95 protein-coding genes, 3 pseudogenes and 1 riboswitch (1 of these 99 cut by a window edge) are annotated in these 90,752 nt (G+C 62.9%); of the genes and pseudogenes, 41 read left to right on the plus strand and 57 right to left on the minus strand.

Features of this window, described 5'->3' with window-relative positions; all coding sequences use genetic code 11:
- The 4 genes in view from paaK to THI_RS16415 are tightly spaced (at most 10 nt apart) and all read right to left on the minus strand, a layout consistent with a single transcriptional unit that may run on beyond the window.
- Nucleotides 1-182: the 5' portion of a phenylacetate--CoA ligase PaaK gene (gene paaK, locus THI_RS16400; RefSeq protein WP_013107390.1), read on the minus strand. It extends 1,141 nt beyond the left edge of the window; only the first 182 of its 1,323 coding nucleotides appear in the window; it begins with the start codon at nt 180-182; its stop codon lies beyond the left edge, outside the window.
- Between the two features lie 10 nt (nt 183-192).
- The gene (paaI, locus tag THI_RS16405; RefSeq protein WP_013107391.1) at nt 193-678 is read right to left on the minus strand and encodes a hydroxyphenylacetyl-CoA thioesterase PaaI; all 486 of its coding nucleotides are present in this window, start codon (nt 676-678) and stop codon (nt 193-195) included.
- Complete coding sequence (locus THI_RS16410) at nt 671-2,197, minus strand: 3-hydroxyacyl-CoA dehydrogenase (RefSeq protein WP_013107392.1); 1,527 nt, start codon at nt 2,195-2,197, stop codon at nt 671-673. The genes paaI and THI_RS16410 overlap by 8 nt, the downstream gene beginning before the upstream one ends.
- Nucleotides 2,198-2,995, minus strand: coding sequence for an enoyl-CoA hydratase-related protein (locus tag THI_RS16415; protein WP_013107393.1), 798 nt, complete (start codon nt 2,993-2,995; stop codon nt 2,198-2,200).
- 150 nt (nt 2,996-3,145) lie between these two features.
- On the opposite strand from THI_RS16415, the gene THI_RS16420 reads away from it, so the two are divergent.
- The 3 genes and pseudogenes from THI_RS16420 to THI_RS16430 form a co-directional block, all read left to right on the plus strand.
- The gene (locus THI_RS16420; RefSeq protein ID WP_013107394.1) at nt 3,146-3,763 is read left to right on the plus strand and encodes an acyltransferase; all 618 of its coding nucleotides are present in this window, start codon (nt 3,146-3,148) and stop codon (nt 3,761-3,763) included.
- The gene (locus THI_RS16425) at nt 3,760-4,584 is read left to right on the plus strand and encodes an enoyl-CoA hydratase-related protein (protein WP_013107395.1); all 825 of its coding nucleotides are present in this window, start codon (nt 3,760-3,762) and stop codon (nt 4,582-4,584) included. The genes THI_RS16420 and THI_RS16425 overlap by 4 nt, the downstream gene beginning before the upstream one ends.
- Before the next feature lie 37 nt (nt 4,585-4,621).
- Nucleotides 4,622-5,059: pseudogene (locus THI_RS16430) on the plus strand (Mu transposase domain-containing protein); the annotation flags it as partial.
- Nucleotides 5,060-5,198: 139 nt separating this feature from the next.
- On the opposite strand, the gene THI_RS19440 reads toward THI_RS16430, so the two are convergent.
- Both THI_RS19440 and THI_RS19520 read right to left on the minus strand, forming a co-directional pair.
- Nucleotides 5,199-5,714 (minus strand): hypothetical protein, encoded by a 516-nt coding sequence (locus tag THI_RS19440; protein WP_013107396.1) that lies wholly within the window; start codon nt 5,712-5,714, stop codon nt 5,199-5,201.
- Complete coding sequence (locus THI_RS19520) at nt 5,711-5,842, minus strand: hypothetical protein (RefSeq protein WP_269450354.1); 132 nt, start codon at nt 5,840-5,842, stop codon at nt 5,711-5,713. Before THI_RS19520 ends, THI_RS19440 begins: the two co-directional genes overlap by 4 nt.
- A gap of 35 nt (nt 5,843-5,877) precedes the next feature.
- Here THI_RS19520 and THI_RS16440 point away from each other — a divergent pair, with 35 nt between their 5' ends.
- The 3 genes from THI_RS16440 to THI_RS16450 all read left to right on the plus strand — a co-directional run bounded on the left by THI_RS16440 (nt 5,878) and on the right by THI_RS16450 (nt 7,000).
- Nucleotides 5,878-6,225 carry a type II toxin-antitoxin system VapC family toxin gene (locus THI_RS16440; protein WP_013107397.1) on the plus strand — a complete coding sequence of 116 codons (348 nt, stop codon included), beginning with the start codon at nt 5,878-5,880 and terminating at the stop codon, nt 6,223-6,225.
- 195 nt (nt 6,226-6,420) lie between these two features.
- A complete protein-coding gene (locus THI_RS16445; RefSeq protein ID WP_013107398.1) occupies nt 6,421-6,681 on the plus strand; it encodes a ribbon-helix-helix domain-containing protein in 261 nt (86 codons plus the stop codon).
- Nucleotides 6,682-6,685: 4 nt separating this feature from the next.
- Nucleotides 6,686-7,000 (plus strand): type II toxin-antitoxin system RelE/ParE family toxin, encoded by a 315-nt coding sequence (locus THI_RS16450; protein ID WP_013107399.1) that lies wholly within the window; start codon nt 6,686-6,688, stop codon nt 6,998-7,000.
- Nucleotides 7,001-7,082: 82 nt separating this feature from the next.
- Here THI_RS16450 and THI_RS16455 read toward each other — a convergent pair whose 3' ends face one another.
- From THI_RS16455 to ureE, 4 genes are read right to left on the minus strand one after another with little or no spacing between them, the layout of a single operon-like run.
- Nucleotides 7,083-7,508 (minus strand): HoxN/HupN/NixA family nickel/cobalt transporter, encoded by a 426-nt coding sequence (locus THI_RS16455; RefSeq protein ID WP_041609054.1) that lies wholly within the window; start codon nt 7,506-7,508, stop codon nt 7,083-7,085.
- Between the two features lie 18 nt (nt 7,509-7,526).
- The gene (gene ureG, locus THI_RS16460) at nt 7,527-8,204 is read right to left on the minus strand and encodes an urease accessory protein UreG (RefSeq protein WP_013107400.1); all 678 of its coding nucleotides are present in this window, start codon (nt 8,202-8,204) and stop codon (nt 7,527-7,529) included.
- Nucleotides 8,201-8,905: an urease accessory protein UreF gene (locus tag THI_RS16465; RefSeq protein ID WP_013107401.1), complete on the minus strand. Its 705-nt coding sequence runs from the start codon at nt 8,903-8,905 to the stop codon at nt 8,201-8,203. Before THI_RS16465 ends, ureG begins: the two co-directional genes overlap by 4 nt.
- Nucleotides 8,895-9,449 (minus strand): urease accessory protein UreE, encoded by a 555-nt coding sequence (gene ureE / locus THI_RS16470; protein ID WP_013107402.1) that lies wholly within the window; start codon nt 9,447-9,449, stop codon nt 8,895-8,897. Before ureE ends, THI_RS16465 begins: the two co-directional genes overlap by 11 nt.
- A 116-nt stretch (nt 9,450-9,565) precedes the next feature.
- Here ureE and THI_RS16475 point away from each other — a divergent pair, with 116 nt between their 5' ends.
- Both THI_RS16475 and THI_RS16480 read left to right on the plus strand, forming a co-directional pair.
- Nucleotides 9,566-9,793, plus strand: a complete 228-nt coding sequence (locus THI_RS16475; RefSeq protein ID WP_013107403.1) for an AbrB/MazE/SpoVT family DNA-binding domain-containing protein — start codon at nt 9,566-9,568, stop codon at nt 9,791-9,793.
- Complete coding sequence (locus THI_RS16480; protein WP_013107404.1) at nt 9,790-10,176, plus strand: type II toxin-antitoxin system death-on-curing family toxin; 387 nt, start codon at nt 9,790-9,792, stop codon at nt 10,174-10,176. The genes THI_RS16475 and THI_RS16480 overlap by 4 nt, the downstream gene beginning before the upstream one ends.
- Nucleotides 10,177-10,262: 86 nt before the next feature.
- Here THI_RS16480 and THI_RS16485 read toward each other — a convergent pair.
- The 4 genes and pseudogenes from THI_RS16485 to ureA form a co-directional block, all read right to left on the minus strand.
- A pseudogene (locus THI_RS16485) lies at nt 10,263-10,906 on the minus strand (LysE family translocator).
- Between the two features lie 22 nt (nt 10,907-10,928).
- On the minus strand, nt 10,929-12,668 hold the full coding sequence (ureC, locus tag THI_RS16490; protein ID WP_013107405.1) for an urease subunit alpha: 1,740 nt from the start codon (nt 12,666-12,668) through the stop codon (nt 10,929-10,931).
- On the minus strand, nt 12,668-12,973 hold the full coding sequence (locus THI_RS16495; protein ID WP_013107406.1) for an urease subunit beta: 306 nt from the start codon (nt 12,971-12,973) through the stop codon (nt 12,668-12,670). The genes ureC and THI_RS16495 overlap by 1 nt, the downstream gene beginning before the upstream one ends.
- Before the next feature lie 23 nt (nt 12,974-12,996).
- The gene (gene ureA / locus THI_RS16500) at nt 12,997-13,299 is read right to left on the minus strand and encodes an urease subunit gamma (protein WP_013107407.1); all 303 of its coding nucleotides are present in this window, start codon (nt 13,297-13,299) and stop codon (nt 12,997-12,999) included.
- 343 nt (nt 13,300-13,642) lie between these two features.
- Here ureA and urtA point away from each other — a divergent pair, with 343 nt between their 5' ends.
- The 8 genes from urtA (at nt 13,643) to THI_RS16540 (ending at nt 21,353) form a co-directional block, all read left to right on the plus strand.
- On the plus strand, nt 13,643-14,884 hold the full coding sequence (urtA, locus tag THI_RS16505; protein ID WP_013107409.1) for an urea ABC transporter substrate-binding protein: 1,242 nt from the start codon (nt 13,643-13,645) through the stop codon (nt 14,882-14,884).
- A gap of 158 nt (nt 14,885-15,042) precedes the next feature.
- Nucleotides 15,043-16,695: an urea ABC transporter permease subunit UrtB gene (urtB, locus tag THI_RS16510; RefSeq protein WP_013107410.1), complete on the plus strand. Its 1,653-nt coding sequence runs from the start codon at nt 15,043-15,045 to the stop codon at nt 16,693-16,695.
- Nucleotides 16,696-16,701: 6 nt separating this feature from the next.
- On the plus strand, nt 16,702-17,835 hold the full coding sequence (gene urtC / locus THI_RS16515) for an urea ABC transporter permease subunit UrtC (protein WP_013107411.1): 1,134 nt from the start codon (nt 16,702-16,704) through the stop codon (nt 17,833-17,835).
- Nucleotides 17,828-18,676: an urea ABC transporter ATP-binding protein UrtD gene (urtD, locus tag THI_RS16520; RefSeq protein WP_013107412.1), complete on the plus strand. Its 849-nt coding sequence runs from the start codon at nt 17,828-17,830 to the stop codon at nt 18,674-18,676. The genes urtC and urtD overlap by 8 nt, the downstream gene beginning before the upstream one ends.
- A gap of 27 nt (nt 18,677-18,703) precedes the next feature.
- Nucleotides 18,704-19,396: an urea ABC transporter ATP-binding subunit UrtE gene (urtE, locus tag THI_RS16525; protein WP_013107413.1), complete on the plus strand. Its 693-nt coding sequence runs from the start codon at nt 18,704-18,706 to the stop codon at nt 19,394-19,396.
- 306 nt (nt 19,397-19,702) lie between these two features.
- Nucleotides 19,703-20,539 carry an urease accessory protein UreD gene (locus THI_RS16530; protein ID WP_013107414.1) on the plus strand — a complete coding sequence of 279 codons (837 nt, stop codon included), beginning with the start codon at nt 19,703-19,705 and terminating at the stop codon, nt 20,537-20,539.
- A gap of 197 nt (nt 20,540-20,736) precedes the next feature.
- Nucleotides 20,737-21,006 carry a type II toxin-antitoxin system Phd/YefM family antitoxin gene (locus tag THI_RS16535; RefSeq protein ID WP_013107415.1) on the plus strand — a complete coding sequence of 90 codons (270 nt, stop codon included), beginning with the start codon at nt 20,737-20,739 and terminating at the stop codon, nt 21,004-21,006.
- 5 nt (nt 21,007-21,011) lie between these two features.
- A complete protein-coding gene (locus THI_RS16540) occupies nt 21,012-21,353 on the plus strand; it encodes a type II toxin-antitoxin system RelE/ParE family toxin (RefSeq protein WP_013107416.1) in 342 nt (113 codons plus the stop codon).
- Between the two features lie 552 nt (nt 21,354-21,905).
- Here the strand turns inward: THI_RS16540 and THI_RS16545 are convergent.
- The 14 genes from THI_RS16545 to THI_RS16615 all read right to left on the minus strand — a co-directional run bounded on the left by THI_RS16545 (nt 21,906) and on the right by THI_RS16615 (nt 38,082).
- Nucleotides 21,906-23,009, minus strand: a complete 1,104-nt coding sequence (locus THI_RS16545) for a J domain-containing protein (RefSeq protein ID WP_013107417.1) — start codon at nt 23,007-23,009, stop codon at nt 21,906-21,908.
- Nucleotides 23,010-23,242: 233 nt separating this feature from the next.
- Nucleotides 23,243-23,587 carry a hypothetical protein gene (locus THI_RS16550; protein ID WP_013107418.1) on the minus strand — a complete coding sequence of 115 codons (345 nt, stop codon included), beginning with the start codon at nt 23,585-23,587 and terminating at the stop codon, nt 23,243-23,245.
- A 74-nt stretch (nt 23,588-23,661) separates the two neighbouring features.
- Nucleotides 23,662-24,523 (minus strand): IS5-like element ISThsp21 family transposase gene (locus THI_RS18610; protein WP_141130653.1). Its coding sequence is split into 2 segments (ribosomal slippage): nt 23,662-24,115 and nt 24,114-24,523, totalling 864 coding nucleotides; the frame shifts between segments, so codons are not numbered across the junction.
- Between the two features lie 131 nt (nt 24,524-24,654).
- Nucleotides 24,655-25,479: a uroporphyrinogen-III C-methyltransferase gene (gene cobA / locus THI_RS16565; protein ID WP_013107421.1), complete on the minus strand. Its 825-nt coding sequence runs from the start codon at nt 25,477-25,479 to the stop codon at nt 24,655-24,657.
- Nucleotides 25,463-26,533 carry a DNA-binding protein YbiB gene (ybiB, locus tag THI_RS16570; RefSeq protein ID WP_013107422.1) on the minus strand — a complete coding sequence of 357 codons (1,071 nt, stop codon included), beginning with the start codon at nt 26,531-26,533 and terminating at the stop codon, nt 25,463-25,465. Before ybiB ends, cobA begins: the two co-directional genes overlap by 17 nt.
- Before the next feature lie 33 nt (nt 26,534-26,566).
- The gene (locus THI_RS16575; protein ID WP_013107423.1) at nt 26,567-29,422 is read right to left on the minus strand and encodes a nitrate reductase; all 2,856 of its coding nucleotides are present in this window, start codon (nt 29,420-29,422) and stop codon (nt 26,567-26,569) included.
- Nucleotides 29,422-29,811, minus strand: coding sequence for a nitrite reductase small subunit NirD (gene nirD / locus THI_RS16580; RefSeq protein ID WP_013107424.1), 390 nt, complete (start codon nt 29,809-29,811; stop codon nt 29,422-29,424). Before nirD ends, THI_RS16575 begins: the two co-directional genes overlap by 1 nt.
- On the minus strand, nt 29,808-32,267 hold the full coding sequence (nirB, locus tag THI_RS16585) for a nitrite reductase large subunit NirB (protein ID WP_013107425.1): 2,460 nt from the start codon (nt 32,265-32,267) through the stop codon (nt 29,808-29,810). Before nirB ends, nirD begins: the two co-directional genes overlap by 4 nt.
- A 32-nt stretch (nt 32,268-32,299) precedes the next feature.
- Entirely contained in the window at nt 32,300-33,100 is an 801-nt protein-coding gene (locus THI_RS16590; RefSeq protein ID WP_013107426.1) for an ABC transporter ATP-binding protein, read from the minus strand.
- A 35-nt stretch (nt 33,101-33,135) separates the two neighbouring features.
- On the minus strand, nt 33,136-34,050 hold the full coding sequence (gene ntrB / locus THI_RS16595) for a nitrate ABC transporter permease (RefSeq protein ID WP_013107427.1): 915 nt from the start codon (nt 34,048-34,050) through the stop codon (nt 33,136-33,138).
- A 31-nt stretch (nt 34,051-34,081) separates the two neighbouring features.
- Complete coding sequence (locus THI_RS16600; RefSeq protein ID WP_013107428.1) at nt 34,082-35,362, minus strand: CmpA/NrtA family ABC transporter substrate-binding protein; 1,281 nt, start codon at nt 35,360-35,362, stop codon at nt 34,082-34,084.
- Between the two features lie 295 nt (nt 35,363-35,657).
- Nucleotides 35,658-36,293, minus strand: coding sequence for an ANTAR domain-containing response regulator (locus THI_RS16605; RefSeq protein ID WP_013107429.1), 636 nt, complete (start codon nt 36,291-36,293; stop codon nt 35,658-35,660).
- A 76-nt stretch (nt 36,294-36,369) separates the two neighbouring features.
- Nucleotides 36,370-36,780 carry a sirohydrochlorin chelatase gene (locus tag THI_RS16610; RefSeq protein ID WP_013107430.1) on the minus strand — a complete coding sequence of 137 codons (411 nt, stop codon included), beginning with the start codon at nt 36,778-36,780 and terminating at the stop codon, nt 36,370-36,372.
- 261 nt (nt 36,781-37,041) lie between these two features.
- Nucleotides 37,042-38,082: an IS630 family transposase gene (locus tag THI_RS16615; protein WP_050986002.1), complete on the minus strand. Its 1,041-nt coding sequence runs from the start codon at nt 38,080-38,082 to the stop codon at nt 37,042-37,044.
- Here THI_RS16615 and THI_RS16620 point away from each other — a divergent pair.
- A complete protein-coding gene (locus THI_RS16620; protein WP_013107432.1) occupies nt 38,073-38,468 on the plus strand; it encodes a type II toxin-antitoxin system VapC family toxin in 396 nt (131 codons plus the stop codon). The two genes, THI_RS16615 and THI_RS16620, sit on opposite strands and share 10 nt — an antisense overlap.
- Nucleotides 38,469-38,780: 312 nt before the next feature.
- On the opposite strand, the gene THI_RS16625 is transcribed toward THI_RS16620, so the two are convergent.
- From THI_RS16625 to THI_RS16645, 5 genes are all read right to left on the minus strand, one after another.
- The gene (locus tag THI_RS16625) at nt 38,781-39,647 is read right to left on the minus strand and encodes a Nucleoside-binding outer membrane protein (protein ID WP_013107433.1); all 867 of its coding nucleotides are present in this window, start codon (nt 39,645-39,647) and stop codon (nt 38,781-38,783) included.
- Between the two features lie 129 nt (nt 39,648-39,776).
- Nucleotides 39,777-40,682 carry an isopenicillin N synthase family dioxygenase gene (locus tag THI_RS16630; RefSeq protein ID WP_013107434.1) on the minus strand — a complete coding sequence of 302 codons (906 nt, stop codon included), beginning with the start codon at nt 40,680-40,682 and terminating at the stop codon, nt 39,777-39,779.
- A 6-nt stretch (nt 40,683-40,688) separates the two neighbouring features.
- Nucleotides 40,689-41,489: an ABC transporter permease gene (locus THI_RS16635; protein ID WP_041609368.1), complete on the minus strand. Its 801-nt coding sequence runs from the start codon at nt 41,487-41,489 to the stop codon at nt 40,689-40,691.
- Between the two features lie 48 nt (nt 41,490-41,537).
- Nucleotides 41,538-42,542: an ABC transporter substrate-binding protein gene (locus tag THI_RS16640; protein ID WP_013107436.1), complete on the minus strand. Its 1,005-nt coding sequence runs from the start codon at nt 42,540-42,542 to the stop codon at nt 41,538-41,540.
- A gap of 33 nt (nt 42,543-42,575) precedes the next feature.
- Nucleotides 42,576-43,583 (minus strand): ABC transporter substrate-binding protein, encoded by a 1,008-nt coding sequence (locus THI_RS16645; protein WP_013107437.1) that lies wholly within the window; start codon nt 43,581-43,583, stop codon nt 42,576-42,578.
- Between the two features lie 354 nt (nt 43,584-43,937).
- Between THI_RS16645 and THI_RS16650 the strand changes: the two genes are divergently transcribed.
- From THI_RS16650 to THI_RS16665, 4 genes are read left to right on the plus strand one after another with little or no spacing between them, the layout of a single operon-like run.
- Nucleotides 43,938-44,999: an aromatic ring-hydroxylating dioxygenase subunit alpha gene (locus tag THI_RS16650; protein WP_013107438.1), complete on the plus strand. Its 1,062-nt coding sequence runs from the start codon at nt 43,938-43,940 to the stop codon at nt 44,997-44,999.
- Nucleotides 45,000-45,019: 20 nt separating this feature from the next.
- Nucleotides 45,020-45,853 carry an ABC transporter ATP-binding protein gene (locus THI_RS16655; protein WP_141130655.1) on the plus strand — a complete coding sequence of 278 codons (834 nt, stop codon included), beginning with the start codon at nt 45,020-45,022 and terminating at the stop codon, nt 45,851-45,853.
- 24 nt (nt 45,854-45,877) lie between these two features.
- Nucleotides 45,878-47,311 carry an amidohydrolase family protein gene (locus THI_RS16660; RefSeq protein WP_013107440.1) on the plus strand — a complete coding sequence of 478 codons (1,434 nt, stop codon included), beginning with the start codon at nt 45,878-45,880 and terminating at the stop codon, nt 47,309-47,311.
- Between the two features lie 6 nt (nt 47,312-47,317).
- Nucleotides 47,318-47,845 carry an NAD(P)H-dependent oxidoreductase gene (locus tag THI_RS16665; protein WP_013107441.1) on the plus strand — a complete coding sequence of 176 codons (528 nt, stop codon included), beginning with the start codon at nt 47,318-47,320 and terminating at the stop codon, nt 47,843-47,845.
- A 126-nt stretch (nt 47,846-47,971) separates the two neighbouring features.
- Here the strand turns inward: THI_RS16665 and THI_RS16670 are convergent.
- The 19 genes and pseudogenes from THI_RS16670 to THI_RS16760 all read right to left on the minus strand — a co-directional run bounded on the left by THI_RS16670 (nt 47,972) and on the right by THI_RS16760 (nt 69,488).
- Nucleotides 47,972-49,227, minus strand: a pseudogene (locus THI_RS16670) (amidohydrolase family protein).
- 58 nt (nt 49,228-49,285) lie between these two features.
- Nucleotides 49,286-49,981 (minus strand): TetR family transcriptional regulator C-terminal domain-containing protein, encoded by a 696-nt coding sequence (locus tag THI_RS16675; RefSeq protein ID WP_013107442.1) that lies wholly within the window; start codon nt 49,979-49,981, stop codon nt 49,286-49,288.
- Between the two features lie 19 nt (nt 49,982-50,000).
- Nucleotides 50,001-51,035, minus strand: a complete 1,035-nt coding sequence (locus THI_RS16680) for an ABC transporter substrate-binding protein (RefSeq protein WP_013107443.1) — start codon at nt 51,033-51,035, stop codon at nt 50,001-50,003.
- Between the two features lie 32 nt (nt 51,036-51,067).
- Nucleotides 51,068-52,261 (minus strand): ABC transporter permease, encoded by a 1,194-nt coding sequence (locus THI_RS16685; protein WP_231836254.1) that lies wholly within the window; start codon nt 52,259-52,261, stop codon nt 51,068-51,070.
- Complete coding sequence (locus THI_RS16690; RefSeq protein WP_013107445.1) at nt 52,258-53,193, minus strand: ABC transporter permease; 936 nt, start codon at nt 53,191-53,193, stop codon at nt 52,258-52,260. Before THI_RS16690 ends, THI_RS16685 begins: the two co-directional genes overlap by 4 nt.
- A 7-nt stretch (nt 53,194-53,200) precedes the next feature.
- Complete coding sequence (locus tag THI_RS16695) at nt 53,201-54,019, minus strand: ABC transporter ATP-binding protein (RefSeq protein ID WP_013107446.1); 819 nt, start codon at nt 54,017-54,019, stop codon at nt 53,201-53,203.
- Nucleotides 54,020-54,088: 69 nt separating this feature from the next.
- Complete coding sequence (locus THI_RS16700) at nt 54,089-55,363, minus strand: Zn-dependent hydrolase (protein WP_013107447.1); 1,275 nt, start codon at nt 55,361-55,363, stop codon at nt 54,089-54,091.
- A gap of 28 nt (nt 55,364-55,391) precedes the next feature.
- Nucleotides 55,392-56,837, minus strand: a complete 1,446-nt coding sequence (hydA, locus tag THI_RS16705; RefSeq protein WP_013107448.1) for a dihydropyrimidinase — start codon at nt 56,835-56,837, stop codon at nt 55,392-55,394.
- A gap of 46 nt (nt 56,838-56,883) precedes the next feature.
- Nucleotides 56,884-58,200 carry an NAD-dependent dihydropyrimidine dehydrogenase subunit PreA gene (gene preA / locus THI_RS16710; RefSeq protein WP_013107449.1) on the minus strand — a complete coding sequence of 439 codons (1,317 nt, stop codon included), beginning with the start codon at nt 58,198-58,200 and terminating at the stop codon, nt 56,884-56,886.
- Entirely contained in the window at nt 58,193-59,563 is a 1,371-nt protein-coding gene (locus THI_RS16715) for an NAD(P)-dependent oxidoreductase (protein WP_013107450.1), read from the minus strand. The genes preA and THI_RS16715 overlap by 8 nt, the downstream gene beginning before the upstream one ends.
- A 385-nt stretch (nt 59,564-59,948) precedes the next feature.
- Nucleotides 59,949-61,214, minus strand: coding sequence for an amidohydrolase family protein (locus THI_RS16720; protein WP_197535430.1), 1,266 nt, complete (start codon nt 61,212-61,214; stop codon nt 59,949-59,951).
- 273 nt (nt 61,215-61,487) lie between these two features.
- Nucleotides 61,488-62,177: a cysteine hydrolase family protein gene (locus THI_RS16725; protein ID WP_013107454.1), complete on the minus strand. Its 690-nt coding sequence runs from the start codon at nt 62,175-62,177 to the stop codon at nt 61,488-61,490.
- Entirely contained in the window at nt 62,174-62,857 is a 684-nt protein-coding gene (gene biuH / locus THI_RS16730; RefSeq protein ID WP_013107455.1) for a biuret amidohydrolase, read from the minus strand. Before biuH ends, THI_RS16725 begins: the two co-directional genes overlap by 4 nt.
- The gene (locus THI_RS16735) at nt 62,857-63,879 is read right to left on the minus strand and encodes a formamidase (RefSeq protein ID WP_041609376.1); all 1,023 of its coding nucleotides are present in this window, start codon (nt 63,877-63,879) and stop codon (nt 62,857-62,859) included. Before THI_RS16735 ends, biuH begins: the two co-directional genes overlap by 1 nt.
- A 56-nt stretch (nt 63,880-63,935) precedes the next feature.
- Nucleotides 63,936-65,006 (minus strand): BMP family ABC transporter substrate-binding protein, encoded by a 1,071-nt coding sequence (locus THI_RS16740; RefSeq protein ID WP_013107457.1) that lies wholly within the window; start codon nt 65,004-65,006, stop codon nt 63,936-63,938.
- Between the two features lie 47 nt (nt 65,007-65,053).
- Nucleotides 65,054-65,977, minus strand: a complete 924-nt coding sequence (locus THI_RS16745) for an ABC transporter permease (RefSeq protein ID WP_013107458.1) — start codon at nt 65,975-65,977, stop codon at nt 65,054-65,056.
- Entirely contained in the window at nt 65,974-67,020 is a 1,047-nt protein-coding gene (locus THI_RS16750) for an ABC transporter permease (protein ID WP_013107459.1), read from the minus strand. The genes THI_RS16745 and THI_RS16750 overlap by 4 nt, the downstream gene beginning before the upstream one ends.
- Nucleotides 67,017-68,501, minus strand: a complete 1,485-nt coding sequence (locus tag THI_RS16755; RefSeq protein WP_013107460.1) for an ABC transporter ATP-binding protein — start codon at nt 68,499-68,501, stop codon at nt 67,017-67,019. The genes THI_RS16750 and THI_RS16755 overlap by 4 nt, the downstream gene beginning before the upstream one ends.
- 153 nt (nt 68,502-68,654) lie before the next feature.
- Entirely contained in the window at nt 68,655-69,488 is an 834-nt protein-coding gene (locus THI_RS16760; protein ID WP_013107461.1) for a 5-formyltetrahydrofolate cyclo-ligase, read from the minus strand.
- Nucleotides 69,489-70,001: 513 nt separating this feature from the next.
- Between THI_RS16760 and THI_RS18980 the strand changes: the two genes are divergently transcribed.
- The 15 genes from THI_RS18980 to THI_RS18985 all read left to right on the plus strand — a co-directional run bounded on the left by THI_RS18980 (nt 70,002) and on the right by THI_RS18985 (nt 82,651).
- Entirely contained in the window at nt 70,002-70,208 is a 207-nt protein-coding gene (locus THI_RS18980; protein WP_041609058.1) for a DUF4089 domain-containing protein, read from the plus strand.
- A gap of 50 nt (nt 70,209-70,258) precedes the next feature.
- Nucleotides 70,259-71,638: an AtzE family amidohydrolase gene (locus tag THI_RS16770; RefSeq protein ID WP_013107463.1), complete on the plus strand. Its 1,380-nt coding sequence runs from the start codon at nt 70,259-70,261 to the stop codon at nt 71,636-71,638.
- 25 nt (nt 71,639-71,663) lie between these two features.
- Nucleotides 71,664-72,053, plus strand: coding sequence for an oxalurate catabolism protein HpxZ (gene hpxZ / locus THI_RS16775; protein ID WP_013107464.1), 390 nt, complete (start codon nt 71,664-71,666; stop codon nt 72,051-72,053).
- Nucleotides 72,050-72,799, plus strand: coding sequence for a GntR family transcriptional regulator (locus THI_RS16780; protein ID WP_013107465.1), 750 nt, complete (start codon nt 72,050-72,052; stop codon nt 72,797-72,799). Before hpxZ ends, THI_RS16780 begins: the two co-directional genes overlap by 4 nt.
- Nucleotides 72,800-73,018: 219 nt before the next feature.
- The gene (locus THI_RS16785; protein ID WP_013107466.1) at nt 73,019-74,029 is read left to right on the plus strand and encodes an ABC transporter substrate-binding protein; all 1,011 of its coding nucleotides are present in this window, start codon (nt 73,019-73,021) and stop codon (nt 74,027-74,029) included.
- Between the two features lie 11 nt (nt 74,030-74,040).
- Complete coding sequence (locus THI_RS16790; RefSeq protein WP_013107467.1) at nt 74,041-74,787, plus strand: ABC transporter permease; 747 nt, start codon at nt 74,041-74,043, stop codon at nt 74,785-74,787.
- Complete coding sequence (locus THI_RS16795; protein ID WP_013107468.1) at nt 74,784-75,632, plus strand: ABC transporter ATP-binding protein; 849 nt, start codon at nt 74,784-74,786, stop codon at nt 75,630-75,632. The genes THI_RS16790 and THI_RS16795 overlap by 4 nt, the downstream gene beginning before the upstream one ends.
- On the plus strand, nt 75,629-76,465 hold the full coding sequence (locus THI_RS16800) for an alpha/beta hydrolase (protein ID WP_013107469.1): 837 nt from the start codon (nt 75,629-75,631) through the stop codon (nt 76,463-76,465). The genes THI_RS16795 and THI_RS16800 overlap by 4 nt, the downstream gene beginning before the upstream one ends.
- Before the next feature lie 168 nt (nt 76,466-76,633).
- Nucleotides 76,634-76,734, plus strand: a riboswitch (guanidine-I (ykkC/yxkD leader).
- Between the two features lie 59 nt (nt 76,735-76,793).
- Entirely contained in the window at nt 76,794-77,804 is a 1,011-nt protein-coding gene (locus THI_RS16805; protein ID WP_013107471.1) for an ABC transporter substrate-binding protein, read from the plus strand.
- A 76-nt stretch (nt 77,805-77,880) separates the two neighbouring features.
- On the plus strand, nt 77,881-78,891 hold the full coding sequence (locus THI_RS16810; protein WP_013107472.1) for a fatty acid desaturase family protein: 1,011 nt from the start codon (nt 77,881-77,883) through the stop codon (nt 78,889-78,891).
- A gap of 5 nt (nt 78,892-78,896) precedes the next feature.
- Nucleotides 78,897-79,682 (plus strand): SDR family NAD(P)-dependent oxidoreductase, encoded by a 786-nt coding sequence (locus THI_RS16815; RefSeq protein ID WP_013107473.1) that lies wholly within the window; start codon nt 78,897-78,899, stop codon nt 79,680-79,682.
- A gap of 11 nt (nt 79,683-79,693) precedes the next feature.
- On the plus strand, nt 79,694-80,446 hold the full coding sequence (locus THI_RS16820) for an SDR family NAD(P)-dependent oxidoreductase (RefSeq protein WP_013107474.1): 753 nt from the start codon (nt 79,694-79,696) through the stop codon (nt 80,444-80,446).
- A gap of 6 nt (nt 80,447-80,452) precedes the next feature.
- Complete coding sequence (locus THI_RS16825; protein WP_013107475.1) at nt 80,453-81,340, plus strand: DMT family transporter; 888 nt, start codon at nt 80,453-80,455, stop codon at nt 81,338-81,340.
- An 11-nt stretch (nt 81,341-81,351) separates the two neighbouring features.
- The gene (locus THI_RS16830) at nt 81,352-82,143 is read left to right on the plus strand and encodes a creatininase (protein WP_013107476.1); all 792 of its coding nucleotides are present in this window, start codon (nt 81,352-81,354) and stop codon (nt 82,141-82,143) included.
- Between the two features lie 82 nt (nt 82,144-82,225).
- Entirely contained in the window at nt 82,226-82,651 is a 426-nt protein-coding gene (locus THI_RS18985; protein ID WP_041608875.1) for a hypothetical protein, read from the plus strand.
- Between the two features lie 116 nt (nt 82,652-82,767).
- On the opposite strand, the gene THI_RS16835 is transcribed toward THI_RS18985, so the two are convergent.
- Nucleotides 82,768-83,418 (minus strand): hypothetical protein, encoded by a 651-nt coding sequence (locus tag THI_RS16835; RefSeq protein WP_013104691.1) that lies wholly within the window; start codon nt 83,416-83,418, stop codon nt 82,768-82,770.
- A 95-nt stretch (nt 83,419-83,513) separates the two neighbouring features.
- Complete coding sequence (locus tag THI_RS16840) at nt 83,514-84,131, minus strand: hypothetical protein (protein ID WP_013104692.1); 618 nt, start codon at nt 84,129-84,131, stop codon at nt 83,514-83,516.
- Nucleotides 84,132-84,358: 227 nt separating this feature from the next.
- On the opposite strand from THI_RS16840, the gene THI_RS18195 reads away from it, so the two are divergent.
- Nucleotides 84,359-85,000 carry a hypothetical protein gene (locus tag THI_RS18195; RefSeq protein ID WP_013104693.1) on the plus strand — a complete coding sequence of 214 codons (642 nt, stop codon included), beginning with the start codon at nt 84,359-84,361 and terminating at the stop codon, nt 84,998-85,000.
- Nucleotides 85,001-85,129: 129 nt separating this feature from the next.
- On the opposite strand, the gene THI_RS19525 is transcribed toward THI_RS18195, so the two are convergent.
- Nucleotides 85,130-85,252, minus strand: coding sequence for a hypothetical protein (locus tag THI_RS19525; RefSeq protein ID WP_255356518.1), 123 nt, complete (start codon nt 85,250-85,252; stop codon nt 85,130-85,132).
- A 103-nt stretch (nt 85,253-85,355) separates the two neighbouring features.
- Nucleotides 85,356-85,991: a hypothetical protein gene (locus THI_RS16850; protein ID WP_013104695.1), complete on the minus strand. Its 636-nt coding sequence runs from the start codon at nt 85,989-85,991 to the stop codon at nt 85,356-85,358.
- A 211-nt stretch (nt 85,992-86,202) separates the two neighbouring features.
- Between THI_RS16850 and THI_RS16855 the strand changes: the two genes are divergently transcribed.
- The 3 genes from THI_RS16855 to THI_RS16865 are packed head-to-tail and all read left to right on the plus strand — an operon-like array spanning nt 86,203 to nt 87,931.
- On the plus strand, nt 86,203-86,652 hold the full coding sequence (locus THI_RS16855) for a hypothetical protein (RefSeq protein ID WP_013104696.1): 450 nt from the start codon (nt 86,203-86,205) through the stop codon (nt 86,650-86,652).
- Between the two features lie 59 nt (nt 86,653-86,711).
- Nucleotides 86,712-87,635 carry a putative Signal transduction histidine kinase gene (locus THI_RS16860; protein WP_013104697.1) on the plus strand — a complete coding sequence of 308 codons (924 nt, stop codon included), beginning with the start codon at nt 86,712-86,714 and terminating at the stop codon, nt 87,633-87,635.
- Nucleotides 87,629-87,931, plus strand: coding sequence for an STAS-like domain-containing protein (locus THI_RS16865; protein WP_141130493.1), 303 nt, complete (start codon nt 87,629-87,631; stop codon nt 87,929-87,931). Before THI_RS16860 ends, THI_RS16865 begins: the two co-directional genes overlap by 7 nt.
- Before the next feature lie 317 nt (nt 87,932-88,248).
- Here the strand turns inward: THI_RS16865 and THI_RS16870 are convergent, their stop codons facing one another.
- Nucleotides 88,249-89,403 (minus strand): lipase family protein, encoded by a 1,155-nt coding sequence (locus THI_RS16870; protein ID WP_013104700.1) that lies wholly within the window; start codon nt 89,401-89,403, stop codon nt 88,249-88,251.
- A 647-nt stretch (nt 89,404-90,050) separates the two neighbouring features.
- Here THI_RS16870 and THI_RS16875 point away from each other — a divergent pair.
- A complete protein-coding gene (locus THI_RS16875) occupies nt 90,051-90,263 on the plus strand; it encodes a hypothetical protein (protein WP_041608877.1) in 213 nt (70 codons plus the stop codon).
- The last annotated feature ends 489 nt before the right edge of the window (nt 90,264-90,752 follow it).

The following is a 90,752-nucleotide window of genomic DNA, read 5'->3' on the forward strand; positions in this document are numbered from 1 at the left end:
AGACTGTGCAGATCGTCAGGATGCACCCCCTTGGCATCGAAGGCGCGGCGATAATGCGGTACGTTTTCGTAGGCGTGGTGCAACGTCCAGCGCAGGCGGTCGAGCTGCAGCGAGGCGATCTCGTCTCGGCTGGCGGTCTCGATCGGTTCCGGTTTAACGGCTGTGGCGACGGGGCTCAGCATGATGGTCTCCTCATTTGTTGGTGTCGTCGTGGACGTCGACTACCGCCTTGCCACGCAGCCGGTAAGAGCGGCCGCGGAACAGGGCGACGCGTTCTCCGCGCTGATTGCTGACAGCGACGTCGTAAATGCCGGTACGGCCTCTGGCCGACTGTTCATGGCACTCGGCATCGAGTACGTCGCCTTCATTGGCTGGCGCCAGGAAGTCAACACTTAGTCCAGAGGCGACGGTGACTTCGTTATGGGCATTGCAGGCATAGGCAAAGGCAGTATCGGCCAGAGTGGTGATCAACCCGCCGTGGCAGATGGCGAAGCCATTGAGCATGTCTCGGCGCACCGTCATGCGGGCGCGCGACGTTCCAGGGCCGACTTCGACGATGGCGATGGAGAGCGCTCGCGTTGCATAGTCGTTCTCGTGCATACGATCACGCACGCGCTCGGCGAGTTCCTGCGCGGACAGATTGACAGTTTCGTTCGGAGTGACTTGCGGTTCAGGCATCGAGAGCAGCTCCAGTCCAGCGGGCAGCAGACAGTCGCGGCGCAGCCCGGTAGCGAAAATCGCCATAGTGATCGAATAGGTTGTGCAGCAGTGCGTGTACGCGCGCTGGGCCCAAAGTCTGACCCCAGACCAGCGGGCCGCGCGGGTAAGCCGTGCCGAGCCTCATCGCGAGATCAATGTCGGCAGCGCGCACCGCGTTCCAGCTCGCCAGATCGGCGGCTTCATTGACCAGCATCGCGACGATTCGCGCGACGACCAGCCCGGCAACGTCAGCCAGTTCGATCAATTTCAAGCCAGTCATCGCAAGCGCCGCGGCAAGCACCGCGAGATCAGATCGCGCCGCGTCTGTTGCGCATGCTCCAAGTAGCGGCGTGCTTGCGAAGTCAAGTGCCAAGTCGAGCAGTATCAGGGAAGGGCACGACTCCTCCGCAGCACGCTGTGCGGCAATTCGCCCGTCCGTTAACACTACCGTGGCCGCACCGACACCGAGAGCATCTTCCGGTAGCAGCGAATCCAAGACGAGCGCAACTCCAGCTTGGCGCAGCCGGTCGACCAAAGGGGCGAGCGACTTCAGCACCGCGGCATAGCGCACCATCGGAAGCACATTGGCGGGCTTTGTTGCTTCGACTTCTGGCACGGTAGTTGCGCCATCCCGGTATTGATACACACCGTTGCCGCTTTTACGGCCGAGACGCCCGGCGCGAACCAGTTCTTGTTGCATCAGAGCCGGTGCATAGCGCGAGTCGTATCCGGTACTGCGGAACACTGACTCGGTCACAGCCAGGTTGATGTCGTGGCCGATCAAATCCATTAGCTCGAATGGTCCGAGGGCGAATCCACCGCACTGGCGCAACAACGCGTCGATTGCAGCCGCGGGAGCGGCCCCCTCAGCCAGCAACCGCCACGCCTCGGCGTAGTAAGGGCGCGCGACGCGGTTGACGATGAAGCCAGGTCCGTTTGGCGCGACTACTGGGATCTTTCCCCATTCCTGCGACAGGGTGCGTAGAGTTTCGACCACCGAAGAATCGGTCTGCAAACCAGGGATGATTTCGACCAATTTCATCCTTACCGCGGGATTGAAAAAATGCCATCCGGCGACACGCTGAGGTCGGTGTAGCGCAGCGGCGATGGCCGTGATCGATAGCGACGAGGTATTGCTCAGAAGCAGCGCATCGTCGGCGACGAACGCTTGGACGCTGCCTAGAATCTCCTGTTTCGCAGAGAGATCTTCAGTGATCGCTTCGATCACGATGCCGCTACCCCGACCGGATTCAATGTCGTTGGTGGGCTGAATGCGCTCGAATATGGCTTGACGCTGTTCCGGGGATAATTTGCCGCGGGAAACTGCGCCGTCGAGATCGGCAGCGATTGCTGAGAGGGCGCGCTCGAGCGCAGGGGCTCGAGTGTCGTATAGACACACAGCATGGCCAGCCTGCGCGGCAAGTTGTGCAATTCCGGCGCCCATGCTGCCGGCTCCCAGAACCCAAACACGAGATCGTGCTGTCATCATGGCATCCATTTATCGATCCGTGAACCGAGGCTGGCGTTTTTGCTTGAACGCGGCGACGCCTTCGGCATAATCGGCAGCAAAACCCAACTCTCGCTGTGCGGCAGCCTCAGCATCAAGCGCCTGCCCCAAAGTGCTGCAAGACCCTGCGTCGATCAGCTCTCTTGCGCGCACCAGAGCCCGCGTGGGCAATGCAGCCAAGCGAACGGAAAGCTGACTCACCGCATCATCAAACATGTCGTCTTCAACCGAAGACCAGATCAGTCCAATCTGTTCGGCGCGTTCGGCGCTGATTTTTTCGCCTAGCATCGCCAGCCCCACCGCTTGTGCGCGGCCGACCAGTCGCGGCAGTGCCCAGGTCGCGCCGCTGTCAGGAATCAATCCGATCCCGGAGAACGCCTGGACGAAGATCGCACTGCGCCGCGCCACCACCAGATCGCACGCCAGCGCTAACGAAGCCCCTGCACCAGCTGCGATACCGTTGACCGCCGCAAGCGTCGGTACAGGCATTGACCGTAATCGCAGCACCAACGGCTTGTAGCCAGTTTCGATCACTGCGCCCAGATCTTTTGGCGTGCCGTCTGGAGCAACCGCGGGATCACGAAGATCTTGTCCGACGCAGAACGCACGCCCCGCGCCGGTGAGCACGACGCAACGCACTGCAGCGCGCGAGGCGACGGCGTCAAGCACGTGCAGCAATTCGGCCATGAGCGCCCCACTCAGCGCGTTCAAAGCATCGGGACGGTCTAAGGTGATGCGGACCACTGATTCGGTCTGATCGACGCGCAGAGCTGTTTGAGTGTGACTCATCACAAAAATAGGGGAAGTGGCATTGCGGCATGTAGGCTGCTTACCAGAGCAGTCAAACAGTATTGACCAACCGGTCGGTCAATACTAAGCTTGCAAAATCGTTGATGCAAGTCAAATTAAACTCAGGAAAAACCCTAAGGAGACGCTACAGTGCCCAGCTATGCCATCGAGGGCGTGATCCCAGTCGTCGATCCGACCGCCTATGTTCACCCTTCCGCCGTCTTGATAGGCGATGTACAGGTCGGTCCCGGTTGCTACGTCGGCCCTTGCGCCAGTCTGCGCGGCGACTTTGGCCGCATCGTGCTGCACGAGGGCGCAAACATCCAGGACGGGTGCGTGATGCACGGTTTCCCCGGGCATGACACCGTGGTCGAAGTCAATGGACATATCGGCCATGGCGCTGTGTTGCACAGCTGCATTGTGCGTCGCGATGCGATGGTCGGGATGAACGCCGTCGTCATGGACGACGCCGAGATCGGCGTGCAGGCGATCGTTGCAGCCTGCGCTTTTGTGCCTGCGGGAATGGTGGTTCCCGCACGCATGCTGGTGGCTGGAATGCCCGCCAAGCTGCGCCGCGAATTGAGCCCGGAAGAGATCGCCTGGAAACTTGAAGGTACTCGCACCTACCAGGATTTGGCTCGGCGCTGCCATGCCTGCCTACGTGAGGTTCAACCGCTAACTGCGCTCGATGCGGGTCGACCCGCGCTGCGCGCGCTACAAGTTGAGCCCTTGATCGCGTTGCGTCGCAAAGAAGGAGTGCAATCATGATGCAGCAGCAGGCTTACACCGATTCAACTGAACTTCGCGTTCAGGTAAGTGCGTCCGGGCTAGCTGTCGTCACTCTTAACCGCACGCAGGTACACAACGCCTTCGATGAAGCACAGATTGCGCGAATGACGAAGGCGTTCGAGGCGCTCGGCACGGATGAGACGGTGCGTGCTGTTGTGCTGCGTGGCGCGGGTCAGCATTTCTGCGCGGGCGCTGACATCGGTTGGATGCGCCGTGCAGCACAGGCCGACGAAACTGAAAACATCGAGGATGCCCGGCGGTTCTCGAACATGATGCGCGCTGTCGCCTATTGTCCAAAACCAGTGGTCGCAGTGGTACAAGGCGTGGCCTACGGAGGTGGAATGGGACTAGCCTGCGCTGCCGATATCGTGCTTGCTGCGGACAACGCTCGGTTTGCGCTCACCGAAGCCAAGTTTGGCATCTTGCCAGCGGTGGTCGGCCCATATGTAGTTAACGCGATAGGCCGTCGTCAGGCGATGGAAATGGCGCTAACTTGCCGGGTGCTGTCGGCGCAACAAGCGCTGTCGATTGGTCTGGCACATCAGGTCGTCGCGCCCGAGGCAATCGATGGTGCGTTGCTCGAGATCTTGCGCGGTTTACTTCGGAGCGGTCCTGCAGCGCTGCGCGAAATTAAGTCATTGTTTAGCAGTCTGCCGATCCGGCCAGTCGACGACGCCACTTCGAAAGTGACCGCGCAAACTATTGCACGTGTGCGCGCAACTGTCGAGGCGAGTGAGGGCTTCGCCGCTTTCGTCGACAAGCGCGATCCGAGCTGGGTCGCAGAGCCGGAATTGATCTGAACCGTATTGGGATATCCATGGACACCGCAACGGTTCAGCGCGCCGACGCATCTGGACCTGCGCGGCCCAGATCAAGTTCGGCAGCTTCACCGAACTCTCAACGCCTGGCTGGGCGAGCGCTGCCGCGCGCTGTGGGACGAGGTGCGCCACCCCGAGCACACCCAGTTCAGCGTGGCCGAGATGCTGGAGCACGAGCGCGCGCACCTCATGCCCATGCCGGTGCCGTTCGATGGCTACGTCGAGAAGCCCGCGCGGGTCTCCAGCACCTGCCTGGTGTCGGTGGCGCGCTTGCCGCTATTCGGTGCCGTGCGAACGGGTGGGGCGGAGGGGCAGCACGCGGCTGTACCCGGGCAGCGTCGCCATCGTGGCGGATAACGCCATCGTGGCCCGCCACGAGCGACTGAGCAACGCGGGCGAGACCCGGTACGACTGGCAGCACTACATCCCGCTGCTACAGAGAAAGCCCGGAGTGTTGCCGGCGTTCTGAATCCGCGTAAATTTGGCGGCGTTATTTGGCGGCGAGAACGGCGGGGAGCGATTTGAGGAAGCGAGGCGGCGCCGGGGCGAACGAAGACAGCCCGGCGTCGTGGTCCGGGACGGCGACTGGAAGGATGTCAGAACGGGGGGTCGTCGACGCCGTTGATGTCGAGCGCGGTGGTGCGGTCGTCGCGGAGCCTGGCTTGCAGCGCGAGCTCGTAGTGCGCCCAGATGCGCGCGCGCAGGTCGTCGAGGAATTCGACGACGGCCAGTGCCTGCTCGGGCGACCAGTGCGGGTCGATCAAGAGGGTCAAGCCCTGGGTGATGCCCGAGGGTTGAGGTGCGGGGCTCATGGCTGGGCGCGCGGGGTTTTGCGCCAGGATGCCGTGGTGCGCTCCTGGGCCTCCTTGCGGCGGTAGCGGCACGGCTACGGGCGGTGGATCGTAGCGCTGCAGGCGGCGGCGCTCCAACGCCAGGCGCACCGCCGAGACGTGGGGAACGCCGCGCCCCAAGGCGTCGAGCGCGGCGCGCTGCAGTTCGGCGGCGCCATACGGGTCGAGCAACTCGCCCAGGGCGCGGGCCATGCGCCCGAGCGGCTCGCCGCGTTCGGCGGCCTGACGCAGCAGATCGCGGCAGGCGGGCGCGGCGCTCACCAGGCGCTCACCAGGCGATCGGTGTCGCGATGGGCGCGCGCGGCGCGTTTGGAGTCGACCAAGTCCTGCACATGCTGTTTGACTTCGATGACCTCGCCGCGGTCCCAGCTGCGCGCATGGGTGGCCAAGTTCCGCCTCGACGAACTCGCGCAACGCGACCGCAATGGGACCCGTCGTGCCGGCAAGCCGCTCGTGCAAAACCGCTAACTGCGTGGTTGGGGTCAGCTCGATTACTTGGGCTGAGTTGTGTTGCGGTTTGGAGGTGCATAACAGCCCGCCCGAGTTGACCGCGCTGTCGAACAGCTTGGTTATCAAGGATTTCGACAGGCAAGCTGCGGCTTTTTTTGGAAATCTCTCCCGGCAGTTTCCAGCCAGAAAAAACAGCTTCGACCGCATGATCGCTGCGCATGCCATCTCCTTGGGGATCACGTTAGTGACCAACAACGCCGCCGATTTTGCGCTTTACGCCGATGCCGGGCTGGTCGTCGAGAACTGGACGACTTCCGCCTGACGCAGAAGACTTGTGTTGTCGTTCCACTGCAGGGCACCGAACCTCGGCTGGGTCTGCTTTTGCTTTCTTCGGCGGATCGTTGATAGCCAGACGCTTCCAACCGACCGGCGCGGGGCCAGGAGTGGCTTGCGGCATTCTTGCCGCCGTATTCATATTCATTTATATTGAATACACCGAAAATGACAGGAGCCAAGCATGTCCCGAACAACGACCACGACCATGACGGTGCGTCTCAGCGGGCCACTCAGTGAATTCGTCGCCACCAATGTGGGCGAGCAAGGTGATTACGAGAACATCAGCGAATACATGCGCGACCTGATCCGCCGTGACAAAGCGCGAAAAGAGCAGGAGGCTTTTGACCGGCTAAAGGCCGAGCTGGCCCATGCCTTCGCCGCCCCGGAGAGTTCGTACCGCCCCCTATCTGCCGCCGAGGTGATCGCGCGCAACCGGGGCTGACGGCGTGGCCCAAATTCGGCTTCAGGAAGCGGCGTCCTGGAGATTCGACGAGATCTACCGCTACACGCGCGATCGCTGGGGTACGGAACAAGCCGACCGCTACATCAACGGGCTGTTCGAGGCTTTCGACGGCATCGATTCCCACCAGACCCATTCCAAGCCTATTCCCGCCGACTTTGGCATTGAAGGTTATTTTTTCCGCTACGAACGGCATTTTGTCTATTGGCGCCGCCTCTGGAATGGGGACATTGGCATCGTGACCCTCCTGCATGAGCGGATGCACCAGATCGACCGGTTCCGGGACGATTTCGGCTTGTAGTTGGACTGGCCGACAGAAATCAGCATCACCACAATGTGCCGAAATTCAAACATGACGCTGCGTGCATCTCGTTTGCCACGGCTTAGTTGTCTATCGGCATGTGACTTAAATCAGCATCGGCGCCAAGACGCTGGTCTCCGCCGGCCACCCCTGCAGACTGGATCAGCGTATGGGCATCGCGCGCCAGCAGCGCCACGACAACCGACAGCAGCACGACCACGCCGCTATGTCCGAGTGAGAAAAACAGCCCCACCGCCACCGGGCGCTGGCCGTCTTGGCGCAGCTTGCGGGTGACGTTGTCGATGGCGGCGATGTGGTCTGCATCGAAGGCGTGGCGCAGACCGAGAAAGTAGGCCATCGCACCGATGCCCATCAGCGCCGGATGGCCGGGCAGCAGCGCCAGCAGCCAACCCCACGCCGCGACAGGCTGTGCCAGCAGGGTGAGGCCCGTGGCGGTGAGGGCGCGTCGGTCGAGTCGGCCCAAGCCCGGTCGGTTGGAGGTCGGCATGGTCGGAAGGTGCAAGAGTCAGCCCGCCTGTAGCAAGCCCTTGGTTTCGATGAACTGCACCACGGCGTCCAGTCCGTCCAAGGTCTTGAGGTTGGTCATGGCGTAGGGTCTGTTGGGACGCATGCGCTCGGTGTCGGCGCGCATCACGTCGAGGTTGGCGCCCACATGCGGAGCGAGGTCGGTTTTGTTGATGACGAACAGGTCGCTTTTGGTGATGCCGGGGCCGCCCTTGCGCGGAATTTTTTCGCCGCCGGCCACGTCGATGACGTAGATCGTCAGGTCGCTGAGTTCCGGGCTGAAGGTGGCAGCCAGGTTGTCGCCGCCGCTTTCGATGAACACGATGTCGGCATTCGGAAACTGCTCCAGCATGCGGTCGACCGCTTCGAGATTGATCGACGCATCTTCGCGGATGGCGGTGTGCGGGCAGCCGCCGGTCTCCACGCCCAGAATGCGCTCAGGTTCGAGCGCGCCCGCCACGGTGAGCAGGCGCTGGTCTTCCTTGGTGTAGATGTCGTTGGTCACCACGACGAGGTCGTAGCGGCTGCGCATCGCCTTGCACAGCATTTCAAGCAGAGTGGTCTTGCCCGATCCCACCGGGCCGCCGATGCCCACGCGCAGCGGCGGCAGGCGCTTGGTGCGATGGGGAATGTGATGCAGCGGCGAGGCGTTGGCCGCGGTGGAGGGGTGTGCGCTCATGATCGGAACAGTCGGGAATATTGGGTTTCGTGACGGCTGCTGAGAATGGCCAGCAGGGGCGAGAAGCTCTGCCAGTCGTCCATACGGTGTTGCAGGTTTCGTGCCTGCGCCACGGCGGCGGGAATGTCGGGCGCAAGCGCGGCGAGCAGGCGCTGCCCCGCGCTCTGGCCCAACGGAACCGCCCGCAGCGCCGCCTGCACTTGGTTCTCCAGCCAGGAGAAGGCCAGCGCGTGCGCCATCTGTTCGGCGTCCAGCCCCAGGGCCAAGCCAGCCAGGGCGAAGGCCAGCGGCCAGGCGGGCGCGGGTTCGAGTTGAGCAGCGAGCGGCAGTGCGGGATGGTCGGGGCGCAGATTGCGTAGCCACTCCAGCATGGAGCGGCCCATCTGCTGGCTTTGCTGGCGCAGCTCAAAGGTTTCGCGCGTGGCCAGCACCCAGGTCTGCACGGCGCGCAGCGCTGCGAGGTCTGCTGCAGACCAGGCCGCATGCGCGGCGCAGGCAGCCGGCAGTTCGCTGCGCGCAAGCGTGAGCTGCAACTGACCGCGCAGCCAGGCCAGTGTCTGCGCTTCGTCGGTGACGAAGCCCGCGTCCACCGACGCTTCCAGCCCCTCGGAATAGCTGAACCCACCCACCGGCAAAGCGGGGGAGGACAGCCACATCATCGCGAGTTGCGGGGCGGGGCAGGCTTGCGGCTCAATGCCCATGGGAATGATCGTGACCCTGCCCGTGATGGTCGTCGTGCGCATGCGCATGGCCGTGCCCATGATCGTGCCCATGCTGCCCATGCCCGCCGCCCTCGCCATAGGCCCCGGCCTCGGGCTCGAACGGGGCCTCCATCTCGGTGACGATCAGGTGCATGCGGCGCAGCATGTCGGCCAGCACCGGGTCGGGCTCGAACTGCAGATAGTCGGCCTGCACTTCGAGCTGCACATGCCGGTTGCCCAGGTGATACGCGGCGCGCGGCAGATCGGTGGCCGTGCCATGCGCCGGGCAGGCGCGCACTTGCAGCACGGCTTGCGGCGCGGCTTGCACACGGATCATTGAGCCGTCTTCAGCCACCAGCAGGTCGCCGCCACGCAGCACCGTGCCGCGCGGCAAAAACACGGCGAGGTGACGACCGGCGCTGTCGTGCGCGTCAAAGCGGCTTTTGCTGCGCGTGTCCCAATCGAGGCTGACTGTGGCGGCGCGCTGCACCAGCGCCGGGGCCAGGCCGCGCGCGGCGGGAAGATGTTTGTTGACGGTGAGCATGAGGATTCGGAAGGGGAGGGTATGCAGAAACGGGTTTGCAGAAATTCGGGGCGCCGCCTAATATAACAACCGTTATAACTTCATCGTCCGACTGCACCAGTCGTCAGGAGAACCGCATGTCCGCCCTCAAACTCACCCAGATCGGCAATTCCGTTGGCGTCATTCTGCCCAAGGAACTCCTCGCCCGCCTCAAACTGGAAAAGGGCGACACGGTGTTCGTCACCGAGGCGGCGAATGGCGCTGTGATGCTATCGCCCTACAGCGCCGAGTTCGAGTCGCAGATGCTTGCCGCACGCAGTGTGATGAAAAAGCGGCGCAACGTCCTGCGTGAACTGGCCAAATGAGCCGCTGGATCTGGCTCGACCCTGCAGTACTGCAGGCCGTACATGAAGAGCAGTTGGCCGAGCATGGCGGCGCCTCAGGCACGCGCGATACGGGGTTGTTTGAATCGGCGCTGGCGCGGCCGGAGAACCTGGCCGCCTACGGCGAGCCCGACGCCGCCGCGTTGGCCGCCGCATATGGCTGGGGGCTGGCGCGCAATCATCCTTTCGTCGATGGCAACAAGCGCACCGCCTTCGTCGCCGCCGAGTTGTTCCTGATGCTCAACGGCCATGAACTCGCCGCCGGCGATGCCGCCTGCGTGCTCACTATGCTCGCCGTCGCTTCTGGCGACATGGGCGAAGACGCGTTTGCCGCGTGGATACGGTCGCATCTGCTGCCGCGCTAAGCAATGGGATTGAGCACTCTATGTGGATGTCGGCAGCTGGAGATGACGCACCGATCAGTGGACGCAGGCAGTGTCCGCGAACAAGCCTACCGACGCGCCTCAGTGGCCACGCGCACGGCCAAAGCGGCCAGCACCATCCCCTTCAGCCATCGTTGCACGGTGATCCACATTGGCCGCAGCTCCAGAAAGCTGGCAATCGAACCGGCCATGAGAACAATCAGCGCGTTCACCGCAAGGCTGATCACGATTTGTGTCATGCCCAGCGCCAACGACTGGCCGAGCACGGAGCCATGCGCAGGGTCGATGAACTGCGGCAGGAGCGACAGATACAAGACAGATACAAGACCGCAATCTTGGGGTTCAGCAGATTCGTGACAAAGCCCATGGCAAACAACTTGCGCGGCGGGTCCACAGGCAGATCGCGCATCTGAAACGGCGAGTGGCCTCCCGGCTTGACCGCTTGCCAGGCGAGATAAAGCAAATACAGCGCGCCGCCAAAGCGCAGCGCGTCATACGCATAGGGCACCGCCAGCAACAGTGCCGTGATGCCGAATGCCGCGCACAGCATGTAAAACACGAAACCCAGAGCCACTCCCCCCAAGGAGATGAGTCCAGCGCTGCGGCCTTGGGAGATCGAACGTGAAATGAGATAAATCATGTTCGGCCCGGGTGTCAGCACCATGCCAAGAGCAACCAGGGCAAAGGTGAAGAAGTGAGTCAAGGTCGGCATTTCAATCTCTGTTTTGGGGAAGTCAAAACAAGAAATATCGCTGCGCCATCGGCAGCACGGTCGCGGGTTCGCAGGTGAGCAGCACGCCGTCGGCGCGCACCTCGTAGGTCTGCGCGTCCACCTCCATGCGCGGGGTGTAGGCGTTGTGCACCATGTCGGCCTTTTTCACGCTGCGGCAGTCGCGCACGGCGGCGAGCGACTTGTGCAAGCCCAGACGCTGGCCGATGTCGTTGGCCAGCGCGGCCTGGGACACGAAGGTCAGCGAGGTGGCGGTGCGCGCGCCGCCGAAGGCGCCGAACATGGGACGGGTATGCACAGGCTGCGGCGTGGGAATGGACGCGTTGGCGTCGCCCATGAGTGCGGCGGCGATGAAGCCGCCTTTGAGAATCACGCTGGGCTTCACGCCGAACCACGCCGGGCGCCACAGCACCAGATCGGCCCATTTGCCCGCTTCCACCGAGCCCACTTCGTGCGCGATGCCGTGCGCCAGTGCAGGGTTGAGGGTGTATTTGGCGATGTAGCGCTTGGCGCGGAAGTTATCGTTGCGGTCATTGCCCTGGGCGCCACCCGAAGCCGGAGGCGCCAGCCAGCCGCGCTGCGCTTTCATCTTGTGCGCGGTCTGCCAGGTGCGCAGCGCCACTTCGCCCACGCGCCCCATGGCCTGGCTGTCGCTGGACATGATGCTGATGGCGCCGAGGTCGTGCAGCACGTCTTCGGCGGCAATGGTCTCGCGGCGGATGCGGCTTTCAGCAAAAGCCAGATCTTCGGCGATGCCCGCGTCGAGGTGGTGGCACACCATCAGCATGTCGAGGTGCTCGTCGATGGTGTTGACGGTAAAGGGCCGCGTGGGGTTGGTGGAGGACGGCAGCACATTGGCCTCGCCCAGCACGCGCAGGATGTCGGGCGCATGGCCACCGCCCGCGCCTTCGGTATGGAAGGTATGGATGGTGCGGCCCTTGAATGCCGCGATGGTGTCTTCGACGAAGCCGCTCTCGTTGAGCGTATCGGTGTGGATGGCCACCTGCACATCGGTCTCTTCTGCCGCCGAGAGGCAGCAGTCGATCGCCGCGGGCGTGGTGCCCCAGTCTTCGTGCAGCTTCAGGCCGATGGCGCCGGCCTCGATCTGCTCGCGCAGCGCCGCGGGCTGGCTGGCGTTGCCCTTGCCGAGAAAACCCAGGTTCATCGGGAAGGCATCGGCCGCCTGCAACATGCGGGCGATGTTTTCCGGCCCCGGGGTGCAGGTGGTGGCGTTGGTGCCAGTGGCCGGGCCGGTGCCGCCGCCCAGCATGGTGGTGACGCCGCTCATCAGCGCCTCTTCGATCTGCTGCGGGCAGATGAAGTGGATATGGCTGTCGATACCCCCGGCGGTGAGGATCATGCCTTCCCCCGCGAGGATTTCGGTGCCCGGGCCGATGATGATGTCCACGCCCGGCTGCACGTCCGGATTGCCCGCCTTGCCGATGGCGGCGATGCGCTGGCCACGAATGCCCACGTCCGCCTTGACGATGCCCCAGTGGTCGAGGATGAGCGCATTGGTGATGACCAGATCCATCACCCCTTCGGCGCGGGTGCGCTGGCTCTGACCCATGCCGTCGCGGATGGTTTTGCCGCCGCCGAACTTCACCTCTTCGCCATAGCCTCCGGCGCGCAGGGTGTAGTCGTCTTCCACTTCGATGAGCAGGTCAGTGTCGGCCAGGCGCACGCGGTCGCCGGTGGTGGGGCCGTACATCTCGGCATAGGCGCGGCGGGAGATCGTGGCCATCACAGCGCTCCCATCACGTCTTGCCGGAAACCGATGACCACGCGCTCGCCCGCGAAGGCCACCAGCTCCACCGTGCGCTGCTGCCCCGGCTCGAAGCGCACCGCGGTGCCGCTGGCGATGTGCAGCCGCATGCCGCGCGCGGCTGCGCGGTCAAAGCGCAGCGCCGGATTGGTTTCCGCAAAGTGATAGTGCGAGCCGACCTGAATGGGCCGGTCGCCCGCGTTTTCCACCACCACGCTCAAGGTGGCGCGGCCGGGGTTGAGAGCGAGGTCGCCCTCGGCACAAAGGATTTCTCCAGGAATCATTGAAACGCTCCAGATTGGGGGATTCACGCAATGGGCTGGTGCACGGTCACGAGCTTGGTGCCGTCGGGGAAGGTGGCTTCCACCTGAATATCGGGGATGAGTTCGGCCACGCCGTCCATCACCTCGTCGCGGCTGAGCAAGGTGCGGCCAAAGCTCATCAACTCGGCCACGGTGCGGCCGTCGCGCGCGCCTTCCATCACTGCGGCGGTGATGTAGGCGATGGCCTCGGGTACGTTGAGCTTGAGGCCGCGCGCCTTGCGGCGCTCGGCCAGCAGCGCGGCGGTGAAGATCAGCAGCTTGTCTTTTTCGCGGGGGGTGAGGTCCATGGGGCGGCGGATGGAACGGGAATCGTGAGGTGAGCTTAACGCGAGGCCACATCGAAAGCGCAGGCTGGTGCTGCAGCAAAAAGCAGACCTGCCGCCCCTGCTGGAACGGTGCGGGTCTCCGTTTGCCCCGGTTTGGTGCGAACGCACCAAAGACGATCGAGCTGATGCGCGCGGTGGTGCCTCAAAACAGATTGTGGGGCGCGTTCAGGCCCGCGCGGCGCAAGTTCGGGCCAAGTGTCATCGAACTGTCACCCCGTGCTGAGGGGGCAGACAAAACCGTGGCACGCGACTTGCACAACACAGCGTGTCGCACCCCACCACAACCTCTGGAGGAATTTCCAACATGGATCGTCGTACCGCACTCAAGACCGTTGGCGGCGCAGTTGCCGCAGCGGCGACCAGCACGCTGTCATTCCCCGCCATTGCTGCGAGCAAGAAACCGATCAAGGTCGGCATCCTGCATTCGCTCTCGGGCACCATGGCCATTTCCGAAACCGCGTTGAAGGACGTGGACCTGATGACCATTGCCGAGATCAATGCCGCAGGCGGCGTGGACGGCCACATGATCGAGCCCGTGGTGGTTGACCCCGCTTCGAACTGGCCGCTGTTCGCCGAGAAGGCGCGCCAGCTCATCAGTCAGGACAAGGTGGCGGCCATCTTCGGCTGCTGGACCTCGGTGTCGCGCAAGTCGGTGCTGCCCGTGCTCGACGAGCTCAACGGCCTGCTGTTCTATCCGGTGCAGTTTGAAGGCCAGGAGCAGAACAAGCATGTGGTCTACACGGGTGCTGCGCCCAACCAGCAAGCCATTCCGGCCACTGAATACCTCATGAGCAAAGACGGCGGCGGCGCCAAGCGCTTCTTCCTGCTGGGCACCGACTATGTGTACCCCCGCACAACCAACGCCATCCTGCGCGGCTTCCTGCACTCCAAGGGCGTGAAGGATGCGGACATCGCCGAGGTCTATACGCCGTTTGGCTTCAGCAACTATCAGAACATCGTGGCCGACATCAAGAAGTTCGCCTCGGCCGGCCCGACCTGCGTGATCTCCACCGTGAATGGCGATTCCAACGTTCCGTTCTACAAGGAGCTGGGCAACCAGGGCATCAAGGCCACCGACATTCCGGTGGTCGGCTTCTCCATCGCCGAGCAGGAAATTGCGGGCATGGACATCAAGCCCCTGGTCGGCCAGCTCACCGCGTGGAACTACTTCGAGAGTCTGAAAAATCCGCGCAATGCCAAGTTCGTCAAGTCGTGGCAAGACTGGGTGAAAAAGGAAAAGCTGAAAGACTATCCGGTCACCGACGACCCGATGGAAGCCTCCTACATCGGCATCCATCTGTGGAAGCAGGCCGTCGAGAAGGCCAAGTCCACCAAGACCGATGAAGTGCGCAAGGCACTGATCGGGCAGAAGTTCGCCGCCCCTGATGGCTATACCGTCGAAGTGCTGGAGAACCAGTATCTGAGCAAGCCGGTGTTCATCGGCCAGATTAACGACAAGGCGCAGTTCGACGTGGTGTGGAAGTCCAAGGGTCTGGTCCCGGGCGAGTCCTGGAGCCCCTACATCCCCAGACCGAAAAACGCCTGATCGTTCGGCAACGCAAACACTCCCTCTCCCAACCTCCCCCACGCCGTGGGGAGGGGCAAATCACAGCGTATCGCGATGGTTTGCTCCCTCTCCGCTCGCGGGGAGGGTTGGGGTGGGGAGTCTTGAAAGCATCGACCTTCCCTGTTTCTTTCACGACCATGACCTCTACGCGCTCTCTGTGGGGCCGGCCCGGCGCATGGCTGCGCATGGCGTTCGGCCCGCTGTCGTTCGGTTTACTGCTCGGTTTGCTGCCCGGCCTGACGCCGCAGGCCCATGCCCTCACCCCGCAGGAAGCGCTGGCCATTTCCAGCGGCGACACCGACGCCCGCATCGCCGCCCTGCACAAGGCCGTGGCCAAGCCCGATCCGCAACTTGCCGACTTTCTGCACAAGCTGCTCAACGGCGACGTGCAGATCGATGGCGACATGGTGCAAGTGCAAAAAGGCAACGACTGGATCGACCTGGCCACCGGCAAAGCCGTCACCCCCAGCGACAACGCGCAGGGCGTGGTCAACAACAACTATGTGCGTAAAGAGCTGCAGTCGGCCCGCGCCGCGCTCGATCTGTTTTCGCCGCAGCGCGCGCAGCGGCTCAAGGCCGTGCAGCAACTGCAGGACGATCCCACCTCGGTCGATCGCGGTCTGGTTGAACAGGCGCTGAAAACCGAGAAAGACCCGGAGATCGTGCAGCGGCTGCAACTGCTGCACGCCGCCATTCTGCTCACCAGCGCCAGCGCCGCCGACCGTCTGGCCGCGGCCAAACAACTGGCGGCCAGCAACTACCCGGCGGTGCGCGCCCTGCTGCTCTCTCGGCTGGACAAGAAAGACGGCGCCTACATTGAGTCGTCTCCGCTGGTTCGCACGCAGATCGAAAAAAGCCTTTCTGAGATCGACAGCCGCCTGGCCTGGGGCGAGCGGCTGGGCACGCTGTTCTCGGGCATCAGCCTGGGCAGCATCCTGCTGCTGGCCGCGCTGGGCCTGGCCGTCACCTACGGCCTGATGGGCGTGATCAATATGGCGCAGGGCGAGTTCATCATGATCGGCGCCTACGCCACTTATGTGATGCAGAGCCTGTTCCAGCACTATCTGCCGGGCTATGTGCACTACGCGCTGATTGCTGCGGTGCCGTTCTCCTTCGTCGTGGCGGGGGGCATCGGCATGCTCATCGAGCGCACCATCATCCGCCGCCTGTACGGGCGGCCGCTTGAAACCCTGCTGGCCACCTGGGGCATCAGCCTGGTGCTGATCCAGGCAGTGCGCAGCCTGTTCGGGCCGCAGAACGTGCAGGTGGACAACCCGCCGTGGATGTCGGGCGGATTCAACCTCATGGCCAATCTCATCCTGCCCTACAACCGCATGGTGATCATCGCCTTCACCGTGGTGGTGCTACTGGGCATGTGGCTGCTCATCAGCCGCACGCGCCTGGGCTTGTTCGTGCGCGCGGTCACGCAGAACCGGCCTATGGCCTCCTGCGTGGGGGTGCGCATCGCGCGGGTGGACATGCTGGCCTTCGGCCTCGGCACCGGCATCGCGGGTCTGGCGGGTTGCGCGCTAAGCCAGATCGGCAACGTCAGCCCGGAGATGGGAACAGGCTACATCGTCGACTGCTTCATGGTGGTGGTGCTGGGCGGCGTGGGTCAGCTCACCGGCACGGTGGCTGCGGCCATGAGCCTGGGGGTGGCCAACACTCTGCTCGAAGGCGTGGCGGGCGCGGTGTTGGCGAAGATCGCGGTGCTGGTCGCCATCATCCTGTTCATTCAGAAGCGCCCGCAGGGCATGTTCGCCCTCAAGGGCCGCAGCGTGGAAAGCTGAAATTCAATGGCCGCCATCCTCAATGAATCCGGCACGCTGGTGCCACCACCGCGGGTGCAACTGCAGTCACCCACGGCCTTTCTGCCGCTGTGGGGCTGGGCTGCGCTGATCGGCTTTCTGCTGATCGCCGCCGTGCTGGTGCCGCTGCTGGCGCTGGCTCTGCCGCAGGGCAGCAGCCTGCATCTATCGCAATACTGGGTCGGGCTGTCGGGCAAGATTCTTTGCTACGCCATGGTGGCGCTGGCGATGGATCTGGTCTGGGGCTACGCCGGCATTCTGTCGCTGGGCCACGGCCTGTTCTTCGCTCTGGGCGGCTATGCCATGGGCATGTACCTCAACCGGGCGATGAATGCGGCCAGCGGCAATCTGCCCGACTTCATGCAGTTCATGCAGTGGACGCATTTCCCCTGGTACTGGGTGGGCACCGAACATTTTGCCTGGGCGCTGTTTCTCGCGGTGGCAGCTCCTGGCCTGCTGGCCTTCATATTCGGCTTCTTCGCCTTCCGCTCGCGCATCAAGGGGGTGTATTTCTCCATCATCACCCAGGCGCTCACCTATGCGGCCATGCTGCTGTTCTTCCGCAACGAAACCGGCTTCGGCGGCAATAACGGCCTCACCGACTTCAAGGTGCTGCTGGGCTTTCCCATGGGCACGGCGGGCATGACGGTGTCGCTGTTCGTCGCCAGCAGCCTCACCTTGGTGTTGATGTTTCTGTTTTCGCGCTGGCTGGTGCGCAGCAAGTTCGGCCGCGTGCTCACCGCCGTGCGCGATGCAGAGAGTCGCGTGATGTTCTGCGGCTACAACCCGCTGTGGTTCAAGCTCGGAGTGTGGACGATTTCGGCCATGATGTGCGGCATTGCGGGAGCGCTGTATGCGCCGCAGGTGGGCATCATCAACCCCAGCGAAATGTCCACCTCCAACTCGATCGAGATCGCCATCTGGACGGCCATCGGCGGGCGCGGCACGCTCATCGGCCCCATCGTCGGCGCAGTGCTCGTGAACGTTGCCAAGAGCTGGCTGACCGTGGCCATGCCGCAAGTCTGGCTGTATGTGCTGGGCGGGCTGTTCATCGTGGTCACGCTGTATGCGCCATATGGCATCGTCGGCCTGCTCAAGCAGTGGAGGGCGCGCCGTGGCTAATCTTGACTGGCGGGAGATCGTGTACCAGGAGCCGCAGCCCGAACTCAGCGGTGATGCCACCGCGGGCTACGGCCACGTCATGCAGCCCGGCGTGGATCTGAGCCACGGCGTAGCCCTTTATCTCGACGACATCAGCGTGAGCTTCGACGGCTTTCGCGCCCTCAACAAACTCAGCCTCTCGCTCGACGTGGGCGAGCTGCGCTGCATCATCGGACCCAATGGCGCGGGCAAGACCACCATGATGGACGTCATCACCGGCAAGACGCGGCCCGACTCGGGCACCGCCTTTTTCGGCCAGACCATCGACCTGCTCAAGCTGCGCGAGGCCGAGGTGGTGGCCGCCGGGGTAGGCCGCAAGTTCCAGAAGCCCACCGTGTTTGAAGACCTCAGCGTGCAGGACAACCTGGAGCTGGCCCTCAAGTCGGACAAGCGCGCGCGCAACACCCTGTTCTTCCGCCTGAGCGCGGCGCAGCGCCAGCGAGTAGAAGAAGTGTTGGAACAAATTCGCCTGCACGACCAGGCTGCACGCCGCGCCGGTGACCTGTCGCACGGCCAAAAGCAATGGCTGGAAATCGGCATGCTGCTGATGCTTGAACCGCAACTGCTGCTGCTTGACGAGCCCGTGGCCGGCATGACCGACTTTGAAACCGACCGCACCGCCGAACTGTTCATCTCACTGGCGGGTAATCACACCCTCATGGTGGTGGAGCACGACATGGAGTTCGTGCGCAAGATCGCCCACAAAGTCACCGTGCTGCACGAAGGCAGCGTGCTCGCCGAAGGCAGCCTGGAACAGGTACAGGCCAATGAGCGCGTGGTCGAGGTCTATCTTGGACGCTGAATCTGGACGCTGAACCAGCCACACACCATGCTCAACATCGACACGGTCAACCAGTACTACGGCGGCAGCCACATCCTGCGCAACGTCAGCTTGCGTCTTGAAAAAGGTCAAGTGCTCACCCTGCTCGGCCGCAATGGTGTGGGCAAGACCACGCTGCTTAAATCCCTCATGGGGTTGGTGCCGATCAAGAGCGGCAGCATCACCCTCGATGCCGAACGCATTGACACCCTGCGCCCGGACGCCCGTGCCCGGCTGGGTATCGGCTATGTGCCGCAGGGCCGAGAAATTTTCCCCCGCCTCAGCGTCGAAGAAAACCTGCACATGGGCCTGGCCTACAAGCCCGGTGCCGCCACCGTGCCGCAAGAACTGTTCGAACTGTTCCCCGTGCTCAAGCAGATGCTGCACCGCCGTGGCGGCGACCTTTCCGGCGGCCAGCAACAACAGCTCGCCATCGCCCGGGCGCTGGCCGCAGGCCCCAAGCTTCTCATCCTCGACGAACCCACCGAAGGCATCCAGCCCTCGATCATCAAGGACATCGAGCGCGTCATCCGCATGCTTGCCCAGCGCGGTGACATGGCCATTCTGCTCGTCGAGCAGTACTACGACTTCGCCAAATCACTGGCCGACACCTATTGCGTCATGTCGCGCGGCGAAATCATCAAGTCCGGCCAGGGCGCCGATATGGACGTTGACGGTGTCCGTGATCTGATCGCGGTTTGAGGGTGTGCGACAGCCCACCGCACTACACGCGCATCGACCGAGCTGTGGGCTGGCCTGTCCAGCTCGCGTCCACTTTCAGCACAAGGGTGTGGATTACCGTGGTGCAGACGTCCACATAGCTCACTCGGTCTGACCGAGACCATCCTGAACGCGGCCTACTCTCTCCAGCCCTCAACGAGTGGGCGAAGGAGAAATGGTCTTTGAATTTTGCAGGGCCGACCAAGACATATCGGGTCTCTGTTACAAAGCCAATCTGCATTGTGTGATGCTGCTAGACGATATTGTTCGACTTTCTCCTGTTCATACATGACGCCTTGGCACTCCCGCTTGCAATTGCGGTTCTCCGCCGAACCGGCGCGCACGGTGCTGCGCCACCAACACGAGGGCGGCCTGCGCGCGCTGGCCAGCCACTATCCCGAAGACCCTCAAATCTGCCATCAGGTGCTGGTGCACCCGCCGGGCGGGTTGGTGGGCGGCGACATTCTGGACATCGACCTGTCGGTGCAAGAAGGCGCGCATGCGTTGGTCACCACGCCGGGGGCAGGACGTTTCTATCGCAGCACCGGCGCGCCTGCGCGGCAGACCCTGGAAGCCCGGCTGGCGCCGGGCGCAAGGCTGGAATGGCTGCCGCTTGAGACCCTGGCCTACAACGACTGCCTGGGCGAGAACCGCAGCCGCTTTCACCTCGCGCCGGGCGCCGAGCTGATGGCCTGGGATCTGCTCGCGCTTGGTCTGCCTGCGGCAGACGCCGCGTTCCGCTCCGGCCGCTTCACCCAGCACATCGAGCTGCCCGGCATCTGGTTGGAGCGCGGTTGCATCGCGGGTGACGACGACGCGCTGCTGCATGGGCCGGGCGGTTTGCGCGGCCATACCGCGCTGGCCACCCTGTTCTTCGCCGCGGGCAGCCCGCTGGCCTCGCCACGCCGTGAGGCGCTGCTCGATGTGGCGCGGCAGGCGGCCGATGACGCGCAGCAGGCCAGCGTACTTTTTGGCGCTACCGCACCGCATGCGCAGATCGTTGCCTTGCGGGTGCTCGGGCATCGCATCGAGCCGGTGGCGGCGCTGTGCCGCGCGGTGTGGGCTGCTTGGCGGCAGACGGGGTGGGGTGTGGAAGACTGCGCGCCGCGCGTTTGGTCGACTTGACAACCCGTTCAAGGTTGGCGCCGCGCGCAGGTCGTTTGCCATGGATGGGACGTAGGGAAAGAGAAATGCCCCGCCCCCCGGCCTAGGATCACCACAGCGGAAAAGGACACCGGGATCGTTTGTCGCTTAACGCATCCACATCTCCATGGAACCATAAAAAGACTATATTAAGTCTTTTCCAAGTCTGGAGCATAGCCATGCGCTACTCGTCACAAATCAAGCCCATCAGCTATCTCAAAGCCAACGCGGCTGAGGTTTTAACGCGCCTCGCGCAGCAGCGTGAACCGATGGTCATCACCCAAAACGGCGAGGCCAAGGCGGTTCTGCAGGACGTCGCCTCGTTCGAAGAAACGCAAGAAACGCTGGCCCTGTTAAAAATCCTGGCGCTTGGAAATCAGGATGTCGTTGCTGGCAAGGTCACACCTGTAGCTGACGTCGTTTCCCGCCTTCGCGCCAAACGCGCCTGAGTCTGATGGCCGACACGCCGACCCAGTTTGAAGTCCTGCTCACTGAGGGCGCGGAACAGGATTTGGAGGCCATCCACGATTACATCTCCGAACTGGATTGCGTCGCCAACGCCAATCAGGTGTTGGATGACTTGATGGGTGTTGTGCAGAGCCTGTCGAGATTCCCCGAACGCGGCAGCTATCCGAAAGAGCTACTCGGCCTTGGAATCAAGGAATACCGTCAGACCTTTCTCAAGCCGTACCGCGTGGTCTATCGTGTCACAGGCCGCCAGGTCATCATTTACCTGATAGCGGACGGACGCCGTGACCTGCAAACCGTGCTTGCTCGCCGCCTGTTGGGCGCTTGACCCGAAGATAGCAAACCGAGCCGACGCCCGTAAGCTCGACAGGCCAGTCCAAGCCGATTCCCGCTGATTTTGGCGTTGAAGTGAGGGCTGCCGCTTTAAGCTGCTCGCACCTGCTTGGGCGGGCAAGCGCATGCCGTCGTGGGTCACCCGGTCATGCTGACCAGAGACCCTGCGACAACAACGCCGCCACGGTGCGGGTGAGTTGATCGTCCGCCAACTGGCCCGTTAGCCGCTTTGGATGCGGCAGCCAATGTCATGACCGTGTCCATTCTGGTGAAGAATGGACCAAAGACGGCAATGACGCTGTGAGTCGCCGGGGATTTGGACGGTCGCCTCCGCTGTCGCGCTCTCGTGGACTGCCTGCCGTCCGCGCCCCGGTCAACGGCTGCCCACCAGCTCCACAGCGCCCATGATCGAAGCGGACTTCCTGTTCGTCGATGCCTGTTTCACCGCCGTCTTACGACGACGGCCAGTATCTTCCTCTGCGCAGCTCGCCGTGAAAGGTGAAGCGTTCAAAGGCCCCAGGCATCCGTTCAGCTTGCGCAGGGGTGTTCATCGACGTCGGCGGCGGGGACTCAGCTCCTGGGCGAGGAAGTCTTCGAGCGCAGCCAATGCCTCCTCCCAGCTCTCCTCGGCCAGTGCTTGGCTGGAACGCTCTTGCTCACGCAGCCAGGATTTCATGAAGCGCACCTCGGCTTTGCGCGAAAGCACCGATTTCAGTTCGCCCTCGACCATCTCCAGGGCGTCGAGTTCCTGTTCGATCAGAGTGTCGATCGCGCGGGGATCGAGCTTCCCGGCGGATGCGGCGAAGGGCATGTTGATCCGCAGATCCTGCTCGATCAGGGTGATCTCATCCTCCAGGTCGGCAAGCTGGGCTTTGAGCGCCCGGACATAGTCCTTGATCTGCGCGTCGGCCAGAGACGAAAGGTGGGCGGCGTCGACCATGGCGATTTCAAGTTGCAGGCCGAGCAAGGCGAGGAGATCGCCGTTTTTGTAAGACTGATTGGCGCGCTGCAGCAAGGCGGTCTTGCGCGCACGCTCTTCGGGGTCAGACTCGCGGTCAGGATGCAGCGCGCTGGCGAGTTTGCGGTAGATGATGCGCAGGGACGGGGTTTGGGCGTCTCGCGGCCGCTTCTCCACGTCGATCTGATGCCGTCGGTGAAATCCGGCGCTGTCGTCAGCCTCCGCATCGAAGCCATCGACCTCAGGCGCGTCGGCATCCTGAGCTTCAGCTTGACTGAACTCGTCGAAGCCAAACAGGTCACCCATCCCAGATTCGCGTTCCTCACGCGCCGGTGCACGCTGCCGGTTCAGGATCGCCTCGATATCCGCGTCGTGCTGAATGCTCAGGCAGGCATGCGCAAGTACCTCGATCATGGCGCGCAGGCGCTTGTGGTCAGTTTTGTTGTACCCGGGATCAGCTTGCATGACGTCCAGGGCCAGCAAGAGTTCTTTGCGCATCGCGTTGAGATTGCGCATCTTGGGGTCGATCTGCGCAGCCTGTGCCTGGGCCGCACGCTGCATCGCATCGTGCCATTGCTGAAGACGATTGCGGGCACGGTGGATCTTGCCGACCAGGGTGTTGAAAGCCTTTTGCTGTTTGCTCAGCGGCTTGCCAGAAACAGGGGGCTGCAGGGTGATCGCGGGGAAGGACATGGGAACAATCGATTATGGCTGGGTGGCGTCGGCGGTCGTTCGAGGCGGTGGGCGACTTATCCAGAGCGTTGTCGACGCTTGCGGCGAACCGAGCAAGGCGGCGGACAAAGCGGCCTGATACTACCCGATGGCCTGCATGAACCGATGCGCATGGGTCGAACGATGGAATGGCCAGAGCCGCCAACCCCGCATCACTTTCAGAAGTGGGTCAATTTTCGTTCGGCACGAACACTTCAAACCGCTCCGGCTTCGGCCTGAATAGGTTGCGGCGGCTGTGCAGAGTCGTCGTCTGCCCGCAGGAAAGTGAGTAGCCCGAATGACGCCAAGGCCAGACCCGGCAGCACCAGAACCAGCAGTGCCTCTCGCAAGGCCAGCCGTTCGGCCAGCCACCCTGCACCCAGCGCCAGGGTGGACTGCACGAGCAGCACCAACTGCGCGCCCCTCACACTGATCGCCGCGGTCTCCTCGGGGCTGAATCGGCGAAGCCGCGCGGTGTAAGCGATGTTGAACACCATGCTCGAACAGGTGTGCGCTAGTGCAACCGCCGCAAGCACTAGCGCGAAGCTGTGCGTGGACATGACAAGCACGTAGTGTGAACAGACGCACATCAACCCGCGTTTCGCAGTGGGTTGTGCAGATCTTTCCTAAGAATCTATCCGTAAATAATATTGACCTGGAGCGGCACCTTCCGGAACGCAATGATCGCTGCGGCGAGGTGGTTGAGCGCGACGAAACTGCGCTCGAGCTTCTCGTAGCGCACCAGCAGCTTGCGCAACCGGTTGAACCAGCTATGGCAGACCTCGACGACCCAACGTCGCGCCTTCTTCGTCGGGTCACGCCGCTTGATGTCTGCCTCTTTGCGGCGGCTGACGACGTGGGCGATGTTGTCATGCTTTTCGATGGTGCGAGCGTTGTCGGCACCGCGATAGCCGGCGTCTGCGCACAGGTGCTTGTGGCGCCGCGACGGTGGGCTCTCGCGCTTGACCATGATCGCGCTCAGCACCTCGTCCAGGCGCTTGCAGTCATTGATGTTCGCCCCGGTCACGATGAGCAACAACGGGACGCCACGGCCGTCCACCAGCAGGTGACGCTTGCTCCCATTTTTTCCCCCGATCCGTCGGGTTTGGCCCGACGGATTGCTGTGCCAGCGGCGCACGCGTCATCGCGCCGTCCACGCTCTGCCATCGCCACGCAATGCCTTGCATGTCGTCGTACTCGGCCAAGCCGGCCTTCCACAGCGCCTCGAAGAAACCTGCCTTTTCCCACTCCAGGAAGCGCTTGTGCACGGCGCTGGCACTGCCAAATCGCTCCTTGGGCAACGCCTTCCACTGACAGCCCGTGCGCAGCACGTACACAATCGCCTCAAACACCTGCCGCGCTGGCTTCGGCGGTCGCCCCGCCCCGGGCCTGCGCTTATACACCCTGTCGACCGGCGCGACCCGCTGTGGAACCAAAGGCTCCGCCCGTTGCCAGAATGCATCCGTCACGACCCACGACTCCGCTCGCTTGGCCAATGCATTGCTCCGACGCCGCGCATCTCGCGACTCGGAGTGCCATTTTATCTATTTACGGATAAGTTCTAAGTCGAACAGGGGTAAGGTTAATTCCCAAATAGCATTGGCCCGTTGATGGTTCTGCCTTACGTTCAAGCGGCCACATATTGACGCACATGTTCTTCAGCATGCACGGCATCCTCAGACCAGGACGAGTTATTGGGCGTGTGCAATAGCTGCACAGCTTCTTGCAAGGCTTCCCCAATGAGCATCACGCAAGGGGAGCCTACTTCCTTGGTTTGAATAGTTTTGCAGAGGTCGGCTAGACGGGTAGCGACGAGGCGCTCCTCTGTGCAACTGGCAGCCTGAACCAGCATCGCAGGTGTTTCGGGTGGAAGCCCCCCCTGCAGCAGTCCCGCTTCGATGGATGAGGCTTCGGCGACACCCATGTAAATGGCTAGGGTCAGCCCTGATTTGGCAAGTGCTGCCCAGCGCAGTGGGCTGCCATCCGGTTGACGGTGGCCGGTGATGAATGCCACACCCGGTGCATGGTGTCGATGGGTAAGGGATGTGCGTGCTGCCGCTGCTGCCGCCACGCCGGCCGTGATGCCAGGAACGACCTCAACTTGGAGACCGACTGCGTGCAAGGCTGCAATTTCTTCTCCTGCCCGACCAAAAACCAGTGGATCACCTCCTTTGAGGCGTACGACACGCTCACCACGAAGGGCCTCATACACCATGAGCCGCTCGATGAAGTCTTGCGGTGTGCTGGCACACCCGCCACGCTTGCCTACTGAAACGATGCGGCAGTCCGCCGCGAGATGTTTCAGACAGCCGGGATTGACCAGATCGTCGACCAGGGCCACTGTGGCCCGCTGCAGCACGCGCGCTGCCTTGAGGGTGAGCAACTCCGGATCGCCCGGACCTGCGCCGACGAGGTGGACGGTGAATCGAGAAGGGTCAGCGGGGTTGGGCATGAGGGTCCTCCGCGCGTGAGCAGGTCAGTGGAGTGGCAATCGCTAACGCGTTGGCACCCGTGCTAGCGGGGGCCATGATGGCCTCGCACATGTTGCGGATGCTGGCCATCTGTCGCGCCAAGGGCTCAGGCGGCAGCAAATAGCCGTCGAGCACGGCATGTGTCCAGTCCGCGCTGGCGTTCAGATCGAGTCCATCGGGCATATGCGGGCAAGGAATGAACGGCGCACCGGCAGGCCACTTTTGCACTGCGCCATCGGCATATAGGCTCAGACGCTCCGTGTCGCGGTTGGGATGGCCCACGGCCTCGCCCTCGCAGCCTCGAAGCAGCAAGGCGGGCTGCCGCAAGGCAAGCAAAACCTCTTGCATTAGCTGCGCATACTCCGGATGGGTGTAGGCCGTCACGAGCAGGCTGGGTGACTGCAAAGGATTGAGCATCTTGACTACGGAGTGACCGCCGTTGCGCACGCCGAGCACGTTGCGCCATTGCAGCAATCGGTGCAGCTCTGGGCTGAGGGTGTTCAGCGGCAGCAGCACGGCTTCGTTTTGTTCGAGCCACTGTTGCGCCTGCTCGACACCCGAGGCGACATGCATACCCAGCGCTTTCCATAGGGGTTCGGTGGGCAGGCGTCCGTGCTCAGTGGACGGGGCGTCAATCACCAGAACGGGAAAATCTTGTTCGCGCAGGAGTGCGGCGAGCAAGGGTACCTGGTTGGGCAGGCGGCGAGCGCCGTTCGCGCTGGGAATGACCACGACGGGACGCGCGGTGCGCACCACCATGGGGGCGATGGTCTGCTGCACGGCCAGGGTGAAGCCTTCAAGTTCTTCGGCGCTCTCGCCCTTCATGCGCAAGGCCAGCAGGAGGCCGCCAATCTGGGCGTCAGAGACTTCACGCCGCAGCAGCCAGCCCATCAGAATGCGGGCTTGTTCGCGGCTCAGATTGCGGCTGCCGTCCGCGCCGCGACCGATGGTGCGCAACATTGACAAAGCCTCGGGATTGAATCGGCCCGGGCCGGTCTCAAGTGCTATGGGAAGCTGGGAAGCGGGGTTGAACATGGCGAGAACCTCCTGAAATGGATACTGCAAGAATCAGGCCGTGACCGGGCTGCCGCCGCGCACGATGCGGCGCAGCTCAGGGAGGCAGGAGCCGCAGTTGGTGCCGCACTTGAGTTGCTGCTGCAGCGTGGCAAGCTGCGCCTCGGCGTCGCCCTCCAGCGTGGGCAGCAGGGCGTCGATCTGGCTTTGCCAAACATCGAAACAGTTGCACACCTGGTGGCCGGGGCTGGGTAGATTGGCGGGAGGCGTGGTGGAGGGCAGCAGCAGCCAGCGGCCATAGGGCTTGGCACTGGCTTCGCTTTGCAGCAATTCGCGCAGCCAGCCTTGCGCCATCACGCTGTCGGCTGGGCCGCTGAGAAGCGCGGCGTCGATGCGCTCGCCCGCCAGTCGCACGGCACGGTGCACGCCGCGGCCAGGGTCGGCGTAGTGCAACGCGGCGCTTCTCTGCACACCGAAATGGGCTTCGATCCGCGCCAGCAACGCGGCAGCCGGCGCACCGCGCGCGGCGGCGCGCAGCAGCAGGCCGGTGCGGTCGCGGCCGAAGGGCACGCACAGGACGAAGGGCAGATCGGCCAGCTCCTGCATCAGCGTGGCGCGCAGCGCCTGGGCGCGGTGTTCGGGCATCCAGCCGAAGGCGGCGAGGTGCCAGGGGAGATGGGCGGCCTCCACCCGCACCGCGCTGTGCTTGAGTTCGGGCTGGAAGGAATAGGGGTCGATGACGGGCAGGGTGAGGCCGTTGACGCCCAGCCGCGCCACGCCTTGGGCATTGCGCCCGCCAAGGTATTCCGCGCCCCAGTGCATGGCGATGAAGGCCTGGCCGGGGCGCACCGTGTCGGTGGCGCGTGCGGGCAGCACGATGTCGCCGCGGCGCGAGGCCACGCGCAGCAACTCGCCGTCGCTCAGACCTCGCCGGGCGAGATCGCTGGGGTGCAGGTCGATGCAGGGCTCGGGTGCATGGTTGAACAGGCGTGGCACCGAGCCGGTGCGGCTCATGCCATGCCACTGGTCGCGGAGGCGGCCGGTGGTCAGCGCCACGGGGTAGCGCGCGTCGCAGGGTTCGGCCACGGGTTTGAAGGCCTCGGCGAAGAATCTGGCGCGGCCATCTGCCGTGGGGAACTGGCCGTCGTCGTACAGCCGCGCTTTGCCGACGCTCGCACCGGCGGGGTAGGGCCACTGCTGCGGGCCGTCGCGCTCCAGCGTGGCCCACGACAGGCCGGTGATGTCGAGGTCGCGGCCTCGGGTGCTTTCGCGGTGCTCGTTCCAGACGGCTTCGGGCGTGGCGTAGGGGAAGAGCGTGAGCCTGCCGTTCAGCCGTGCAGGCAAGAGGGCTTCGAGCCGACGGGCGAAGTCCACCGCAATCTCCCAGTCGTCGCGCGCCTCGCCGGGGGCTTTGGTTGCGGCGCGCACGCGGCTGATGCGGCGCTCGGAGTTGGTCACCGTCCCAATCTTCTCGCCCCAGGTGGTGGCGGGCAGCAGTACGTCGGCATAAGGCACGGTGGCGGCTGTGGTGTAGGCCTCCTGCACCACGACGAGTTCGGCGGTCTGCAGCGCGCGACGCACCAGCGCCTGGTCGGGCAGCGACTGGGCAGGGTTGGTGCAGGCGATCCACAGTGCCTTCACCTTGCCGTCGGCCGCGGCCTGGAACAACTCGACGGCGGTCTTGCCGCGCAGCGCCGGAACGTCGGCCACACCCCAAAGTTTGGCCACTTCGGCGCGGTGCGCCGGGTTGGCCAGATCACGATGCGCCGACAGCAGATTGGCCATGCCGCCCACTTCGCGCCCGCCCATGGCGTTGGGCTGGCCGGTGAGCGAAAACGGCCCTGCGCCCGGCTTGCCAATCTGGCCGCAGGCGAGGTGCAGATTGATGAGCCCGGCGTTCTTCGCCGTGCCGCTGCTTGACTGGTTGAGGCCTTGGCAGTACATGGAGAGCGTTGGCTGGCGCGTCTGCGGTGTCGCGTCCGGCGCGCCCAGCGCGAACCAGCGTGCGACGGTGACGATGTCCTCCGCCTTCAGCCCGCACAGATTGGCAGCGGCCGCCGGGCTCATTTCCCGCACCCGCTCGCGCAGGGCCGCATAGCCGCTGGTGTGCGCTGCGATGTAGGCGGGGTCGACCAGGTCTTCCCACACCATCACATGCAGCATGGCGTGGAACAGCGCGACGTCGGTGCCGGGCAACAACTGCAGGTGCAGATCGGCGAGTTCGGCGGTTTCGGTACGGCGCGGGTCGATGACGATGATGCGCATCTCGGGCCGCCTGGCCTTGGCCTTTTCGATGCGGCGAAAGGTGATGGGATGCGACCACGCCGCATTGCTGCCCGCCAGCACCAGACAGGAGGCGTGGTCAATGTCGTCGTAGTTGCACGGCGGCGCGTCAGCCCCCAGCGTGACCTTGTAGCCGGCTACCGCGCTGCTCATGCACACGCGGGAATTGGTATCCACATTGTTGGTGCCGACCAGCCCCTTGGCCAGCTTGTTGAAAACGTAGTAGTCCTCGGTCAGCATCTGGCCGGAGATGTAGAAACCCACGCTGTCGGGCCCATGCTCGGCGATGATGGCGGCGAAGCGCTGCGCGACATGGTCCAGCGCCTCGTCCCAACGCACCGCACGGCGTGGCGCATCGCGCTGCGTGCGCAGTTCGGGCCGCAGCGCGCGCACCTGCGGCAGCAACTCCGGCTTGGCGCTCAGGTGCAGCGCGCCGCCCTTGGTGCACAGCTTGCCGAAGTTGGCCGGATGATCCGGGTCGCCGCGCACACCCGTGATGCGCCCGCCCTCGGTCTTGATGAGCACACCACAGCCCACGCCGCAATACGGGCAGGTCGAGCGCACCTCGCGCAGCGCGCCTTCGGGCATGATGGCGATGGAGCCTGCGGGCAGGTCGGCGGCGTTCATCAGTCCGCGCTCGCGCAGGCTGCGCCGTCACAGTGCGCCGCGTGCATTTCGGTAATTGACGCGTGCAACTGGTCGCTGCGCAGATAGACCTGTTCGCCCTCCACCTTCACCGCGAAGGCCGGAGTGCAGCCCTCGTCCGGCGCTTGCGCACGACCATCGTCGAGCCGGATGGTCCAGTTGTGTAGCGGGCAGGCGACCGATTCACCGAACACGATGCCCTGGCTCAGCGGGCCGCCCTTGTGCGGGCAGCGGTCGAGCAGGGCGTAGATGCGGTCGCTGGCGGTGCGGAACAGGGCGATGTCCACGCCGTCCGGGCGGCGCACGCGGCGTGCGCCCAGTGCGGGAATCTCGGACTGGGTGCAGACAGGAGTCCAGTGGCTGGTGCTCATGCCGGTTCTCCTTGTGCTGCGGCAACCGGCACGATGGGAATGAACTGCCGCGTATCCACTTGCGCCTTGTCGAACTCGAACCACGGGTCGGGCTCTCCCTGCAGCGCGAATTGCAGCCGCTCCCACAGAGCTTTGCGGCCCTCGGCGTCGGCCAGGATGCGCTGCTTCACAACGTCCAGGCCGACACGGGCGATGTAATGCACGGTGCGCTCCAGATACCAGCCTTCCTCGCGGTAAAGCTGGATGAAGGCGCCGGTGTACTCCAGCACTTCCTCCTGCGTCTTGAGCTTGACCAGGAACTGCGCGACTTCGGTCTTGATGCCGCCGTTGCCGCCCACATACATTTCCCAGCCGGAATCGACGCCGATGATGCCCACGTCCTTGATGCCGCTTTCCGCGCAGTTGCGTGGGCAGCCGCTCACGGCGAACTTCACCTTGTGCGGCGCGTACATGCGCCAGGTGGCGCGCTCCAGCAGTTTGCCCAGCGCCGTGCTGTCCTGCGTGCCGAAGCGGCACCACTCGCTGCCGACGCAGGTCTTCACCGTGCGCAGCGCCTTGGCGTAAGCGTGGCCGCTGGGCATGCCGATGTCGGTCCACACGGCTTGCAGGTCTTCCTTTTTCACGCCCAGCAGGTCGATGCGCTGGCCGCCGGTCACTTTCACCGTGGGGATGTTGTACTTGTCCACGGCGTCGGCGATGCGGCGCAACTCGGCGGCCGAAGTCTCGCCGCCCCACATGCGCGGAATCACCGAATAAGTGCCGTTCTTCTGGATGTTGGCGTGGCTGCGCTCGTTGATGAAACGGCTTTGCGGGTCATCCTTGGCCTCGTGCGGCCAGGTGGAAATGAGGTAATAGTTCACCGCCGGGCGGCAGCTTGAGCAGCCATTGGGTGTGCGCCAGCCGAGCTTGGCGTACACGTCGGCAATGGTGAGCAGATGCTGTTCGCGGATGGCGTCGCGCACCTCCTGGTGGGTGGCGTCGGTGCAGCCACACAGCGCCTTTTTCTTCGGTGCGGCGGAGAAGTCGCCTCCCGCAGTGAACATCAGGATCTGCTCGACGAGCCCGGTGCAGGAGCCGCACGAGGCGCTGGCCTTGGTGTGCTTGCGCACTTCTTCCAGCGTGAACAGTCCCCTGTCCTTGATCGCCTTGACAATCGTGCCCTTGCACACGCCGTTGCAACCGCAGACCTCGTCGGTGTCGGCCATCAGCATGGCCTTGCTCTGGCCCTGATGGCCGGCATCACCCAGAGCGCCTTCGCCGAACATCAGCTTGTCGCGGATGTCATGCACCTTGCGGCCTTCGCGCAGCAGCTTGAAGTACCACGAGCCATCCACGGTGTCGCCGTACAGGCAGGCGCCGACCAGCTTGTCGCCCTGAATCACCAGGCGCTTGTAAACGCCGGAAAACGGGTCGGACAGGACGATGTCTTCGCAGCCCTCGCCGCCCATGAAGCTACCGGCCGAGAACAGGTCGATACCCGTGACCTTGAGTTTGGTGCTGATCTGGCTGCCGGTGTATCGACCTATGCCCATCTGCGCCAGGTGGTTGGCTGCCACCTTGGCCTGCTCGAACAGCGGCGCCACCAGGCCGTAGGCAATGCCGCGATGCGCGGCACATTCGCCCACGGCGTAAATGCGCGGGTCGGTGATGGTCTGCAGCGTGTCGCTCACGACGATGCCGCGATTGCAGTGAATGCCGGCCTTCTCCGCCAGCGCGGTGTTGGGGCGGATGCCTGCGGTCATCACCACCAGATCGGCGGGAATCTCGCTGCCGTCCTTGAACCGCACGGCGCGCACCCGGCCTGATTCATTGCCCAGCAAGGCTTGCGTCTGCGCGCCGATGAGGAACTTGAGACCGCGATCTTCAAGCGACTTCTGCAGCAGCTTGCCCGCCACATCGTCGAGTTGTCGCTCCATCAGCCACGGCATGATGTGCACCACGGTCACGTCCATGCCGCGCAGCATCAGACCGTTGGCCGCTTCCAGCCCCAGCAGGCCGCCGCCAATGACCACCGCGTGCCTGTGCGTCTTCGCGGTCTCGATCATGGTTTCGGTGTCCTTGATGTCGCGGTAGGCGATCACCCCGTCCAACTCCTTGCCCGGCACCGGCAGGATGAACGGCAGCGAGCCTGTGCCCAGCAGCAGCCGGTCGTAGGGGGCTTCGAGGCCTTCATCGGTGCGTACCACGCGCTTGATGCGATCGATTTGCACCACCGTCTTGCCGGTGTGCAGGGCGATGCCGTTGTCGGCATACCAGTCCAGCGGATTGAGGATGATCTGCTCGATGGTCTGCTCCCCGGCCAGCACGGGCGACAGTAGGATGCGGTTGTAGTTCGGGTGCGGCTCGCTGCCGAACACGGTGATGTCGTAGAGATCGGGCGCGAGCTTGAGCAGTTCTTCGAGCGCCCGCACCCCGGCCATGCCATTGCCGACGAGAACGAGTTTGGGTTTGTTCATGATGCGGAGTCCATTGGGTTGCGCGCTGCGTCTCAGGCTGCCTTGGCCTGCGGGTGCGCCTGGCGCTTGTAGAGAAACTCCAGCACCTGGGCGCGCAGATGGGCGTAGTGCGGGTCTTCGCTCAGAGCCAGACGTTCGCGCGGGCGCGGCAGATCGACCGTGAGAATTTCGCCGATGGTCGCGGCAGGGCCATTGGTCAGCATGACGATGCGGTCGGACAGCAGCACCGCCTCGTCCACGTCGTGCGTCACCATCACCACAGTGGCGCCGCTTTTCGCCACGATGCCTTGCAGCTCGTCCTGCAGCCGGGCACGGGTGAGGGCGTCGAGCGCGCCGAAAGGCTCGTCCATCAGCAGCAACTTGGGCTCCATCGCCAGAGCCCGGGCGATGCCGACGCGCTGCTTCATACCGCCGGAAATTTCGTGTGGATGTTTGTGTGCCGCGTGCGGCAGGCCAACGAGTTCCAAAGCAGACTGGGTGCGGGCCTTGAGTTGCGACTTGGTTTCGCTTGCGCCGAACACGCGCTCCACGCCGAGGTAGATGTTGCCGTAGCAGGTCATCCAAGGCAGCAGCGAGTGGTTTTGGAACACCACGGCGCGGTCAGGGCCTGGCGCGTGAATTTCGCGGCCGTCGCACACCATCACGCCCGAGGATGGCAGCGTGAGTCCGGCGATGAGGTTGAGCAGGGTGCTCTTGCCGCAGCCGGAATGGCCGATCAGGCTGATGAACTCGCCCTTGGCGATGTCGAGGTTGATGCCCTTGAGCGCGTGGAAAGGACCGCGCGCGGTGTCGAACACCATTTCGACGTGTTGGATGATGATGAAATGTTCCATGATGATGGCCTTTTGTGTTTTGCGTGATGGGAAGATCAGCGCGCTTCGTCGTAGCTGAATCGCCGCGCAATCAGCATCAGCGCGCCTTCGAGCACCATGCCGGTGACGCCGATGACCAGAATGGCGATGATGATGTGGGCGAGGTTGAGGTTGTTCCACTCGTTCCACAGCCAGAAGCCGATGCCGGTGCCGCCTGTCAGCATTTCAGCGGCGACGATCACCAGCCAGGCGGTGCCGACCGACAGCCGCACGCCGGTCATCATGTAGGGCATGACCGAGGGCAGCAGAATCTTGGTGAACACCTTCCAGGTGGAGAGGTCGAGCACGCGGGCCACGTTCAAATAATCCGCCGGAATGCGCTGCACGCCGATGGCGGTGTTGATCATCATCGGCCAGATGGAGCAGATGAAAATGGTGTAGATGGCCGCCGCCGGCGCATTGCTGAACACATACAGCCCGATGGGCAGCCAGGCCAGCGGCGACACCGGACGCAGCAGGCTGATGAGAGGCGAGAGCATGCGGTTCAAGAACTGCACGCGGCCAATGGCGAAACCCAGCGGAATGCCTACCAGCGCCGCCAGACCAAAGCCGTAGGCCACTCGCTGCAGCGAGGCCAGCAGGTTCCAGCCGATGCCCACATCGTTCGGTCCGTTGTCATAAAAGGGATGCGCAAACACCTTCTGCGCCGACTGCCAGGTGACCAGCGGCGAGGGGAATTGCGCGCTGTGCTCGGCCGCCAGTTCCCACACCAGCAGCAGGAGTGCGAAGCCCATCAGCGGGGCGATGAGGCGCAGCGCGATTTGGCGGTTCTTCGCGCGTTGCCGCTCTGCCGGGCTCACGGTGCGTATGGCAGTTTGCTTTGTAGCGGCCGGGGGAGCTTCGGGTGAGGCGTCCTCCGTCGCAGAGGCTTCAAACGATCCGCCCGGGGCGGAAAAGACGGCAGTGTTCATGCTGGACTCCTGGTTCATTGCGTCGGCAAGGTCAAACGGCGAGATCGTTGACTTTGAAGCCGTGGGCATAGGCCTTGGGGTCCTTGCCGTCCCAGGTCACGCCGTCGATCAGCTTGGAGGTGCGCAGCGTGGTGGCGGGCACCGGCACCTTCAGTTCGGTGGCGACTTCCTTGTACAGATCGACGCGGTTCACCGCCTTGGCCACGGCGAGATAGTCGGGGTCGGTCTTGATCAGTCCCCAGCGGCGGAACTGGGTGAGGAACCACATGCCGTCGGACAACCACGGGAAGTTGACCTGCCCGTCTTCATAGAACGTCATCGGGTGCGCGTCGTGCCAGCTTTTGCCCAGGCCGTTGGTGTAGTTGCCAAGGATGCGCGGCAGGATGGTTGCCACCTGGGTGTTGACATAGCCCGGCGCGGCGATGGTCTCGGCCATCTTGGTGCGGTTGGCATCCGAGGCGTCGATCCAGCGGCAGGTTTCGAGCACGGCGGCCATCACCGCCTTGGTGGTGTTGGGGTACTTTTCGACGAACTCGGCGGTGGTGCCCAGCACCTTCTCTGGATGGTCCACCCAGATTTCCTGCGAAGTCACCGCAGTGAAGCCGATCTTCTGGTTGATAGCCACCGCGTTCCACGGCTCGCCTACGCAGAAGCCGTCCATGCTGCCCACCCGCATATTCGCCACCATCTGCGGCGGCGGCACGGTAATCACCTTGTCGTCCTTCAGCGGGTTGATGCCGTAGGTCGCCAGCCAGTAATAAAGCCACATCGCATGCGTGCTGGTGGGGAAGGTCTGGGCGAAGGTGTAGGTGCGCTTTTTCTGCGCAATGGCCTTGGCCAGCGCCGGGCCGGTGGTGATGCCTTCCTTGGCCAGCGCGTCAGCCAGGGTGATGGCCTGGCCGTTGCGGTTCAGGCCCATGAGTATGGCCATGTCCTTCTTCGGCCCGCCGACGCCGAGCTGCACGCCATACGGCAGGCCGTAGAGCACATGCGCCATCTGGATGCCGCCGGTCACCAGGTTGTCGCGCACTGCGGCCCACGAGGCCTGCTTGCTTGGAATGATCTTGACGCCGTACTTCTTGTCGAAACCCAGCACCGCGGCCATGACGATGGGCGCGCAATCAGTGAGGGGAATGAATCCGATCTTGACTTCTTCCATTTCAGGTTTTCCCAGAGTGGCGGCGCGCGCCGTGGGCTGCAGGCTGGGAAGAAGACCGGCAACAGCCACGGCGGCGCCTGACTTGATGAGGGTGCGGCGCAAGGGTTGTGCCGGGTCGTTGCTCGGAGGGGGGGCGTCTTGCTGTTTGCGCATGGCAGTTCCTGAAATAGCGGGCGAAAAAAAGCCTTCGGGCGCTTCACACAAGGCGAAGCACACGAAGGCATCATTGCCGAGCTGAGCGGGGGAGACTCCCGTTCAGTGGGTTCAACATAGACCGCCGTTGGCCTACAGCGCTATTTAAGCAATCAGCGTGCCAACCCTCCACTCGGGAGAGATCAGAGGGAAGCTCCCCGCTGTATCAAATTAGGCTGGTCTTCGATGACGCAAAACTGTGCGTAACGGTTCCAGTCTGGTGCGTGTGAGCACACAAAGCGCGCAGCCGCAAGGCTCAGATCAATCCGACGGTATCGAGAATGCGCTGGGCAACCTCGGAGAGCTTCAAGCCTTTTTCCATCGCCAGCTTGCGCATGCGGCTGAAGGCTTCTTCCTCGGTGCAGCCCTGGCGCTGCATCACAATGCCCTTGGCCCGCTCGATCAGCTTGCGCTCGGTGAGATGGGTGCGCGCCTGGCTCAGTTCCGCGCGCAAACCCTGTTCGCGCTCGAACCGCGCCAGCGCCACCTCAATCACCGGCCTCACCCGGTTGGGCTTGAGGCCGTCCACGATATAGGCCGTCACCCCCGCCGTGATGGCTAGTTGCGCAGTCTCGGTGTCGTCGTCATCGGTGAACAGCACGATGGGTCGGGGCGTGTCGCGCGAGGCCAGCACGACGTGCTCCAGCAGATCGCGCACGCCAGACTCTGCATCCACAATCACCAGATCGGGCTTGAGCGCGGCAATGCGGTCGTCCAGGTCGGGTTTGGCCGGCAGAACGGCCACTACCTGGTAGCCCGCATCCAACAAGGCCTTTTCCAGCATCGCGCAACGCCCTGCCTGGCGCTCATGATTCGCCTGATCGTTCTCCGTCGCCAATGCGGGATCGGGGGAGATGACAGCAACCGTCAGAGTGCTTAGTGGGTTGGGCATATCTCGATTCGAGCAAATTCCATGCCCCAAAGAGTTAGTTCGTTTTCCTGCGATTGATGACAAATCTTGAGGCCATTCAAGAATCAAGGGATGTCATGCTTTGCGTGGCATACGCAGCAAGTGCCGCAATCACTCCAGCATCTTCGCCCGCTGGCTGTGCGAGCACGATTCGCAGCTTCGGATATCGCGCCCGCGCGGCTTGCACCACTTCTGGAATGTCGCGCCGGAGGTGGCCGCCTGCACCAAGGAAGAGGGGCGCGATGTGCACATACTCCGTGCCGTTTTGGCCCGCTTCCTCCAAGGCTTGTTGCAGGGAGGGTTGCATCGACTCCAGAAAAGCAAGGCGGACGGTCAGTTCGGGGTGGCGGGACTGCACCATGCCACAAACGGCCTCAAAGGGCAGAGCCCATTCGGCTAACCGGGAGCCATGGGCCAGCAAGACAAGTAACCTAGGTTCACTGTTCATCGGTATGTAAGTTTGGGTCATGATTAGGGTGCTGGTGGTGCACCCCGGTATTGATCGGCCTGAGATTGTTCGACGCGATTTCGGGATGCGACGAGGCGAACTGCATATAACCGTTCGCTCTGCGGTCGCTGGGTACGTGCTTCAGAAGTGGAATGTAGATTGCAGTCTGGATAGGCGACTGGATCCGATGATCCATCGCTTGAGCTTGAAGAACATTGAATCACTGAAGGACTGCAAGAATGCGGCGATTGCGCCGGGATTTAGCAATCCGGTGGCCACTGGCTAGTGCCCTGTCCCGCTGATACGTGAGCAAAGTCGATGCAGCTTTTCGAGGATGGAGTCGGCAGTAGCGGTCCACTTGAATGGCTGGCAGTTCATGTTGTGGGCGGCGACGAAGTGGTCGATGCGTTGCACGAGTTGTTTGACGCTGGTGAACGAGCCGCGGCGAATGGCCTTGTCGGTGATCAGCGCGAAGAAGCGCTCGACCTGATTGAGCCAGGAGCTGTAGGTGGGGATGAAGTGCAGGTGCCAACGCGGTCGTGCTGCCAACCAGGCTTTGATCTTGGGATGGCTGTGGGTGGCGTAGTGGTCGCAGATGCATTGGATGTCCAGTTCGGCGGGCACGGCCTGGTCAATCTCGCGCAGGAAGGACAGGTATTCCTGGTGTCGGTGGCGCGGTTTGCACGCCGCCAGCACCGCGCCGTTGATCACGTTGAGCGCCGCAAACAACGTGGTTGTGCCATGGCGCTTGTAGTCGTGGGTGACCCCTTCGGCATAGCCGAACCCCATGGGCAGCATCGGCTGGGTGCGCTCCAGCGCCTGACACTGGCTCTTTTCGTCCACGCAGATCACCAGCGCGTTGTCCGGCGGGCTCAGGTACAGGCCGACCACGTCGCGCAACTTCTCGATGAAGAAGGGGGCGTTGGACAACTTGAAGCTCTCGGTGCGATGGGGCTGCAGACCGAAGAGTTGGAAGTAGCGCGCGACGCTGCTCTTGGAGATGCCGGTCTCGGCGGCCACCGAGCGCACGCTCCAATGCGTCGAGCCGTTGACCGGTTTGGTGTGCAGCGTGGTCTTGATCAGGTGCGCAACGCGTTCATCGTCGATCGAGCGCGGCTTGCCCGGCCGCACGTCGTCGTACAGCCCGGCGATGCGCCGCTCGATGAACCGCTTGCGCCATTTGCCCACTGTGGCCTGGGTCAGCTTCAAGCGCTCGGCAATGGCGCTGTTCGGTTCACCGTCCGCACTGCTCAGAGCCGCGGGCAGCAAGCGGCTGCGCGTCCGGAGTTTGTCGAGGCCGAAAGAGCTTGGTGATGCTGCGATTTTTGCTGGACACCAACATCTGTATTTATCTGATGAAGGAACAGCCCGAGCCGGTCATTCGACGGTTTTCGGCTTGCAAGCCCGGCGAGGTTGGGGTCAGCTCGATTACTTGGGCTGAGTTGTGTTGCGGTTTGGAGGTGCATAACAGCCCGCCCGAGTTGACCGCGCTGTCGAACAGCTTGGTCATCAAAGATTTCGACGTGCAAGCGGCGGCTTTTTTTGGAAATCTCTCCCGGCAGTTTCCAGCCAGAAAAAACAGCTTCGACCGCATGATCGCTGCGCATGCCATCTCCTTGGGGATCACGTTAGTGACCAACAACGCCGCCGATTTTGCGCTTTACGCCGATGCCGGGCTGGTCGTCGAGAACTGGACGACTTCCGCCTGACGAAAATATGGCTTCTTGTTGGTCGGCCCGCAAACCAAGATGCGATGTCCCTATCTACGCGTTGCGGACCGGGAAGCGCAAAGCAACATCAGCGCTGCTGACTGCAACTGTATGACTGCGGCCGTCTGGGAGACGATCGCGCTCATCCGCGAGAAGTCGCGGTGGATTCCGATTCATACGAGCACTTGCCGACGTCGATCCGCAAGGGCGCCGGCACGAAGTCCGGCGTTTGCTTTCCAGGCATCTCTCCTCGACTTGCGCTACGCCACGGGTGAGCGCAATCACCAGCGCCAACGCAGTCACGCCGAAAAATCAAAAGTGATATTCCACACGCACCATGGGGGTACTGGCCTTGGCGCCCGGCACGGTAGATGCCGGGTTGCCAAACTTGTTGCGCCAATATTGATATTGCACCCCGGCCCAGAGTTTGTTGGGCACGCTGTAGAGCGCCTTGCCCACGTCATACATGATCTCGGTGGAGAGCAGCGTTTCCGGCGCGGTGCCGTAGCCTTTGGCGCCGATATGGTCGAAATAACCGCTCCACTTCCAGCTGCCGCCGGCAAACGGAATGCCCCAGTCCGCGGCCAGCACGTAGGTGGTCTTGAAGCTCACATCGCCGCCTTGCGGATAAGGGTTAAAACCGTTGTGGTTGCTCTCCTTGTAAAGCTCCAGGCCGACCTTGGCGTAGCCCGGCACGTTCAGACCGAGCATGGGGCCGATACGGAATTTGCGCACGCGCGGCGCAAAGGTGGTGTTTTTGCTGGAATAGTCGAAGCCCATGCCGAGCAGGACATCGTTGATCGGCCCCCAATTGATCTTGTTGCCGCTGATTTGGGAGTAGGAGAAGGTGCGACGGTAGACCGCGTAGATCTCCTGCGCCCCCGCTGCAGCACAACTCGTGCCTGCCGCACAGGCTTCCGGGTCGGAAGAGTCGGACATCAGCACGTCCATATTGAAAAAGTTGGTGCCGAGCGAATCGCCGCTGGCATAGGAAAAGCCGAGGATGCGCTTGGCGATGTCCTTGGGGTTTCCGGGCTCGGCAAATTGCGTGCCGTACTGGCCGTGAACCCAGGCATCGCTCCAGGTGGCGGCCTGGGCCGAAGTGCCTGCGGCACCCAAGCTCGCTGCGAGGATGGACGCGGCTGCGATGGTTTTTCCGGTGTTTCGACCTGTTTTCATGTTGTGTTCTCCCTGTCAAAAAGTTGTCAATCTGAGTGAACTGGAGCGATGTCCAGACGAGTTCCCCGGGTTGAAAAGCGGGTGGCGGATACCGCGCTGCAGAGGCGCGGTGAAAGTGGGGGCGCTGGATCAGCCATAACTGGCGGCGAGCTTGTGCAGGATGTGGTCACGCGCGGTAATGGGCGCATACGCGGGTGGCTGTCCGACAGGCACGCAACCTGCCAGCGAAGACACCAGCACGGCGTCATCCGGATCGGAGAAAAAGGCGATGGAATAGCGGCTGCGCCACGGCTGCAGGGGACGCACGCGGTGCAAGGTGGAGCGAAAGCGGCCATTGCTCCAGCGCTCCAGCAAGTCGCCGGTGTTCACCACCACGGCGTCGGCGTCGGCCGGCACAGGCACCCAGGCCCCATCTGCCGCGCGCACTTCCAGTCCAGGATTGCCATCCTGCCACAGCAGGGTGAGGCTGCCGTAGTCGGTGTGCGCACCGGCGCCCGCGGCAAGATCTCCGCCATGCTGCGGCGGATAGTGCAGAAAGCGCAGGGTCTGGTTCTCTCCCCGGTGACGCTGCGCGAAATAGCCCGGCTGCAGTCCGAGCGCGAGGCCGATGGCGTCGAGCAGACCTTCCGCCAAGGCGCGTGCCGCGGCGAACAAGGCCAGGGCATCGTTGCGAAATGCAGAGCCGGGCCAGGCGGTGACATCGCTTGCTGAACGCAGCGCGTCACGCATGGTGAAGCTCTCCTTGCGATCAGCCGAGGCCAGCGGATCAAGCGCCTCTTGGCCTAGGGCAACATAGCCGTGGTTGCGCTGGATGTCGCGGTAGCGCAGCGTCTCCTTGTCTGCATCGGCCAAGGCGAAAAATCGCTTGCTGGAGGTGAAGGCGTTTTGCAGCAGGGCAGCATCCAAGCCGGTGTTGCGCAGGCACATGAAACCGCTGTCCTGCGCCGCGGCGCACAGCGCCTGGCCAAGCGCGCCGCGGTCGGCACCTGGGCGCATGCCGCCGCAATCAATCAGGGGAATGGACGGGCCGGGCATGTCCGCTCAACGATCCATTGCACTCTCGTGCCAGTTCTTCAGCGCCAGCTTGGACAGCAGCACCATCAGCACGAACAGCGCCACGCCGGCAAGGGTCAGCAGGATGAGCGCGGCAAACATCTCAGGAATCTGCAGGTTGTAGCCCGACTGCAGGATTTGATAAGCCAACCCCGAACCCTGGCCGCCCGTACCCGCGACAAACTCGGCAACCACGGCGCCAATCAGCGCCAGGCCGCTGCTGATGCGCAGGCCGCCGAAAAAGTAGGGCAAGGCACCAGGAATGCGCAACCGCACCAACCGCTGCCAACGCGAGGCGCGGTACAGGGTGAACAGGTTGTTGAGATTGCCGCTGACGCTGTTGAGACCCAGGGTGGTGTTGGAGATGATGGGAAAGATGGCGATGATGGTGGCGCACACCACTAGCGCCAGTTCAGTGTTCTTGATCCAGATGATGATCAACGGAGCAATCGCCACAATGGGGGTGACCTGCAACATCACCGCATAAGGAAACAGGCTCATTTCCAGCCAGCGGCTCTGGGCGAACAGCAGTGCCGCCAGCGTGCCCAGCAGCGTGGCAGCAAGAAAGGCGAAGAAGGTGACTTTGAGGGTCATCAGCAGCGCGAAAAACAACGTGGGCGCATGCGCCACCAGCGCCTGCGCGATGAGCAGCGGGCCCGGCAGCAGGTAAGAGGGAATGTGGCCGACTTCGACCACCAGTTGCCAAATCAGCAGAAACAGCACGCCCACCCCCAGGGGAGCGGCGACGCGGAGAACGCGCGGTTGTTGAAGCAAGGCAGCTGGGGTCATGGCGTTGCGGTGCAGGAGGTTGGCAGACAAGGCGCTCGATCGCGGGCTTCAGGAGCCGTCGGGTTTGCTGGGCAGGATGCGCAGTTCCTTGATGAACTGCATGTCGTAGGCCTTGCGGTAGTCGAAGTCGGCGGGCAGCATTTTGTTCTGCACCATGTAATCGAACATGGCTTTCCAGCGCGCGTTCGTCATGGCACCAATGCCGAGCGTCTGCGCTTCGTCCCCTGTGACGATCTGGTACTTCTTCATCATGCGGATGGAGAAGTCGATCTGCTCTGTGCTCTGCTTGGGGTTGGCCTCGGTGATGAGCTTGTCACCCGCGGCGGGGTCGGCCAGATACAACTTCCAGCCTTCGAGTGATGCCTTGACGAAGGCGGCCACCCACTGCGGATGCTCCTTGATCAGCGCGGTGCGGGTGTCGATGGTTTTGCCGTAGGCCATCCAGCCGTCATCGGCCAGCAGGAAGACCACGGGCTTCTCGCCACCTTTCTCGATGGCCAGCGGCTCGTTGCCGACATAGCCCTGCATGGACATGTCCTTGTCGTGCAGGAAGGGGGCGACACTGGCGTTGTAAGGCCGCTGCTGCGCCTTGGTGTAGCCAAACTTGCCCTCCAGCCACGGCCACCAAGTGGCGTTGGCGTACTGCGCCACCATGATGGGCTTGCCCTTGAGTTCGGCCAGCGACTTGATGCCCTGGTGCGCAATCAGCGCCTGGGGATCTCTCTGGAAGAACGCGGCCACTGTGGCGACCGGCGCACCGCGCTCGACGGCCTGCATGGTCTGCATCGGATAGCCGGTGTAAAAGTCGCACGAACCGCTGGCGAGCAATTGCTGGCCGTTGATCTGCGGCCCGCCGGGCTGAATGCTCACATCCAGCCCGGCCTTTTTGTAGAGGCCAAGCGCGAGCGCCTGATAGAAGCCGCCCTGCTCGGCTTGCGGAAACCAACTGGTGCAGAGTTTGAGCTTGGGCAACGCCTGAGCGCTGGCCGCAGGCAGGGATGCCAGCGCACCCAGGGAAATCAATGCGGCAGAGACGAGATGACGAATAGACATGATCGTGGAGACAAGGACAGAAAAAAAGCGGGGTTACTTGAGATCGGCCGCGTCGGGCAAGACCTTGATCGTCTTGATGAACTGGAGGTCGTAAACCTTGCGATAGTCGAAGCTGGCGGGCACCATCTTGTTGTGCACCATGAAGTCGAACATCTCTTTCCAGCGCGCATCGGTCATGGCGCCGATGCCGAGTTTGGACGCCTCCCCGCCGGTGACGAGCTGGTACTTCTCCATCATGCTCAGGCCGAATGCGAGTTGTTCCGGCGTCTGTTTGGGGTCGGCTTCGACGATCAGCTTGTTACCTGCTGCGGGGTCGGCGAGATAGGACTTCCAGCCCTCGGCTGAAGCCTTGATGAAGGCCGCCACGACCTGGGGCTTCTTGTCGATCAAGCTGCGCGTGGTGTCGATGGTTTCGGCGTAGGCCGGCCACCCGTAGTCGGACAGCAGGAACACCACCGGCTTCTCCCCGCCTTTCTCGATCATCAGCGGCTCGGAGCCGACATAGCCCTGCTGCGAGAGATTCTTGTCCTGCAGAAACTGGGCGACGTTGAAGGTGTAGGGGCGCTGCTGCGACTGGGTGAAGCCGTACTTGTTTTCCAGCCAGGGCCACCAGGTGGTGTTGGCGTAAGAGGCCACGAGAATGGGCTTGCCTTTGAGGTCTGCCAGAGTCTTTACCCCCTGATGCGCGATGATCACGCTGGGATCTTTCTGGAACACCGCTGCAACCGTGACCACTGGCACGCCGCGCGAGGCGGCCACGATGTCCTGCACCGGATAGCCCATGTAGAAATCGCACGTACCGCCCGCGAGCAGCTGCAGGCCATTGACCTGCGGCCCGCCCATCTTGATGGTCACATCCAGACCGGCTTTCTTATAAAGCCCGTTGGCCAGCGCCTGGTAGAAGCCGCCGTGCTCAGCCTGCGCAAACCAGTTGGTGCAAAACCTGATTTTTTGTGGCGTCTGGGCCTGCGCACCTGCAAGACCGGACATTGCCAGGGCGGCGCCCAAGACCCAACGCTGCCAACCGTGACCTCTTTCCATTGCATCGATCCTTTTTTTGAAAATTGCCAAATGTTGTATGCAATGACGATGCAAAACGTATGCCAGGCAATTTCTTTAACTTGCAGAACTGGTGCGCAGATGTAACTGCCTGCCTGACATCGGCTGCATGCACCATGCGCGTGGGCATCCCGCATGGATTCAGTGCGCTGCGCACCAGCGTTGTTCAACGGACCCGGCGTCAACCCGATCCGCCATGGCATCCGAATTGCTAGATGCTATGCAGGAGTAGAAGCGGTCAGCGGCGATGCTGCGGGACATTGCTCCCCTGAGACCTCTGCCGCAAGACCGTTTGCAGGCCGGGCCTCATTTCCGCAACCTTTAAGAGGAGCCGCCATGCTCGTTACACAACAACCCGTCCTGCGTCGTTTTTGGTATGCAATCATGCCTCTGCATGATCTCGAATCTGGACCAAAACCATTCACCCTGCTCGGCGAAAAACTGGTGCTGTGGAAGACGCCCGACGGACAGCCTGCGGCATTGCGCGACCGCTGCTGCCACCGCACCGCGCAACTGTCCAAGGGCTTTGTCGATGCTGCAGGGTGCATCGTCTGTGGGTATCACGGCTGGACCTACGACTGCGGCGGCAACTGCGTACGCATCCCCCAGAACCCGGACATGGCCATACCCGCTGGAGCGCGGGTGGAGTCGTTTCACTGCGCAGCGCGCTATGGCTATGCCTGGGTGGCATTGGAGAAGCCGCTGGCGCCCATCCCCGACTTTCCCGAAGAGGGCGCAGAAGGGTTTCGGCGCGTCTTCCAGTTTTACGAGCGTTGGGCCACCAGCCCGCTGCGCTTCATGGAGAACGCATTCGACAACTCGCACTTCAGCTATGTGCACAAGGCGAATTTCGGCATCTTTGAGCAGCCCCAGCCCTCGAGTTACCGCATCGAGGCCACCGAAGACGGTTTCGAGGCCGAAACCCTGGTACCCATCCGCAATCCGGCAAGCGGTCACCGCATTACCGGCAGTACCGGAGAATTCACCCAGCGTCACCTGCTCAACCGCTGGTGGCTGCCGTTCGTGCGGCGCTTCGGTTGCGTCTACCCGGAAAGCGGCCTGCATCACATCATCTACAACTGCGCCACGCCGATTGATGATGACCACATCATGCTGGCGCAATGGCTCTATCGCAATGACACCGAGGCGGACTGCAGCACACAGGAGTTGATTGCCTGGGATCGGCCCATCGTCGATGAAGACCGCGACATCCTGGAAGCCACCGACCCGGACGCCTGCGTCGATACGCGTCGTCGCATGGAGTTCCACATGCAATCCGACAAGCCGGGCCTGATGATGCGCAAGCGCCTGCTCGAACTCTTGCATGCGCATGGCGAGGAAGAAGTTTTCAGGTCTGCGGCGGTGAAGCACTTTCCCATCCAACCCATACCCTCCTGAACAGGGATGCCCACATGGACATGACCCTCACATCGACGCCCCCTGACTCGCAAGCCACAACGCCGCTGGACCAGCCCGACGCGCTTACCGCGCTGTTCGCCAACCGGGTTGAGAAGACCTACCCCAACGGCACCCATGCCCTTGATGAGGTGCGCCTGCGTATCCAGCAGGGCGAGTTCGTGTCGCTGCTCGGACCTTCCGGCTGCGGCAAGAGCACGCTGTTGCGCATGTTCGCCGGGCTGGATACGCCGTCGGCCGGGCGCATTCTGTGGTGGGGCTCGGAAAAAATGGACGGCGCCGACGGCAAGCAGTCGTTGTCCATGGTGTTCCAGGAGCCCACGCTGATGCCCTGGGCGCGGGTGCGCGCAAATACCCGGCTGCCGCTCGACCTGCGCGGCACGCCGCGCGCAGAGGCCGATGCCCGCGTGACCGAGGCGTTGCAGATGGTGGGACTGGACAAATTTGCCGATTCCTGGCCGCGCGAGCTGTCCGGCGGTATGCAGATGCGCGTGTCGCTGGCGCGGGCGCTGGTCACCCACCCCAGCCTGCTGCTGCTCGACGAACCCTTCGGCGCGCTCGACGAGTTCACCCGCAACAAGCTCGACAGCGATGTGCGCAATCTGTGGGCGCAGCAGGCCATGACCGTCGCCTTCGTCACGCACAGCATTTACGAGGCCGTCTTTCTCTCCACCCGCGTGGTGGTCATGGCCGCCCGGCCGGGCCGGGTGATTGCCGATGTGGCCATCGACGGCCCGGAGGTGCGCGACGAGGAATGGCGGGTCAGCGCGCCGTTTCTCGCCTACTGCCGACAACTCTCCGAGCTGCTCACTGCAGCCGCGCAGGGCAGAGTCTGAATGACCCCCGAATGGACCTCTCCTATGCAGCAACCCACTTCCCCTGACCTGCTCATCCGCGGCGCACAGGCACTCCTGACCGGCCTGCCTGGCGGCGCGGCGCGAAGCGCAGGTGCAGACGTGCGTGTTCGAAACGGCGTCATCAGCGCCGTCGGCACTCTCACGCCAGAACCGGGTGAACCCGTGCTCGACGCCAGCGGCTGCGTGATCTACCCCGCCTGGGTCAATACCCACCATCATCTGTTCCAGTCCTTGCTCAAGGGCGACCCGAAGGGCATCGACTGCACCCTCACCCCCTGGCTGGCCGCCGTGCCCTACCGCTACCGCGCCGCGTTCGATGCGCAGCGGTTTCGGCTGGCCGTGCGCATCGGCCTGGTGGAGCTTGCGCTCTCGGGCTGCGGCACCGTGGCCGATCACAACTACCTCTACTGGCCCGACATGCCTTTCGACGGCTCGGCCATCGTGTTCGATGAGGCGGAGCAACTCGGGCTGCGCATGGTCTTGTGCCGCGGCGGACAGACCCGCACCCGGCAACTCGAAACCAGCCTGCCCAAGGTGCTGCAACCCGAAACACTGCAGGCCTATCTGGATGATCTGTCAAGGCTCCAACAACGCTATCACGACCCCGCGCCGCAGGCCATGCGCCGCGTCGTGGCCGCGCCCACCACGCCGCTGTTCTCCATGCTGCCGCAGGAATTGCGCGACACCGCGGCGCACGCGCGCAGCCTGGGTCTGCGACTGCATTCGCATCTGTCGGAGACCGTCATCTATCAGCAGACCGCACAAACGCAGCACCAGCGCAGCCCCATCGATTTTGCCGCCAGCGTGGACTGGCTGGGCCCGGACGTGTGGTTCGCCCACCTGGTCAAGCTCGACCCTGAGGAGATCGACTTGCTCGGCCGCACCGGCACCGGCATCGCCCACTGCCCGCAGAGCAATGGGCGGCTGGGCAGCGGCATTTCCCCCATCCGTGCGCTCGAAAATGCTGGCACACCCATTTCGTTAGCGGTGGATGGCGCCGCGTCAAATGAGGCTGCCGACATGCTCAACGAAGCGCATGTCGCCTGGCTGATGGCCCGCGCCCGGGGCGGCCACGCGGCACGGCCCGAATACGCCGGAGGGCGTGGTGAAACCGGCGCGGCGGATGCCACTGTGGAAGACGTGGTGCGCTGGGGTACGGCAGGCGGCGCACGCGTGCTGGGCCTGGACAGCGTGGGCACCCTACAACCGGGCATGGCCGCAGACATTGCCATCTACGTCCTGGATCAACCGCGTCACTTCGGCCTGCACGATCCTGCCATTGCCCCCGTGGCCAGCGGGGGCGCCAGCCTGCGCGCCCTGCTGGTCGGCGGCAAGGAGGTGGTGCGCAACGGCGTCATTCCCGGCCTGGACTTGGCCGAACTCGCCGCGCAGGCGCGCGCCGCCGTGCGCACCCTGCAGAGTCTGGCAACGCCTTGAGCCACCATGCGCGTTCTCTTGCTGTATGCCCATCCGGTGGAGACTAGCTTCCATGCGGCGCTGCATGCCCGCATGGTGCAGGCGCTGCGCGCAGCAGGCCACGAAGTCGATGACTTCGACCTCTACGCCGAAGACTTCAACCCGGTGCTGTCGCGCGAGGAACGCTTGAATTACCGCGACACCACCCGCAACACCGCAGCCGTGGCCAGCTATGTGCAGCGCCTGCAACGGGCCGAAGCCCTCGTGCTGTGCTTCCCTACTTGGTGCTTCGGCCTGCCCGCCATCCTCAAGGGGTTTTTCGACCGGGTTCTGGTGCCTGGCGTGGCCTTCGACATCACCAACCCGGCAAAGGTGCGCCCCGGATTGACGCATCTCCGCCACATCGCCGCCATATCGCCGCCGTCGTCACCTACGGCCGCCCCCGGTGGATGGCCTGGGCCATGGGCGATCCTCCGCGCAAAGTCGTCACCCGCTATTTACGCGCGCTGTGCGGGCGCGGCGTGCGCATCCGCTACCACGCGCGCTATCACATGAATGTTGCCACCCGCGACCAGCTCGAACGGTTCGCGCTGCGCGTGGAAGACGCCATGCACAGGCTGCCGCGGTAGCGAAAACCCCCTCCGGGGCGCAGATGCAGACGCGGCAGGCCTGGGGGCGCTCTCAGGCCGTGCGCCAATGCACCGCAGCCGGTCGTCCTGGCAACTGCAGCTCGGCCACGGCGGGCTGCGTGCTGGCGATGATCTGGCCTGCGCGCAGCACCAGCAGGCGGGTGGCGCGCAGGCGGATGGCCTCGACTGGGTCACCTGCCTGCAGCAGCACCAGATCGGCGCGGCAGCCCACGTCCAGGCCGTAGCCCTCCAGCCCGAGAATGCGCGCCGGGGTGGTGGTCACTGCGTCGAAGCACTGGCGCATCGCCGCCTGCCCCGTCATCTGCGCCACATGCAGGCCCATGTGGGCGATTTCTAGCATGTCGCCGCTGCCGCCCGCGTACCACGGGTCCATCACGCAATCCTAGCCGAAGGCCACGGGCACACCCGCGGCCAGCAGCTCGGGCACGCGGGTCATGCCGCGGCGCTTGGGATAGGTGTCGTGGCGGCCTTGCAGGGTGATGTTGATCAGCGGGTTGGCGATGGCCGCCACGCCGCTCTCGGCCATCAGCGGCAGCAGCTTGCTGACGTAATAGTTGTCCATGCTGTGCATGGAGGTGAGGTGCGAGCCGACCACCCGTCCTTGCAGCCCAAGGCGCTGGGTGTGGAAGGCCAGGGTTTCGATGTGGCGACTCATCGGGTCGTCGGACTCGTCGCAATGCATGTCCACCGGCAGGCCGCGCGCGGCGGCGAGTTCGCACAGCAGCTTCACGCTCTCTGCGCAGTCTGCCATGGTGCGCTCGAAATGCGGAATGCCGCCCACCACGTCCACGCCCAGGTCAAGCGCGCGCTGCAGGTTGCGCAGCGCGGTCGGTGAGCGCAGCACGCCGTCCTGCGGGAAGGCGACGAGCTGCAGGTCGAGGTAGGGCCTGACGTGCTCGCGCACTTGCAACAGGGCTTCGACCGCCAGCAGACGGTCGTCGCATACATCGACATGCGAGCGGATGGCGAGCAGGCCTTTGGCCACCGCCCAGTCGCAATAGGCCAGGGCGCGCTCGATGAGAGCGTCTTGTGTGAGCTGCGGCTTCAACTCGCCCCACAGCGTAATGCCTTCGAGCAGGGTGCCGCTCTGATTGACGCGCGGCAGGCCGTAGCTCAGCGTGGAATCCATGTGGAAATGCGCGTCGACGAAGGGCGGGCTCAGCAGCTGCCCGGCGCAGTCGATCTCGCGTGCGGCTGGACCGCGACGATGCGCCCGGCTTCAATGCCGAGGTCGATGTCGGTGCGGCCATCGGGCAGAGTGCCGCGGCGAAGAATGAGATCGAGCATCAGGCGTGTTCCTGCGGCAAGGGCTGCATGAGCGCCGCAGAGTAGCGGCAGCGCGCGCTCATCGTAAGCCGCTGCCGCGCAGCACCATGTCGAGCACATGGCGGGTGGCGCGTTGTTGTTGCGCTGCGTCCATCTCGGGAGCGCCCAGCACGGCCTGCACCTGCACGGCGAAATCCGCATAGGTCTGGGTGGCGGCCCAGATGGTGAAGAACAGGTGGGTGCTGTCCACCGCGTGCATGCGGCCCTGGGCGATCCATTGATCGATCACCGCAGCCTTCTCGCGCACCAGCGGGTTGAGGGTGGTGGCGAGCATGTCGCCAATTTCAGGGGCGCCGTGCAGCAATTCGTTGGCGAACACCTTGGAGGCCAATGGACGCGCGAAGGCCATGCGCATTTTGTCGCGGATATAGGTCTCCAGCGCGGCGCGCGGGTCAGCCTCCAGAACGATGCCATGCACTGGAATCAGCCAGTCGTCTAGGATGCGCGCCAGCACCCTACGGTACAGGGCGCGCTTGTTGCCGAAGTAGTAGTGCAGATTGGCCTTGGGCAGGGCCGCCGCCTCGGCAATCGCAGCCATGGTGGCGCCGCCGAACCCAGCGCCCGCAAAAACGCGCTCGGCGGCGTCGAGGATCAGCGCCTCGTTGGCTTCACGCATGAGCCCGCGCATCCGCTTCTTCCCGCTGGATGAGCCGCGCCCCGGCACCGAGCGCGCTACTGTCTCTGCGGTGCTGGCGGGTGCCAGGGCGGCGCTCATGGGTGCAATGCCCGAGGGGTTACTTCGCCGGTGGCCAGGGCAGTTTGGCAGCGATGTCCCAGATCGCGTGGCTGTACCCTGCCCTGCCGGGATCGGTCTTGATCACCGGATCGCTGCCGCCTGACAGCAGCACTTTGACCGTGCGCGCGTAGTCAGCCGGGTAGAGATAGCCGATCTTGGGGGTGTTGGCGTCGGTGATGAGTTCGGCCATGCTCTTCATCTGGCGCTCCTGCACGGCCACCGTGGCGCTGCCGCTGGCGTCCTGCGCCACCACGATCTTGGCGGCTTCTTCAGGGTGCTTCACCGCGTAGTTCCACCCGGCGAAGGAGGCCTTGAGGAACTTGGCCATCTTCTCGTCGAAGGCCTTGTCCTTGAGCTTGGGGCCCATGACATAGAGCCCGTCTTCCAGCGTGGACACGCCTTCCTTCTGATAGGAGAACACCACCAGATCGCTGGGCTTCACCCCGGCGTCGATGATCTGCCAGTACTCGTTGTAATTCATCGCCGAGATGCAGGCGGCCTGGTTCTGCAACAGCGGATCGACGTTGAAACCCTGCTTGAGCACGGTGATGTCCTTGCCCGGCTTGTAACCCAGTTTGCTCATCCAGTTGAAGAAGGGGTATTCATTGCCGCCGAACCAGACGCCCAGCGTCTTGCCTTTGAAGTCTTTCGGGCTGGTGACGCCGCTGGACTTCTTGCACACCAGCAGCAAGCCGGAATGGTTGAACACCTGGGCGATGTTGACCAGCGGTACGCCCTTCTCGCGCGAAGCCAGCGCGTCGGGCATCCAGTCCACCACCACGTCGGCGCCACCGCCAGCGATGACCTGTACTGGCGACACGTCCGGCCCGCCCGGCTTGATGGTCACGTCCAGACCTTCGTCCTTGTAATAGCCCTTGGCCGCAGCCACGTAATACCCGGCGAACTGCGCCTGCGGCACCCACTTGAGCTGCAGCGTGACCTTGTTGTCCGCGGCGAGCGCGGCGTGGCTTGTGCCAAGGCCGATGAGGGCGGCGGCAGCCCAGTGGCGGATGTATCCAGACAGCAATTTCATGATGCGCTCCTTGCGAGGTGGGTGAAATGGGATTAAGAAATTCCGGCAGCGCTGCGCACCGACGGATGCCAGAACGCGGCGCGGCGCTCCAGCAGTACCAGCGCGGCATATGCAACTGAGCCAGCCACCGAGGCGGCGGTGATCGCGGCCCAGACCAAGCCCATATTCATGCGCGCCGCCTCGGTAGAAATTCGAAAGCCCAGCCCGACCGTAGGCGAGCCGAAAAACTCGGCGACGATGGCGCCTATCAGCGCCAGGGTGGCGTTGATTTTGAGCGCCGTGATCATCTGCGGCACGGCAGACGGCAGCTTGAGCAGCCATAGGGTCTGGCGGTGGCTGGCGCCGTAGGTCTGCATCAGCTCGGCCTCCAGCGTGCCCGCTGCGCGAAGCCCGGCCAGGGTGGAAACCAGCATGGGGAAAAAGGTCATCAGCGCCACTACGGCGGCCTTGGATTCCCAGCCGAAGCCGAACCACATCACGGCAATAGGGGCGACGCCCACCAGCGGCACGGCGCTGGTCATGGAAGCGATAGGCAGCAGGCCGCGCTGCAGAAAACTGTGGCGGTCGATGGCGAGCGCCACGCCAAAGCCCAGGCCGCAGCCGATGAGCCATCCGGTCAGCGCCTCGCGCACCAGGGTCTGCATGGCATCTTGCACGAGCGTGCCCGCGCGCTCCACCAGCGAGGCCAGCACCCACTGCGGCGCGGGAAGAATGACGCGCGGCACATCGAATGCCGTCACGCCCAGTTGCCAGAACAGCAAGGCCCACAGGCCGAGGACTGCGGCGGCGGACTGTGCGTCCAGGCGCGAGCCGTCGAGATGCGCGCAGCGATGCACCGTGAGCAAACCGATCAGCCCCAGTGCGACGCAGCCCAGCCAGAAACCGCTGCCTGCCTGGACATCGCCCAGAGCCGGCGGCACGCCCAGCCACAGCAGCCCGGCAGAGAGCGCCAGCAGGGTGAGGCCATAGGTCATCCAGCGCCCGCTGGGCCAGAGCAGGCGCACGGCGGCGAGCAGCAACAGGCCCAGCGCAGCCAGCGCGCGCGGCTGCTGCGCGGCGTCGAGCACCAGAGCGCCTGGTGCATCGGCCAATAAGGGCATGGCGGCGCTCAGCGCAATGGCCAGCAGGGCGCACAGCGCCAGCACGCCGCCGGGGGCGCGGCGGCGCGGCGCCACTGCGCCACCCGCCAGCGAAGAAGGGCTAGCGGCCATGGCGATTGCGCTCATTGCACCCTCCCGCCGCGTTTGCGCAGCACCACACGCTCCAGCACCGCCACCGCCGCAGTCAGTCCCAGTCCCAACAGCGCGGCCATGACCAGCGCGGCCCACATCTGCAGGATGTTGCCGTAGTAAGACGCGGTGAGCAGGCGCGCGCCCAGGCCGCCCTGCGCGCCGGTGGACACCTCCGCCACCATCGCCCCCACCAGCCCCGCGGCCACGGCGACTTTCAGCGCCGGAAACACATAGGGCAGCGCCGAGGGCATGCGCAGTAGCCAGAACGTCTGCCAGCGCGAGGCGGCATAGGTCTGCAGCAATTCGGTTTCAATGCGCTGCGGCGCGCGCAGGCCCTGCACCATGGCCACCGTCACCGGAAAGAAACAGAGATACATGGCGATGACCGCCTTGGGCAGCAGCCCGCTCAGCCCCAAGCTGCCAAGGATAATGAGCACGATAGGCGCTAACGCCAGCACCGGCACCGTCTGCGAGGCCACAACCCAGGGCATCAGCGCCCGCTCGGGCGTGCGGGCATGCACCATCAGCGCCGCGAGCACCCAACCAAACAGGCCGCCGAGCACGAAGCCCAGCAGCGTGGCCTGCGCAGTGATCCAGGTCTGCAGCAGCAGGCTGCGCGGCGAGTCGACGGGCCAGTCGAACACGCCCTGCCACAGGGTGATGGCGATCTGGTGCGGCGCAGGCAGCACCGGGCGCGGCGTCGACCAGGTGGCCAGCAGCCAGTCGCTCCAGGTCCACGGCTTGTTCAGCGGCGCGAGCACTTGCTGCTCGGCACTGTGGCCGTTGAGCAGCACAGCCAGGCCATACCAGAGCAGCACCAGCACGGCGCCTACCGCCAGCACTGGCAAGGTCCTGCCCTGGGACGCGGGGCGTGCGCGCGCTGCGGGTTCATGCGGCGCCAATCGGATCACGGGGATGGAGGCCATGTGTCGGTCAATGGTGGCCGTCGCTGAGCGCCTTGCGCACGGCCTGCACCAGCGCGGCATATTCCGGCGTGTCGCGCAGTTCCAGGGTGCGCTCGTCGGGCAGGGTGGACTCGATCACCTCGACGATGCGCCCGGGCCGAGGCGACATGACCACAATGCGGGTGGACAGGTACACCGCCTCGGCGATGGAGTGGGTGACGAACACCACGGTGCGGCGCTCGCGCTGCCACAGCGCCTGCAACTGGGCGTTGAGATCATCGCGGGTGATTTCGTCGAGCGCGCCGAAAGGCTCGTCCATCATCAGGATGCGCGGCTCGAAGGCCAGAGCGCGGGCGATGGACACGCGCTGCTGCATACCGCCGGACAACTGCCAGGGATACTTGTTCTCGAAGGCGGCCAAGCCCACGCGCGCCAGGTGCTCACGCGCCACGCCGACAGCCTGCTCCTTGCGCATGCCCTGGATGCGCAGCGGCAGCATCACGTTAGCCAGCACCGTGCGCCAAGCGAACAGCGCCGGTGCCTGGAACACATAGCCGTAGGCGCGCGATTGCCGCGCGTCCCGGGGGCTCAGGCCGTTGACCCACACCTCGCCAGCGCTGATGGACTCCAGATCGGCAATGACCCGCAGCAGCGTGGTCTTGCCGCAGCCCGACGGACCGATGAGCGAGACGAACTCGCCCTGGCCGATGCGCAGATCAATGTCCTTGAGCGCCTGCACCGGCGCGTCGGCCGCTGCATACACCACGCTGGCGCCGCGCACCTCGACGGCAGGTTTGATGGAGGCGGCGAGGCGCGATTTGGCGAACGGATCAATCAGGGCAGACATGCGGAGGCGGCGAGAAGAACAAATGGACCAAATGGTCAGAACAGTTGCAAGGAGTGTGCCCGTGCCGCATCACTGCACCACGCCCGCACGCTCGAGCATGGCGTGCAGCAGCACATTGGCCCCGGCGGTGATGTGCTCGGGCTTGGCGTCCTCGATCTCGTTGTGGCTGATACCGTCTTTGCAGGGGATGAAAATCATCCCGGCGGGGGCCAGGCGCGCGGCGTACACCGCGTCATGCCCGGCGCCGGAAACTGCAGGCATGTGCGAGTAGCCCAGTTGCGCGGCGGCACGCTGCACCGCGTTAATGCAGTCTGCGTGAAAGGCCTGTGCTGGATAGCTCGACACCAGGTCGATCTGGATGGACAGGCCGCTGTCATCGGCCAGCTTGCGGGCGTAGGCCTTGACCTCGTCGGCCATCTGGTTGACGGCGGCGTCGCTGCCGTTGCGCAGGTCGATGCTGAACTTCACTCGCCCCGGAATCACGTTGCGGCTGTTGGGATGAACCTGCACCATGCCCACGGTGCCGCGTCCGTGCGGCGCGTGGCGCAGGGCGCAGGCCACGACCTCCTGCATCAAGTGCGTGGCCACTTGCAACGCGTCCTTGCGCAGGGCCATCGGTGTCGGCCCGGCATGCGCCTCCATGCCAGTGACGGTGCAGTCGAACCAGCGGATGCCGAGCACGCCTTGCACTACGCCGATGGTCACCTCGGCATCTTCGAGCACCGGACCTTGTTCGATGTGAGTCTCGAAGTAGGCGCCCAGGGGATGATCGCCCGGCTCCTGCTCACCGATATAGCCAATGCGCTCCAGTTCGCCCCGCACCGTCTTGCCCTCGGTGTCGGTGGCGGCGTAGGCGTGCTCCAGGGTGAAGGCCTTGGCGAACACGCCAGAGCCCATCATCACCGGCACGAAGCGCGAACCTTCCTCGTTGGTCCAGAACGCCACCTCGATGGGCGCTTCGGTTTGAATGCCGTGGTCATTGAGCGTGCGCACCACCTCCAGCCCGGCGAGCACGCCGTAGTTGCCATCGAACTTGCCGCCTGTCGGCTGGGTGTCGATGTGGCTGCCGGTCATGATGGGCGGCAGCGCGTTGTTGCGGCCGGCGCGGCGCATGAAGCCGTTGCCGATCTTGTCGATGGTCACGCTCATGCCGGCCTCGCGCGCCCAGGCCAGCACCAGATCGCGGCCCTGTTTGTCGAGATCGGTCAGGGTGAGACGGCACACGCCGCCCTTGGGCGTGGCGCCAATCTGCGCCAGTTCCATGAGCGATTGCCACAGGCGCTCGCCATTGACGCGCAATACGGCGGCAGCGGTCTGCGACGGAAGATCAGTGCGGGTGTTCATCAGGTCATCCTCCAGAGAAAGCGGAGCATCAGCGTTGCACGGCCACCGGCGCGTGCTGCTTGCCCCAACGGGCCATGGCGTCGAACTGCGGGCTGAACGCCGGGCGTTGCACATAGCGGCCGGCGCCACGCTCGGCGCGCAGGTCGCCGTCGACATAGACCACCTTGCCTTGGCTGATGGTGGTGGTGGGCGCGCCGGTGACGGTGCGACCCTCGAACACATTGAAGTCGCCCAGCGACTTCTGCGTCTTGACGGACAGAGTGCGGGTCGCGGCGGGATCCCACAGCACCAGATCGGCGTCGGCCTCGGGGGTGATGCAGCCCTTGCGCGGGTAGATGTTGAACAGCTTGGCGGCATTGGCCGAGGCGATGGCGACAAACTCGCTGGGAGTCAGCCTCCCGCTGTTTACCCCGGCATCCCAGATCACCATCATGCGTTCTTCCACCCCGCCGCAGCCGTTGGGAATGCGGGTGAAGTCGTCTTTCCCCGCCGCCTTTTGCGCGGCGCAGAAAGTGCAATGGTCAGTAGCCGTGGCGTGCAGGTGCCCGGCCTGCAGGCCGCGCCACAGCGCCTCCTGATGCGATTTTTCGCGGTAGGGCGGGCTCATCACATGGCCTGCGGCGGTGGCGAAGTCGGGGTTGCGGTAGGCGCTGTCGTCGACCGTCAGATGTCCGGCGAGCACCTCGCCAAACACCCGTTGGCCGCGGGCGCGGGCGCGGGCGATGGCTTCTGCCGCCTCAGCGCACGACACATGCACGATATAGATCGGCACGCCCAGCACGTCGGCGATGGCGATGGCGCGTTGCGCCGCTTCGGCCTCCACCGCAGGCGGACGGCTCAGCGGGTGGCCTTCCGGCCCGGTGATGCCCAGCGCCTTCATCTCCTGCTGCAGCAGGAACACCAGTTCGCCGTTCTCGGCGTGCACCGTGGGCATGGCGCCGAGCTCCAGTGCGCGGCGGAAGCTGCGCACCAGGGTTTCGTCGTCGCACATGATGGCGTTCTTGTAAGCCATGAAATGCTTGAAGCTGTTGATGCCTTCCTCGCGCACCAGCGTGCCCATGTCGCGGTGCACGCTGTCGTCCCACCAGGTCACGGCGACGTGAAAGCTGTAGTCGCTGGCGGCTTTTTCGGCCCAGCCGCGCCACTTGCGGTAGGCGTCCATCAGCGGCTCTTTGGGGTCGGGGATGACGAAGTCGATGATGGTCGTCGTGCCCCCGGCCAGCCCCGCTGCGGTGCCGCTGTAGAAGTCGTCCATGGTGACCGTGCCCATGAAGGGAAGCTGCATATGGGTGTGCGGATCGATGCCGCCGGGCATGAGGTACTGGCCGCCGCCATCGATGACCGTGGCGCCGGCCGACACGCCCAGATCGGCGCCCACTGCGACGATGCGGCCGTCGTGGCAGAGCACGTCGGCACGTTCGGCGCGGTCGGCGTTGACCACGGTCGCGCCACGGATGAGCAGGGATGAGGGCATGGGGTATCTCCTTGAAACGGCGGGGCTGTAGATCGGGCGGCTGCGTTCAGGCTGCACTCAGGCAGGCGCAGGCGGCGTTGTTGGGATGCTCGGTCCAGTTCAGCGGCTGGGCGCTGACCGCCTGGCCGGTGCGCAGGTCCACCTCGCCCACCGCTAGGTCGCGCAGGGTGATGCAGTCGGGCACCGGGCAGACGTTGACGCAGAGGTTGCAACCCACGCAGTCCTCCTCTTTCACCACGAAGCGGCGCTGGCCGTCCACCGTGGCGGTGATGGCCTGATGCGAAGTGTCTTCGCAGGCGATGTGGCAGCGTCCGCACTGGATACACAGCGCCTGGTCGATCACCGCCTTGGATATGTGATTGAGGTTGAGGTATTTCCAGTCGGTCACGCTCGGCAGCGCCTTACCGGTGAGCTGCGCCACGCTGGAAAAGCCCATCTCGTCCATATAGTTGGACAGACCGTCCGTCATCTCCTGCACGATCTTGAAGCCATACACCATGGCGGCGGTGCAGACCTGCACACTACCCGCACCCAGGGCGATGAAGTCCAGCGCGTCGCGCCAGTTGCCGATGCCGCCGATGCCGGAAATGGGCAGCCCGGCGGTCTTGGGGTCGCGCGCAATGTCGGCCACCATGTTCAGCGCGATGGGCTTGACCGCAGGCCCGCAATATCCGCCGTGCGAGCCCCGACCGCCGGTCGACGGCGTCATGGTGAGCGTGGCCGGATCGACGCCGATGATGGAGTTGATGGTATTGATCAGCGAAACCGCGTCGGCCCCGCCCGCCCGGGCCGCGCGCGCCGGTTGGCGCACGTCGGTGATGTTGGGCGTGAGCTTGACGATGACTGGCAGACGGCTGTAGCGCTTGCACCAGGCGGTGACCATCTCGATGTATTCGGGCACCTGCCCCACCGCGGCGCCCATGCCGCGCTCGCTCATGCCGTGCGGACAGCCGAAGTTGAGTTCGATGCCATCGCAGCCGGTGTCTTCCACCCGGGGCAGGATGGCTTTCCACGCTGCCTCCTCGCACGGCACCATGAGCGACACCACCATGGCGCGGTCGGGCCAGTCGCGCTTGACCTGGGTGATTTCGCTCAGGTTCAGCTCCAGATCGCGGTCCGTGATGAGTTCGATATTGTTGAAACCCAGCAGCCTGCGGTCGGGCGTGAGCAAGGCGCCGTAGCGCGGGCCATTGACGTTGACCACGGGCGGACCAGCTTCACCGAGCGTCTTCCACACCACCCCGCCCCAGCCGGCCTCGAAGGCGCGGTTGACATTGACGGCCTTGTCGGTGGGCGGCGCGGACGCCAGCCAGAACGGATTGGGGCTGCGGATGCCCGCAAAGTCGATGCGCAGATCAGCCATGGGAAAGTCCTCGATGTTGGACGGCGGCAGCTCCCGCAGCGCTCAGTTGCGCGTGAATGGAGTGCGCCGCGCGCTTGCCGTGTTCCACTGCCTCGACGGTAAGTTCCAGACCGCCAATGCAGTCTCCCCCCGCCCATACGCCGGGCAACGCCGTGCGGCCCTGCTCATCGGCAACGATGCGGCCCTGCGCCAGTTCCAGCCCGGCGTCGCGCAGCCAGGGGTTGCCCAGCGTCTGGCCGATGGCCTTGAGCACCATATCGGCCTGCAGCATCTCGGTCTCACCCGTGGATGCCAGACGACCCTCGCGCAGCGTCTGGCGCGCGAGGCGCACCGCCTGCACCTTGCCCTGCGCGCCCAGAACTTCTTCCGGCGCCAGCCAGTGGCGGATGGTCACACCATGCGTCTGCGCCCAATCCTGCTCCTCCTTCGACGCGGACATGCTGGACGCGCCCCGGCGGTAGACAATGGTCACCTGCTCCGCCCCGAGCAGGCTGGCCTGCACGGCGGCGTCAACCGCCGTCATGCCGCCGCCGATGACCACCACGCGGCGGCCGATCGGGATCTGCTCCAGATGCCTGGCCTGCCGCAGCGCGGCGATGAAGTCCACCGCGTCGTCCACGCCATACAGCGTCTCGCCAGGAATGCCGAGCGTGTGCGTGTCGGCCAGGCCGATGGCGAGGAATACGGCGTCGAACTCCGCGCGCAAGGCCTGAAGTTGCAGCGCCGATTCAAGGCGCCAGCCGTTGTGCAGCGTGATGCCGCCAATGCTCAGCAGCCAGGCCACCTCTTTCTGTGCGAAATCGCCTGTGGTCTTGTAGGCCGCCAGACCATATTCATTCAGGCCGCCGGGTTTGGCGCGCGCATCGAACATCTCCACGTCATAGCCCTGGCGCGCCAGCGTGTGGGCGCAGGCCAGGCCAGCAGGCCCGGCGCCAATCACGGCAACGCGCCGACCCACAGGTGCCGCGCGTTGGAACACCTGCGGCCGCGGACTGCGCATCAAGGCATCGACCGCGTGGCGCTGCAGTCGGCCAATGGCCACGGGCACGCCCTGCTGGGTATTGCGCACGCAGACCTTTTCACAGAGGTCTTCGGTCGGACAGACTCGCGCGCACATGCCGCCCAGCGGGTTGGCGTCGAGTATGGCTTGCGCCGCGCCACGCAAATTGGCATCCGCAATGCGGCGGATGAAGGAGGGGATGTCGATCTGCGTCGGGCAGGCGCGGGCGCAGGGCGCATCAAAGCAATACAGGCAGCGCTCGGCTTCGAGCAGCGCCTGCGTCGCGGTCAGCGGCGGAACGGCATCGGCAAAGCGCGCGGCAAGTTCGGCGGCTTGCTCGGCGGGCAAAAGAAGAGAGGACACGCTGACGACTCCGGCTGGCTTCAAGTTCAAACCTGATCAAACGGTCAGGATATTGAGCTTGATGCAATCTGCGTGCCAATGCGTACGCAATGTCCAGCCCTCGGCGGAACTCTGCCGGGTTGATCGCAGCAAGCCAGCACCTCACATCCATACGCTCGATTGCGGTGCGTGCATGCTGCCTGCCGGTGCAGGCGCACCAGCACATGACGCCCCATCAGGGCCAAGATGAGTCAGCTACTTGGCTCAAGTCGCCGGATGACCGGTTTGCGCTAATTCATGAACGACCTCGACGGCGTTGAACCCGGGTTGCCGTTCTGGAGACGCCGTGAAAGTTTCCAATGCGTATCGTGATTCGCACCTGCGGCACCTTTTGGCAAAGCAGCCATCAGCAGCAACCCAGAAAGGCCCTGCTCTCGTAGAACGGCCCTAAGTCTTCTGCCATCATCATGACAACTTCGCGCCAGCGTCCGCATTCGGCATGACTTCCAAGGCGCGAGCGCGCCTGCGCAAGAAGTTCGGCATAAAGAGCCGGCTCGTCGAGACTGAGAACCTTGCCCCGATGGACGATGGTCCGCCCATCAATGATGACCTGCTCGATGTGGCGCCCCTTGGCGCGTGCCAGCACGTAGTCCAGTGGGTCGATGTCGGAAAACAGGGCATCATCGTCCAGATCGGCGTGATCCAGAATCAACAAATCCGCAGGGGCGCCTGGCGCGATGCGCCCCGCCAGGGATTCGCGCCCCGCATCGGGGCCGCGCACCACGCGGTCGCCATTCGCCGCAGCAAATGCCCAGAGCTGGGCCCGCGTCATGGTGACGTCATAACCCCAGCCGCGATGCAGCGCGTAGGCCAGGCGCATTTCGCGCAAGGCATCGTCGTCCTCATCCAGCGCCATGCCATCCAGCCCCATCGCCACGCGGCAACCGGCACGCAACATCTCCGCGACTGGCGCCACGCCCGATTTCAAGCCGAGGTTGGAACTGGTGTTGACTGCTATGGTGACGCCCCGCTCGGCAAGAAGCGCCAATTCCTGCGGCCGCGCCCAGGTGCAATGCGCCAGCGTCAGGCGCGGGCTCAACAGACCGATAGCATCGAGATAGGTCAAGATGCCCTGTGGATAGGTGTGGTCGGCCCATTCGCGCTGGTAGCGGGTTTCGAGCAAATGCATGTGCACGGGACGCCCGGTGTCGCTCGACGCCTGCGCGATGGACTGGAGCAACGCATCGCTGCACCACTGCACCCCGGTGGGGCCATACTGCACCGTGACATGCGAACCGTAGCCGCCTTGCGCCACCATGTCCGCGACCGCGTCGACCAGCGCGAGCTGACCCGCAGGGTCTGGACTTGCATGCATGCCCAGGCGTTGCGCCACCAGGGACCGAATCTCAGGCCGCAGCGCGTTCAACGCGGCGTCATCACTGCTGTAGGCGATGCCCTGGCGGTCGCGCAAGACAATGGCGAAGCCGATGTGGATCCCAACGTCGCGCGCGGCGCGCGCAACAGCCTGCGCCTCGTCCACGTAGGACGAGAGCCCCTGAACACACGTGTAGTGCACCATCAACCGAGCCACCCCATGCCGCACCGCGCGTGCGAAACAGGTGGCTGCGGACAGATAGGGGTCGACTCCTGGCACCAAACCGAGAAACGGCAACCAGCTCTCCAATGGTTGCTCGAACGCGCCGAGTGACGCGCTACGGAAGGTGCGCGCAGGTCGTGTGCATTACTCAGCGCGGGCAGTACAAGCTTGCTGCAAGCCACGTCCTCTTGCTGTTGCGGCACGATGTCCTGAATCTTGCCCTGTGCGATGTGAATGCGCATGTGCGACTGTGCGTCCTCGCTTCCGGGCGAGGCTAGCAGCCAGCGACAATCCACCAGTGAGGCCAATTGATGCAACGGTTCGTCGGCCATGCGCGTCATCTCGCCGTCACGATACGCCGCGCAACACCGCATCAAGCTTGCAGGTCCAGCCGACGATGCCACCCTGCGCGGCGATCATCTCCAGCGTGGCCTGCTTGAAATACGGGAAATAGCTGGCCGTGGCCTCTTCGACCAGGAGGCAGTCATAGCCCCGGTCGTTCGCCTCGCGCATGCTGGTCTGCACACAGACCTCGGTGGTCACGCCACCGAAGATCAGGTGGGTGATCGCACGGCGCTGCAGGATCTCCTGCAGTCCGGTGTCGTAGAACGCGCCCTTCCCGGGTTTGTCGAGCTCCACCTCGCCTGCGATAGGTTGCAGCGCATCGATGATGGCGTTACCCGGTTCACCGCGAACCAGAACGCGCCCCATCGGCCCCATGTCGCCGATTCGCAGGCTGGGCTCGCCCCGGCAGCGCTTCGCGGGCGGGCAGTCGGACAGGTCGGGCGCATGCGACTCACGCGTGTGCACCACCAGCAAACCATACGTGCGCGCCCAAGCCAGCAGCCTGGCGGCGGGCTCCACCGCCTGCGCAAGTTGCCCGACGTCGTTGCCAAGGGTTTCGCCGAAGCCGCCGGGCTCGATGAAATCGCGCTGCATATCGATGAGCACCAGCGCCGTGTTGCGCAGATCGCAAGCGAACGGGCCGGGACGTGCCCGCACGCGCAGGGTCATCAGGGTCGTCTCGGACGCACTCATACCTTCTCCCAGACTTGCAGCAAGGTGGCGGCATCGCTGACGGCGCCGAACACGCCACCCTGCATGGTGACCATCTTGATCGCTGCTGCGTGATTTCCGGCGTCGGTTGCGCCGCAGCAGTCGGTGAGCAGCAGACATTCGAAGCCGCGGTCGTTTGCCTCGCGCATGGTGGTGTGCACACACACGTCGGTGGTAATGCCGGTGAGCACCAGATTGCGGATGCCCCGCGTGTGCAGAATCAATTCCAGATCAGTGGCGCAGAAACTACCCTTGCCCGGCTTGTCGATGACAATCTCGCCCGGCAGCGGCGCCAGTTCGGGAATGATCTCCCAGCCAGGCTCTCCACGCACCAGAATCTTGCCGCAGGGCCCGGGGTCGCCGATGCCCGCACCGATGCGCTGGCTGCGCCAGCGTTTGTTGGCGGGAAGATCCGACAGGTCTGGACGATGTCCTTCGCGTGTGTGAATGATGGTGCAACCCACGGCGCGCATCGCCGTGAGAACCTTGCGGATGGGCTCGATGGGCGCACGGGTCAGGGAGAGGTCGTAGCCCATGGCGTCGACATAGCCGCCGACGCCACAGAAATCGGTTTGCATGTCGATGACCACCAGAGCCGTATTGCCGGGACGCAGGTCACCGTCGAAGGGCCAGGGATAGGGATGCGACGCGATTGACGGCATCAGACCTCCGGCTCGAAAGGGTTGGGCTCGGGGCCGCGATAGCTTCGGCTTGGTGCGGCGAAACCACAGGGCGTGCCGTCGCGCACTTGGACTGTGCCATCCCACGGCAGTTTGTAGCGCCCCGCGACCATGTCGTGCATGAAGGTGTAGGGGCAGTCCTGTGCCCCGCCCTGCACCGCAACGTAGCCGCGGTGATAGAGCTGGTAGGGATTGTTCTCCACGCCCCAGACCGCGCGCGCCTCGCGCACCAGATCCGGCCGTAGTTCGGCAGTGATGATCTCGTCGGGACGATTGCCGCCGACGGTGATCACCGTCCCGTCGAAGTTGCAGAACATGCCCTCACCCATCGAATCGAAGTTGCCGTCACTGCCACAAAGACAGACGCTGGCGGTAATGGCGAGGTTCTGGAACGCATTAGCCTGGTTGGTAATCGTCCAGGCGTGGCGAATAGGCGCGGTGTAGCCGGCTGTGCGCAGAATGATTTCCGCTCCCTTGTAGGCTGCCTCGCGCGCCATTTCGGGAAACATGCCGTCGTGGCAGATGATCAGTCCGAGTTTGCAGCCCTTGGGACCGTCGCACACCGGGATGCCCACATTGCCGGGCTCCCAGGCTTCCACGGGAACCCAGGGGTGCAGCTTGCGGTAGTACAGCCTGATCTCCCCCTGATCATCGATGATCAGACCCGTGTTGTACGGATTGCCGTGCGGGTTGAACTCCATGATGGAGAAGCAGCCCCAGATCCGATGCGCCACACAAGAAGCCTTGAACGCAGTCACTTCCGGCCCATCCAGCGACACCATCAACTCGGGCGCCGTGCTCATCGACAAGCCGTGCAGGGCGTACTCCGGGAACACGACGAGATCCATCGTGCCCAAGTTGCGCCGCGCCTTGCCGACCAGGGCACAGATGCGCTCAGCCTGCGCGGCGAGTTGCACGGGCGTCTCCACCACAGGCAGTTGCAATTGCACCAGGCCGACGACTACCCCATGCGGAGACTTGTTCAGACCGCCGAGTCCACTCACGTTCAATACTCCCTGCTTGGAGGATGCTGTTCAGACTATGCCGGGCGTGCAGGCAATCACTTGGTATTGCCAATCACGCCCTTGACAAAGAAGTCCATCGACGCGATTTTGTCCGGGCTCAGGCTCTGCCCTTTGGCGGCCAGTACCGTGCCATCCTGCGCCTCGATCGGGCCGGCCCACACATGCAGCTTGCCGTCCTCGATTTCCTTCTTCTTCGCTTCGATCAACGTGCGCGTGGCCGCTTCGACAGACGGCCCAAACGGCGCCAACTGGGTGGTTCCGGACTTCAGATTGCCGTGAATGGCCTCGGACTTCCAGGTACCGGCCTCGACCTGCTTGACCACGTCCGCCATGACCGGTCCCCAGTTCTCGACTACCCCGGTCAGCCAGCCCTGCGGATCGAACTTCATATCGTTGAAGTGGTAACCCACCACCTTGATGCCGCGCTTCTTCGCCGCCTCGATCACCGGAATCGGCGAGTCGACGTGCGACGCAACAACATCCACGCCTTGGTCGACCAGGGCATTCACCGAAGCCACGTCTTTGGCCGGATCGTTCCACGAGCCCGTGTAAACAACGGTCACTGTCGCTTTGGGATTGACCGACTGCGCACCCAAAGCCAAGGCATTGATGTTCTGCAGCACTGGCGGAATCGGGTGCGCCGCTACAAAGCCGATCTTGCCGGTCTTGGTCGCCTTGCCCGCCGCGATGCCAGCCAGATACATGGCCTCGTAGGTTTCAGCGGAATAGGTGCCCAGGTTCGCGGCGCGCTTGTCGCCGTAGCAATGCATGAAAGTTACCTTGGGGTATTTCTTCGCCAATTCGAGTGCATACGACAGATAGCCATAACTCGTAGCGAAGATGATCTTGTCGCCGGCGCCGATCATGCGCTCCATCGCCTGGGTTACCTGCGCATTCTCGGGCACGTTTTCTAGGAAGTTGGTCTTCACGCCCGGCACATCTTTTTGCACATACAGCCGACCGGCGTTCTGCGCTTCGTTATAGCCGCCGTCGGTTTTGGCGCCGACGTAGACATAGCCCACGGCGATGTCGGCCAGGGCTGGTTGGGCTGAGAGGGTGGTGGCCAGACCGAGGGCTGCAGCTAGGGCGAGAAGACGAGATTTCATGTTGTTCTCCAGTGCAAAGGGGACAAGAAAGTAGATGGAAGGACCAGTCAAGCCATGCCACGAAACACGCCGACGAGTTCTTGTGGCATGGACGTTCCGCGCTGGCTGGCCCGGTAGCTCAGCAGCAGAACAACGAGCGGCACCAGGTACGGCAAGGTGCCAAGCAGGTACGGTGAGATGTCGGCCCCCATGGACTGCAGCCGTAGCGCCAGCGCTTCCGACAGGCCGTAGATCAGCGCCACCGGCAGCGCCAGCCAGGGGTTCCAGCGTGCAACGATGACCAGACCGACAGCTAGGAGGCCGCGACCCGCCGTCATCTGCTCGACCCAGGTGCGGGTGTAGTCCACCGACAGCGCCGCTCCCGCGAGTCCGGTGAACAAGCCGCCGGTAAGAATGCCCGCAATGCGCAGCGCGACGGGCTTCTTGCCCAACATACGCAATGCGTCGGCCGACTCGCCAGTGGCGCGCCACACCAGGCCCCATTGCGTGCGGTAGAGAAACAGGCCGCAGAGCAGCACCAGAATCAGCGCCAGATACACGGTGGGCGTGAGCTGGCCGAGAAAGCTGCCAACGATGGGCAAGTGCCCCAGCCAGCCGTGCGCGAGGCTGTGAAAACCGGAAATCTGCTGTCCCACCAGTGGTGCGCCGTAGAACGCTGACAGGCCGTTGCCGAGAAAGAAAATGGCCAGCCCGCTTGCTATCTGGTTGACCCCCAATCCAAGGCAAAGCAGCGCGTGAACCGACGACAAGGCCATGCCTGCCAGCGCCCCCACCAGCATCCCCAACCAGGGGCTGCCACTGGCGTAGGTGACTGCAAAGCCTGCGGCGGCACCCACCAGCATCTGTCCCTCGACGCCTAGGTTGACGATACCGGTGCGCTGCGTCAGCATTTCGCCCAGCATCGCCAGCAACACCGGCGTGGCCATGAGCAAAGCGATGGACAAGAGCCCAAACCAGGCGGCAATGTTCATGCGACGCTCCTGTGTTTGGCGCGCCAGGCCCCCACGCCGAGCACGCTGATGAACAGCAACGCCTGCATCACCAAGGTGTTGGAAAACGGCAGTTGGGCGAAAAGCTGCAAGGCATCGCCCGAGGACAGCAACCCGCCCATGATCAACGCCAACGGAATGATGCGCAGAAAGTTTTGCCCCGCCAGCCAGGCGACCAGAAAGCCGATATAGCCGTAGCCAGACGAGATGTCGGGCTGCAGGTGAGTCTGCACATTGGCCGCCTGCACCCAGCCCGCAAGGCCGGCAAGACTGCCCGCCAGCGCCATGACGGCAATCGCATGGCGGGTGTAGGAGAGCCCGGCCATGCGCGCCACGCGCGGGTTGCTTCGAAGCAGCGACAAGCCCGTGCCCCAGCGGCTCTTTTCCACCAGCACATGCAGCACGATGGCGAGCAGCACAGCCAGCACCAGCGCCCAGTTACTGGACAGGGCGCCGAGATGCAAGGACGGAAACTTGGCAGCGTCAGGAAAGGCGATGGTGGCCGGCCAGCCGAGATTGGCCGCATCTTTCCACGGCCCATACACCGCGTATTCCACAATCTTGATGGCGATGTAGTTCATCAGGATGGTGACGATGGTTTCGTTCACGCCCAGCGCCGCACGCAGCACGCCGGGAATGGCGCCCCAAAGGGCGCCGCCCAGCAGCGCCAGCAGCAGTGCTGCGGGAAACAGTTCCCAGAAGGGTGCAGCCGTTATGGCCAGCACTACCGCGGTGCCGGTGAGCGCGCCGAAATACAACTGCCCTTCGGCCCCCACGGACACCAGGCCCATGCGCGCGGGCAAGGCCGTGGCCATGGCGCAAAACAGAATGGGGATGGTCTTGCTCAGCGTGGTGTTGGTGGAGAAGGCATTGCCGAACGCGCCCTGCACCATCTGACTGAAAATCTGCAACGGCGCATAGCCGTTGAGCTGGAAGAACACCGCCGCCAGCAACAGAAACACGAGTGTTCCAGCCACCGGCACAAACGCCCGATCGACCCACGGCAGTGCCAGAAACGATTTCATGCAGCCTCCCCATGCGTCATCAAATGGCCAAGGCGCACGCGGTCGGCCTCCCCCGCGGTCAGCACCCCGGCAATGCGCCCGTGATACAGCACAGCAATTCGGTGGGCATAGCGCAGCAGGTCATCCAGGTCTTCGGATATCCACAGGATCGCGGCGCCAGCAGCAGCTTGTCGGAACAGCTCGTCATACACCGCCTGCGTCGCATGCAGGTCCAACCCCATGGTGGGATAGCACGCGACGATGAACTGGCGCGGCTCCGACAACTCGCGTGCGATCACCAGCTTCTGCAGATTGCCGCCCGACAGGCGACCCGACGCCAGGCCGCTCTGGCGTGGGCGCACGTCATAGCGCTCCATCAGCGCATCAGCGCGTGCATCCAGCTTGGCCCAGCGCGGAAACAGCGGCAAGCGCAGCAGGCCACGCAGCGCGAGATTCAGGCTGTTGCGCATCTCTGCTGCCACGGCGTTTTTCAGCGGATATTCCGGGATATAGCCCTGGCGCGCATCGTGCGGCTGGCGAGTGTCGCGGCTGTGAAGCACTTCGCCGTCGAGCAGCACGTCGCCCTCTTGCAAGTTCACCATGCCGGTGGCTGCGTCTGCCAACAGATCCTGCCCATTGCCCGACACCCCAGCAACCCCCAGCACTTCGCCCGGGGCGATGTCGAGGTCAATGCCCTCCAGCGACAACGATTCCGTGCTGCAGCGCAAGTTGCGCAGGCTGATGCGCGCCACCGCACTGGCTGGCGGCGCGGTCTGCGCCACCGGCTTCAAGCTGGCATCACCCACCATCAGCGTCACCAGTTTGGCGGCGTCCATACCGCGCGCATCGGCCTGCGCCACCAGTTTGCCCGCGCGCATGACCGCCACACGATGCGCACAGGCGCGCACGTCCTCCAATTTGTGGGTGATGAACACCACGCTGCGCCCGGTATCGGCCAGCTTGCGCACCACAGCGTGCAGACGCTGCACCTCTTCAGGGGCCAGGACCGATGTGGGTTCGTCGAGGATGATCAGACGGGCGTCAAGATTGAGCACCTTGACCAGTTCCACCTGCTGCCTCTGCCCCACCGACAACTCCGAAACCAATCGCTGCGGCGCCACCCCCGGAGCAAACTCGGCCAGCAGTCGCAAGACCTTGGCGGTATTGCCGCGGCCATGCCACAACGGTGCATCGGGATAGGCCAGCAGCAGGTTATCCAGTACCGTAAGCGCGGGAATGACGCTGAACTGCTGGAACACCATGCCGATGCCCAGGGCCATGGCGTCGCGTGGTGAAGCAATGTCCACCTCTCGTCCGCCCAGCAGCACCTGCCCGCTGTCAGCGCGGTAGTAGCCATAAAGCACCTTCATCAGTGTGCTCTTGCCCGCGCCGTTCTCGCCGAGCAGCGCCAGCACTTCACCTTCGCCAATCTCAAGCGACACGGCATCATTGGCCTGCACCGGGCCAAAGCGCTTGCTGATGTCGATGAGCTCGACTTTCATTGCACGCGCCCGAACTCAACTGGCCGGCACGTCCAACTAGGCACACTCCCCCATCCGGACGTCCGACTCAACGGCTTAGGCTGAAAGTGACCCAGCCCGCTCACATTGACTTGAATAGTTATGCACATGATCTTTTCCTGCGAACCTCATGCCTCAAATGTCACGGTCACTGAGCCCCACTGAGCCCTTCGGCGCCCCACCCTGCTCGATCCGCCCGCGTAGTTCGCCGAGGAACGGAATGTCACGATATTGATCGGGTTCAACCTGATCCCAGGCCACCCCATGGGGCTGTGGATAGGGTGTGTCGGTCCGAATGCTTTCTTCCTCGGTGAAGACCCAGTCCAGCGCCGAATCGTGGCCGAGCATCACCAGACGCTGCGCTGCCACGACTTGGCAGGAATGCACCGTCGTGACGATTGGGGTGCCTGCAGACAGCTTGCCAAGTTCTCGGAAGATGCCAAGTTCAAGGTCAGCGAAACCGCCGCCCTTGCCGGTGCGCCCACCGAGACGGGTTACCGCCACGCAGCCCACCACCACCAGATCGAGAGTCGGCAGTTCCTCGAACTGCACCGGCACGCCATGAGCCACGCCTCCCTGGGAGGTTGCGGCAAGCTCGAATGAGACCTGGCGCGCGGCAAGCTGCACCGGGTCGAGCAGTACAAAGGGATAGGGACGCTCCAACTCAGGAACCGGCATATAGAGTTGCTTGCCGGCGTAAAGCGCACGCAGGCGCAGAGGAATCTGTGGCGGGTCCGGGTTGCACTTGACCACCCCTGCGTCGCGCCACATAGGGGTGGCGGCTAGGCGCCAAGCGGCTCTGTCTGCGCCGACGAAATTCGGAATGCGGCTACGCACCGGCCCCACGCCAACCTCCATACGCTCAAGCGCGAACCAGATCTCGTCACGCAAGGCGTCTTTATCACGGTTGCGGCCCGCCCAGCGCGCCGTGTCGTCTATTGATGCTGTGGATGCGATGCTTTCGGACATATTCGTCATTCCTTGGAAATACGCAAGCAGCTCTTTGCAGGATCGCCGACCTGCGTCGGCGATTGCGCTGGGCTTTGTCTGGCAGGTCTGGATTCACCATCCTTGAGCGCCAGACCGGGTGCAAATAGCCTTGCCTCCAGCCTCGAACTCAACCCACCCTGACAAGTCAACCGCAACTATCTTGTGCACAAGATGCCATGCAAGATGTGTGCCATTGCCCAGTAGCAACTGCGCGGTGCGTGAAGCAAACAGCACACTGCTGCTTCCCAGTTGACTGAGTAATTTTCCCAACCCGCTTCGGCCTGATTGGCACATCCATTGCATATCATGATGCATACAAGTCTGGGGCTCGCTGTCATGCTCCGTCTGTCCAGCACCCACCCGAACCCAAACACAAGTTGGAATGCATTCCGTGGCAATTGGCGCCACACGGCAGCAGTGCGCAACGGGCACCGCACTGGTGCAAGTTGCACCAAACCCGCCAGATCAATCCAGTCAACATTGAGGCAAACCATGCAACACACACCGACACCCTCCGCCGACGCACCGTCCCACATCGACACGGTTCGATGCGCCGCGACACAACTCGACCTCGTGCTCACGGACGATGCCCTGCAGCGCGTCGCCGACCAATGGGCTCGCCTGCAGACCATGGCCTCCGCGCTGACGCAAGAGCCTTTGGGCATTGCAGATGAGCCCGCGCCGGTCTTTACGCCCTGAACCCTGTCACATAGCCCGACCCAACTGTCCTTCCGCCGAGAAGACCTTCCATGACGACCTCCAATTCATCCCTTGCGCTGCAAGTCGCCGGCCCCCTGGCTCAGGCCATTGCCTCCGGTGAGATCTCCGCCTTGGAAGTAACCGAACAGGCCTTGGCGCGTATCGCCGCAGTTGATGGCGCCATCAACGCCTTCACCGCCATCACGGCGCAGCGCGCACGCGACGAAGCGCGCAGAATCGACGCCCTGCGTGCGCAAGGCGCCCCGTTGCCGCCACTGGCCGGCGTGCCCTATGCGGTAAAGAACCTGTTCGACATCTTCGGGCTAACCACGCTCGCCGGCTCGAAACTACTGGCGACGCAGTCACCCGCCACAAACGACGCTGTGCTGGTGCAGCGCATGCAGGCCGCAGGCGCCGTCCTCGTAGGCGCGTTGAATATGGATGAATTCGCCTATGGCTTCACCACCGAAAACAGCCACTACGGACCGACGCGTAACCCGCATGACCCAACACGCAGCGCCGGTGGATCCTCGGGTGGAAGCGCCGCAGCGATTGCTGCGGGCATGGTGCCTCTCGCACTGGGTTCAGACACCAACGGTTCGATCCGCGTACCGTCCTCGCTATGCGGCATCTTCGGCATCAAGCCCACGTTTGGCAGGCTGTCACGCAGTGGCAGCTACCCCTTCGTCTACAACCTCGACCACCTCGGCGCTTTCGCGCGCAGCGTGGACGACCTTGCCCTGTGCTACGAAGCGCTTTGCGCGGGCGAACCGCCTCGATCTGAAGCCTTGCTGCGGCAGAGCGACACCCCTTTGCGCGTCGGTCAGCTCGGCGGCTATTTCGACGATCACGCCGGACCCCAAGCGCGTGAGGCCGTAGGCATGGCCGCCGAGGCCCTCGGCGCACGCGACCCAGTGAACTGGGTTGGCGTGGAAGCCGCCCGTTCCGCAGCCTTCCTCATCACAGCAGCCGAAGGCGGGCAACTGCACCTGGACCATCTGCGCACCCAGTACGACCTGATGGAGCCCCTTTCACGCGACCGCCTCGCGGCCGGGTCCATGCTCCCCGCCGCCTGGTATGCACAGGCCCAGCGCGTACGTGCTCGCTTTCATGCCCGCGCTCTGGAACTTTTCAGTCGTTACGACCTGCTCATCGCTGCGGCGACGCCGGTCTCGGCACAGCCCCTGGACAGCGAGGGCTTCGAACTCGACGGCCGCATGCTGCCCACCCGCGCCAATATGGGTCTGCTCACCCAGCCCATTTCCTGCATTGGCCTGCCCGTGGTCGCCGCTCCGATCCGGCATGCCCCGGGAGCCATGCCTATCGGCGTGCAACTCATCGCCCCGCCCTGGCGCGAGGACATCGCCCTGCGTGCAGCGAAAATACTTGAATCTGCAGGCGTGGCCTTCGCCACCCCCGTTCCAATCTGACAGCACACCAACCGCCAATCTCGACATGACCCCATCCGCGATCAACCTCCCCGACGTCCTGGCCGAAGTCGAGGACATGTTCGCTCGCTACGAACAGGCGCTGGTGAGCAACGACGTCGCCAGCCTTGACGCCCTGTTCTGGAATTCGCCGCATACCCTGCGCTATGGTGCAACCGAGAACCTCTATGGATTCGACGCCATCGCGGCGTTTCGGGCCCAACGTCCGGGCCAAGGACTGGCGCGACGCATTCGCCACCGCTCCATTACCACCTTCGGCCGTGATTTTGCCGTGGCGAACGTTGAATTCGAACGCAGCAACAGCCCGCGCGTCGGACGCCAAAGCCAGACCTGGGTGCGCTTTGAGCAAGGGTGGCGCGTGGTTGCCGCGCATGTGAGCTGGATGGACACATTATGACAACTGCCGCAGCACGCACGAGCCACGTTGCAATCAAGGCCAAGCCCGCGCCCAAGGCGGCGTCGCGCGCAGAGGAAATCTACGCCCGCTTGCGCGAAGAAGTGTTTGAGTTTCACCTGTTACCCGGCCAGCGCTTCACGGAAACGGAGTTGGCCGAGCACTATGTCGTATCCCGCACCCCGGTGCGCGAAGCACTGCTGCGCTTGCAGGCTGAAGGGTTGGTACGCGGCTATTTCCGCAGCGGCTGGGAAGTCGTGCCGATCGACTTCGCTCGTTTCGACCATCTGTACGAATTGCGCAAGCTCGTTGAAGTGCACGCCGTTCGCAAGCTTTCCATGCGTGAACTGGCCACTGAAACGCAAACCATGCTGGATGCGCTGGCAGCATCCTGGATCGTGGACAAATCGGCGCGTCTGAGTGATGCCCGAAAGATCTCATTGCTGGATGAGGCCTTCCATACCAATCTGGTGGCTGCCGCGGGCAACCCAGAGATTCTGCGCGTGCATGCGGAAATCACCGATCGCATCCGCATCATCCGCCGCCTCGACTTCACCTATACCCATCGCGTCAGCACCACCTACGACGAGCATGCCGCCATCCTGCGTGCCATCCAGCGCCACAAGCCCGACCAGGCCGAACTGCTGATTCGAGCCCACATTGATCGCAGCCAGATCGAAACACGCAAGATCACCTTGCACCGCTTGCAAAACATACGCACCGAAACACAACACGACGCTGCGCTGTAGTGCGTCCACCTTGTTATTTCTCTTCGCATGGTCGGCAGGCACGTTGAGCGCCGTCTTTGCTTAGGGCGAAAGACGATTCTGTTTTTCATGCCCCACACCGTGAAAGATGAGGGAGCTAACGGCCTTATTTTGCAGCGCTTGAAGCAGGCATGCATCTTGCATTTTTTCTTGCACACAAGATGCTTCCGACCTATCTGCATCGAATCTCAAGGGGCTGCTATGAACGAAAAAATTTCTCGGGTTTCCAGCTTGGCTGACGCGTCACGCCGCACCGCACTGAAAGCTGGGCTCGCCGCAGGGCTTGTCAGTGGGTTCCCAGCGCTGGCGCGTGCGCAGGACAACACTATCCGGATTGGCTACTGGCCCATCGCCGCGGGGATTCCGCTGTATGCGGGCGTCAATCATGACGTCTTCAAACAAGCAGGACTGCAAGTCGAGGCCGTGAAGTTTGCGAGCGCCCAGCAGGTCGTCGAGGCCATGATTGCTGGGCGCATTCACGGATCGGCCAACGGCACTGCATCTGCCGCGCTCGGTCTCGGTGACATTGCTGAACCCGGCCTGTGCAAAATCATCGCAGCCAATCCATCAAACGCCAAACTGGTGCTCGACGAAGTACTGGTGGCGGAGAAGAGCGATTACAAAACCATCGCGTCTCTCAAGGGAAAGCGCATTGGCTGCGGCCCTGGCATTCAAAACGTGACCCTGGCGAAGATCATTTTTGAAAAGAATGGCTATCCAGAGGTCAAGCCAATTGAAATGCCTGTCGGCCAACATGTCGCCGCGCTTGCGGCGGGGCAAGTCGACGCCGTCTATACGCTCGAGCCCACGGGCACTGTGGGTCGGCTGAAAGGCTTGACCAAAATCCTCGAAACCGGCGTGATCTCAAAGTACGTTCTGGGCAATCCGATGGCCCCGTGGTACGGCGGCTCGGCCTCATTGACCGCCGCCTTTCTCAAGGCACAGCCAGAGCTGGCCAAACGCTACATCACCGCCTATCTCAGCGCAATTGACCTCGTGCTCAAGGAACCGGCCAAAGTCCGCCCCGACCTAGTGGGCTACACCGCCATCGACGCCAAGCTGGCTGAAGCCGTTCCCTTGCCGGGCTTCACGACCTACAGCCAGTTCACACCTTCCGATATTGGTTATTTCCAGAAATTTTTCGACGTATTCACCGAGCGCAAAATTTTCACACGCAAGGTTGATGTCGCCTCCATGTTGTACCGGGCCTGAGCGTCATCACTATGCAACGTCTGCTTCCTCTCACGGGACCATTTCTGCTCCTGCTGCTGTGGCAAATGGCAGTGTCCGCGCACTGGGTCAACCCGGTGCTGCTCCCCTCGCCCGAAGACACGCTGGCGACGCTCTGGACCAGCCTGATTGATGGCAGCATGTGGCCGGATTTTCAGGCCACTGTGTTGCGCACCTTCTACGCCTTTGCCATTGCAGCAGTGATTGGCGTGCCACTGGGCGTTGCGCTGGGCAGTTCGCCTGCCATTTATCGCAGCGTCGAATTCTTGGTCGATTTTTTCCGCTCCACGCCATCTTCTGCACTGATTCCCTTGTTCATGCTGCTGTTCGGCCTGTCCGATCTGAACAAGATCGCGATCGCGGCGTTCGCCGCCGTGCTGCTCATCTTGTTCAACAGCGCCTATGGCGTGATGAATGCGCGCAAGACCCGCGTGCTTGCCGTCAAGGTCATGGGCGTCTCGCGCTGGCATGTGTTCAAGGATGTGCTGCTACTGGAGAGCCTACCGCAGACCTTTGTCGGTCTACGAACAGGCGTGAGCATGGCGCTGGTCATCGTCATCGTTGCGGAGATGTTCATCGGCTCGGATACCGGTCTGGGACAGCGCATCATCAACGCGCAACAAGTGCTCAACATCAAGGGCATGTATGCGGCCATCCTGCTCACCGGCATCCTGGGATATGCCCTGAATCTGCTGTTCTCGTTGGTGGAAATACGCTTTGTTCACTGGGGTGGAAAATGAACGCACTTGCAAAGCTATTCCAGGGCGGACCCAAGAAGACGGGAACGCCGGACGGCCTCCCCGAACTGACGCGGCTCCCAGCGGCGCCAGAGACGCATGTGACGATCCGCGGACTTAACAAGCAGTTCGGCGGCGTGCCCCTCTATCAGGGGTTTGACCTGGATATTCCACGCGGAAAGATTGTCTCCATCTTCGGCCCGAACGGCTGCGGAAAATCCACGCTCATCAATATGATTGCAGGACTGCTGCCCGTGGATGGCGGCGAGATTTTGTTCGACGGAAAGAGCCTGCGAGAAACGGTCATCGGCTATGTGTTCCAGAACTATCGCGAGGCGCTGCTGCCCTGGCTGTCCGCGCGGCGCAACATTGAATATCCGCTGATCCGCAGCGGGATGAAGCCCGTGCAGGTGAAGGCGCGCGTGGACGAACTGGTGGCCGCTTTCGACATCCGATTCGACCTGGAACGACACCCCTATGAGTTTTCCGGGGGACAACAACAACTCGTGTCCATCATGCGCGCCCTGGCGCCGCGCCCCGAAGTGCTGTTTCTGGACGAACCCTTCTCCGCGCTCGACTATGAAATGACGCTGTTCATCCGCGACAAGCTGCAGGAGGTGCAACTGCAGGACCGCACCACGACGCTGATTGTCTCGCACGATCTGGAGGATGCCGTGTTTCTCGCCGATCGCATCCTGCTGCTCACGCGCCGGCCAACACGTGTTGCAGCCGCACTGAATTTCGAACTTGCACGACCGCGCGGCCCAGAGTCAATCGCGGACGCCCGGTTCATTGAGGTGAAATCCAACGCCCTGGAAATTTTTCGCCGTGAGCTAGCCTCTTCATGAGCGCGAAGATCACCCAAAAGCGCCCCATGCATCTCTATCGTGGGATGGACAAGGCAACTCTTGATGCCGCCTACAACAACAGCGCCGCGGTCACCGACAGCGCACAAATTCTCATGCGTTGGGAGGACCGCAGCATGCAGCTCCGATCCTCCCGGGCCTCTCTCCTCGTCTTGCACTACGCCACGGGTGAACGCAACCGCATCGATTGCTTTGATGCTGGCCCTGGCACGCCTTGGCTCGCATTCATTCATGGCGGCTATTGGCAGATGCGCGCCAAGGAAACCTTCCACTTCGTCGCTGCGGGCCCTCTTGCCCTTGGGATCAGCGTGGCATTCATCGGCTACACGCTGGCGCCAGAAAAGAGGCTGGACGGCATCGTTGCGGAAATCTCCGCAGCGCTGGATATATTGACGCAACGGGTCGGTGCCATCCATCTTTCTGGCTGGTCGGCAGGCGCTCACCTCGTAGCCATGAGCATGGGCCACCCGGCAGTGAAGAGTGGGCTGGCCATGAGCGGGATTTACGACCTTGAGCCCATGCGCCTGTGCTATGTGAATGACAAGCTGGGGCTGGACGAAGACGAGGTCGTGCGCAACAGCCCGATTGCGCTTCCTGCACCCAGCAAACCCCTGGTGATCGCCTACGGCGGAAGCGAGTTGGCCGAGTTGCAGCGTCAGTCTGTCTCCTACTTTCAGACTCTTCAAATACAGCGCACGAACTTGCACGCATTGGAGCGCCTTGACGGCCATCACCATTTCTCCATCCTCGAAGAATTAGCCTCGCCGACCGGCGCGCTTGCGCTTGCCGCAGCGCGCCTCACGGCTGTGCGTTGATTGCCCCAACTGTGGGCGCCCTGCACTACATCGGCATCACAGGGCGACGCAACATGCCGCTTTCCTGGCGGTTTTTCTGGGGAGCAAAGCGTGCTGAAGATGGCATGAACTTTGCATATAACCCCCTGCACGGAATTGGTGGTGGCACGCCAATTGTTGATTTGCGTTTGACAGGGTAGCTAGGGTTCCGGCTTCTGCACGAAGCGTCTGGTCCAAGAGCTGCCCGGCCTCTCAAAGAGGCTCCACGGAGGGATAAAAGCCCGGGAGATAAGCGACACCGCTTACTTCCGTGCTTTGCCATTTTTCCCTCACCCTCGGAGCCCGCATCATGATGTCTACACGCAAAGCTGTCATCCGCACTTTTGCAAGCCTTGCCGTATTTGCTTCCATTGCAGTCGCCAGCAGTCAGGTGGCCCAAGCGGCCCCCAAGATGGTCATTGGTACTGTGGTCTGGATTGGCTACGGTCCGTTCTATGTTGCTGATGCCAAGGGTTTTTTCAAAAAATACGGTCTCGATGCGAAGCTGCAGAATTTCAATGATCCTGCGGTGATTCCCTCGGCCATCGCCAGCGGTGCAGTTGATGGTGGCATGTTGACCTACGACCAGGTGATTGGCACCGACGCTAAGGGCTTGGGCCTGCAGGTAGTTATGCCCATCGACTATTCCAATGGCGCCGATGCCATTGTGGCTAAGCGTGACATCACGACGGTGAGTCAGTTCAAGGGCCAGAAGATTGGCTACAACCCGCTGTCACCCTCCGATTTCCTGCTCACTTATGCCTTGATGAAAAACGGCATGGGAGAAAAGGATGTGCAGTCCGTCAGCATGACGCCCGAGTCTGTGCCCGCCGCCATGGCATCGGGTGGAATTCCGATCGGGGTCACCTACGAACCGAGTCTGTCGCAGATTGTGGCCATGGATGACGGCAAAAAATTCCATGTGGTGTTCTCTTCAAAGGATGCGCCGGGTCTGATCACGGATGTGCTGGTCTACAACAAGTCCTACATCCAGAAGCATCCCGCTGAAGTGAAAGCAACCATTGAGGCCTATCTGGAGGGGCTGGCCTACATGAAGAGCCATCCGGAGGAAACAGACGCGCTCATCGGCAAAGCCATGGGCATTTCCGCAAAAGACGTGAAGGATCAGATGTCCGGCGTGTTCAACATTCCATTGGACGGCATGGTGAAGTCGTTCACCAAGTCCACTTCGACGACATCGTTCTACGGCAGCGGCCCCGTCATCGGCAAGGTGCTCATGGGCAAAAAGCAGATCACCGCAGTGCCTCCGATTGAAAACACGTTCGATGCGTCCTTCGTGATGGCACTCAGCAAAAAGTAATTCAATTGGTGTCGCCCTGTGTTGCTTTGGAATGCAAAAGCAGAGCGGCGCCAGATTCAACACTCTGGGGGCTCCCATGGCTTCTTCCATCTTTCGCTACAAGGGCGGCGCACTACCCAACGTCGTCGCCTTGACCTACACGGTGCTGGGCTACGCAGGCGGGCTGGCCCTGATCACAAGCAGCTCTTGGTGGATAAACGCGCTCGGCGTATTGCTGTTGGCGCATGCGCTGATCTATTCCGCCTATTTCCTGCATGAATTCGCCCATGGCACGGTTTTCAAGACCAATGCCGCCAACCAGCGTGGCGGCATCGCAATGAGCTGGATCAATGGCAGTTGCTATGCGCCGTTCACGGATCTGCGCCGCAAGCACATGCGTCATCACATCGACCGTGCAGACGTGATCACATTTGACTACAGGCAGTTCCTGCTCGCGTCGCCACGTTGGCTGCGCGGAACCGTCGTGGCGCTGGAGTGGGCGTATCTCCCGGCTGTGGAGTTTCTGATGCGGGCTTATGTGATGTTGCTGCCGTTCATCGAACCGGAACGCGCCGCCGCTCGCAAGCGCATCCTGGGCGTTTTCACTGTGCGCGTCCTGTTCTTCGCCTTGCTCGCCTGGTTTTCACTCAAAGCCCTCCTGCTGTACTTCCTGGCCTATGTGCTGTTCATCACCGCTTTGCGCTTTGCGGATGCGTATCAACATACCTATGACGCCTTCGCCATCTTGTCGACGGGGGGCATTCCGGACGAGAAGCTGCGCGACCACGATTACGAACAGCACAACACCTATTCAAACCTGGTCTCTGTGCGATTTCCGTGGATGAATCTGTTGCTGCTGAATTTCAGTTATCACAACGCGCATCACGAGAAGCCCACTGCGCCATGGCATCAGCTTCCCGCATTGCATCGCCAGCTCTATGCTGATGAGCACTCTCAGGTGATCCCGATGGCGTCACTGCTACGTGGTTTCCATCGTGATCGCGTCCGGCGGGTGCTGAGCGATGACTATGGTGTTGTGACCACTGGCCCCGACAAGGCCGAGCGTTTCTATGGGGCGGTTGGCGTGTCTTTTCTGACCGCAGTCTGAAACCTGTGGCCGCGCTCGATTTTTCTGGTAAGACGGTTCTGGTGACAGGAGCGTCGGGCGGCATCGGACTCGCCATCGCCCAAGCCTTCGGCGCGCATGGCGCGACGCTTGAACTGGTTGATCGCGTCTTGCCCATGCAGAGTTCCGAGACCCGTCGTCTCACTGCTGCAAGTGCGGTGACCTGGCATGCGGCAGACCTCGGCGACGCCTCGGCCGTGGAAGCGCTGGCGCAGGCCCTGCAGCAGCGCGGCGTTTCCGTCGATGTGCTGGTCAACAACGCCGGAGCGGAATACCCAACCCCTCTCGATGACGAGGATCCGCTGGCTGCCAGCCGCTGGTCTGCCCTGCTACACAACAACGTCACCAGCATGTATCTGCTCACCCGCGCTGTGCTGCCCTTGATGGTGCAGGACACAGCGGTCATCAATCAATCCTCCATCTGGGGCAAGACAGGCGTGGCGCACTTTTCAGCTTATGTCGCCAGCAAACACGCGGTCATCGGCTTGACGCGCGCCTTCGCCGCCGAACTCGCACCTCGCGGCATCCGGGTGAACACGGTCTGTCCGGGCTGGGTGCGGACTGCGGCAGCCATGCGCTCGCTCCACGCGATGGCTGCGCGCAGAGGCATGGAGGCCTCCGCGCTGCAGGCTGAAATCCTCAACGGCCAGGCCATTGCCACCTTGCTGGAGCCGGAGGACATCGCAGGCACTTTCCTGTTTCTCGCATCGTCCCTGGCCAAGGGCATCACCGGCCAGAGCATCGTCGTGGACAACGGCGAATTCATGAACTGAGCCACAAGCCCATGACATTTTCACTCGCAGGAAAAACCGCGCTGGTCACCGGTGCAGCGACGGGGATCGGTCGCGCCATCGGCATCGCCTTGGGGCAGGCCGGAGCCACGGTCATCGTCAACCACCTCGGCCGGCTGGAGCAGGCACAGCAGACCGTCGCGCTCATCGCTGCCACGGGTGCGAAGGCCTGGGCGATCGAGGCCAACGTGGCGGATGCCGCTTCCGTAACCCAAATGGTGGAGGCCGTGCTGCAACGTCATGATGCGCTCGACATTCTGGTCAACAACGCGGGCATCCTGCTGGAAACGCCCTTTCTCGACACGAGCGAGGCGGAGTGGGATCAGGTGATCAATACGGATCTCAAGTCGGTCTTCCTGTGCTGCCGGGCGGTCCTGCCGTCCATGCTGAGCCATGGAAGCGGCTGCATCATCAATATCGCTTCAGAGCTTGGTTATCTTGGGCGCGCTGGGTTTACCGCGTACACCACGGCGAAAGCCGGCGTCATTACCCTGACTCGCTCACTCGCGCGCGAGTTCGCCCCCACAGTGCGCATCAACGCCATCGCCCCCGGACCGGTGGACACGGCCATGCTGTCGCTGCATCAGATGAGCCCGGAATGGGTGGCCAAGGAGAGCGCCATCCCCATGGGCCGTGTCGGTCGACCAGAGGAAATCGGCGGGACCGCCGTCTTTCTCGCGTCCGAGCAAGCGAGCTTTTACTGCGGTCAGACCTTGAGCCCTAACGGAGGGGCGCTGATGGCGTGACCGGGCATGACGACACAACACACTCCGTCTGCCGCTGCACCCGTGCTGGCCCTGCTCACCGGCGCCCTGCTTTGGGGGCTGGCATGGTGGCCACTGAAGTATTTTGGAAGTGCGGGAATCAGCGGCAATCTGATGGTCAGCGTCAGCTATGGCCTCGTCGCCATACTGGGCTTGCCTGTGTTGTGGAGGCAGCGGCGGCAATGGCAGAGGCAGGCCGGCCTGTTCCTGCTGATCGCTGTTCTGGGGGGATGGGCAAACACCTCGCTGGTCAATGCGCTGATGAGCGGCAATGTGGTGCGCGTCATGCTGCTGTTTTACATGGCCCCTGTCTGGGGCGTGCTCGCAGGCCGGCTTTTTCTCGGCGAGCACATATCGCTGCATCGCGGCGCCGCTTTGGCATTGGCACTCGTCGGGGCGTTTGTGCTGTTGGGTGGACAGGCGGCCTTTATAACGCCGTTGTCCCCGATCGACATGATGGCGCTTTCCGCCGGACTGGCGTTTGCCCTGACCAACGTCACGACGCGTGCAGCCCATGCCATACCGCTGGCCAGCAAGACCTTGGTCATTTTCCTGGGTTGCACGGTCACGGCCACGACGGCGGCGTTGACCATCGGCCAGACTCTGCCCGCGTTGCCAGCGAGCGTCTGGGGACTGATTGGACTGTTCTCGCTCACTTGGCTGGCGCTGGCAACCCTGGCCACGCAATACGGCGTCACGCACATGCAGGCTGGGCGTGCTTCCGTGCTATTGATTCTCGAACTTGTTGCTGCGGTCATATCCGCCATGCTGATCGGCGGTGAAACGCTCAGACCGCAGGAATGGATCGGCGGAGCGCTGATCGCCTGCGCTGCGCTGTTGGAAGCCCGCACCCCACAACTTTTGCCTGCACGCTGAAAGGATTTGGAATGAACCCTGTGATGATGGAACGGATGAGCTGGATGGCGTATCGCGACCGGATCGCCGAGGACGACCCGGTGATGTTCCTGCCCTGCGGTGCACTCGAACAACATGGCCCGCATCTTCCCCTGGGCACCGATGCACTGCTCGCCACCGCCGTGGCAGCAGGCGCTGCAGCCCGGCTTGAAGGCCTTGTCGCCCCAGCACTGAGCTATGGCTACAAATCGCAGCCCAAATGTGGCGGCGGTCAGCACTTTCCCGGCACGACCAGCCTGGATGCCACCAGCCTGATTCAGATGACGCGCGATGTCATCCGCGAACTCGCCCGGCACGGTATCAAACGACTGGTCGTCGTCGTCGGCCATTATGAAAACCAATGGTTCGTCACCGAAGGCATCGACCTTGCCTTGCGCGAACTCGGCCCGGCTTGCGCCCTGCGAGTGATGCGGCTCGAATACTGGGACTTCCTCACGGAACAAACCCTTGCGCGGGTCTTCCCAGAGGGCTTTCCTGGCTTCGCTCTGGAACATGCCGCGGTCATCGAGACTTCGCTGATGCTGCATCACCATCCTGAACTGGTGCGCATGGACCTGCTGCCGGATGATGGCCCCGCACAGTTCCCGCCCTACGACATCTACCCTCTACGTCCCGAACGCGAACTATTCTCAAATGAGGCCTGGTTGCAAAAACAGGTGTCTAAACAAAATCAATATCTTACGAGCTTGCAAACGGAATATGCAAGCACTTGCGAGAACTTGCATTGCACTGAAATTGGCACAGATTTGCCACAGAATTTCTAAAGAGGGATTTTGAGCACGTAGTTGAATCGGTGAATAAACAGCCTTGCTAGACGCTGAGTGTTCATCCTCTTCTGCTCCTGCCATGACTGCTCCAAAGGCTTCGTCCATCTCTCCATTTGTCGCCGTAACAAAAGAAGCTGCTGCAGCCGCACTGAGCTGCTCCCTACGCTGGATTGACAAGCTCATCGAGGCAGGTGAGTTGCCTGTACCGACAAAAATCGGTCGCCGGGCATACTGGCACCCCGATGAGTTTTATGGGGCGCTCAGCGCCAAGCTGTTGCGAGAAACAAATGCTCCTCGATTCTCGGTCAACGAGGTCGACCATGCTGATACGCCGAGCCAACCGATTGAGCCGACAGTCGATGGTCGGCGAGCGAGAGCGGCCACCGCAACGAAGCTATCCGTTTCTGATGCGAAAGGCCCGCCGCATCGACGACGCTCGGCTTCCCCAGTGGACGCGATGCGTGCAAAGACGGCCGCCGTTCTTCGAGTCGTTGCGACGCCTTGAGGGCGATGTAAAAAGAGAACATGAAAAAGCGGCCCCAAGTCGGGGCCGCCCAAGAATTACATCAGTCCCAACGCTGGGGCCCCATCACCCTCAGCGGTCGATTCCACCGCCGGCTCTCAGTGCAACACAGCACCCGCTGGCACCTGCAGCCGCCCAGCTTGTCTGACGTCAACATCACTGTCGTGCGTCTTGGGCGGAGGCATGCACGCGACCGCCCACCGCTCCCCGACCTCGAAGCCCGGGACGAGGCTCTCCGGCGAGTCTTCAAGGCGCTTGAACAATGCGACCATCTCCAGCGTGCGCGTCACGAACTCACCCCCAAGCGGCGCTTCATCGACCCGCTTACGAATGGCTCCCCACTGCGCGCTTTCCGGGTCTCCGACGGGCGGCCCGGACGTCACGACGATGACTTGGGGCTTGTCGGCAATCGCGACGGCGATGTTCATTGAGCGCCGTGTTTCAACCGCTTCGAACAACCAGGCCTTTGCGACCGTGTTCAGCATCGGCACGAGGCACACGACTTGCGTCGATGCGGCTTGCAGCGTGACGATTGCACACAGAAGACCATCACCATTGCCCGCAATGGCAAGGCCCTGACCCGTCGGCACGAGGCTGCTCTCAAACAGCCGCGCCACGCGGTCCGGTAGCTCGATAAACAGGGCGTGGCCGTCGTAATGGGGCCTTTGCTTCAGCGTCGTCAGTTCGGCGGCGAACTGCGACGGGTCGAGCAGCAGCCCTAAGCCGATGGAATTTCTCTTCGTAGGCATTTTTTCTCCTGGGTTGGATGGCCTGCTCTCGTGTAGCGACCGGCGCCCAGACAAAAAAAGCGGGCCCGCAGGCCCGCGAACAAAAGAAGGAAAAATCAAGACGCCATCAAGCTCCGGTCTTTCCCGGCTGCATGCGCTGCCATGGCTTCATGTTCGTCATGCTGGATGGCCGCACGCTGCAACCAGCGCAGGATGTCCGGCAGGAGCGGCAACTCGGCCAGTTCCATCGCCCGATTCTTGCCATAGACCATCACCAGGTAATGCCTGTACTCGTCGGTCAGGTCCGCGACGGAGTCCGGCACGAGCGCGCGCAGTTTCGGGTCCGTCAGCATCCGCGCAAATTCCCGTTCAATCGTGTCGGTCGGTGACTCGATGCGCGTGGCAAAGTCGCCGACCCGGATGTCGCCGGCGAGTAGCCGTGCGGTAATCGGAGGAATGGCCAGGTAGCGCGCGGCCTTCGTCATGAAGGCGCGGTCCCTGACCAGCCTGGAGGCATGACCGCGTTCGCAGCGTTCAAGCTCCTCCAGGCTGATGCCGAGGACGTGGGCCAAATGGTTGGCGTCATGCCGGCGCCGAGCCGCATCGTCGAGCACCCAGCCGATGAGCGGGCCGCCTGGGTGCTGGTAAAGCCGCAACACGCGTTCGGCCGGGGTCTCCGGGGCGACGTATGCGGACGCGTCGAGCGGTGGATGGAGTGCTGCCTTGTGTTCCATGGTGATGTCCTGTGTGCACGCAAATCCGTGCGCTTCCTATAGCGACCGTGGTTTCGCGGCATCACAGAGCGTATGGATGCGGAACCATCCACGCGCAACGTCAAGAGACTGGGCCAGCAGTAATCCGCGAGCTGGAGGCACCGACGCTTGGATGCTGGTGACTACACCTGAAAGGCCAGTCCTCTGGCGGTCGAAATCGACCCTCCAGAACCCCTCAGGAGTCACATGTGAAAGTCAAGCAAGCCAGGAAAACCAAGGACCTCACCACCTGCACAGAAGTCAATCCCGCCGAGCCCCAAGTAGCAGAACCCGCACCTCATAAGCCTCACGCTCCCTGGAGCGGTGAGGTCAGCGAGACATTCGCCGTCCGGCCCGGTGGCCTGCTGATTGCTGCTCTCGTGCAGTGCGCCGCAGAGCGAGGCCAGTCCTTTCCGGAGATGTGTCGTGAACTGGGCTACAGCTACCCGTACCTGAACCTGCTGATGAGCGGGGTCCGACAGGTCAATCAGATTTCTGACGACTTCGCTCGGGCGTGCGCAGCCTATCTGCGCGTGCCTCGCATGAGTATTTTGATGATGGCTGGACGCATCACGCAAGCCGACCTGATGGAACCGGGGCTGTATGGCCCGCAGACCATTGAACCGGCGTTTCAAGTCCTGTCAAAGGACGCAGCCTGGGGACCGCTCGTGACCGGGGAACTCCGCGACGTTTCGATGGTGTCAAAGTACGCGCTGGTCAAGATGTACGAGAAGGCTGAAGGCAAGAAGCTGCTACCCGAAATGGACATCGCGGCGCTACAAACCGAAGTGGTCGCGATGCAGGCTCACATCAGCACGATAAGGGCAGAGCTCGCGGCGAAGAAAGAATAGAAACTGTCGCGCGGTCATTGAGCCCATTCACGCCCCCGTACTGCGGGGGCTTTTTGCATCCAATCCAGCGGCGGTGGTGCAGGTCGGCGGGGTGTACCGAGAAGCGCAGCGATGCGTGGCGGCCTTGCGTTACGGCCGGATGTGCGGCACGCTGCGCAGAGACCACGCATGGCGCAGCCAGGTTTTGCGGAGGTCGCGTGCCAGCACGCAGAGGGTCAGCGCGAGGGCCAGGATGGCAAGCCAATTCAACATGTAGCAATGTCCTGGTGATGGTTGTCGGAACGGGTGGGGCTCTCGATTTGTCAGGGCATTATCAAATCAAACGTCCAGCGTGAACAGCCGCTGCCCCCATGGTCTAGCGTCCACGGCGCTTGACAAAGCCCTTTGCCTGTAGCGCGCGCAGCAGACTTGCTTCCCCTTCGCCCTGCGTAGCTTCCCAGAAATCGGCCCATAGCCGGTAGGTCTTTGTCGAGCGCACCTGTTCGTCCGGTGCCTTGCCATAGCGACCTGCGGCAACGGCTCGGGCGGCTTCTTGAACGGCCGCCAATGCCGACCGCAAGGGGTCATCGGTCCCTTTGGCATTGGTTGGCATCTGTATTGCCGTGCTGTCGGTCTTCACGCCAGAGAGCGCATCCTGCAAAGCCCCTAACCTGGTCGCAGACACTGGCATTCCGGCACTGCGCGCAGCGGCTTCACGCACCAGCCGCTGCGCTTCCTCCAGCCGCCACCCAGGGTCGCGCTCCCTCACCTCATCCTCCAGCCGTTGCCGTTCCGCAGCTTCCCGCGCGGGCCCGCAAATCTTGGCATCAATGAAGGCGAGCTCGTCGTCTGACATCTGCTCGCGTAGTGCGGCGGGGATGGATTCGGTGGTCACCGGCAGGCTGCCTACATAGACCTGCCGCGAGTAGCCGTGCGTGTTGCCGGCAGAGCCCTTGGGCACCCAGACGGAGCGGTAGAGAAGGGCGCGGGCTCGGCGGTGTTTGATGTGCATGGCGACGGCTCTGGTGACAAGTGATGCCATGTGTAGCCATCACCGTTCCACACGCCACCGTCGCAGGGTGACCCGGCGTATGGACCCAGCGGCACGAAGCCTGCCAACACGTCGGCACCGGGCCAATACCTCGTGGCATCGGCGTGGGTGCACCACGGAGATAAACGCGGTGCCTACATGAAGTCCCAACTTCTCTGGACAGGACTTCACCATGCCCGAGCTTCACACCGCCGCAGTCCCCAGCCGTCTCGTCACCCGTAACGAATTTGGGGCCCTTTGCCCCGAACGGACCCTATCCGCAGAGGAACGAACCTCCGTCGCCTCCTTGCTGGGCCGCGCCATCCAGGCCGACCTACTCCCCGAGTCGTACTGCACGCGCTCAAAAAAGGAAATCCAAAGCCGTAACCATCACATCTATGACGTCCTGCTCGACGATGGACGGGTGACCGCTGTGGTTATCCTCACCCTTGATTTTTGGAAGCACCTGACCAAACTGCGCACCCGGATAGGCAAGGAGTACAACCTGCTAAAAGTCGGCGCGGATGGAGCGGTCGAGGTCATCGACATTGATGTGCGTACGTGCGCCAAGCGCGCGAAAAATGCCACGGCATGGGGCGCTTTACTCAAGGGGCAAGACAAAGACACGTGGCCCCTAAAATAAGACCTGTTGCCATATCACGCTAGTGACGCGTGTGCAAAAAGAGAAGGCTGACGCGACGCATGATTTGGAAGATTCTTTTTCCCGTGGAGAGGGCCGTCCTCCTACCTCTTATCTTCAACGCAGAGACGATGCTTCCGTTTTTGGCCGAGGTCGTCGACGAGCAGCGTGACGCAAAGTGTTCAAAGGTCATTTTCGACTTCAGCAGGTTGACCTTCGTCGAACCGGTTGGTGTCGTTGTCTTATCAAATGTTATTGAGTATTTCAAAACGCTGGGTTGCAAGGTCAGCTTCAAGAACCATGCGACGGAGACTGCAGGAACGAAGTTCCTCGATGACTCCCTTTTCTTCGAGCGGTATCTTGGCAAGAGGATATTTGGTGGCTCCGTTCGCTCTACCACCATGCCGCTCAGGCTCATACATAGCGAACAGGCTCAGGCGTATTTGCTGAGCGACGTTATGCCGTGGGTTGGTCAGCGTGTGGGAATGAGGCCAGAGTCGCTCGATGGCGTTCGCGTTTCGCTCGAGGAGGTTCTTCACAACGTGCAAGACCACTCTGGGGTACGCATCGGGTGCACTTTCGCGCAGTACTTTCCGAAAAAAAATCAAATCCAGATAGCCATTTCCGACTTCGGTGCCGGAATTCCGCGCGTAGTACGAACGAGAGAGCCGAGCGCTAGTGACTCTGCGGCACTTCGCCTGGCATGCCAAGAGGGCTTCACAACGAAGAGCAATGTGCAGAACCGAGGGGCGGGTTTGCCCACTCTCATCAAGTACGTCACTCAGAACAATGGAGGCAATGTGCTCATTGTTTCCGCCCGTGGGAGCCTGTCCGCGGTTCCGAACCCTGCCGGCCCTCCCCCATATAAAATTACGGCACGAGCCACAGGGGGGGGCTACCCGGGAACGTTGGTTCGAGTGACGCTTAGAACAGATACGCTAGAGCGGGTCGCATCGGACGCAGAAGTGGAGCCGTTCTCATGGTAGTGAAGGTTATGGACCATGTGAGGACCGCATCCTCCTACGAGGATGGAGATGTCATCTTTCGTCTCATCCTTCCACCGGTAATGGAAGGACAGCGCGTTGAAGTCGATTTCACGGGCATTACGTCAGTGCCATCTGCGTTTGTAAATGCTGCATTTGTCCGCTTGCTGGAACAGGTTTCTCTGGAGCGGGCCCGGGAAGTGCTGACTTTCGTCCAGTCAACCCGGCAAATAAATGAGCTTATTCGAAGTCGCTTCGAATTTGTGGAGCAAGAAAAGAAGCGGTTGGCCGGGGTATGAGTACCCCAGGCATGTCCACGGGCAAGAAGGTCGACTACCTGGTTGCTCTTCGTGTTGGGTGCGGATTCTCTAGCTGCGGTGGCACACCCATTGTAAGTACGGCGAGCCTGAAAGATTCATCGACGGCGCATGGTCAGCGAAGGTCCGCGCGCAACCTATTGGGTGAGGGCAGGCGCCGCCGCGCTAGGACGCTGTGTGGCCGGCTCCAATGGGCCGACGTCAATGGCGCGTTGAACCGCAGCAATCCACAGCGCATCGCTTGCCTCTTGGCCAAGTTGTTGCGAGTGGAATGTTGACAGCTATGGAACAGGACCGGCTCAAATGAAGCTAGCTCCCTGCGCGTCGAGTAAGGCGCTGTAATTTCCAAGATGATGCTGCCACAAGGAATCCGCGTTTTCTTCATCTGGTGCAGGCACTGCCTCAAGTGAGTACAGTTTTCCGCACTGCACATAGTTCAGGTACGGGGTAGCATTGTTCACGCTTGGGCCTTGAGCCAGGTAGCTGGTGTCGATGTTCTGACCGAGGTAACCTGCTGCAGCCTCTGCCCCATGCTTTACGACATCGGCGAGGCCGTCTCGCAGAGTGGCTACTGAGGACTCCACGCACGCGGCTACCGTTTTCAGTATGGCGTTCTTCCGTGCGAGCCAACTGTCAATCGGGTTGTTGATGACCTCATCGGGAAGGTCCAGTGCCAATGGAGTTTGCGGGACCCAGTCCCGCGAATTGTTGACGCAAATGGCCAAGCCGATGTTCCCGGCAGCTTGCGCAAAGTCGTGCCCATACTGCCAATTGCCTGGTTTTGGTTGCGCAAACACATAGGACTTGTAGTTGAACTCTTTAGTCTCCAGTGCGTGTGCTAGCGCGTCAGTTCCTCCGCTGCTATGCAGCAACAGCGAGTGCAACAGCGTCGCAATGGCCGCTCCTTGGCTATGACCGCAGATTAGTATGTTGCAACCCCGAGGGAGTTGCTGAAGCTTCTTCAGAATGCCAATGTCTTTGTGATACAGCAGAACCAGCGCACTCCATAAAAACCCCAAATGGACGCCCGATTTTTCGGAATTGCTTGGTTTCACCGTCGCGTACGACAGGTTGCCCAACGGCGGACCGGCCGCAGTTAGGGGAAAGGATGCATTGCACTGCACGGTCGTTGCCAAGGCATCGTCCAGCATGCTGGAAACAGTCCCAACCGTGCCCCGGATGACGATTGCGTAGGAACCGGATGCGCCGGTGCTCGCACTATTGCGCCAACCGGCCCATGCATTGTTGAAGGGGCCAACACCATCTTGCGTTCCACCGAATCGCGATGGTTCGGGCGATGCAGGGTTCTGCGTCAGGCTCGCGAAATCGAGCGTCCACGACGTAGGAGGGGGCGGGAGAGGGGCGGGAGCAGGCAGTCCGTTCCCGTTGAGCTGCATGCACAGATTCAATGCATCGCGCGCTTCTTGAAACTGATAGCCGGAAGAAAATGCCATAGCGTGACCCCTTGTCCAGTGCGCATCGGCGCCCGCATTAACCGAACAATGTCGCGGAAATGGCTGCAACATGGTCCTTGACTAGTGGGCTTTTACAGCCACAAGTTATAGGAAAAGAGTACATCTCTCGGCAAGGATTAACAAACCTAAGAGTGTTTCGGATTGTGTGGGGAGATGTGAACCGATGGAGCGCGCATCCAGCGGAATCCAAATCTCGGTGAGGATGGTGTCCAGAGCATAAATTTTTGGTCAACCTATGCTTTTCTGCTATCCGCTGGGCCAGGAATTGCTTCACAAATCGGGGGACAAAAATCAGCTAACGGCACATACTGCGCCGAGGAGTCTTCGTATTGCGCGACAGATTGCAGTTGCTGAAGCGCAGATGAATCGTGTCTGTCGACGGTAGTCAATGCCAATTGTTTGGCTTGGTCTGAAGTCTGAAGTCTGAAGTCATAGCGCGTGCCTTACCGGCCACAACGACCAACGAGGGGGTAAGTGCGACGAGCGGAAATGAACGGCAAATTTTCATGGGCTCCCAATAGAATTCCCGGCATGAACTGACCACCCACCGCGGGCGCCACGCCCGCCGACCTCAACTTGAAGCGCACGACACAGGGTTCGTGCGTCCGCAAAAAGTTGAGGTCAACATGCAAAACCAGTACGAAGCCGCGCGCGAACTCCTCGCCGCCGGCGCCTTCATCGAGCAGGTCTCGGACGCTCCGCTCGCCTACCGCATCCGACTCGGTAGTGATTCGGCCCCGTTGCCGGCCGGGCTCTTCCAGCAGCTGCTTGCCCACAAGCAGATACGCCAGAGCTGCAGGGTGAGTGGGAGGATGCGGTACGTAATCGTCGAGGTGTGAGGGGAGGCGCTGAGGCCGAGAACGCTCACTCCATTGGCCGGTACACCTCAACCAGCGCTAGGTGGCGCTCCAGGTGCTCGCCCATGTACCGGCCAAATTTCCCCTCATCCTCAAGCCGTAGCTGACTGGCATTGAGGACGCGCCCACTCTTCTTTGTAGTTCAAGCTGCGTCACCTCTTGGCGAACACGCGGATGGATTGGGCGGAAGCCCTCGCGTGACGGGTCAAAGCTCAGCTGGTAGCCGTCGAAAAGCTTGTCGACGTGGGCAACGAGAAGCAATCCGTTCATTGGGTCGATAGCAATTGGCACTTGTAGCAGAAACGGCTGCGGCGCAATGGCTAAAGTGGGACCTGCGCGCAGAAAAGGCGCCGTCTGACTGGCAACTTGAGTACGAGTCCGCTTAGCCCGGCGAAAGACCCCTTGCCCAAGTCAGCGCCTCATCGATGTCAAGCCGGAGGCTTGCATACGTGTTGCGTAGCAGACTATCCG

The sequence above is a fragment of the Thiomonas arsenitoxydans genome (assembly GCF_000253115.1).
In the GTDB taxonomy this organism is placed as follows: Bacteria; Pseudomonadota; Gammaproteobacteria; order Burkholderiales; family Burkholderiaceae_C; genus Thiomonas; species Thiomonas arsenitoxydans.

Bases quoted from the DNA above. Each gene is read 5' to 3' on its own strand.
- THI_RS16790 (WP_013107467.1), top strand. From the start codon at position 74,041: ATGCAACGTCTGCTTCCTCTCACGGGACCATTTCTGCTCCTGCTGCTG.
- THI_RS16740 (WP_013107457.1), bottom strand. From the start codon at position 65,006: ATGAAATCTCGTCTTCTCGCCCTAGCTGCAGCCCTCGGTCTGGCCACC.
- urtC (WP_013107411.1), top strand. From the start codon at position 16,702: ATGGCCGCCATCCTCAATGAATCCGGCACGCTGGTGCCACCACCGCGG.
- THI_RS16805 (WP_013107471.1), top strand. From the start codon at position 76,794: ATGATGTCTACACGCAAAGCTGTCATCCGCACTTTTGCAAGCCTTGCC.
- THI_RS16635 (WP_041609368.1), bottom strand. From the start codon at position 41,489: ATGACCCCAGCTGCCTTGCTTCAACAACCGCGCGTTCTCCGCGTCGCC.
- THI_RS16685 (WP_231836254.1), bottom strand. From the start codon at position 52,261: ATGAGCGCAATCGCCATGGCCGCTAGCCCTTCTTCGCTGGCGGGTGGC.
- THI_RS16550 (WP_013107418.1), bottom strand. From the start codon at position 23,587: ATGTCCACGCACAGCTTCGCGCTAGTGCTTGCGGCGGTTGCACTAGCG.
- THI_RS16660 (WP_013107440.1), top strand. From the start codon at position 45,878: ATGCAGCAACCCACTTCCCCTGACCTGCTCATCCGCGGCGCACAGGCA.
- THI_RS16835 (WP_013104691.1), bottom strand. From the start codon at position 83,418: ATGCCTACGAAGAGAAATTCCATCGGCTTAGGGCTGCTGCTCGACCCG.
- cobA (WP_013107421.1), bottom strand. From the start codon at position 25,479: ATGCCCAACCCCGCTGACCCTTCTCGATTCACCGTCCACCTCGTCGGC.
- THI_RS16590 (WP_013107426.1), bottom strand. From the start codon at position 33,100: ATGGAACATTTCATCATCATCCAACACGTCGAAATGGTGTTCGACACC.
- THI_RS16625 (WP_013107433.1), bottom strand. From the start codon at position 39,647: ATGAAAACAGGTCGAAACACCGGAAAAACCATCGCAGCCGCGTCCATC.
- THI_RS16620 (WP_013107432.1), top strand. From the start codon at position 38,073: ATGCTGCGATTTTTGCTGGACACCAACATCTGTATTTATCTGATGAAG.
- ybiB (WP_013107422.1), bottom strand. From the start codon at position 26,533: ATGTTCAACCCCGCTTCCCAGCTTCCCATAGCACTTGAGACCGGCCCG.
- THI_RS16535 (WP_013107415.1), top strand. From the start codon at position 20,737: ATGCGCTACTCGTCACAAATCAAGCCCATCAGCTATCTCAAAGCCAAC.
- THI_RS16850 (WP_013104695.1), bottom strand. From the start codon at position 85,991: ATGCACATCAAACACCGCCGAGCCCGCGCCCTTCTCTACCGCTCCGTC.
- THI_RS16695 (WP_013107446.1), bottom strand. From the start codon at position 54,019: ATGTCTGCCCTGATTGATCCGTTCGCCAAATCGCGCCTCGCCGCCTCC.
- THI_RS16680 (WP_013107443.1), bottom strand. From the start codon at position 51,035: ATGAAATTGCTGTCTGGATACATCCGCCACTGGGCTGCCGCCGCCCTC.
- ureE (WP_013107402.1), bottom strand. From the start codon at position 9,449: ATGCTCACCGTCAACAAACATCTTCCCGCCGCGCGCGGCCTGGCCCCG.
- THI_RS16540 (WP_013107416.1), top strand. From the start codon at position 21,012: ATGGCCGACACGCCGACCCAGTTTGAAGTCCTGCTCACTGAGGGCGCG.
- THI_RS16655 (WP_141130655.1), top strand. From the start codon at position 45,020: ATGACCCTCACATCGACGCCCCCTGACTCGCAAGCCACAACGCCGCTG.
- THI_RS16495 (WP_013107406.1), bottom strand. From the start codon at position 12,973: ATGATTCCTGGAGAAATCCTTTGTGCCGAGGGCGACCTCGCTCTCAAC.
- THI_RS16785 (WP_013107466.1), top strand. From the start codon at position 73,019: ATGAACGAAAAAATTTCTCGGGTTTCCAGCTTGGCTGACGCGTCACGC.
- biuH (WP_013107455.1), bottom strand. From the start codon at position 62,857: ATGCCGTCAATCGCGTCGCATCCCTATCCCTGGCCCTTCGACGGTGAC.
- THI_RS16665 (WP_013107441.1), top strand. From the start codon at position 47,318: ATGCGCGTTCTCTTGCTGTATGCCCATCCGGTGGAGACTAGCTTCCAT.
- THI_RS16855 (WP_013104696.1), top strand. From the start codon at position 86,203: ATGCCCGAGCTTCACACCGCCGCAGTCCCCAGCCGTCTCGTCACCCGT.
- THI_RS18985 (WP_041608875.1), top strand. From the start codon at position 82,226: ATGACTGCTCCAAAGGCTTCGTCCATCTCTCCATTTGTCGCCGTAACA.
- THI_RS16875 (WP_041608877.1), top strand. From the start codon at position 90,051: ATGCAAAACCAGTACGAAGCCGCGCGCGAACTCCTCGCCGCCGGCGCC.
- THI_RS18980 (WP_041609058.1), top strand. From the start codon at position 70,002: ATGCAACACACACCGACACCCTCCGCCGACGCACCGTCCCACATCGAC.
- THI_RS16725 (WP_013107454.1), bottom strand. From the start codon at position 62,177: ATGAGTGCGTCCGAGACGACCCTGATGACCCTGCGCGTGCGGGCACGT.
- paaI (WP_013107391.1), bottom strand. From the start codon at position 678: ATGCCTGAACCGCAAGTCACTCCGAACGAAACTGTCAATCTGTCCGCG.
- THI_RS16445 (WP_013107398.1), top strand. From the start codon at position 6,421: ATGTCCCGAACAACGACCACGACCATGACGGTGCGTCTCAGCGGGCCA.
- THI_RS16865 (WP_141130493.1), top strand. From the start codon at position 87,629: ATGGTAGTGAAGGTTATGGACCATGTGAGGACCGCATCCTCCTACGAG.
- THI_RS16650 (WP_013107438.1), top strand. From the start codon at position 43,938: ATGCTCGTTACACAACAACCCGTCCTGCGTCGTTTTTGGTATGCAATC.
- THI_RS16610 (WP_013107430.1), bottom strand. From the start codon at position 36,780: ATGACCCAAACTTACATACCGATGAACAGTGAACCTAGGTTACTTGTC.
- THI_RS16690 (WP_013107445.1), bottom strand. From the start codon at position 53,193: ATGGCCTCCATCCCCGTGATCCGATTGGCGCCGCATGAACCCGCAGCG.
- THI_RS16455 (WP_041609054.1), bottom strand. From the start codon at position 7,508: ATGCCGACCTCCAACCGACCGGGCTTGGGCCGACTCGACCGACGCGCC.
- THI_RS16415 (WP_013107393.1), bottom strand. From the start codon at position 2,995: ATGAGTCACACTCAAACAGCTCTGCGCGTCGATCAGACCGAATCAGTG.
- ureG (WP_013107400.1), bottom strand. From the start codon at position 8,204: ATGAGCGCACACCCCTCCACCGCGGCCAACGCCTCGCCGCTGCATCAC.
- THI_RS16860 (WP_013104697.1), top strand. From the start codon at position 86,712: ATGATTTGGAAGATTCTTTTTCCCGTGGAGAGGGCCGTCCTCCTACCT.
- THI_RS16700 (WP_013107447.1), bottom strand. From the start codon at position 55,363: ATGAACACCCGCACTGATCTTCCGTCGCAGACCGCTGCCGCCGTATTG.
- preA (WP_013107449.1), bottom strand. From the start codon at position 58,200: ATGGCTGATCTGCGCATCGACTTTGCGGGCATCCGCAGCCCCAATCCG.
- THI_RS16605 (WP_013107429.1), bottom strand. From the start codon at position 36,293: ATGCCCAACCCACTAAGCACTCTGACGGTTGCTGTCATCTCCCCCGAT.
- nirD (WP_013107424.1), bottom strand. From the start codon at position 29,811: ATGAGCACCAGCCACTGGACTCCTGTCTGCACCCAGTCCGAGATTCCC.
- THI_RS16840 (WP_013104692.1), bottom strand. From the start codon at position 84,131: ATGGAACACAAGGCAGCACTCCATCCACCGCTCGACGCGTCCGCATAC.
- hydA (WP_013107448.1), bottom strand. From the start codon at position 56,837: ATGCCCTCATCCCTGCTCATCCGTGGCGCGACCGTGGTCAACGCCGAC.
- THI_RS16645 (WP_013107437.1), bottom strand. From the start codon at position 43,583: ATGGAAAGAGGTCACGGTTGGCAGCGTTGGGTCTTGGGCGCCGCCCTG.
- ureC (WP_013107405.1), bottom strand. From the start codon at position 12,668: ATGGCCACGATCTCCCGCCGCGCCTATGCCGAGATGTACGGCCCCACC.
- THI_RS16440 (WP_013107397.1), top strand. From the start codon at position 5,878: ATGGGACCCGTCGTGCCGGCAAGCCGCTCGTGCAAAACCGCTAACTGC.
- THI_RS16675 (WP_013107442.1), bottom strand. From the start codon at position 49,981: ATGAGCGCCGCCCTGGCACCCGCCAGCACCGCAGAGACAGTAGCGCGC.
- THI_RS16795 (WP_013107468.1), top strand. From the start codon at position 74,784: ATGAACGCACTTGCAAAGCTATTCCAGGGCGGACCCAAGAAGACGGGA.
- THI_RS16750 (WP_013107459.1), bottom strand. From the start codon at position 67,020: ATGAAATCGTTTCTGGCACTGCCGTGGGTCGATCGGGCGTTTGTGCCG.
- urtE (WP_013107413.1), top strand. From the start codon at position 18,704: ATGCTCAACATCGACACGGTCAACCAGTACTACGGCGGCAGCCACATC.
- hpxZ (WP_013107464.1), top strand. From the start codon at position 71,664: ATGACCCCATCCGCGATCAACCTCCCCGACGTCCTGGCCGAAGTCGAG.
- urtB (WP_013107410.1), top strand. From the start codon at position 15,043: ATGACCTCTACGCGCTCTCTGTGGGGCCGGCCCGGCGCATGGCTGCGC.
- THI_RS16630 (WP_013107434.1), bottom strand. From the start codon at position 40,682: ATGCCCGGCCCGTCCATTCCCCTGATTGATTGCGGCGGCATGCGCCCA.
- THI_RS16820 (WP_013107474.1), top strand. From the start codon at position 79,694: ATGACATTTTCACTCGCAGGAAAAACCGCGCTGGTCACCGGTGCAGCG.
- THI_RS16600 (WP_013107428.1), bottom strand. From the start codon at position 35,362: ATGCGCAAACAGCAAGACGCCCCCCCTCCGAGCAACGACCCGGCACAA.
- THI_RS16830 (WP_013107476.1), top strand. From the start codon at position 81,352: ATGAACCCTGTGATGATGGAACGGATGAGCTGGATGGCGTATCGCGAC.
- THI_RS16475 (WP_013107403.1), top strand. From the start codon at position 9,566: ATGTCCGCCCTCAAACTCACCCAGATCGGCAATTCCGTTGGCGTCATT.
- THI_RS16530 (WP_013107414.1), top strand. From the start codon at position 19,703: ATGACGCCTTGGCACTCCCGCTTGCAATTGCGGTTCTCCGCCGAACCG.
- THI_RS16760 (WP_013107461.1), bottom strand. From the start codon at position 69,488: ATGTCCGAAAGCATCGCATCCACAGCATCAATAGACGACACGGCGCGC.
- THI_RS19525 (WP_255356518.1), bottom strand. From the start codon at position 85,252: ATGTTGAATTGGCTTGCCATCCTGGCCCTCGCGCTGACCCTCTGCGTG.
- THI_RS16870 (WP_013104700.1), bottom strand. From the start codon at position 89,403: ATGGCATTTTCTTCCGGCTATCAGTTTCAAGAAGCGCGCGATGCATTG.
- ureA (WP_013107407.1), bottom strand. From the start codon at position 13,299: ATGGACCTCACCCCCCGCGAAAAAGACAAGCTGCTGATCTTCACCGCC.
- THI_RS16545 (WP_013107417.1), bottom strand. From the start codon at position 23,009: ATGTCCTTCCCCGCGATCACCCTGCAGCCCCCTGTTTCTGGCAAGCCG.
- THI_RS16575 (WP_013107423.1), bottom strand. From the start codon at position 29,422: ATGAACGCCGCCGACCTGCCCGCAGGCTCCATCGCCATCATGCCCGAA.
- THI_RS16825 (WP_013107475.1), top strand. From the start codon at position 80,453: ATGACGACACAACACACTCCGTCTGCCGCTGCACCCGTGCTGGCCCTG.
- THI_RS16640 (WP_013107436.1), bottom strand. From the start codon at position 42,542: ATGTCTATTCGTCATCTCGTCTCTGCCGCATTGATTTCCCTGGGTGCG.
- THI_RS16425 (WP_013107395.1), top strand. From the start codon at position 3,760: ATGATGCAGCAGCAGGCTTACACCGATTCAACTGAACTTCGCGTTCAG.
- THI_RS16780 (WP_013107465.1), top strand. From the start codon at position 72,050: ATGACAACTGCCGCAGCACGCACGAGCCACGTTGCAATCAAGGCCAAG.
- THI_RS16810 (WP_013107472.1), top strand. From the start codon at position 77,881: ATGGCTTCTTCCATCTTTCGCTACAAGGGCGGCGCACTACCCAACGTC.
- THI_RS16410 (WP_013107392.1), bottom strand. From the start codon at position 2,197: ATGGATGCCATGATGACAGCACGATCTCGTGTTTGGGTTCTGGGAGCC.
- nirB (WP_013107425.1), bottom strand. From the start codon at position 32,267: ATGAACAAACCCAAACTCGTTCTCGTCGGCAATGGCATGGCCGGGGTG.
- THI_RS16755 (WP_013107460.1), bottom strand. From the start codon at position 68,501: ATGAAAGTCGAGCTCATCGACATCAGCAAGCGCTTTGGCCCGGTGCAG.
- THI_RS16480 (WP_013107404.1), top strand. From the start codon at position 9,790: ATGAGCCGCTGGATCTGGCTCGACCCTGCAGTACTGCAGGCCGTACAT.
- THI_RS16465 (WP_013107401.1), bottom strand. From the start codon at position 8,905: ATGGGCATTGAGCCGCAAGCCTGCCCCGCCCCGCAACTCGCGATGATG.
- THI_RS16770 (WP_013107463.1), top strand. From the start codon at position 70,259: ATGACGACCTCCAATTCATCCCTTGCGCTGCAAGTCGCCGGCCCCCTG.
- ntrB (WP_013107427.1), bottom strand. From the start codon at position 34,050: ATGAACACTGCCGTCTTTTCCGCCCCGGGCGGATCGTTTGAAGCCTCT.
- urtA (WP_013107409.1), top strand. From the start codon at position 13,643: ATGGATCGTCGTACCGCACTCAAGACCGTTGGCGGCGCAGTTGCCGCA.
- THI_RS16800 (WP_013107469.1), top strand. From the start codon at position 75,629: ATGAGCGCGAAGATCACCCAAAAGCGCCCCATGCATCTCTATCGTGGG.
- THI_RS16745 (WP_013107458.1), bottom strand. From the start codon at position 65,977: ATGAACATTGCCGCCTGGTTTGGGCTCTTGTCCATCGCTTTGCTCATG.